The organism is Ruminococcus sp. XPD3002 (assembly GCA_900119535.1).
Lineage (GTDB): Bacteria > Bacillota > Clostridia > Oscillospirales > Ruminococcaceae > Ruminococcus > Ruminococcus flavefaciens_H.
In genome coordinates this window covers 57,672-173,014 of sequence record FPJT01000005.1, presented here as the reverse complement: position 1 = coordinate 173,014, position 115,343 = coordinate 57,672, and the positions used below count along the sequence as shown (strand labels likewise).

Annotated in this window: 109 protein-coding genes (2 of these 109 cut by a window edge); 66 read left to right on the top strand and 43 right to left on the bottom strand. The window is 42.5% G+C overall.

Features of this window, described 5'->3' with window-relative positions:
• The 16 genes from BT127_RS06430 to BT127_RS06360 form a co-directional block, all read right to left on the bottom strand.
• Positions 1-134: the 5' portion of a hypothetical protein gene (locus BT127_RS06430; protein WP_075424201.1), read on the bottom strand. 1,030 nt of this gene lie to the left of the window's left edge; 134 of the gene's 1,164 nt are visible here — the first part of the coding sequence; it begins with the start codon at positions 132-134; the stop codon falls past the left edge of the window.
• Between the two features lie 17 nt (positions 135-151).
• Complete coding sequence (locus tag BT127_RS06425; RefSeq protein ID WP_075424200.1) at positions 152-634, bottom strand: hypothetical protein; 483 nt, start codon at positions 632-634, stop codon at positions 152-154.
• A 62-nt stretch (positions 635-696) separates the two neighbouring features.
• Positions 697-1,128: a hypothetical protein gene (locus BT127_RS06420; protein ID WP_075424199.1), complete on the bottom strand. Its 432-nt coding sequence runs from the start codon at positions 1,126-1,128 to the stop codon at positions 697-699.
• A 13-nt stretch (positions 1,129-1,141) separates the two neighbouring features.
• Positions 1,142-3,682, bottom strand: coding sequence for a VirD4-like conjugal transfer protein, CD1115 family (locus BT127_RS06415; RefSeq protein WP_075424198.1), 2,541 nt, complete (start codon positions 3,680-3,682; stop codon positions 1,142-1,144).
• Between the two features lies 1 nt (position 3,683).
• Positions 3,684-5,594, bottom strand: coding sequence for a hypothetical protein (locus BT127_RS06410; RefSeq protein WP_075424197.1), 1,911 nt, complete (start codon positions 5,592-5,594; stop codon positions 3,684-3,686).
• A 63-nt stretch (positions 5,595-5,657) separates the two neighbouring features.
• On the bottom strand, positions 5,658-6,392 hold the full coding sequence (locus tag BT127_RS06405; RefSeq protein ID WP_075424196.1) for a hypothetical protein: 735 nt from the start codon (positions 6,390-6,392) through the stop codon (positions 5,658-5,660).
• Between the two features lie 63 nt (positions 6,393-6,455).
• On the bottom strand, positions 6,456-6,845 hold the full coding sequence (locus BT127_RS06400; RefSeq protein ID WP_075424195.1) for a single-stranded DNA-binding protein: 390 nt from the start codon (positions 6,843-6,845) through the stop codon (positions 6,456-6,458).
• A gap of 50 nt (positions 6,846-6,895) precedes the next feature.
• Positions 6,896-7,060 carry a hypothetical protein gene (locus BT127_RS16750; RefSeq protein ID WP_175541926.1) on the bottom strand — a complete coding sequence of 55 codons (165 nt, stop codon included), beginning with the start codon at positions 7,058-7,060 and terminating at the stop codon, positions 6,896-6,898.
• 30 nt (positions 7,061-7,090) lie between these two features.
• Positions 7,091-7,363, bottom strand: coding sequence for a hypothetical protein (locus BT127_RS06395; protein ID WP_075424194.1), 273 nt, complete (start codon positions 7,361-7,363; stop codon positions 7,091-7,093).
• Positions 7,353-7,787 carry a hypothetical protein gene (locus BT127_RS06390; protein ID WP_139275439.1) on the bottom strand — a complete coding sequence of 145 codons (435 nt, stop codon included), beginning with the start codon at positions 7,785-7,787 and terminating at the stop codon, positions 7,353-7,355. Before BT127_RS06390 ends, BT127_RS06395 begins: the two co-directional genes overlap by 11 nt.
• Before the next feature lie 39 nt (positions 7,788-7,826).
• The gene (locus BT127_RS06385; protein WP_075424192.1) at positions 7,827-8,120 is read right to left on the bottom strand and encodes a hypothetical protein; all 294 of its coding nucleotides are present in this window, start codon (positions 8,118-8,120) and stop codon (positions 7,827-7,829) included.
• Positions 8,121-8,133: 13 nt separating this feature from the next.
• Positions 8,134-8,328, bottom strand: a complete 195-nt coding sequence (locus BT127_RS06380; protein ID WP_075424191.1) for a hypothetical protein — start codon at positions 8,326-8,328, stop codon at positions 8,134-8,136.
• 10 nt (positions 8,329-8,338) lie between these two features.
• A complete protein-coding gene (locus BT127_RS06375) occupies positions 8,339-8,548 on the bottom strand; it encodes a hypothetical protein (protein WP_075424190.1) in 210 nt (69 codons plus the stop codon).
• Positions 8,549-8,613: 65 nt separating this feature from the next.
• Complete coding sequence (locus tag BT127_RS06370) at positions 8,614-9,618, bottom strand: ParB/RepB/Spo0J family partition protein (protein WP_075424189.1); 1,005 nt, start codon at positions 9,616-9,618, stop codon at positions 8,614-8,616.
• Positions 9,615-10,283 (bottom strand): ParA family protein, encoded by a 669-nt coding sequence (locus BT127_RS16240; RefSeq protein WP_082334922.1) that lies wholly within the window; start codon positions 10,281-10,283, stop codon positions 9,615-9,617. The genes BT127_RS06370 and BT127_RS16240 overlap by 4 nt, the downstream gene beginning before the upstream one ends.
• 126 nt (positions 10,284-10,409) lie before the next feature.
• The gene (locus tag BT127_RS06360) at positions 10,410-11,390 is read right to left on the bottom strand and encodes a tyrosine-type recombinase/integrase (RefSeq protein ID WP_075424188.1); all 981 of its coding nucleotides are present in this window, start codon (positions 11,388-11,390) and stop codon (positions 10,410-10,412) included.
• A gap of 520 nt (positions 11,391-11,910) precedes the next feature.
• Here BT127_RS06360 and BT127_RS06350 point away from each other — a divergent pair.
• From BT127_RS06350 to BT127_RS06290, 13 genes are all read left to right on the top strand, one after another.
• The gene (locus tag BT127_RS06350) at positions 11,911-14,976 is read left to right on the top strand and encodes a tetratricopeptide repeat protein (protein ID WP_075424186.1); all 3,066 of its coding nucleotides are present in this window, start codon (positions 11,911-11,913) and stop codon (positions 14,974-14,976) included.
• 323 nt (positions 14,977-15,299) lie between these two features.
• The gene (locus BT127_RS06345) at positions 15,300-15,815 is read left to right on the top strand and encodes an RNA polymerase sigma factor (protein ID WP_175541925.1); all 516 of its coding nucleotides are present in this window, start codon (positions 15,300-15,302) and stop codon (positions 15,813-15,815) included.
• 150 nt (positions 15,816-15,965) lie between these two features.
• Positions 15,966-17,339, top strand: a complete 1,374-nt coding sequence (locus tag BT127_RS06340) for a DUF3801 domain-containing protein (RefSeq protein WP_075424184.1) — start codon at positions 15,966-15,968, stop codon at positions 17,337-17,339.
• Positions 17,336-19,576, top strand: coding sequence for a VirD4-like conjugal transfer protein, CD1115 family (locus tag BT127_RS06335; protein WP_082334921.1), 2,241 nt, complete (start codon positions 17,336-17,338; stop codon positions 19,574-19,576). Before BT127_RS06340 ends, BT127_RS06335 begins: the two co-directional genes overlap by 4 nt.
• A 21-nt stretch (positions 19,577-19,597) precedes the next feature.
• Entirely contained in the window at positions 19,598-20,020 is a 423-nt protein-coding gene (locus BT127_RS06330) for a hypothetical protein (RefSeq protein ID WP_075424183.1), read from the top strand.
• 67 nt (positions 20,021-20,087) lie between these two features.
• Positions 20,088-20,876: a hypothetical protein gene (locus BT127_RS06325; RefSeq protein WP_318257179.1), complete on the top strand. Its 789-nt coding sequence runs from the start codon at positions 20,088-20,090 to the stop codon at positions 20,874-20,876.
• 12 nt (positions 20,877-20,888) lie between these two features.
• Positions 20,889-21,293: a PrgI family protein gene (locus BT127_RS06320; RefSeq protein WP_075424181.1), complete on the top strand. Its 405-nt coding sequence runs from the start codon at positions 20,889-20,891 to the stop codon at positions 21,291-21,293.
• Between the two features lie 144 nt (positions 21,294-21,437).
• Positions 21,438-23,822, top strand: a complete 2,385-nt coding sequence (locus tag BT127_RS06315; protein ID WP_082334920.1) for a VirB4-like conjugal transfer ATPase, CD1110 family — start codon at positions 21,438-21,440, stop codon at positions 23,820-23,822.
• The gene (locus BT127_RS06310; protein ID WP_075424180.1) at positions 23,823-25,793 is read left to right on the top strand and encodes a hypothetical protein; all 1,971 of its coding nucleotides are present in this window, start codon (positions 23,823-23,825) and stop codon (positions 25,791-25,793) included.
• A 4-nt stretch (positions 25,794-25,797) separates the two neighbouring features.
• Positions 25,798-26,058 (top strand): hypothetical protein, encoded by a 261-nt coding sequence (locus tag BT127_RS06305; protein ID WP_075424179.1) that lies wholly within the window; start codon positions 25,798-25,800, stop codon positions 26,056-26,058.
• Positions 26,048-26,383: a hypothetical protein gene (locus tag BT127_RS06300; protein WP_075424178.1), complete on the top strand. Its 336-nt coding sequence runs from the start codon at positions 26,048-26,050 to the stop codon at positions 26,381-26,383. Before BT127_RS06305 ends, BT127_RS06300 begins: the two co-directional genes overlap by 11 nt.
• A complete protein-coding gene (locus tag BT127_RS06295; RefSeq protein WP_075424177.1) occupies positions 26,361-26,900 on the top strand; it encodes a hypothetical protein in 540 nt (179 codons plus the stop codon). The genes BT127_RS06300 and BT127_RS06295 overlap by 23 nt, the downstream gene beginning before the upstream one ends.
• Complete coding sequence (locus BT127_RS06290) at positions 26,900-28,966, top strand: DNA topoisomerase (RefSeq protein WP_075424176.1); 2,067 nt, start codon at positions 26,900-26,902, stop codon at positions 28,964-28,966. Before BT127_RS06295 ends, BT127_RS06290 begins: the two co-directional genes overlap by 1 nt.
• A gap of 15 nt (positions 28,967-28,981) precedes the next feature.
• Here the strand turns inward: BT127_RS06290 and BT127_RS06285 are convergent, their stop codons facing one another.
• A complete protein-coding gene (locus BT127_RS06285; RefSeq protein ID WP_075424175.1) occupies positions 28,982-29,179 on the bottom strand; it encodes a hypothetical protein in 198 nt (65 codons plus the stop codon).
• Positions 29,172-29,693 carry a hypothetical protein gene (locus BT127_RS06280; RefSeq protein WP_075424174.1) on the bottom strand — a complete coding sequence of 174 codons (522 nt, stop codon included), beginning with the start codon at positions 29,691-29,693 and terminating at the stop codon, positions 29,172-29,174. The genes BT127_RS06285 and BT127_RS06280 overlap by 8 nt, the downstream gene beginning before the upstream one ends.
• Before the next feature lie 86 nt (positions 29,694-29,779).
• Here BT127_RS06280 and BT127_RS06270 point away from each other — a divergent pair, with 86 nt between their 5' ends.
• The 4 genes from BT127_RS06270 to BT127_RS06255 are packed head-to-tail and all read left to right on the top strand — an operon-like array spanning position 29,780 to position 43,630.
• Positions 29,780-38,701, top strand: coding sequence for a helicase-like domain-containing protein (locus BT127_RS06270; RefSeq protein ID WP_318257178.1), 8,922 nt, complete (start codon positions 29,780-29,782; stop codon positions 38,699-38,701).
• 13 nt (positions 38,702-38,714) lie between these two features.
• A complete protein-coding gene (locus BT127_RS06265) occupies positions 38,715-39,824 on the top strand; it encodes a DUF3848 domain-containing protein (RefSeq protein WP_075424171.1) in 1,110 nt (369 codons plus the stop codon).
• A 5-nt stretch (positions 39,825-39,829) separates the two neighbouring features.
• Positions 39,830-43,402, top strand: coding sequence for a YodL domain-containing protein (locus BT127_RS06260; RefSeq protein WP_075424170.1), 3,573 nt, complete (start codon positions 39,830-39,832; stop codon positions 43,400-43,402).
• A 15-nt stretch (positions 43,403-43,417) separates the two neighbouring features.
• A complete protein-coding gene (locus BT127_RS06255; RefSeq protein ID WP_075424169.1) occupies positions 43,418-43,630 on the top strand; it encodes a hypothetical protein in 213 nt (70 codons plus the stop codon).
• A 146-nt stretch (positions 43,631-43,776) separates the two neighbouring features.
• Here BT127_RS06255 and BT127_RS06250 read toward each other — a convergent pair whose 3' ends face one another.
• Positions 43,777-44,868, bottom strand: coding sequence for a tyrosine-type recombinase/integrase (locus tag BT127_RS06250; RefSeq protein ID WP_075424168.1), 1,092 nt, complete (start codon positions 44,866-44,868; stop codon positions 43,777-43,779).
• A 469-nt stretch (positions 44,869-45,337) separates the two neighbouring features.
• Between BT127_RS06250 and BT127_RS06245 the strand changes: the two genes are divergently transcribed.
• The 14 genes from BT127_RS06245 (at position 45,338) to BT127_RS06175 (ending at position 60,109) form a co-directional block, all read left to right on the top strand.
• A complete protein-coding gene (locus BT127_RS06245; RefSeq protein ID WP_075424167.1) occupies positions 45,338-46,762 on the top strand; it encodes an exopolysaccharide biosynthesis polyprenyl glycosylphosphotransferase in 1,425 nt (474 codons plus the stop codon).
• 4 nt (positions 46,763-46,766) lie between these two features.
• Complete coding sequence (locus BT127_RS06240; protein ID WP_075424166.1) at positions 46,767-47,588, top strand: glycosyltransferase; 822 nt, start codon at positions 46,767-46,769, stop codon at positions 47,586-47,588.
• 1 nt (position 47,589) lies between these two features.
• Positions 47,590-48,684 (top strand): glycosyltransferase, encoded by a 1,095-nt coding sequence (locus BT127_RS06235; protein WP_075424165.1) that lies wholly within the window; start codon positions 47,590-47,592, stop codon positions 48,682-48,684.
• Between the two features lie 72 nt (positions 48,685-48,756).
• Positions 48,757-49,815 (top strand): EpsG family protein, encoded by a 1,059-nt coding sequence (locus tag BT127_RS06230; RefSeq protein WP_175541924.1) that lies wholly within the window; start codon positions 48,757-48,759, stop codon positions 49,813-49,815.
• A 14-nt stretch (positions 49,816-49,829) separates the two neighbouring features.
• The gene (locus BT127_RS06225; RefSeq protein WP_075424163.1) at positions 49,830-50,294 is read left to right on the top strand and encodes a DUF1919 domain-containing protein; all 465 of its coding nucleotides are present in this window, start codon (positions 49,830-49,832) and stop codon (positions 50,292-50,294) included.
• Between the two features lie 219 nt (positions 50,295-50,513).
• Complete coding sequence (locus BT127_RS06220; protein WP_075424162.1) at positions 50,514-51,479, top strand: ATP-grasp fold amidoligase family protein; 966 nt, start codon at positions 50,514-50,516, stop codon at positions 51,477-51,479.
• 50 nt (positions 51,480-51,529) lie between these two features.
• On the top strand, positions 51,530-51,868 hold the full coding sequence (locus tag BT127_RS06215) for an ATP-grasp fold amidoligase family protein (protein ID WP_075424161.1): 339 nt from the start codon (positions 51,530-51,532) through the stop codon (positions 51,866-51,868).
• A 39-nt stretch (positions 51,869-51,907) separates the two neighbouring features.
• Positions 51,908-53,419 carry an MATE family efflux transporter gene (locus tag BT127_RS06210; RefSeq protein ID WP_075424160.1) on the top strand — a complete coding sequence of 504 codons (1,512 nt, stop codon included), beginning with the start codon at positions 51,908-51,910 and terminating at the stop codon, positions 53,417-53,419.
• Between the two features lie 4 nt (positions 53,420-53,423).
• A complete protein-coding gene (locus BT127_RS06205) occupies positions 53,424-54,461 on the top strand; it encodes an NAD-dependent epimerase/dehydratase family protein (RefSeq protein ID WP_075424159.1) in 1,038 nt (345 codons plus the stop codon).
• Positions 54,462-55,694, top strand: a complete 1,233-nt coding sequence (locus BT127_RS06200; RefSeq protein ID WP_075424158.1) for a nucleotide sugar dehydrogenase — start codon at positions 54,462-54,464, stop codon at positions 55,692-55,694. It begins immediately after the preceding gene.
• A 94-nt stretch (positions 55,695-55,788) separates the two neighbouring features.
• Entirely contained in the window at positions 55,789-57,309 is a 1,521-nt protein-coding gene (locus BT127_RS16235; protein ID WP_082334919.1) for a tyrosine-protein kinase domain-containing protein, read from the top strand.
• A complete protein-coding gene (locus tag BT127_RS06185; protein ID WP_075424157.1) occupies positions 57,299-57,988 on the top strand; it encodes a CpsB/CapC family capsule biosynthesis tyrosine phosphatase in 690 nt (229 codons plus the stop codon). Before BT127_RS16235 ends, BT127_RS06185 begins: the two co-directional genes overlap by 11 nt.
• A gap of 88 nt (positions 57,989-58,076) precedes the next feature.
• A complete protein-coding gene (locus BT127_RS06180; RefSeq protein ID WP_075424156.1) occupies positions 58,077-59,744 on the top strand; it encodes a helicase associated domain-containing protein in 1,668 nt (555 codons plus the stop codon).
• Between the two features lie 26 nt (positions 59,745-59,770).
• Positions 59,771-60,109, top strand: a complete 339-nt coding sequence (locus BT127_RS06175) for a hypothetical protein (protein ID WP_075424155.1) — start codon at positions 59,771-59,773, stop codon at positions 60,107-60,109.
• 139 nt (positions 60,110-60,248) lie between these two features.
• Here the strand turns inward: BT127_RS06175 and BT127_RS06170 are convergent, their stop codons facing one another.
• The 5 genes from BT127_RS06170 to BT127_RS06150 all read right to left on the bottom strand — a co-directional run bounded on the left by BT127_RS06170 (position 60,249) and on the right by BT127_RS06150 (position 67,992).
• Entirely contained in the window at positions 60,249-63,569 is a 3,321-nt protein-coding gene (locus BT127_RS06170) for a type ISP restriction/modification enzyme (RefSeq protein WP_075424154.1), read from the bottom strand.
• Positions 63,570-63,581: 12 nt separating this feature from the next.
• Entirely contained in the window at positions 63,582-66,248 is a 2,667-nt protein-coding gene (locus BT127_RS06165) for a helicase-related protein (protein WP_075424153.1), read from the bottom strand.
• A gap of 28 nt (positions 66,249-66,276) precedes the next feature.
• Positions 66,277-67,065 (bottom strand): tyrosine-type recombinase/integrase, encoded by a 789-nt coding sequence (locus BT127_RS06160; RefSeq protein ID WP_318257176.1) that lies wholly within the window; start codon positions 67,063-67,065, stop codon positions 66,277-66,279.
• Positions 67,066-67,437: 372 nt separating this feature from the next.
• Complete coding sequence (locus BT127_RS06155) at positions 67,438-67,767, bottom strand: single-stranded DNA-binding protein (RefSeq protein WP_075424152.1); 330 nt, start codon at positions 67,765-67,767, stop codon at positions 67,438-67,440.
• Between the two features lie 15 nt (positions 67,768-67,782).
• Entirely contained in the window at positions 67,783-67,992 is a 210-nt protein-coding gene (locus BT127_RS06150) for a hypothetical protein (RefSeq protein WP_075424151.1), read from the bottom strand.
• Between the two features lie 308 nt (positions 67,993-68,300).
• Between BT127_RS06150 and BT127_RS06145 the strand changes: the two genes are divergently transcribed.
• The gene (locus BT127_RS06145) at positions 68,301-70,664 is read left to right on the top strand and encodes an AAA family ATPase (protein ID WP_075424150.1); all 2,364 of its coding nucleotides are present in this window, start codon (positions 68,301-68,303) and stop codon (positions 70,662-70,664) included.
• Positions 70,665-70,733: 69 nt separating this feature from the next.
• Here the strand turns inward: BT127_RS06145 and BT127_RS06140 are convergent, their stop codons facing one another.
• Positions 70,734-71,423 carry a flavodoxin family protein gene (locus BT127_RS06140; protein WP_075424149.1) on the bottom strand — a complete coding sequence of 230 codons (690 nt, stop codon included), beginning with the start codon at positions 71,421-71,423 and terminating at the stop codon, positions 70,734-70,736.
• A gap of 434 nt (positions 71,424-71,857) precedes the next feature.
• On the opposite strand from BT127_RS06140, the gene tnpA reads away from it, so the two are divergent.
• The 14 genes from tnpA to BT127_RS16745 all read left to right on the top strand — a co-directional run bounded on the left by tnpA (position 71,858) and on the right by BT127_RS16745 (position 83,738).
• Positions 71,858-72,325, top strand: coding sequence for an IS200/IS605 family transposase (gene tnpA / locus BT127_RS06135; RefSeq protein ID WP_075424148.1), 468 nt, complete (start codon positions 71,858-71,860; stop codon positions 72,323-72,325).
• A 214-nt stretch (positions 72,326-72,539) separates the two neighbouring features.
• Positions 72,540-73,598, top strand: a complete 1,059-nt coding sequence (locus tag BT127_RS06130; protein ID WP_075424147.1) for a helix-turn-helix transcriptional regulator — start codon at positions 72,540-72,542, stop codon at positions 73,596-73,598.
• A gap of 54 nt (positions 73,599-73,652) precedes the next feature.
• Positions 73,653-74,147 (top strand): hypothetical protein, encoded by a 495-nt coding sequence (locus BT127_RS06125; protein WP_075424146.1) that lies wholly within the window; start codon positions 73,653-73,655, stop codon positions 74,145-74,147.
• Positions 74,148-74,389: 242 nt separating this feature from the next.
• The gene (locus tag BT127_RS06120; RefSeq protein ID WP_075424145.1) at positions 74,390-75,658 is read left to right on the top strand and encodes a hypothetical protein; all 1,269 of its coding nucleotides are present in this window, start codon (positions 74,390-74,392) and stop codon (positions 75,656-75,658) included.
• Positions 75,659-75,698: 40 nt separating this feature from the next.
• A complete protein-coding gene (locus tag BT127_RS06115) occupies positions 75,699-75,911 on the top strand; it encodes a hypothetical protein (RefSeq protein WP_075424144.1) in 213 nt (70 codons plus the stop codon).
• Positions 75,912-76,162: 251 nt separating this feature from the next.
• The gene (locus BT127_RS06110) at positions 76,163-77,104 is read left to right on the top strand and encodes a hypothetical protein (protein WP_075424143.1); all 942 of its coding nucleotides are present in this window, start codon (positions 76,163-76,165) and stop codon (positions 77,102-77,104) included.
• Between the two features lie 26 nt (positions 77,105-77,130).
• Complete coding sequence (locus BT127_RS06105) at positions 77,131-77,997, top strand: hypothetical protein (protein ID WP_075424142.1); 867 nt, start codon at positions 77,131-77,133, stop codon at positions 77,995-77,997.
• A gap of 14 nt (positions 77,998-78,011) precedes the next feature.
• A complete protein-coding gene (locus BT127_RS06100; RefSeq protein ID WP_075424141.1) occupies positions 78,012-78,440 on the top strand; it encodes a hypothetical protein in 429 nt (142 codons plus the stop codon).
• 142 nt (positions 78,441-78,582) lie between these two features.
• On the top strand, positions 78,583-79,092 hold the full coding sequence (locus BT127_RS06095; protein WP_075424140.1) for a hypothetical protein: 510 nt from the start codon (positions 78,583-78,585) through the stop codon (positions 79,090-79,092).
• Between the two features lie 256 nt (positions 79,093-79,348).
• Positions 79,349-79,939, top strand: coding sequence for an HI_0787 family protein (locus tag BT127_RS06090; protein ID WP_075424139.1), 591 nt, complete (start codon positions 79,349-79,351; stop codon positions 79,937-79,939).
• A gap of 32 nt (positions 79,940-79,971) precedes the next feature.
• Entirely contained in the window at positions 79,972-80,997 is a 1,026-nt protein-coding gene (locus BT127_RS06085; RefSeq protein ID WP_075424138.1) for an ADP-ribosylglycohydrolase family protein, read from the top strand.
• Positions 80,998-81,045: 48 nt separating this feature from the next.
• Positions 81,046-81,657: a YqiA/YcfP family alpha/beta fold hydrolase gene (locus BT127_RS06080; RefSeq protein ID WP_075424137.1), complete on the top strand. Its 612-nt coding sequence runs from the start codon at positions 81,046-81,048 to the stop codon at positions 81,655-81,657.
• Between the two features lie 68 nt (positions 81,658-81,725).
• Positions 81,726-82,745, top strand: coding sequence for a DnaA ATPase domain-containing protein (locus BT127_RS06075; protein ID WP_075424136.1), 1,020 nt, complete (start codon positions 81,726-81,728; stop codon positions 82,743-82,745).
• Positions 82,746-82,760: 15 nt separating this feature from the next.
• A complete protein-coding gene (locus BT127_RS16745; protein ID WP_075424135.1) occupies positions 82,761-83,738 on the top strand; it encodes a protein-tyrosine phosphatase family protein in 978 nt (325 codons plus the stop codon).
• 42 nt (positions 83,739-83,780) lie between these two features.
• On the opposite strand, the gene BT127_RS06065 is transcribed toward BT127_RS16745, so the two are convergent.
• From BT127_RS06065 to BT127_RS17415, 3 genes are all read right to left on the bottom strand, one after another.
• Entirely contained in the window at positions 83,781-83,993 is a 213-nt protein-coding gene (locus tag BT127_RS06065; protein WP_075424134.1) for a hypothetical protein, read from the bottom strand.
• Between the two features lie 137 nt (positions 83,994-84,130).
• Positions 84,131-85,555, bottom strand: a complete 1,425-nt coding sequence (locus tag BT127_RS06060; RefSeq protein ID WP_175541915.1) for a relaxase/mobilization nuclease domain-containing protein — start codon at positions 85,553-85,555, stop codon at positions 84,131-84,133.
• A complete protein-coding gene (locus BT127_RS17415; protein ID WP_075424132.1) occupies positions 85,459-86,109 on the bottom strand; it encodes a MobC family plasmid mobilization relaxosome protein in 651 nt (216 codons plus the stop codon). The genes BT127_RS06060 and BT127_RS17415 overlap by 97 nt, the downstream gene beginning before the upstream one ends.
• A gap of 1,084 nt (positions 86,110-87,193) precedes the next feature.
• On the opposite strand from BT127_RS17415, the gene BT127_RS06045 reads away from it, so the two are divergent.
• The 7 genes from BT127_RS06045 (at position 87,194) to BT127_RS06015 (ending at position 93,272) form a co-directional block, all read left to right on the top strand.
• Positions 87,194-87,511: a hypothetical protein gene (locus tag BT127_RS06045; protein WP_075424130.1), complete on the top strand. Its 318-nt coding sequence runs from the start codon at positions 87,194-87,196 to the stop codon at positions 87,509-87,511.
• A gap of 144 nt (positions 87,512-87,655) precedes the next feature.
• A complete protein-coding gene (locus BT127_RS06040; protein WP_075424129.1) occupies positions 87,656-87,892 on the top strand; it encodes a hypothetical protein in 237 nt (78 codons plus the stop codon).
• Positions 87,893-87,984: 92 nt separating this feature from the next.
• The gene (locus tag BT127_RS06035) at positions 87,985-89,607 is read left to right on the top strand and encodes a recombinase family protein (RefSeq protein ID WP_075424128.1); all 1,623 of its coding nucleotides are present in this window, start codon (positions 87,985-87,987) and stop codon (positions 89,605-89,607) included.
• 569 nt (positions 89,608-90,176) lie between these two features.
• Positions 90,177-90,581, top strand: coding sequence for a hypothetical protein (locus BT127_RS06030; protein WP_075424127.1), 405 nt, complete (start codon positions 90,177-90,179; stop codon positions 90,579-90,581).
• A gap of 29 nt (positions 90,582-90,610) precedes the next feature.
• The gene (locus BT127_RS06025; protein WP_075424126.1) at positions 90,611-91,105 is read left to right on the top strand and encodes a methylated-DNA--[protein]-cysteine S-methyltransferase; all 495 of its coding nucleotides are present in this window, start codon (positions 90,611-90,613) and stop codon (positions 91,103-91,105) included.
• A 267-nt stretch (positions 91,106-91,372) separates the two neighbouring features.
• On the top strand, positions 91,373-91,552 hold the full coding sequence (locus tag BT127_RS06020) for a transposon-encoded TnpW family protein (RefSeq protein WP_075424125.1): 180 nt from the start codon (positions 91,373-91,375) through the stop codon (positions 91,550-91,552).
• Between the two features lie 88 nt (positions 91,553-91,640).
• Entirely contained in the window at positions 91,641-93,272 is a 1,632-nt protein-coding gene (locus tag BT127_RS06015; protein WP_075424124.1) for a recombinase family protein, read from the top strand.
• Positions 93,273-93,404: 132 nt separating this feature from the next.
• Here the strand turns inward: BT127_RS06015 and BT127_RS06010 are convergent, their stop codons facing one another.
• Both BT127_RS06010 and BT127_RS06005 read right to left on the bottom strand, forming a co-directional pair.
• Positions 93,405-94,829 (bottom strand): relaxase/mobilization nuclease domain-containing protein, encoded by a 1,425-nt coding sequence (locus BT127_RS06010; RefSeq protein WP_075424123.1) that lies wholly within the window; start codon positions 94,827-94,829, stop codon positions 93,405-93,407.
• Positions 94,778-95,116 (bottom strand): plasmid mobilization protein, encoded by a 339-nt coding sequence (locus BT127_RS06005; protein ID WP_075424122.1) that lies wholly within the window; start codon positions 95,114-95,116, stop codon positions 94,778-94,780. The genes BT127_RS06010 and BT127_RS06005 overlap by 52 nt, the downstream gene beginning before the upstream one ends.
• Before the next feature lie 541 nt (positions 95,117-95,657).
• On the opposite strand from BT127_RS06005, the gene BT127_RS06000 reads away from it, so the two are divergent.
• The 6 genes from BT127_RS06000 to BT127_RS05980 all read left to right on the top strand — a co-directional run bounded on the left by BT127_RS06000 (position 95,658) and on the right by BT127_RS05980 (position 98,900).
• Positions 95,658-96,269, top strand: a complete 612-nt coding sequence (locus tag BT127_RS06000; protein ID WP_082334917.1) for a CHC2 zinc finger domain-containing protein — start codon at positions 95,658-95,660, stop codon at positions 96,267-96,269.
• A gap of 13 nt (positions 96,270-96,282) precedes the next feature.
• Positions 96,283-96,384: a DUF3789 domain-containing protein gene (locus BT127_RS05995; RefSeq protein ID WP_075424121.1), complete on the top strand. Its 102-nt coding sequence runs from the start codon at positions 96,283-96,285 to the stop codon at positions 96,382-96,384.
• Complete coding sequence (locus BT127_RS05990; RefSeq protein ID WP_075424120.1) at positions 96,374-96,781, top strand: hypothetical protein; 408 nt, start codon at positions 96,374-96,376, stop codon at positions 96,779-96,781. Before BT127_RS05995 ends, BT127_RS05990 begins: the two co-directional genes overlap by 11 nt.
• Positions 96,768-97,034 (top strand): HU family DNA-binding protein, encoded by a 267-nt coding sequence (locus tag BT127_RS05985; RefSeq protein WP_075424119.1) that lies wholly within the window; start codon positions 96,768-96,770, stop codon positions 97,032-97,034. The genes BT127_RS05990 and BT127_RS05985 overlap by 14 nt, the downstream gene beginning before the upstream one ends.
• Positions 97,027-97,194, top strand: a complete 168-nt coding sequence (locus BT127_RS16740; RefSeq protein WP_175541921.1) for a hypothetical protein — start codon at positions 97,027-97,029, stop codon at positions 97,192-97,194. The genes BT127_RS05985 and BT127_RS16740 overlap by 8 nt, the downstream gene beginning before the upstream one ends.
• Positions 97,195-97,280: 86 nt before the next feature.
• Positions 97,281-98,900: a recombinase family protein gene (locus BT127_RS05980; RefSeq protein ID WP_175541920.1), complete on the top strand. Its 1,620-nt coding sequence runs from the start codon at positions 97,281-97,283 to the stop codon at positions 98,898-98,900.
• Between the two features lie 330 nt (positions 98,901-99,230).
• On the opposite strand, the gene BT127_RS05975 is transcribed toward BT127_RS05980, so the two are convergent.
• The 5 genes from BT127_RS05975 to BT127_RS05955 form a co-directional block, all read right to left on the bottom strand.
• Positions 99,231-100,325: a relaxase/mobilization nuclease domain-containing protein gene (locus tag BT127_RS05975; RefSeq protein ID WP_075424118.1), complete on the bottom strand. Its 1,095-nt coding sequence runs from the start codon at positions 100,323-100,325 to the stop codon at positions 99,231-99,233.
• On the bottom strand, positions 100,322-100,864 hold the full coding sequence (locus BT127_RS05970; RefSeq protein ID WP_075424117.1) for a hypothetical protein: 543 nt from the start codon (positions 100,862-100,864) through the stop codon (positions 100,322-100,324). The genes BT127_RS05975 and BT127_RS05970 overlap by 4 nt, the downstream gene beginning before the upstream one ends.
• A 147-nt stretch (positions 100,865-101,011) precedes the next feature.
• Positions 101,012-102,385 carry a DNA primase family protein gene (locus BT127_RS05965; protein ID WP_075424116.1) on the bottom strand — a complete coding sequence of 458 codons (1,374 nt, stop codon included), beginning with the start codon at positions 102,383-102,385 and terminating at the stop codon, positions 101,012-101,014.
• Positions 102,386-102,424: 39 nt separating this feature from the next.
• Entirely contained in the window at positions 102,425-103,627 is a 1,203-nt protein-coding gene (locus BT127_RS05960) for a site-specific integrase (RefSeq protein WP_075424115.1), read from the bottom strand.
• On the bottom strand, positions 103,620-103,835 hold the full coding sequence (locus tag BT127_RS05955; RefSeq protein WP_075424114.1) for a helix-turn-helix domain-containing protein: 216 nt from the start codon (positions 103,833-103,835) through the stop codon (positions 103,620-103,622). Before BT127_RS05955 ends, BT127_RS05960 begins: the two co-directional genes overlap by 8 nt.
• A gap of 231 nt (positions 103,836-104,066) precedes the next feature.
• Between BT127_RS05955 and BT127_RS05950 the strand changes: the two genes are divergently transcribed.
• From BT127_RS05950 to BT127_RS05940, 3 genes are all read left to right on the top strand, one after another.
• Positions 104,067-106,136, top strand: coding sequence for a hypothetical protein (locus tag BT127_RS05950; protein WP_075424113.1), 2,070 nt, complete (start codon positions 104,067-104,069; stop codon positions 106,134-106,136).
• A 191-nt stretch (positions 106,137-106,327) separates the two neighbouring features.
• Positions 106,328-106,864 carry a hypothetical protein gene (locus BT127_RS05945; RefSeq protein ID WP_075424112.1) on the top strand — a complete coding sequence of 179 codons (537 nt, stop codon included), beginning with the start codon at positions 106,328-106,330 and terminating at the stop codon, positions 106,862-106,864.
• 15 nt (positions 106,865-106,879) lie between these two features.
• Positions 106,880-107,581: an endonuclease V gene (locus BT127_RS05940; protein ID WP_075424111.1), complete on the top strand. Its 702-nt coding sequence runs from the start codon at positions 106,880-106,882 to the stop codon at positions 107,579-107,581.
• Positions 107,582-107,741: 160 nt separating this feature from the next.
• Here the strand turns inward: BT127_RS05940 and BT127_RS05935 are convergent, their stop codons facing one another.
• From BT127_RS05935 to BT127_RS05910, 7 genes are all read right to left on the bottom strand, one after another.
• Complete coding sequence (locus BT127_RS05935; protein WP_075424110.1) at positions 107,742-108,920, bottom strand: site-specific integrase; 1,179 nt, start codon at positions 108,918-108,920, stop codon at positions 107,742-107,744.
• Complete coding sequence (locus tag BT127_RS05930) at positions 108,904-109,545, bottom strand: recombinase family protein (protein ID WP_075424109.1); 642 nt, start codon at positions 109,543-109,545, stop codon at positions 108,904-108,906. The genes BT127_RS05935 and BT127_RS05930 overlap by 17 nt, the downstream gene beginning before the upstream one ends.
• A 124-nt stretch (positions 109,546-109,669) precedes the next feature.
• A complete protein-coding gene (locus tag BT127_RS05925) occupies positions 109,670-110,644 on the bottom strand; it encodes a class II glutamine amidotransferase (RefSeq protein WP_075424108.1) in 975 nt (324 codons plus the stop codon).
• Positions 110,645-110,657: 13 nt separating this feature from the next.
• Positions 110,658-110,825: a hypothetical protein gene (locus tag BT127_RS16735; protein ID WP_175541919.1), complete on the bottom strand. Its 168-nt coding sequence runs from the start codon at positions 110,823-110,825 to the stop codon at positions 110,658-110,660.
• 11 nt (positions 110,826-110,836) lie between these two features.
• Positions 110,837-111,934 (bottom strand): amidoligase family protein, encoded by a 1,098-nt coding sequence (locus BT127_RS05920; protein WP_075424107.1) that lies wholly within the window; start codon positions 111,932-111,934, stop codon positions 110,837-110,839.
• Between the two features lie 57 nt (positions 111,935-111,991).
• Positions 111,992-112,240, bottom strand: a complete 249-nt coding sequence (locus BT127_RS05915; RefSeq protein WP_075424106.1) for a hypothetical protein — start codon at positions 112,238-112,240, stop codon at positions 111,992-111,994.
• Positions 112,241-112,303: 63 nt separating this feature from the next.
• Positions 112,304-112,525 (bottom strand): DUF960 family protein, encoded by a 222-nt coding sequence (locus BT127_RS05910; RefSeq protein ID WP_318257180.1) that lies wholly within the window; start codon positions 112,523-112,525, stop codon positions 112,304-112,306.
• A 417-nt stretch (positions 112,526-112,942) separates the two neighbouring features.
• Between BT127_RS05910 and BT127_RS17155 the strand changes: the two genes are divergently transcribed.
• The 4 genes from BT127_RS17155 to BT127_RS05895 all read left to right on the top strand — a co-directional run bounded on the left by BT127_RS17155 (position 112,943) and on the right by BT127_RS05895 (position 115,040).
• Positions 112,943-113,260, top strand: coding sequence for a DUF1848 family protein (locus BT127_RS17155; RefSeq protein WP_318257174.1), 318 nt, complete (start codon positions 112,943-112,945; stop codon positions 113,258-113,260).
• Positions 113,253-113,870 (top strand): DUF1848 family protein, encoded by a 618-nt coding sequence (locus BT127_RS05905; protein ID WP_318257173.1) that lies wholly within the window; start codon positions 113,253-113,255, stop codon positions 113,868-113,870. The genes BT127_RS17155 and BT127_RS05905 overlap by 8 nt, the downstream gene beginning before the upstream one ends.
• 307 nt (positions 113,871-114,177) lie before the next feature.
• Positions 114,178-114,462 (top strand): hypothetical protein, encoded by a 285-nt coding sequence (locus BT127_RS05900; protein ID WP_075424105.1) that lies wholly within the window; start codon positions 114,178-114,180, stop codon positions 114,460-114,462.
• Positions 114,432-115,040: a relaxase/mobilization nuclease domain-containing protein gene (locus tag BT127_RS05895; RefSeq protein WP_075424104.1), complete on the top strand. Its 609-nt coding sequence runs from the start codon at positions 114,432-114,434 to the stop codon at positions 115,038-115,040. The genes BT127_RS05900 and BT127_RS05895 overlap by 31 nt, the downstream gene beginning before the upstream one ends.
• 221 nt (positions 115,041-115,261) lie before the next feature.
• Here the strand turns inward: BT127_RS05895 and BT127_RS05890 are convergent, their stop codons facing one another.
• Positions 115,262-115,343, bottom strand: the end of a protein-coding gene (locus tag BT127_RS05890; RefSeq protein WP_075424103.1) for a hypothetical protein. Its footprint extends 677 nt past the window's final position; the window shows 82 of its 759 coding nt (coding positions 678-759); its start codon lies off the right edge, out of view; the stop codon is at positions 115,262-115,264.

Sequence of the window (115,343 nt, the reverse complement as noted above, 5' to 3'; positions counted from 1 at the left end):
TTTCCAAAGATATCAGCATATGCAGTTAAAGGAAAGAAAATCTGAATAAGACCAAATACAATAATTGCAGTATATATCATTCTGCGATAAAACATCAACTTTTTATATACGGGATAAGGTATTACTCCATACATTTTAATCCTCCTGTTACTTATACGAATGTATTTAGAATCCCTGATACAGCAACAACAATTCCACCTGAAGCCAATGACTTTATAGCAATAACTTTTTGTGCTGCATCATTATCCTTCATTGAAAAAGCAAGCATAACGGCTCCCATAAACATTCCGAACGCTCCTACTCTTCTTGCCCATTTACCAATAAAATCCATTATTGATTGAAATTCGAGTTCAGCAGCTGCATCTGAGTATGTTGCCGGAATATCGAATATAGATAAATCGTTTACAGCTGTAATTATCATAAATCCAGACACCATCATTAGAATAGCACCTGTCTGCTCTCTGGTATGATCGTCTTTTATTGCTAAAGCTAACTTTATGGCTCCTATAAATGCAATAATTCCACCTATTCGTGAAAGCCATGTAGTAAAAAACACAATCCCATCTTGTGCAAGATCGTTAGGAGAGCCACTCGGCGGAATCGGGAGTATACTAAAAAAATTTAATATTTCCATTTTGAACTCCTGTGATTGTAGAGTATTCTGCCCTTGAAAAACAAGGGCAGAATACAAATTTATCATGTGAATAGATCAAACATATCAACGGCACCAGTAATCGCCCATACAACGAATCCTGCAACCATTGTTTTTATTCCATTTTCCTTTTGATCAGCATCATCCTTTTTAAGTGCAAGCGCAAGAATTATTGCACCGAAAAGTGCCACAGCAGCACCTATACGTCTGATCCATGTCAGAATGAAGTCCATTGTACTCTCATAAGCAGCATCAGCAGCAGTCGAACCTGAATCAAGCGGCTGAATAATCGGAGCTGAACCATCATTTTCCATAAGAATAATTGTTTCAGTTGCATCGTTATCTTCATATTCCTCTGAAACAACAATTGCTGTATTATCATCAGCAGCAAAAGCGGACACTGGAAGTGCTGTCATAATTGCGAGTGTAAAAACTGTCATAAGGATTGTTGCCATATGTGTAATAATCTTTTTCATTTTAATTACCTCTCTAAAATAAATCATATTCGGAATTGAAATCAACATCTTCGATCATGTCAGAAGTTACTGTTCTGCTCGATGTAGTTTCAATCGTTTCCTTTATATCGTCCGAGGATAAATCCTCTATAGTTGAAGTCTTTACTTCAGGGACTTCATATTCCTGTTCTCTGTCATATGTACCTTCGTTGATATTTGTATCAACAGGTTCTTCAAAACTTCCGTCTGGATTCAATATGTCGGGCGTGATTTGTTCCTGATCTTCATCCTCAACAACCTCCTTTTCTATAGGATCGCCTAAATTTAGACTTTCAAATTCAAAAGAGACATGATCGTATTCTACTTCTGAATCTGATAGTTGTTCACTTCCGTAAACCTTAATTTGATTACCCTCAAATAATTTAAGTGTTTCAATATCCGGAAGCAAACTATTGTATTTATCAATTAATACCGTTTCTGTTACAGACTCATATTCTGGAATATCTACGTTGACATTTGTATCAACTTCATCATTCTGAATATCAGATTCGGTACTTTCGCTGTTGATACTTGTATCAACTTTGTGGAGTTCCTCTACAGAAATGGCATGAACTGAACTAATTTGGAAGGTTCTTTCCTCCTTTTCTTCTTTTGTTTCAGCGGCATCGGCAAGAAATGCATAGTTAGGATGTTTTTCTAAAGGATATTTTTTGCAGTAAAACGGATTATGCGATCTTATAAGCAATATACAATCACTTATAGGCATAGTAGATATCTCGTTAGGCTGCATCAGTTCTCTTCCAAGAATAGAATTATTCTCAGATGTACTTGACTGTCTCCCCTTTGTTCGATTTGAACCCTTTACATCTATGGTTTCTTTACCAAGTTGTTCTGAAATAGACTTTAGTGTACTTTCCTCCTTTCCACCTAAAAATAAAAGACTATCGCAGTTACCTGTGATAATCTCCCATTTATCATTTTCGTACCTTGATTTAAGCTGTGCTAAATTCTGGATGATAACATCGATTGACATTCCCATAGACCGGACAAATGCAATAACCTTTTCAAAATCAGGTATCTGACCGATGTTGGCAAACTCATCCATTATAAAGCGCACAGGTACTTTTAAACGCCTATTGTTATTAGCGTATTTGTAGTTAGCGACATTTGCAAGTGTGTCGAATAGCTGTGTGTACATCATCGCTGCTAAGAAGTTGTAAGTGCTGTTTGTCGCAGATATAACAATAAAAATTGCTGTTTTCTCATCACCTAATGTGTTAAGGTTGATGTTATCACAGCAAGTAAGGTTATATAGATGCTCCATATTGAACATGAATGTTTTTACGTTTGCTGAAGAAAGGAATGATTGTCCTGTTTCTTCTGGAGCATTACGTACTTCTTTGTATAATCGCAGCGCCAGCGAATTTGGTTTTCTTTTTTCAAGCTCGATAAAATCCTTATCTAACGGACATAGAAAAGCTTCATTTCGTCTTATATTGTACTCTTCATCGGTTTCATCCTCAATGTGCTGTAAGAAAAAGCCGTCTTTTCTGCCTTTAGTCGGATATTGAAGCTTTCTCATTTTTTCAGTTGCAGCAAAGAAATTAAGATTGGATTTATCCCTTGTTTCCGGAATAAGTCTACCGTTCTGATCTTTTTCCATGTTATACTCAGATTCCTCAAATAACAGAAGAATGATAGCTTGAAGCATCGATTTACCTTTTTGTGACCAGAAATCTTCCTTTTCTCCTTCACCTTTAGTAGAATTGAAAAGAACATCAACCATTTTTACTATATTATCTTCAGATACATTGCCGTTAAAATCATATACATATTCAAATGGATTGTAATTATTAGAATGTTCCATTTCAATTGTATTGAATACTCTGACTTTATATCCAGCTTCTATAAGCATTTTGCCTGTATCGGCAAGAAGTTCACCTTTAGGATCTGTTACTACATAAGATGTATTGAGCTGCATAATGTTCGGTCTTGCGTAGAACCTCGATTTACCTGATCCAGCGCCACCAATTACCAGAACATTGAAGTTCAAAAGATGTTGCTTATAATTCAGTGACAACATAACTTCTTTCGTCAAAATGATATTGTTATCAATTGAAAAACCAACAAAATTACCTTTATTATCAAACACTCGCTTTCCATCTCGGAGAACCGGTTTGAATACAGGCTTTTGTTCTTTTTCAGCAAGGCTCCGCATTTCTTTATCATCGCCCCATTTTGCTGAACCATGTTCTTCGCCTCTTCTATGCAGCCGTTTAGGTGTTTGAGAATATTTGTATAAAATGAAGATACCTATACATATAAGAGAGAAAAATGTCATTTTGCACACGTAGCTGTTTTTATCAGTAATATGATCAAATAAATATGGTAGATTATCAGTTGCTCTGCTAAAGCCATCACCAATGAGTGTATAGTCAATTTTTCCGTTTGGCTTTATCGAAAAATCCATAGCACAGCCTAATAATGCAGATATTGCTGTAATAAACAAAACTGCTACTGCATATATTATGACCGTTGTACTTGTAAGACGTGGTTTCGGGCGAGAAGCTGACATACTATCTACCTCCTCGTGATGCAACTTCCTCTATCCCCTCGGATATATCGTCTATTGTATCAACTGTTTTATCAAGTGTCGATGATACTTTATCAGCCGAATCCGAAAGAATATTTCCTTCGGGATGTAATTCATGACCGTTCTTATAGCTATCAATCGCAAGTTCGTTGATATTTGTATCAACCTTGACTTCTGTACTACTGCTTGTAACAATGATATCATCTGCTTTTTCCATGATTACAGATGCATCCTCTTTCGGTATTCCGTATTCTTCTGAAAGTGCTTCGATAGCACCGTTTCGATCTACGGTTGAGATCTCAATTTTTTTATTGCCATTTGTGAACATAACGGTTGTATCTTTGGTTTTCTCTATAGCTATGATAGGAGAAGCATTCTGGAGTTCAGCTTTCTTGTATACATTCTTTGCTATATCCTTTGCAGCTGCTTCAGGAACACCTTGCTTTTGATACATTTCTTGTAGTTCATGCAATGCTGATTTCTTGTTTGAAAAAGAGAGGACAAGATGATGAGTATTTGGTACACTTTGAGAAAGACCATTCTGATCTGTCTCTGTCACTATTGCAGTACTATCGATTTCAAATGTATTAAGATCTTTTCGAGCTATCGATGTTGAAATACTATCAAGTGGTTGGCTTTTGGTATATGTATTTCCGTTATCATCGGTCCGACGCATACCTGAAACAATTGCAGTGTCCTTCATATCAAATGCAGACTTTTCAAATGTTACATCATGTTTGTGCAAATCAGTATTGACACCCATAATACTACGATATCTTGAATTAACACTTGAAACATGCTCTGCTTTGGCTATTAATGCATCTTGTTCGTGATGATCTTTAATGCCAAGCTCATTTTCAAGTATAGAACGCATATGTAATTTAGTCATTCGAGGTGGATTGAGTACAGCAAAGTTTCCGTCATTGTCCTGATATACTACTCTCGCAACTCCGTCCTCTTTAGGTGTTACAAAATAACAATCATAGTTTTTTACAAGTAGATCCTCATTATCCCATGATACCTTAGATATATATGAAAACTCTGCCGTAGGATCATCACTAAAATACTTTTCTTTTATCTCTCCGGAAAGCATTTCTTTTCCGAATTTCTGCGCTGCGATATTTGCCTTATTATCGTCATAACCGAACTGCTTCTGTAGTTGACGAGAAATAAAGGTTCTATTGGGAGTATCATCAAAAGGGAAAGTTTTGCCTGAAATTTTATCAGTTATATTGTAGAAACCGTCCTTATCCCTTGAAAATTCTATTGAATTCTCAATTTCATTTGCTTTGCGAACAAATTCGGAACGAGCAATCTCTATAGCCTTAGCGTCAGATGATTCATAAATTGCAATATAGTCTCCGTTATTTGTTGCTGCAAACTGAGCGGAAAGATCATATTTTTTCAGTTCGGCATTTATGAAAGGGATTTCCCATTCTTTGCATTTAAAGTTACTAAGTTCTTGCGGTCTGATCTGAAGTTTCTCCTTTATCAACTCTGTTGTAAGCTGCTTATATACCGCAAGATCGCTTTGACGTATGCTTGCGTAGATATTATCTTTTCCGTTTTCTTTATGAAAAGCTATGGGTATACCACATTTCTTTGCTCTTGATGCAAGTATTGAGGCATCATGTTTTGACATTCCTTGCTCAGAAAAAACTATTTGCTCATGATTTTGTCTACAATGCTCTATCAGAGCTTTAGTAGATATCTTTCCACTTTTGATATCGTTGATTTCTTGATTATGAACATCAACTCTGCGCTTGCTTTCTTCTAAGATCCGCATAAGACGTATAAGAGCTTCAATAATAGTTCTTGTTGCGTGAGCTGCTTCACCAACAGTTTTAGCAGAAACATTTATAACGGCTCCTGCTATATCATCGCTCATATTCATTTTTGAACCCTCCTGTCTATCTTAATAAGATATTAATGTTAAGACCAATCCTTTTATGTTGGTTTATTCTGCAATATATTCTTTTGATAACCTTGTTGGTTTATATCCTTGCATTGCAAAGAGTTGTTCAAGCGTATACTGATCTGAGATCGTGTAGTACTCAACGGTAACTTTTTCACCGGATTTAACTACATCCTTGTCAATTTTACACTTGATCTGAGAGTCTCCTATTGTATTATCTGTTACAAGAGCATTTATTAAATTCTCTCCCAGTTCTGCTGGAAGGTGAAGAAACTGGCATTCTACATAATCAAAAGGATCTATTTCTTTAAGTGGATTCAAGCCGCTAACAGTCAGTTCGGCATTTTCTATATTAATATCAACGTTATACAAGCTCTTTATATCGTTATAATTAGCATTGAACTGAAAAACGACAACATCGCCATTAGAAAGAAGCTCATATTTATCTGTCTTTGGTTCGAGATATGAATTAAGGCAATTAACAGCAGCTGTCAAAGCAGTATCATTTGTATCATCTTCAGGAATTTTAAATGCTTTTTTGTTATCTTCTGCTATCTTTACAGTATCTATACCATACGTTTTCAATTTTCCAACTGTATCATATCCTTCAACTTCCATGTGCAAGTAATCCTTAACAGCTATTTCTACCGCTGGTTCATTTGTTTTCACGTTTTTTTCTTTATCGTTATTACCGGCACTTTCTGCTGCATTTCCACATGAGCAAAGAAGCGCCATGCAAGTTACAGGAACAAGAACATTTAATAATTTTACTTTCATGTTATACCTCCTCATAATATCTTGTAAAATCTCCATTGAAATAGAAAAAATCACTCAAACAGTTTAAAATGGTGTTTCTTCTGCTACTATCTCATCAAATTCGGCTGCAAAATCGACCTCAATGTCGCTATCCACAGATTTGTTGTATCCACAAAATTCCGCAGAATCTACTTTAACATATGTAAAAGTACGTTTCTCTCCATTTTTATCGTAGTTATCACTTTTTATCTTACCTGAAACTGCTATTCTGCTGCCTTTTTTGAAGTATTTTACTACAAAATCAGCAGTTGAACGCCAAGCTTTACACTGGATAAAGTCCACATCCCTTGAACCATCCTTGTTCTTATAGTCCTCCTGAACAGCGATAGTAAAACGGCACACTGAAATGCCACTCTCTGTTTTTCTCAGCTCAGGATCAGCTGATAACCTACCCACGAGAATTGATTTGTTCATTGTTAATTCCTCCATATTAATTTTTGCGTTGATATTTGTATCAACGTAATTTACATATCCAGTATTAAAGGTTCTGTGCTTTGTATTCTGGTTTCGCTTTTGGATGATTTATGGTTTAAATCTTGGTTTTTCCCTATAGCGCAAATTAAAACAATAGAAATAACCAGAACTAATAAAAATAGCAGGTATTTTATGCTGAAGATATTTTTCTTCATTCTCTATCTCCTTGTTCGTTGATACAAGTATCAACTTTCCTCTCCATAATCGTTAAAATCAATGGACAAAGCTCGTGATACTTCGATAACCATTCTTTTTGGAGGGATTGTTCTGAAGATATGATATGGTATATTGTAGTCTATTTCATTATATCCTACAAAACAAACTGTAGCTGATTTATTATCTATGGACATTCCTGCATTCCATAGTATTTTCGTACTGGTTTGCTTCTCAACTTCACGTATTGCTGTAGTTATGGAACGAAGTGCTCTCATCGCTTCGCTTTTTTCTCTATCTGTCATGGCGCTTACCTCTTCTGGAATGCTCTACAAGCCAGTTTATAACTTCTTCCTCGGACTTAAAATAATCATAGGGGCTGTATAAATTTGCTCGACAAGTTTTTCCGTACATTCGGAAAGATTCTGTGCCGACTACTGTGATAAAGCCACCGTCAGCCATTTTCTTTACTTCTGCATTTGTGATGCCGAACTTCTTCTGCAATTCAAGCGACGATACCCCAACAGATGCTAACTTTGCAAGCTCAGCATAGCCGATCTTTTCAGCAAGGGCGACAGCGATATCCTTTTTATACATTTTATCAGAAACATCTTCGATTCCATTTTCAAGCGCAAGCTCTATCAATCTGCTCTTATCAATGAAATTGTGTGTACCACGATTCTGACCGATGAGCATGATTATCATTTCTTCGGGTGTTGTACAATTCATTTTTTCACCTCCCTTATTTTTATTGTGTATATCCATAACTTACTCATTTTTTGATATATACTCATGTAATTCTTTTTCAGCACTCTTTGGAAATTTTGGCTGTTCAATCATAAGAAGAATACTAACAAGGTTAATACATTCTAATATAAATAAAAGCAGATAATCTATATTATCTACTTCTTTTTTTAATACTGCGTATAATATTATTACAAGAGTTAATAAAACTGGAATTATTTTTATTATTAGTTTCGTTATTCTATTCTTTGTATTTTTATATACGCCTACTGCAATTCGATTTGCAATTAAAGTAATTGCTAATAATACACATTTCATTTCTTTTTCTCCTTTACTGTGATAAAATAACTGTATCACTTTCGGAAACGTAAATAAAATCTGCTGTTGCTCCTGTCTGATCGGTTAGTCTTATACCGTCCTCGATGAGCTTCAAGCTCAGCACTCCCTCTGGAAGGAAGGAGCGCTGTATTTCTCTCAGAGCTTTGAACTGCGATATTGTATCGCAATGAATATAGATTTTCTCCATATCGTTCTCCTTATCGTTTGAGATATACAAATAGGTATATCTCAAACAATGCAAGTAAAAGTATTGGTACAGCGAGTAGCACTGCTATTGTAATTTTTTTGTATATAGGCTTTTGTGTTTTATCAGCCAGTCTTAAAGCAACTGGCATCAAACGTGAATATACATATACTTCTATTATCAGGCTTATAATTATTCCAATTGTACCAAGCGTACAGTTCATATAGATTCATCCTCCTCGTCTTTCAAAAACTTTTAAAGAATATCTCGATTCATTTGGTTCTTTCCTTATTTTGAAAGAAATTTATTTTCAGCTTCTGCTTTATCATGGTTAGAAAGCGCTTTAATCATTCCGCCCATGAGAGCGTTTATCTGTTCTACTGAAAAAGCAGCTTCCTCAGCAGCAAACATCATATACCCTTTCATAGCATTAACAGTATACTTATCATCAGTACTACTTGTAACACTTTCTTTTTCTCCACCTAAGCGTTTCAATTCCATTTCTTTAAGTTTAGCTTGAAGCTCTGGTTCATCATCAATTCTTATATCATCGTTGATATTTGTATCAACGTACTTGTTTTCACAGTCAGAGTTTGCACTATAATCGTTGATATTTGTGTCAGCTGATGAATTCTTTTTTATATCTTTTGGCTGAATCTTACTAAGATCACGAATGCTACTCTGTTCAGCTTTGTCAAGCTTTGCAATTTCATTAGCGGTACTTATCGAAAGATTACCACTTGCAATGGCTTCCTTAACAGGTTCTATTGCGTTTTTCTCAATATTCTGCATTTTTCCTACTTGTGCGGAGGAAACGCCGAGATGTTTTGCTATATCATCTCTTATTCTGCCGAAATATTCACCTTTGGCTTTCTTTTCTTTAAGTATTTTATCAATTGTTTCGTAGCTTTTCCAAAGCTCTGGATCAGATAGCTGACGAGCTGATACGTTCATGAGTATCAGGTCAAGCATTTTATCGTCCTCGTCAGTATAGTTCTGTACAAGGCAGGGGAGAAAGTGAGATATATTCTCCCCATTGTCTATAAGCCACTGTACCGCAGCTCTGCGGCGATGACCGCTGATTATTTCATATCCGCCTGTTTCAAGCGGTCTGACGATTAGATTATCTTTTACACCACCCTGACCGAGAATTATCTGTGCGAATGACTCAATATTTTCAAGTACAAAGAAGTTATCAGCTGACTCATGCAGTTCTTCTATATCTATCATCTGGATGCTATCGGTAAGTGTATTTGATACGATAGCTGATAAATTATCAAACATGTTTTTCATGCTTCTACCTCCTTAATTATCTCATCTGCTAAAGCTTCGTATGCATTAACTATTTTCCAAGCTGTACCGATATTCGGCACATTTCTTTCAATGAAGTAAGCTTCAATCGGCAGTCCCGATTTCTGAGATTCACGTACTGTAGTTGAATAAGGAATTACTGATTTCATAAGGCGATTCTGGAGAATCCTTCTGAAATCTTCGATAAGTTCCTTATCATTTTTAGCCTGAAACATCGTTACGAATATACCGCCGAGTTTTGTACCCTGATGATTTATCTCATCAGTGACTTTTTTAAGTCCTTGTATCTCAAATTCTCCAAGCATAGTAGGAACATATACTGCATCGAGATATTTAATTATAAGCTTTACTTCATCACTAAGTGCCGGAGGTAAGTCAAATAGTATGTAGTCATACTCATTTATAATGCTTGTTTCTTTAACCGAATTGAACTTATCCCAAGTAGTATGTGAAATATTATCGTACTCTGTATCAAATATTTCTTTTGTTGACTTGTCTGAAAAGAAGAATGAAAAGCAGTTCTCTTGACAGTCACAATCAACCACAAGAATGCGCTTACCTCTTTTTGCAAAAGCGTAAGCAAGATTGATTATCGACGTAGTTTTTGCTACGCCTCCTTTGTTGTTGTAGATACCTATTTTCTTCATAATGAGCCTTCTTTCTGCACATTTTTGTGCGGTTTTATTAGCCTTCTTATAAATTTATAATCACGGAACAGGGCAGTGAAGGCTCAACTGCCCTTGCTGCGTTTGCAACCACAGTCCGTGATGCTATCAATTCTCACATGGAGAAAGAATAACCGAAGTAATATTTTTCATTGCTTCAATTTTCGTGTCCTCCAGTACATGAGCGTACCGGTTCATAGTAACATTTATGTCTGAATGACCGAGTAAAACACTTAACGTTTTGAAGTCTACACCAGCTTCTAAAGCTCTTGTTGCAAAAGTGTGTCTAAGTGCATGAACATTTGCTTTAGAAATGCCTGAATATTCTAATACTTTTTTAAAGTATCCTTGAATTGTTTTAGGTTCAGAGGATGATCCTTTCTTATGTGTTATAATAAATTCGGTAGGGGATAGGATGTTTTGCCCAAAATGTTTAACCATGTTTTCTTGATGCTTAACTATGCTTGTCATTATATCTTCATTCAAAGGAATATCTCTTATTGAAGAAATACTCTTAGGTGTATCTATGTAAATTTTGGTTTTAGTTTTGCTGTTATTATCAAGTGTCATTAGACGCTGTAATGTCTTTCGGATCATTAATCGTCTATTGATAAAATCAATATCACTCCAAGTTAAAGCACATAATTCACCAACTCTGATTCCTGTTGTAAGGCATAAAAAAATACCGAAAGCATAGGGCTCATCGGTATTGGTTAATGTAATAAGTAATTTGGCTTGTTCCGCTCTTGTGAATACTCGCATTTCTTTTCGTATTACTTTAGGAATAGTAACATATTCTATATAATTTTTATTAATAATGTCATTTAAATTGGCAATTTTAAAGGCTGAATGTAACATCATTCGTATGTTGGATACACTCTTAGGTGATAATTCAGTACTTATAAAATTAAAAAACTCTTGCAATACATCAAGATTTATATTTTCCATATACACATCACCAATTACTGGAACAATGTGTTTACGGATATAGCATTCGTAGCTGACAGCTGTAGAATGCTTGATATTTGGTTTTGAATAAAGTGAAAACCACTTCATCAACCATTCATTTAAAGTTATCTTTTTTTCCATTTTGTATTCCTCCTAATTAATGTTGTAATTATATTATAACATTAATTAGGAGGAATTTGAATAACAGTTTTCGGCTCATAACCCGAAGGTCGAAGCCGCCACTTAAAGAGATACTCGTAGGGTAAAGATTAAGAAAAATGACCGGGCAAGGCATAGCTTTCAAAATAATTTAAGAACAACACCAATATAATAAACCTCCTCGGAAACTAATGCGTTTCCAAAATATACCATATTTAACGTGTCGAAAGCATGGTATCATATCATGGAAACGAGCGTTCTTGATTTTGAGTTTCCGAGGAAGTCTAATGTATAGTGCTTGCATGGAGAGGTTCATAATCATAAGCCAAACATTCATCTGCAACAAATCCTTTGTATACCTTTCTGGTATGCAAAGGATTTTTTATCTTGTTTTGATACTCAGGCTCTCTTTTTCGGTATTCCCCTTGAAACATCTGGTATATCGTGATATAATGATGATAGTTAGGATATACCAATGTTTCAATCAACCGGAGGTGTAGATATGAATCAGAAGCATTTTTACCAAGCATTTAATCTGCTTTATCAATGCAGCGCTCCAAGGCATGGTATCACAACCAAGGAGGATTTCTATATTCTCCTGTTTCGTTCGGTAGATGAGGCAATTGATGAGAACAGTGATGCAGATTCAATTAGGCGCATCACATCAGGTAAGAGTAACCTTCGTGTGCAGACGGCAAAACGTCTTCACACCGTTGAAGGCTTTGAATTGCTGCGGAAGGCTGTTGAAACTTATGTATTTACGGATACTTCTGATAATGAGCGTACAGTCGGTAAAATTCTTGATATTGTCAGGAACGATCACAATATCCCCTCTACAGTCAAGGCTCTCGTTATTGAAAATGCTCTTGAAAGCATCTATACTCTTTCGCGTGCTGTCACAGCAGCATTGGTTTGTCTGAATTATTCGGATTACATGACACGGACAGGTGCGAATCAATTTATTGACATTGTATTTATGCGGTTATATGATGATGCGCCTCCTGCGGATTACCCGATTTTCCTGACAGATTATCCAAGCGCCGGTGTAGAAACGCTGATCGGCAGAGAAAGTGATCTTGATACCTTATATAAAGAGATCAATGAATATTCCTATATCCTTGTATCTGCTGTGGGCGGTTTGGGTAAAACAGAGCTTATAAAAGCATTACTGGATAGAATACACCATACTAAAATAACCGATACGAAGATCGAGTACCTTGCATGGATTCCCTACGATAATCATGATTTACGACTGTCGATCAAACAAGCATTTAGCATGGAAGGCGATGAAGATGATGCATGGGCTGCGATGAAGCAAATGGCAGAGGCTTACCGACAGCGGCTGCTGATTGTGATAGATAATATTGAAAAGCCGGAGGATGATGCATGGTTGAATCAACTCAGTTCTTTGCCATGCCATATCATTGCTACAAGCCGTCAAAGATCGCTCAGAGGATTCACACACACATTTGATTTGCAGCCGTTGACATTTGAACAGTGCCGGATGCTGTTTTATCATCATTATAATGACTTGGATAAGAACGATGAAGCATTGCATGACATCATTGTTTTGACAGCGCGGCTGACAATTATGGTCGTTTTTATTGCCAAAGCTGCGTATCTGGAAGGCATAGACCTGTACAGCCTGTATCGCAAGCTCGTTGAAAAAGGGTTTAAACTGAGCGATGAGGATGTTTCCTGTGAGCATGAAAAGATGCAGAATGATGAAACAATAATCCGTCAGATGTGCATTCTGTTCTCTTTGGTTCAGTTTACAGATGCAGATAAAACGGTTCTGACATACATATCTGTTATTCCTACCCTGCCGTTCAGCTATGACAAAGCGAAGAATTGGTTTGGTATCAAAAAGAACAGTATATTGATGCATTTGTTTCATGTGGGTATGCTTGAACACTCTATGGATCAAAGAAAACATATCTATTGGATGCACTCCGTCATTGCAGCAGCGGTTCGGGAGCAGCAAAAAGCTGTCCTATATGTTACGGTATCTCCTTTTATGTACAAAATATCAGAAGAACTGGAATGCGGAGATAATTGGGGTAAGGGATATACGAAGCTGGACTTGATTCCGTTTTCATGGTCTATTGCAGATATTATGGAGGACCATTTAGGAAATGAAGATGATGCGACATTTCTGCTGCGTCTGTTCTATGTGTGCTTTGATGCAAGCAACTATCCGATTTGCAGACAGTTGATTGAAAAGGTACTGGAAATAGATCTGACTTTGGATAATCTGGAGGCTCTCATTCGGGATTACAAAAACTATGGGGAGTATCTATTGCGTATTGACGATGCTGAGGGCGCACTGATTCAGTATGATACGGCAAAAAAATATATGCTTGAGATTGATCCTGAGAAAAAGGATTTGTTGGAATGGGCGTATCTTTGGCATAAATACGGAAATTACTACTATCACATCGGAAATCCCGGAAAGGCTTTAGACTACTATTATCAAGCTTTAGAAATCGACTTAAAGCTGCCTGATCTCCCGCCCCGTGAGCTTGCTACAGATTACGCAAGTATTGCAGAAATATATAAGGAATATGGAGACCTGAACGGTGCGTATGAAATGCTGACAAAGGCGATTCAGACCGATGTGATAGATGAAGAAGATTCCGAAAAAATCATGCTTTACTTCTATATGGCTACCCTTTGCGGCAGTTATGTCAATCAGGGATATAATGAATACGCCGATGAAGGAGAGCGTTGCTTTCAGAAGGTCATTCAATTCCGTGAAAAGAATTTCGATCAGAACTGTCAGGATTTGGCTGATGTCTATCTGGAATATGCAAATTTCTGTAAAGATATTGAAGTGTATGACAAGGCGATAAAGTATTGTCAAAAGGCAGTTTCGATATATCGGAATCTTTACGGAGAATATAGCTACCATATGATTCAATGCATCAGTACAAAAGCTCTTATTCTTTCTGAGTCAGGTCATATGCCGGAATCAGTTGATATGTATAGAGGTATTATTCAGAAAGCCGAACAAATCAGCAATTATCCTCCTACTGACTTATGCCGGGATTATCAAAACTTTGCTGATATACTTGAACACGCAGACAGCTATGATGAAGCTGCGATTTACTATGTAAAAGCAATCACACTTGTAAAGCAGGTGTTTGCTGAGGATAGTCCGAATCTGGCACAATTATATCTGGATTACGCAACGTGTCTTATGGGGAAGGAGGATTATCAGAACGCGATCAACAACCTAAAGAAATTAGAGCAGTTCATAGAAAATGACAGCTTGTTAGAACGTGTAATGGAGCATAAGTTAGGAACCTGTTATTGTTTGCTGAATGACTATCCGGAAGGAGCAAAGCATTTTGTAAAAGCAGCAAGACTGTGCGAACAGAATAAAAATGGTTCAACAGATATTGGCTACATAGCGGTTGACCTTTGTATTGCTTACAGCAAGATGGGAGAAATGGATCTGGCAGACAAATACAAACAAGCTGCATTGAAAACTGCGGAGCAATATCCAGATGATGAGGAATTGAAGGCGTATGTTCATACTTTAGAAACATTTACGCCTGAAAACTGACACAGGCTTTGTCACTGACAAGAAAATAAATATCTGCTATAATCATAGTATGATGATACTTATGATGATAGCAGATGCCAAAGCACCTATCGTGTAAGGTATCACCTGCACGATGGGTGCTTTTTGCGTTTTGGTGACTTCTGGCCGGGAGTAATCTCAGCATCAGAACGTACAATTGAATATTTGAGCAAGACGGCGACTGAGAAAGTCCGATTGCTGGAAAGAAAGCAATAGCAGTATTGCTATGCCCTTTTCACGATCGAACGATGTTCAGTCGCCGTTTTGTGCTTCCTTTCCGGCAGTCAGACGGAAAGGACAATACCATGAAAAGAAGAACTGATACCGATCCCTGCTACCGTATGGAGCCAGATCTGAGGGAGATTCCTCCCCGCTTCATCGAAACCGATGAGGGAAAATATGTGATCTACCTGTCGGATTTCTATGACTTCGATACCCCTACGGACGAGACCGCCGAGGTCGAAAAGGAGGTGCTGATCGCATTGCTCCGGTCGAAACGATTGGAGAAGCGGATCGAAATCTGCGACTACCGGCATCGTGTACCGTTCCATTTCGATGAGAATGAAACCGCTGCTCTGGAAGGCATCTATGTGGAATCTGCGGAAGAAACCTGCTTTCATCAGATTGAAAATGCTGCGTTATATCATGCTCTCCGGTCCTTGCAGCCGTCACAGCGGAGAAGATGTGAGCTGTACTATTTTGAGAGATTATCGCTTGAAGAGATCGCACTTCTGGAGAATGTTACTCCGAAGGCAGTGCGGTTCTGCATTGACCGTGCGCTCGTTCAGCTCAGGAAGATGCTGGCAGATTATTATGAATAATAGATATCAGAATATGCTTTGATTTGTGCAAGTCTCCAATCTTCGGTGAATATTTCTTTTACCCCATACGTTTTTGCCCTCTTTTTGTAGTGATGTATGAGAAGGGGGTAATAACCTTCTTCCAGACCATACAGGAAGGAGGTGCAGAATATGCACGGAGATGATGTAGCAAGTGCAGGCGTTACGGTTACGACTGAAGTTGTCTCAAAAACGGCGGAATTATTTTTTGAGATGCTGAAAGTCGCTATCGAACGTGAGCGCAGCGCAAAGCTGACTTCCGGCAAGGAATCAAAGGGACTGTCCAGCGGCGAGGTGACATACCAGAGATTGAAGGAAGGCGGTGAAGTGACCATGCTTCCGTCCTTTGCCAAAGAGGATTATGGCGTACTTCTCAAAAAGGCAAAGAAGATGGATATTCCTGTAGCGGCGATACAGGAACAGGGTAAGGATAATACGCTTTCAGTGTTTTTTAATGTCAAGGACGAACAGGCAATCAATGCGATCGTGCAGGATATTGTTAGAGACAAACTGAAACAACCTGAGCAGACAGAGCGCATGATCACCATCGAAAAAGACCATGTAGAGGCTTTTCAAATGGCTTGTGCGAAGCAGGATATTCCGGTGAATTTCATGGAAGCGCAGGACGGCGTAAAATGTATTTTCGGTGCTGCGTATGAAAAGCAGTTGCAGGCTGTTGTCGATGATTTTCAGAAGATGCAGACAGAGCTTTCGCACACCTCGATTGCAACCCTGCAGGACAAACGTGGCAGACCGAAGATCGTCATTGAGGACACCGAGCAGGGCAAGAAGCTTAGCATGAATTTCTGCACGAAAGCAAAGCTGGAACGGGTGCTGCAAGAGAGGCTCGGTTTCAGTGAATCAAAGGCAGTGCAGGCAGCGAATGTGCTGACAGTAAACCTGACGAAGCAGCAAAAGGATTACTACCTGAGCAGTTCACGGACACTGGAGCAGATGGACTATTTTGAGCCGCATATCAGGCTTGAGAACGAAAACCTGTTGACAGAACCCTTCTCATTTGCAAAGATGAAGTTCGCTAATGAAGAAACACCGAGACTGACGATCACAAGCGGCTCAGGCAATTTTGTTGTACTGTCGGGCAATTCTCTGAATCGTGAGGAAGCTGAACGGAATATCCGTCAGCATTTGAAGGTCGAGGACGCTGAGGTCGTTACTGCAATTCTGAACAAGGCAGAAAAGCTCGGATTTGTAGAAGTACCGAAACAGGTGCAGTACAAGGAATACCATATTGAGCGTGACAGTCAAAACACTTTTACAGTTCGTGGCGGCTCAACGGAGGTACGTCTTAATCTGGATGATAAGCTCACTGCCAGAAAGCAGCTCATGGACAGCTTCGGTATGACGGCGACAAAGGCGGATAAGATCATTGCAAAAGCACAGAAGCAATCCTTGTCACGGAATCTGCTCGATCAGGCAAAACGCAAAATGCAGAGCGCCGGAGATACCCTGAAACGTAAAAAGCGTGAAAGGGGGTCTCGCAAATGAGCCGGGTAGCCAAAAAAGCCGATTTTATCACAATCAGCATTTATTCTGTACTGGCGGCGGCGGTGGTATATATTTCCGCAGCGCTGGGCGCTTGCGTTGACCTCGCTGCAAACGATGAGGGAAAGGTCGATTTTGATGTTCTGACCGGAAGTCTTGACAGTACAATGACTGACACGAAGCTGGTACTGTCGCAGGTCCAAGCGGGCGGGAATGCAATGAAATTTCCTATTTTCGCAGCGTTTGGTATCGGAATATATGCACTGATGAAAATTACAGGCAAGAAACGCTTTCACCGAAAAGGCGAAGAACACGGCAGCGCTCGGTGGGCAAATCAGAAGGAGATCAGATCCTTACTGGATAAACCGCCGAAACAGAAGAAGGCAAAGGGGGAAGCAAAACCCCGTGATGAGCCCAAACCGAAGAAAGGCGCATTCGTCCGGGACAATAATATCATTCTGACAAATGAAGTGAAAATGTCGCTGAATACCCGTCAGACGAGAAAGAATCTCAATGTCATGGTCATCGGCGGCAGCGGATCAGGAAAGTCCCGCTTTTATGTCAAGCCAAATCTAATGCAGGCAAATACAAGTTATGTCTGCACCGATCCGAAGGGAGAACTGCTGCGCTCGACAGGAAAAATGCTGGAGCACTACGGCTACAAGATCAAGGTATTCAACCTGATCGACATGGCACATTCCCACAACTATAATCCGTTCAACTACATCTACGATGTGGACGGGAATTACAGCGCAACGGCTGTCATTAAGATGGTCAATGTGCTGATGAAGAATACGCAGAAGGAAGGCGGCGGTGGCGGCGATCAGTTCTGGGACGATTCAACAAAAGCACTTCTTGCGGCACTCTGCTTCTATCTTGTGGAATGTGAAAGCAAGGAAAAACAGAATTTCTCAGAAGTCATGAAGCTGCTGAAAAAGGCAGAAGTCAAGGAAGGCTCTGACGATTTCCAGTCAGACCTCGACCTGATCTTCGATGCACTGGAGCATCCTGACACCTATACCCATGCTGAAAATCAGACAGAAAAGATGCAGGAGCTGAACCTGATCGACCTTGCCAAATCTGCGAAGCCTGCAAGCCAGTATATGTGCCTGAAATATTACAAGGACTTCAAAAAGGCTGCGGGTGATACGGCAAAATCCATTCTCATTTCCACAGCGGTACGGCTGCAAGCGTTCAATATCCCGGAGGTCATGGACTTAACGTGCTGTGACAACATTCACCTTGACATGCTCGGTGATGAGAAAACTGCGATGTTTATTATTATCCCGTCCTCGGACGATACGTTCAATTTCTTGGCGGCGATGATGTATACGCAGCTTTTTGATGTGCTCTATGACCGTGCAAACTTCAAGCATGGCGGCAGACTGCCGATCCATGTGCGCTGTCTGCTCGATGAGTTCGCCAATCTTGGTCAGATTCCTCGATTTGAGGAGATTTTAGCGACCATGCGCTCGATGGAAATATCTGCGAATGTCATTATACAAAACCTGTCCCAGCTCAAAAAAATGTATAAGGATAGCTGGGAGAATGTTCTCGGCAACTGTGACAGCCTGCTGTTTTTAGGCGGTCAGGAGCCGACTACACTGGAGCATATCTCCAAAACGCTCGGAAAGGAAACCATTGACACTCGCTCACAGAACAGGACAAGGGGCAAAAACGGCTCTACATCAGAAAATGATGGCATTTTAGGGCGAGAGCTTATGACCGTTGATGAGTTGAAGGTCATGAATGACAATGAATGTATCCTGTTCGTCAGAGGTATCTATCCCTTCTTCTGTAATAAGTATGTGATCGAAAAACATCCGAATTATGTGCTTTTAGAGGACTCAAACAAGGAGAATGCCTATCTTTTAAGCGAAATAACAACGGTGAAGGCTGAGGTCACTGATGATACAGAGGAAGCGGAATTACATACAGAACCGGTCGAAGAAAATGAAACGGCATTAACAACTGAAACTGAGATCCCCAAACGTGAAGATGCCCCCGAAATTGATACAGTATTTGAGCAGTCTGTCACTCTGGAGGATATTCAGAATATCGGTACACAGCCGCATTCATTCATCGCCGGGAAGCATATCCCGAAATCTCCGAAAGGCGGCGGCAGCGAACCGGCAAGGCTGGACGAAGCAGACAAGGTGATAACGGCGAAGCCGGAGCTGCATCCGCCCTTTACGGAGGTATCGGAGGAAAGCTACCTCGATGGATTCGACGATTTTTAATGAAAACGGAGGAAAAACAAAATGAGAAAGCTTACTACATACTTTAACAATAAGAAGGCTGAGATCTGCAACAATATCCGTGAGGACATGACACCGAACAGCAAGCTGACTGTGGAGCAGCGTGAGCGCAAGACTATGCGTGCTGTTTCCAAGATCTCCTGCGGTCTGATGGTAATGTCTATGATGCTCTCCTGCTGCGGTGTTACTGCATTTGCAGCAGACGGCGGCAGAAGCGAAGGTGTTGAGACTTTTAATACAGTCGTACAGTTCATCGTCGATTGGGTTGCCCGTATCGGTCTCGTGGTTGCTTTTATCGGTGCGGTACAGTTTGCACTCGGTTTCAAGGACGATTCTGCTGACGGTAAGACAAGAGGTCTCATGTGCCTTGCATCCGGCTTCATCGTTTTCGCTGTGGCAAAGGCATACGATATGTTCACTCAGTGATCCATGTTCGGGCGAACCCCTGCTTCGGCAGGGGTAATGCCCTATCCAATGAAAGGAGCTGATGCACATGATCGATTGGGACACAATATTAAGCTGGGTGCAGACTTGGATCGACATGGTAAACTATGCGTTCGACAGTGCCATAAAGACGCTGACAGTATCGCCGTTTGACAGCAGTATTACCGTTATAAATACAGCTATGTCTGCTGTTGAGGGCGTAGCGCTTGTGCTGGTGTCCATGTTTTTTGCAATACAGCTATGCAATGACGCTATGCTGCTGAAAATCCAGAGCTATGAACAGGTATTCAAGCTGTTCTTCAAGTTTATTCTTGCAAAGGTGCTTGTTCAGAACGCAAGGGGCTTGATGGGAATTATCTATAACGGATTCAATCAGATCGCCGTCAGGCTCGGTGAAGCAAATTACGGATTTCTGGATTCTTTTACTCCGGAAGCATTGGTCACAAAACCGGACAGTGCCGGATTTCTGAATCTGAATTATCTGGTGAAGTATCTGGAAGCAATGCCGACTTACCTTATTTTGATGGGTGCTTGCTGGATCATTAACCTGATACTCATAGGCAGACTGTTCGAGATCGTGGTATATACGGTCATTTCCCCGATACCGCTTTCAACCTTTGCCGGTGAAGGCTGGCATGATATTGCAAAGGCATTTATCAAGAGCTATGCGGCTGTATGTCTGCAAGGCGTAGTCGTAATTGTCATGTTCTATGCATTTGCACAGATAGTTGAGCTTCTCGGAGGTACAAGCACAGTAGGTATTACAATAACAACACTCTCATTGGCGCTCGGTGTGGCGAAAAGCGGTCAGTGGGCTCGTCAGGCGCTTGGTGCGTAGGAGGTGTGTCAGATGATAGAGATCCGTATTCCAAAGGAGATCAAGAACTACAGGGAAAAGCTGTTTTTTGGTCTTACGCTCCGCCAGTGCGTCTGCGCAGGTGCAGCGCTGCTCATCTGTGTACCGCTGTATATTTTCGGAAACCGTTTTCTGCCGCAGGAGGCTGTATCATGGGCGGTCGTTATTATCGCCGCCCCTCTGATGCTTGCGGGCTTCTTCCGGTATAACGATATGAATTTTGAGCAGTTCGCTGTTGAATATATCGCATATCATTTTCATCCGCAGAAGCGCATTTATGAATATGAGCCGATCTTTATGGAGCTGCGCCGGCAGTATCTGCTGGACGAATATCTCCTTGAGGTCGAGCAGAATTACAAACCGAAAAAAGGTTTATTTCATCGCAACGGAGGCAGATAAGTGAAACGAAGGAATAAGTACAACAGAACAAGTATCCTGCGCTGCTGGCAGAAAATGCAGCGCAGAGGTTGTCAGAAACCGAAGGAAGCAGTCATTTTCCGCAGGCAGTTTCGTCGTAAGACCGGATAAGGAAAGGATGATGTTATGAAAAGGAAGAATCAGGCTGCAACGGCTAAGGCAAGGGATGAGCAGCGTCTGAAAGAAGAAAATGCCAAGAAGCCAAAGCAGAAGAAAATCCGCAGGAAACGCAGCGTTCCAAAGACAGTACAGAAAACGCTGCCGTATCAGAAGTTTGTTGATGATTCGATCATTCGCATTGACGATAACCACTACAGCAAGACATACCGCTTTGAGGACATCAATTATAGTATCGCAAAACAGGAGGAACAGGAGGCGATCTTTCTCGGATACTGCTCTGTCTTAAACTGCTTTGATACAAGCACAGATATTCAGATCACAGTGTATAACAATCGTGTCAACAAAGCAAAATTTGATGATATGGTGCTTTTGAAGCATAAGGGCGACAGCTTTGACAGATACATTGATGTATATAATCAGATGCTTGTCGAGAAGATGGAACAGGGACAGAACGGTATCATCCGCAGCAAGTTCCTGACTGTTACCGTTCAGGCGACTGATGCAGAAGCAGCAAAAGCCAAATTCACTTCTATTGATATTGAGGTAACGAATGCCTTTAAGAAGATCGGCTCTGCGATCACGGCATTGACCGCAAATGAAAGAGTAGCCCTTCTGAAAGATATTTTTCGTGGTGTCGATATTGAGATACCGGAGCTGACAGCAAAAGATTTCAGGCGCAAGGCTGACAGGGCATACTGCTGTCCTGATTATCTGGAGTTCAAAAAGGATTACTTCATGTGGGGCAATAAATATGCCCGCACCATGTTTATCAAGGATATGCCGGCAAGTCTCAAGGACTGCCTGCTGACGGATATTTCCAATACAAACCTTGATGTGATGGTAACGGTGAATGTTTCGCCTGTTGATCCCTACAAGGCACTGAAAATCGTCAATCATCAGCTTACCTCTATGAGAGCCAATAAATTGCAGGCTGAGAAAAAGGCAATTCAGTCAGGGTATACGTCAGATATTATCAACGAGGACTTAAAGCACAGTCTGATCGAAGCGGAGGAGCTTCTGGACGATCTTCGCTCTAAAAATCAGAAAATGTTTCTGGATAATATCATCATCATGGTCACGGCGGCGGATATGGACGAGCTGAATGCAAACACCGAGACCATTGAAGCAGTGGTGCGAAAGCATATCTGCTCTCTGTCAACGCTGAAATTTCAGCAGGAAAAAGGCTTGCAGAGCGTTCTGCCGGTCGGCAACTGTACACTCAAAATCCGCAGAACATTAACAACGGAAAGCACGGCTGTACTGCTGCCGTTTTCATCAAAGGAGATCAACCAGAAGAACGGTATGTACTACGGATTGAACGCTCTTTCAAATAACATGATTCTTTTCAACAGGCTGAATCTGAAAAATCCAAACGGTTTTATACTCGGTTCGCCGGGCAGCGGCAAGAGCTTTGCCGGAAAGCGTGAAATGCTCAATGTGTTCCTCGCTACCGATGATGATATTATCATCATTGATCCCGAAAGAGAGTACACAAGCCTTGTGACTGCTCTGCACGGAGAGACCATTTATGTATCGCCTGCATCCGGCAATCATATCAATCCGCTGGATATGTCTAAGGACTATTCCGATGATGAATCTCCGCTGACAATGAAGTCGGATTTCATTCTGTCTTTCTGTGAATGTCTGGTCGGCAAGCAGGGACTTTCCGCAAAGGAGCGTGGTATCATTGACCGCTGCCTGACTGCGACCTACGGTGAATATTTGCAGACCTTTGACAAGGAGCAGACACCGACGCTAATGGAGTTCTATGAGAAGCTGAAAGAACAGCCGGAAAAAGAAGCGCAGGGACTGGCGCTCTCGTTTGAACTGTATATCAAGGGAAATCTGAATATGTTTGCTCATCAGACGAATGTGGATACCAATAACCGTGTCGTTTCCTATGACATCAAAGACCTCGGCAAGCAGCTCAAAACGCTGGGTATGCTGATCGTTCTGGATTATGTCTGGAACAGGATTACCATGAACCGTGCAAAGGGAAAACGCACATGGATATACATGGATGAAATTTACTTGCTGTTTGCCAATGAATACTCCGCAAACTTCCTTTTTGAGCTGTATAAGAGAGCGAGAAAATGGGGCGGTGTACCGACAGGTATCACACAGAATGTAGAGGACCTGCTGAAATCTGAGACAGCACGTTCCATGCTGTCCAATACGGATTTTGTGCTGATGCTGAATCAGGCAACCAGTGACCGTGTGCAGCTTGCAAAGCTGCTGAATATCTCGGATAATCTCCTGACATTCGTGACAAACAGCGAAAGCGGACATGGACTGATCTGCTGCGGTGGTTCCATTATTCCGTTCAAGGATAAATTCCCGCATAATGAGCTTTATGACCTCATGACGACGAAATTAGAGGAAGTGAAGTAAATGGAAATACAGACAGAGCGTGAACGTGAGCCTACGGTAAATAACATTGAACGCAATACACCGGAAACACAGGTAGATACAGCGGTTTTCGACAATCAGTTCGGACTGAAAACAGACAGAAAAAGCGGCATACAGACACTTTCCGATGATGAGGATGACGAGCCTGAAAAGCCTGCAAAAGCAAAAACAGAAGCGGAAGAAACTGAGGATTCTGACGATACGGATTCGGATTCCAACACAGACACCGGAGCGATACCGAAGCATACCGAATCTGTCCACTCTGTCAAAAAAGCAGGCAGAAAGCAGAGAGAGCCTGACGATCCCGAAGAAGATGATAAGGATTCCGATACGGGTGAAATGCGCTCTGAACCGATCATGCAGGATGATTATGCTGACAGTGATGATATATCTGACAACGGCGGCGGTATTGAGATCGTTCCCGAAACAGTGGATGACCGTTCAATTTCTGATAAAAGCCGAAAAACCAAGAAACCGTCAGAAGCAAACAAGCTGCACAGGAAAAAATATATCGTTGCCGAAGCAGACAGTGACGGCTCTGCCGTGATCGAAACGGAACAAGCTGTAACAGGCGCAGTCGATACGGTGATGCAGGCAGGCGGAATGATCCGAACAGCGGTGCATTCCTCTGCAAGCAGTATCGGAAAAATTCACACTATGGTGAAGCAGGGTGTACGGCTTGGTACAGCAAGAGATGCCGGAAAGGTCGCTGCCAATATCGGCAGCGGAATCAGAACCGGTGCAGCAAATGCAGTATCACAGGCAGGAACAAGCCTGCTGAAAACCAAGATCGACAAATCGACTACGACAGATACCGGTACAGAAGCAATCAAGCAGGGCTTGACTGAGCTTCGGTATGCGGACAATACAAGAAAAGCCGTGCAGAATACTGCAAGGCATTCGATCAATGCGGTGCGTACCGTAAAGAATATGCCCCGTGAAACAAGAGCACAGATGCAGCGTATCCGCAAAAATGCACAGCGGGTAAAACAGACAGCAAGGAAATCAGCGGATGCGCTCCGTAAAGTTCTTTCTACCAAAGCCGGACGCATCATTGCGCTGGGTGCGCTTCTGATATTTCTTGTAATATTTCTGCTCAACGGTCTGCTGACAATCATTCTTTCAGCGATCGCAAGCCTGTTTTCATGGATGTTCCCGGACGGAGATACTTCCGATACAACAGTACAGAACAATATCCGTACATACATCTCACAGATACAGAGCGCAGAAGCTGAAAAACAGGGAGAGGTAAACAATATCGTAAGCAGCCTTTCTCCTGAGTACCGCTATGACGGCTCACAGATCACGGGACTGAACCGCTTTGGAAACAGTACGGTACAGCCCTATGATAACAATGCTGTACTGGCAGTTCTGGCAACACAGAAATTCCATACTGTGCAGAATACAAATTCTGCGGATTTTCACTTTACAGAGGATGAAATTCGCACAGCCGTTGAGCAGTTCTATAACCTTGAATATCACTATGAGTACGGTTACTGCCCCGACAGAAATTGCGCAAAGGATACTGATTGCTGCCTGAGCTTGGCTGACGGACATTTCCGTGTTTCAAATACGAGCTATGATCCCTTTGAGGACAGCTATTCCGTTACAATGTCCGGAACTACATATAATGAGGCTTCTGCGATGTATACAAGGCTGGATATCCATATGAACGGAGGCGGTTCCATTACAGGAGATGGCTGGGCAAATGTAGGCGGCGGAAACTGGTCTATGACATATTGTATAGGCGCAGACGCATACGGCAGTATCAACTGGGATGAATTTTACCTGACGGTCGATACGATCTATTGCAGTAATCCGAATCATTGTTATCTGTGCGGTCAGGTCAAAAATCTGGATGAATCACAGGTAATGACGAATGCAGGATTTTCCGAAGATGAAAAGCAGATATATCAGGTATACTGCGATCAGATCAGAGCGATGGGAGGCTGACATAATGTTCGATTATTTTAAGCACAGGCGTATACAGGACAGCGATAAGTCTGAAAAGCCAAAGAAGGATAAAGTGTTTATCTTTACGCTGATCTTTCTCGCAGGTTTTATCGTTATGAGCCTTGTGACCGGTATTCACAGCGGTACATTCAAGGAAATGGATTTCGGTTTCAGTTTCCATTTCTCTGACGGGGCAGCACTTATAGCGCTTATCATTGCATATCTGATCTACCGGATTAAAAGGGGGCGAAATAATGGCGAATAAAGAACAGAAGCTCACAGACGAATTGCAGAAATGCAGAGAGAACATTCAGCGTACTAAGGATCTGATCGCTTATCACAGGGACATTCTCCGCAAACAGGAACGTAAGGCAGATGAGATCGCTGCTAAACTGGATAAGGAGAAAATGAAGTCTCTGCTCGGTATGATACACGACGGCGGACTGGATATCGACAGTCTGCGCAATGCTGTATCCAGCGGTCAGATCTCAGCCAACGCTGAAACAGACAAAACGACACAGACCATACCTGCGGCAAAGCCTGCCGCAGCAGCAAAGGAGGATACAAATGAGATTCAGGATGATGACTGATGTTTTAAAAACAAAGCTGACAGATTTTTGTATTGCACATGAACCTGCCGGCTGCCTGAACAGCGAGGAGATCGGTTATTTTATGGAAGGTGCTTTTGAAGTGCTGAACCGTATTCCCGAAGCTGACATGAAGGAATACTGTGTATACAGCTATCACTTCTGCACCTATGATGAGTACATGGATGAGATTTTCCCTGAACATATCAGAGCAACCGGAATGCTGACAAACCGTGCCGTACATCTCGCATCGGTGCCGCAGAGCAGATACTATACAGATGACGGTATTATGATCGAGTGCGGCTATGATGTGGTATATGACATCAATAACGACCGTATCATGCTTCTGTACTATATCATTACAGCGAACAGGGATTTTACAACGATCTATCGTACCGAAACAGATAAATTCGACGGATTCTGTGCCGCTGAATTTATCATTGAGCTTTCCGTGCAGGTCGCAGCAAAGCTGAAACGAAATCTCTGCTCACAGGAGAATTGCGGAAAGGAGGCAGCTTAATGCTCAGACTGATTCTTTGTGAAAAGCCTTCCGTTGCGCAGAATATTGCATACAGTCTCGGTGCGAATGAACGTATCAGCGACGGGAAGGTGTCATACTATCAGGGAAACGGATATATCGTCACCAATGCAGTCGGTCATATCGTCGGTATCGGAATGCCGGAGGATTACGGCTGGGACAAATGGGAGCTTTCATCGCTCCCGATGATGCCGGATTTCAGACTTTACCCGCTTTACGGCTATGGCGAGCAGCTCAGACTGCTCAAAAAGCTGCTGTTCCGTGACGATGTAAGCGAGGTCATCAATGCCTGCGATGCTGGACGTGAGGGTGAAGCGATCTTTCGTTACATCTATGATTATCTCGGCTGCAAAAAGCCGGTAAAGCGTCTGTGGATCAGTTCCATGACGGACGAAAGTATCCGTCAGGGCATGAATACGCTCCGTGACGGCGCAGATATGGAAAAACTGTTTGCGGCGGCATTTACCAGAGCCAAAGCAGACTGGATTCACGGCATGAGCCTTTCACGCCTTTACAGCATCGTCAATGATGATTCTCACAAGGTCGGCAGAGTGAAAACGCCGGTCCTGAATATTATCGCAGAACGTGACAAGGCGATCGCCGGATTTGTCAGCAAGCCGTTTTTCAAGGTTCTGCTCCCGAACGGCGCTGAATGCGAAACGATCTGCGATACAAAGGCGCAGGCAGAAGCACTTGCGGCAGAGTGCAGCGGTAAAACGGTAACTGTCACATCAGCCGAAACCAAGCAGAAGAAGGAAGAACGTCCGCTGCTGCACAGCCTGACCTCCTTGCAGCAGGAAGCCAATGAGGTCTACGGCATGACAGCGGCAGCAACGCTCAAAGCGGCGCAGTCGCTCTATGAACAGAAATTTATCACCTATCCCCGTACAGACAGTAACTATCTCACCGATGATATGAAGCCGCTGGTCGGCAGTATCGTGAAATGTCTGTCAGGCTATGATGAGAGCCGTGTTCAGCAGCTTGAATCGCAGGGACTGAGCCTTGACGGGCGTGTATTCAACAACAGCAAGGTTTCCGACCACCATGCTCTGATCCCCACAAACATCATCGGCAGGCTCGGACAGGCAGAGCTGACCGAAGCAGAGCAGAATGTTGCAAAGCTCGTTATTGAGCGCTTTCTCGGTGTACTGGATCAGCCGTATATCTACAATGAAACAAAGTATGTATTCGATGCGGACGGCGTTATTTTCAGGCTGACGGTGAAAACGCCTGTGCAGCTCGGCTGGCGTACATATAAAAAGGAGCCGCAGGAAACACCGGCTGTCAGTTACCGACAGGGGGATTCGTTCCCCATCGGTGAAGTGACGATCAAAGAGGGAGAAACCACACCGCCTAAGCATTTTACGGAAAGCAGTCTGCTTGCGGTCATGGAAAACATCGACCGCCTGATCGAGGATAAAGAGCTGAAAACCTATGTCAAGGAGCGTGGCTTGGGTACACCGGCGACCAGAGCTTCTATCATTGAGGAACTGATTTCAGCAGGATATATCGAGCGCAGTAAAAAAATGCTGCTTTCGACCGATTACGGCAGAGCATTTGCGGCATCACTGCCGGAGAATGTGAAGTCAGCAGAGCTGACGGCGCATTGGGAACAAATGCTTTCGGATATTGAACACGGCGAAGCAAAGCCTGATGATCTGCTCCGTGAGATCGGCAATACCGTTTCAGATATTGTGCAGGCAGAACGACAGCGCACAAGCCGGATACCAGTTACCCGTAAGGTAACGGTCGGTATCTGTCCTCGCTGCGGCAGAAAGGTATGCAAAAACAGCAAAGGCTTTTCCTGCGAAGCCGGTAAGGAGAAATGCGGATTTTTCATTTTCGGACAGGATAAGCGTATCGGCAGAAGCTACACTGCTGCGGAAATCAGAGAGCTGCTCGGCACAGGGAAGGTCACGCTGAGAAACTGCACATCTTCAAAGGGCAAGAAATATAGTGCTGTGTTCGCTTTGGAGGATACCGGACAGTATGTCAATCTCAGGCTGATAGAGTTTGTGAACGATAAGAAAAGGCGCACTGCTGATTAACAGTGCGCCGGAGATTCAGGCAACAATAAACTGCTGCATTTCACGAATTGTCATATCAAGCGGTTCAATGCCGCGCTTTCTGCAATATTCGATGATAGCACGATAGTCATACTGCACTTCATTTTCATCAGTCGGATGATAAGCTACAAATCCGCCTGCTTCGTCAGCGATATTATCAAGCTCACAGACTTCCATAAATTCTTTTTCAGACATTTGAATCCCTCCTAAAATTGTAGGTGCGAATCAGCTTGTATGCAGCCATTTCATCAATAATCATTCTGTACGGGTGTGGGTGACCAATGTGTATTGCTCCCAATCTCTCTGCATAATGCTTGACAAGTCTTGTATTCTTAGCATCCATGTAAACAAATCCGCCATAACCAAGCTCATAGGAGCGCTGTACTGCGATTGCAAACAAGTGACCGCCAACGCCTATGTATTCTTTAGATGTTCCGAAGTTATGCGGAGCGCTTTCTGCGATCTTCACATAGACAGCATTACTTCCACGCATATCCTGAATAGCGATCAAGCCTTGAATGCGATCATCATTTTCAACAGTGAGCTTGTATATTTCACATTCAGCTAAATCTTTCGCAGTCCATTTGAACTGCCATTTTTTCAAAGTCTTTAACTCGGCTTTTGTCACGGGAGAAAAGGTCGTATCAACAATTTCTTTGTCACTGACTCTCTCAAGACATGGGGTGAGCTTATCAATTTCAATGTTCATGGTATGACTGTCACCTTCCTTATACCTATTATACCATGAATTTCACAAAAATGCAACATTTATTTTGACTGGAAGGAGGAAATAGTTTGAGCAGATACAATACCGTCCTCTACAACTGGACGGAAGTCACGAACCGTCTGCTGCACGACAAGCAGCTACTGGCGCACTTTCTGCGGTTTTCTGCGGGAATGTATAAGCAGTCATTTTCGGATGCTGCCTTGATCTATCAGCAGAATCCGTATGCAACAAAGGTTGCGACACTGGAGATCTGGAACAGGCTCGGCAGGCGTGTGAATCGTGGTGAACACAGTATTGCCGTATTCGGTGAGGACTGCAAATGCAAGCACCTCTTTGACATTACGCAGACCGAAGGCAGGCGTATCCCTGACCTCTGGAAACTGGACGAAAGCCTTGCATCAGACCTGACAGCGGCGATCAATCAGAAATACGGCGCAGACTGCAAAACAATTCAGGAAACGCTTGCTGCGGTATCTGTAGATAACCTCAAATGCCGCAGCACAGATATGAGCGAGATCATCTCACAGATGGGGCTGTCCGATGAACAGAAAAAGGCATATCAGCAGTCAGTCGTATCAGCGGTGCGGTTCATGGTATCCTGCCGATGCGAGCTGGACAGTGATATGAAGGTCAGCGGCGGCTTGAATCTGAATGCAGTAGATATGTTTCACGATACCCGTGACCTGATCCGCTTCTGCGACTTGGTGCAGAGAACGGCAAAGGATTCGCTCCTTGAAGTGGAGCGTGAGGTATTTCAAATCTTAAATAAACGGAGGGAAAGAGCACATGAACATGAAAATGAGCCCGACCGGGCAGTACCTGACCGAAATGCAGTACACGGACAGTCCGCAGGAACAGGCGCTCCTGCGCCGACCGATCGGCAGATGGGGCAGAATGTGGCAGGAGTGGATGAAAACAGAACACCCGACAGAGGTAGCAGTTCTGGTTATGGAAGCCCGGTGGCAGATCATTCCGAGAGAGATCGACAGGCAGGCGGAGAACCGCTGGGCAGTGCTGGACGAACAGTATCGCAGGGAGAATCCCCGACCGACAGACTTCGTTCAGATGCAGCAGTGGGAGAAAACACGTCTGCTGAAACTGGAGCATATCATCATGGAGGAGATCGTGTTCCGGACTCTGAGCTGACAGTCGCATACCTGAAAGAACGTTATCTCCATGCCGATTTTAACCGGCGTCTTGACAGCTATGAGATGGCAGGTCTTGCCTTTACTGACGGCGCAGACCTCAAAATAGATGAGATCACATTTTTCAACCGCTTCCATGCAGATAAATTCTCCCCTGCACAGGCGCAGGAGATTCGTGAGATCATGATGGTGGCGATGCTCAATCGCGAAAAGGAGCAGATCGCACATGATGAGCCGGAACAGGCGGTGTCTGCCGCAGAGCCGGATAAGCACACTGAAACAGATATACCGGTGCAGCCTGAGCCTGTGACAGCAGAAGAAACTGAGCCGGTGATCGTCAACAACTTTCCGCTTATTTCCGGAAATCTGCCGCTGCTGACAGATGAAAGTATCATTGCTGGCATTCTGACAGAGGATCAGTTTTTTAACAGAAAATGCGGCGAGATCGCAGCATATTTCGCTGATAATCATGATGAAAACGACCGCATTGCATTTCTGAAAACAGCATATAATACGGAATACTGTGAAATGAACATCGGCAGTACCCGGGTCGGCTATAAGACAGCAGAAAACGGTTTGATGGTATGGGAGGGCAGCAGTTATCTTTCCCGTACAAAGGAAGCCGGTCTGACATGGGACTTTGTAGCGGCATATATCGCAAAGCTGATCGAAGAAAACCGCTATCTCAAAGAGCCTGCATTACAGCGCAGCACAAAAAACGCTGACAGGAATCAGCTTGTTATTTACAGCTTCAATGAAAATGATGGTGTTGTTACAGCAGATTGCAGTATCGGTGATAATCTATTTGAAACTGAAGTGCTGCGGACTGATGATCATACACCATATCTCAATTACAAAGGCAGACCGATTCAGTTTACAAGTCAGCAGGCTTATGATTTAGAACAGTTTGAGCTGTTCCGTGCTCCGGTTACACATGACCGAAACGGCTATTATGCTGATGACCTTGATGCCGGCGATCAGATTCGTCTGGACGGCGAGATATGGACAGTCGTAATAAAAAGCGACTATTCTATCCGCTTATCCAACAGCGAGAAAAGCGCTCCTGACAATGTGCAGAACATCTACGGCAAATGGCAGGAAAAGCTGACAAAGCTCGGCTTTGAGTTTATCCCGCAGAGCCGTGAGATCGAAGCACCGGTATTTACTGGACCGGCAGCAGAAGCACCTGAACCGGAATCAGGAGATATTCAGCTCACGCTGTTTGGCGAGCCTGTACCAATCGAAAAGACGGAAAAGAAAGAGCGCCCCAAAAAGAAAACGGTCTCTGTATCTTTGACAGCGCCGACTTCGGAAATGATTGATCACGTTCTCCGTGCAGGAAGCAACGATACAAAATCAATCGAGCGCATTGTAGCTTGGTTTCAGAAGAACAAGTCTGCTGCTGAGAATGCGGAATTTCTCCGCAGGGAGTTCGGCACAGGCGGTCGTGGATACAAGTATTCTCCGCCTGATTACAGCAGCGCTTCCCTCGTGGCAGCGTGGTTTGATAAAAACGGTATTACAGCAGCGATCAGCAATACCGCTTTCCCGGAAGGCAAAAACACTCATATCACATGGGAACAGGCGGCGGAGCGTATCAGTAAAATGCTGCGTGAAGGTGAATATTGCGAACAGGATAAAATAGACCGTGCAGCAGATTATGAGCTTCAAGATATTTCGGAGCGGCTGCTGTTTCTGGAACGGGATGTAGAGGGCGACTTCTTTCTCCCGAAGGAAATGACGGAGGGCGGTTTCCCGGAATGTGAGGCAAAGGTAAAAGCAGCGCTGACCGATCCGAAAACGCTGAAAGCATATATCGCCGGAATGAAGCTGTTTCTTAGTCAATATGAGCAGAATCCTGATATTCTCCGTATGCATTATCACAAGCCGAAGGAGCTTTTGCAGCATCTGGAGGATTTGCTGCTTTCAAGGTCGGATTTTATCACGAAGCCTGATTTCAATTTTCAGCCGCAGTTTTTCATCACAGATGATGAAAAAGACCATTTTCTGACCACTCACGGAAGCGGCGTCGAGAGCGGTAAGTTCCGTATTGCGGAGTATTTCGCAGAGGAACATACGCTGCCGGAACGTATCCAGTTCCTGAAGCATGAATACGGCGACGGCGGTATGGGACACGCAGGCTTTGACGAATGGCACGATGCAAAAGGCATCCGCATTACAAAAAGTCCGTTTAGTGCAGATACGAAATGTACAGCTTTTATGAAGTGGAACGAGGTCGCAGAGCGCATCGAACGGCTGATTGCTGAGAATAAATATATCTCGCAGAAGGATATAGACGAGCGCATCCGCAGTGCAAAGCGTGATTTGCAGCGTTCTGACGACGGTACTTTTAATCAGTATGTCATTGAACGTGCGAAGAAGGTGCTGCAGCAGTATGGCATTCCGCTTGATGAAGTCATTCCGAAGCCGCCTGAAAATGTGGAACAGGAAGATACAGCATTTATGTCCCTTGCAGACGAGCGCTTTGTCGAGCTGATGAACAGCGACGAAGGCTTGAACTATGCAATATTTGCTCCTGATCTTTCGCTTGTTGATGGCGGTGTATGGGAGCTTGATGAAGAAATAGACTTCCGTTTTGCTGCGGCACAGATACTTGATGTTTCTGAATCTGATCTGATCCCTGTGCATGACTATGAGCTGTTCCGTGATCTTGTCAATGATGATGTGGAGGTAGAAAACGCACCTGAACAGCTTGCAAAGCTGAAAGCTGATTCCCTCAGCAATGCGCCGGATATGACGCCAATAATGGAAACCGCAGAAGTGACGACACCAACTGCAACAGCAGAAGAACCTGCGGCAGAGCCAACTGTTCAGACACCTGAACGCATGACTGTCACCAAGAAGGCAGAGCCGAAAACCGGCATTCCCGTTACCTATCACTATAACCCGTCAGATACCGCACCGAACGGAGCAAAATCCCGATTCAAGGCGAATATTGAAGCAATACAGACCTTGCAGCGTGTTGAAGCAGAGAATCGCTATGCAACGCCGGAGGAACAGTCTGTCATGGCAAAATATGTCGGTTGGGGCGGCATTCCGCAGGCATTTGTGACTGATCGTATGGCTGCGGACAGCTACGCCGGAAATCTCGGAGAGCTGCCGCCGACTGGCTGGGAAACAGAGCAGAAACAGCTTTTAGAGCTTCTTTCGCCGGAGGAATACAAGGCAGCACGTTCATCAACGCAGACCAGCTTTTATACGCCGCCGGAAATCTCAGACGGTATCTATCAAGCACTTTCACAGTTCGGCTTCACGGGCGGAAATGTCTTAGAGCCGTCTATGGGTGTCGGCAACTTCTTTGCAAAAATGCCGTCAGATATGCGGGACAGCTCCCGGCTGTACGGCGTGGAGCTTGACAGCATTTCCGGCAGAATCGCACAGCAGCTTTATCCGCAGGACAGGATTCAGGTGCGAGGCTTTGAGCAGACGCATTTCAATAATAACAGCTTTGATGTTGTCATCGGCAATGTGCCGTTCGGTGATTACCGTGTCAGCGACAAGGCGTATGACAAGCATAAATTCAAGATTCATGACTATTTTGCCGCAAAGTCGGTGGATAAGGTGAAGCCGGGCGGTGTGGTTGCAATTGTCACATCAAAGTTTACAATGGACAAGCTGAGCGAAAAGGCTCGCCGCTATCTTGCGGAGCGCTGTGATCTGCTTGGTGCAGTCAGACTGCCGGACAACGCATTCAAAAAGAACGCCGGTACGGAAACTACAACGGATATTCTGTTTCTGAAAAAACGTGAAACGCTGACGATCGAAGTGCCTGATTGGGTACATATGGGACAAACGCCGGACGGCATTCCATGCAATCAGTATTTCGTCGATCATCCTGATATGGTGCTCGGCACAATGGCTTGGGATGAACGTATGAAGGGTAAGTACGGTGAGGACAGCAGAGTAACGACCTGTATCGGTGATGATACGATACCGCTTGCAGAACAGATCAGAGAAGCAGTCGCAAAGATCGAGGGCAGCATTGAAACCATAGAAGCAGAGGAACGGCAGATGCAGGAGGGCGATGTGATCCCAGCCGATCCTTCTGTCAGAAACTATACGCATACGCTTGTGGACGGTCAGCTCTATTTCCGTGATAATGAGGTCATGCTCCGTGTGCAGGAAACCGGAAAAACACTTGACCGCATGATGGGTATGCACAGGATTCGTCAGGCAGCAATGGCTGTCATTGATGCACAGGCGGCAAGCTGTTCTGATGAAGAACTGGCAGCATTACAGCGTGAACTGAATGCCGTTTACGATAAATTCCGTAAGGCATACGGCAATATCACGGACAGTGTGAATGAACGCTGCTTCCGGCAGGACGATGATTACAACACACTTGCGGCGCTGGAGATCGTGGATGTAGAGAAGAAAACCGTTGAAAAAGCGGAAATATTCACGAAACGAACCATTCAGCCGGAGGTGGAGATCACCTCTGTGGAAACACCGCAGGAGGCTTTGCAGGTATCGCTGGACAAGCACGGCAGAGTAGATATTCCGTATATGGCAGAGCTTGTCGGCTGCGAACCGGAACAGGTCATTTCTGAGCTTGGCACAGAGATTTTTCGCAATCCTGCTAAAATCAAGGACGATGAGCCGTTTTCCGGCTATGAGGATGCGAGCGAATATCTTTCGGGCAACGTCCGTGAAAAGCTGAAAATCGCACAGGACTATGCAAAGCTGATAGACCAGAGCTTTGAGCGCAATGTGACCGCATTGCAGTCGGTGATACCGAAGGACTTGGAAGCAGACGAAATATCTGTCCGTATCGGTGCAAACTGGATCGAAGTCGAGGACTATAACCGGTTCTTCCGTGAGGTCTGCAAGGGTGATACATTCTTTCATCCTGTTACAAGAACAAAATTCGGTGAATACAAGATCGACGGTCTGTATCAGGACAAATCGGTTGCGGCAACTGAGACCTTCGGTACATCACGCATGAGCAGCTATCATATTTTTGAAAATCTGCTGAATCAGCGTGATATTGTTGTGCGTGACCGTGTAGACGATGAGGACGGAAAATTTCACTATGAGGTCAATGCAAAGGAAACACAGCTTGCAAAAGAAAAAGCCCGTCAGATGAAGGAGGCTTTCAAAAGCTGGGTATGGGAGGATATTGACCGGAGGGATAAATATGTAGAGAAGTATAACTATCTTTTTAATGCGATCCGGGGCAGAGAATATGACGGAAGTCATCAGACATTTCCCGGCATGAATCCGGCAATTAAGCTGCGGGCGCATCAGGAAAATGCCGTTCTTCGTGCAAAGCTGGGCGGCAATACGCTTCTGGCACACTGCGTCGGCGCCGGAAAGAGTTTCGAGATGATTGCTGCAACAATGGAGAAAAAGAGGCTCGGTCTGATCTCAAAAGCCTGCGTAGTCGTACCGAAACACCTTACATTGCAGATGGCATCTGAGTGGATGCGTCTGTATCCGAATGCAAAATTGCTGGTGGCAAGACCAGAGGACTTCACAAAGGATAACAGACAGAAATTCATTGCAAGGTGTGTGACCGGCGATTATGACGCTGTGATTATGTCATTCACGCAGTTTGAACGTATCCCGATGTCTGATGAATACCGCAAGCAGTTTATGGAAAAGGAGCTTGCAGAGGTCATGGACGCACTGGAAGATGTGGACAGCAGTGACCGTGTTTCTGTCAAGGCTCTTGAACGTCAGAAAATGCGTATTGAGGAAAAGCTGGAAAAGCTGATGTCATCCAAAAAGGATAATTCACTCTGCTTTGAAAAGCTGGGATTCGATTATCTGGTCTGTGACGAGGCACATAATTATAAGAATTGCTATGTCGCAACAAAAATGAGCAATGTTGCAGGCGTACAGACAACAGCAGCGCAGAAATCCGAGGATATGCTGATGAAAACGCAGTACCTCAATGATAAATACGGCTGCAATAATATCTTATACAGCACCGGCACGCCAGTCAGCAATTCGATGGTAGAATTCTACGTTATGCAGCGATACCTGCGACCGGATCTTCTGCAAAAGGCAGGATTGGAAACCTTTGATGATTGGGCAAGCACATTCGGAGAGGTCGTTTCGCAGCTTGAGATCAAGCCTGCGGGTAACGGATTTCAGATGAAGAACCGCTTTTCCAAATTCGTAAATATCCCGGAACTGATGCAGATGTATAAGGAGTTTGCAGATATACAGACTCCCGACATGATAAAGCTGCCTGTGCCTGCACTGAAAACTGGTGCGCCGATCGTTGTGACAGCAAAGCCTGATGACAGACAAAAGGCATATATGAAGGAGCTTGCTGCGAGGTCGGAGCGGATTCATAACGGAAATGTTGATCCTCATGAGGATAATATGCTTCGTATTACCCATGAAGCACGTCTTCTCGGACTGGACAGCCGTTGTATCTTCCGTGATGCAGAGCCTGCGCCTGACAGCAAGGTGATGATGCTGATCGACAATCTGGAGCAGAACTATCATGATACGGCAGAGCAGAAAGGCGTACAGATCGTTTTCTGCGACATAGCTATCAACGAGGACGATGAGCATTTTTCAGTTTATGAAGCAATCAAAGATGAACTGGTACGCCGTGGAATCCCCCGTGATGAGATATGTTTTGCAGGCGACGCAAAAACAGACAAGGCAAGAGCAGATATGTTTGAGCAGCTCAGAAAGGGCGAAAAGCGTTTTATCCTCGCAAGTACGTCGAAACTCGGCACAGGCGCAAATGTTCAGGACAGGATATGTGCGATCCATCATCTGGACATTCCGTGGAAGCCTGCTGACCTGACACAGCAGGACGGAAGAGGCATCCGTCAGGGCAATATGTTCCCCGAAGTGGGGATTTATCACTATCTGACAGAAAATACCTTTGACGCATATCTTATGGGAATTATCACGAACAAGGCTAAATTTATCTCACAGATCATGACAAGCAAAGATCCTGTTCGTGTGTCAGAGGATGTGGATGAAACCGTCCTGACCTATTCACAGATGCAGGCGATCGCAAGCGGCAACCCGATGATAAAAGAGAAAATTCAGCTTGACAATGATATTGCTGTGCTGAAAACACTGGAAGCGGAACATAAGAAATCTGTATTCAAAATGCAGGAGCTTGCAGAGCGCAGACTGCCGCAGCAGATTGAGAACTATGCGGCACTTCTGGAAAAAGCAAGCGGCGATCTGCGGGCATTTCAGGAGCAGCATCCGGACAATGCGGAGTTTCAGATCGAAATTGACGGCAAGACCTATACCGACCGTGCGGAAGCCGGTGCTGAAATTGAAAAGGCTCTTATCAAATGCAGTACGACCGGGGAGAGCATCCGGCTTGGCAAGTATTTCGGATTTGATCTGACGATAGAGAAAAATCAGACAGGATTTTTTGATAGCGGCACGGTTTGCAGCATTTGTCTGCAAGGCAATCTGAAATATTACGCAGAACTGTCACTCAATAATAACATCGGTAATGTCCGACGTATTGAAAACCTTGCGGGCATTCAGATCAATGCAAAAATCAAGCAATTCTCCAGTGATCTGGACAAGGCTAAGCAGGATCTGGAGGACGCACGGGCTGCGATGACAAAACCGTTTGAACGGGCGCAGGAGCTTGCTGATATGCAGAAGCGGCTCGATTATGTCAATGAACAACTCAGTATGAACAGTGATGATGAACCGGTGCCGGTCTCTGAAACACATGATAATATAGCGGCAGAAAAATTGCCGTCAACAATAAAGGTCGGCATGGTATCAGTTGCAGTTCCGGCTGCGGCGTATTCAGACCGACCAAGGACAACTATGCCGCAGGAGGAGCAATCAAAACCGACAACTCACAAAGTAAAAAGATAGGAGAGGATGCATTATGACAAGCAGAGGTGAATGCTTGGAGCGCCTGTCGGAACGGCTGACAGAGCAGCAGCTCCGCAAGGTCATGACGCAGGGATACACTGATGTATCCCTGTCGGTTATGGCTGAGTATAACAAGGAATATGCACGAATGCTTGCAAACTGTAAATATTCACCGCAGACATTCAATAAGCTGACAGAGGCATATTCTCAGAAACGAATGTCAGAGGAAAGCTATCTCATGATAATGGATCATGCACAGTACACAGACAGAAATGAACCGTATGCAGATGCTTTCCTTGACAGTCTGAACACGATTTATCCTTCCACCGCAGCAAATTGCTTTGCAGCAGTCAATTACAATGATATGAGCTATGAAAGAGCAATATCATTTGTGCAGAGCGGCGCATTTTATGCGACTGATCAGGCAAGCCTTTCTGTTACACCGGAGGTAGCAGCAGAGCTATTTGAGATGCGGATACCCCTGCGTGGCTGTGAAGGCTTTAACAACTGTTATGATGTGGATGATTTGCAGGCTTCGCTGGACGATGGTGATGCTATCTTTGTACGGGATGCGGATATGTCACTTGCGGTAGTAATTCATGATTTGATGAAACGACCGGAATGGACAGAATTTCGGGATTCGGTTATAAGTGAATTCGGAGATATGACCGCCAATCTCACAGGGCAAAACATCAGGGAGCTTTGGGACAAACACGAGATCAAAAAGCTCCATGCAGAGCTGCAAGATAAGATACGCAAAGAACATTGCGACTTTCTGAGCGATCTGCGGGAACGATCGCCGGATGATATTATCCGATCTGCGTATATGATCGTCACAACTGACCAGATTTCGATGTATATGCGGTTATATGAACCGCCGCTGTCTGCGAAGGAATATAAGACATTGCTTTCTTCGGAAAATACGCTCATGGAAATCTATGAGGAGTGGAACTCACATGATGACTGGACTGACATGGAGGATATGGGATATGCAATGGAGAAAGCCGCAGAGAGTATCCAGTATTCTATTGATCGTAAAGAAGATAAAATTGCAGAGAAGATGACCGCTTCGCATTCTCAAAAAGAACCGGAGCAGAAACAAAAGCATTATCCAAAGAGGTGACAAAAATGGCATGGAAAAAACAGTTTACATCAGAGGAAAAGGCGGCATACCGAGAGAAAAAACGTGCGGATATGGAAGCGCTTTTCAAACGAATTGACGAGGGCGTACAGCAGGTATTCACTTCGGATAAATACAAGGCATATCTGAAATTCATGTCTAAGTTCACGGATTATTCTGCAAGAAATACGCTCCTGATCGCTATGCAGAAACCGGACGCAACGTTGGTAGCTGCATATGGTAAATGGAAGCAGCTTGGTCGGCAGGTCAATAAAGGGGCAAGCGGCATTGAGATTCTTGCGCCTGTTGCCTTCAAGACCAATATGATCGAAGAAATCGAACGTCCTGTTGTGGACGAGTTCGGTAACAGGCAGTACAATCCTGACGGTACGGAAAAGACGGAGATACTTGAAAAGCCTGTCATGGATTTAGCTTTCAAAAAGGTTTACGTCTTTGATGTGTCGCAAACCTCCGGTAAGGAATTACCGGAACCGGTACAGGAATTATCCGGCGACTTTGACAGCGACAAAAAAGATGCGATCATTAGAGCGCTTGAACGAGCAACAGGTATCCGCATCAATTTTGCAGATATCAAAGGCGGTGCAAAGGGATTTTACAGTCCTACGGATGATAAGATCGTAGTACAGTCTGGTATGAGCGATGCACAAATGTTGAAAACAGCATTTCATGAGTGCGCACACAAGCTGCTGCATGATCCGTCGCTGGAAATCGCTACTGCAAAATCCGCACGAAACGAAAAGGAAGTACAGGCGGAATCAACTGCTTTTATCGTAGCGGAATGGCTCGGTCTGGACACATCGGAGTATTCTTTCCCGTATATTGCATCATGGTCAGACGGGAAGCAGCTCGATCAGCTTACAAAAGTTCTTGATGAGATACAACAGGCAGCCAAAAAGCTGACTTCATCCATTGAATCCGAACTGCTCAAGCTGCAAAAGCGTGACCTGACAATGGACGAAATGCTTGCTGATACGGAGCTTAACAATATCCAGAAGGCTGAGATATTGATAGACGACTGCAAAAGCAGAAATATCATTTTCAGCAAGGAAGATCAGGAGATGATATTCCAGTATGCCGGAGAGCATGAGGACATTGCAGAAACCGTGCGTCTGATTGCGGATATGGAAATGACCTGTTCGCAGATCACGCCTGCGGAGGAAATACCGCAGGATATTACACAGGAAGAATATATGGCGGCAATGAATTTTGATGCGCCGAATTTTACAAATACGGAGGGAAAGCAAATGAATCATTACAGCGGCAGTCCGCAGGAAAAATCTGGCGTGTTCGGAAATACGCCCTATGCACAGCTTGGTGAGCGGTCACAGCTTGAATACTACAAAAATCTCAAACCTCGTCACGCTGATAACATTGCCCGTCAGCTTGAAGCGGACGGAGTGCGTTTCAGCGGAAAGCACTACGGTAATACCGTAACGATCACGGTCAACAAGACGGATATTCCCCGCTATCTGGCGGCGGTCGATAAGGTGAAAGCCGGTTATGCACAGCAGCGTGGAACTACTAATCCGCAGCCTGTTCAGCAGACAACAGTACCGTCTGCGCCGAACCCCAATGTGTTCGGCAACACGCCTTATACAGAGCTTGGCGACAAATCACAGCTACAGTATATGACAAAGCTGAAACCCCGTCATGCTGAGAATATTGCGAAACAGCTTGAAGCAGACGGTGTTCCGTTCAGCGGCGTGAGAAAAGGATATTCTGTCACAATAACAGTGCGTAAGGCTGATGTACCGAGATATGAGGCGGCAGTCGCAAAAGTAAAGGCAAGCTATTCAAAAACAGCAGCAGTACCGACAGCGGCAGCATACTTTGACAGTCCGCAGGGCAATGTCCGGAAGCAGAATATTCCTGAGAAACATCCGCCCGCCGATCCGAAGGATGTGCCGATCGTGACAATATCTTTTGTAGAAGCAAGGCAGAATGACCGACTGAACGAACTATGGGACAGTATCCATGCTTCTCAGGCTTGCCGGGATTATATTGACCAAAATCTTTATGATGCCTATGAAAACCGCAATCTGAAAGGCTTTGTTCAGGAATTGGAACAGAAATTCGGTATGGAGCGCACCATGTATACCGTTGCTGCAACAATTCAGCTCAAAAAGCATGACGGACGTTTTACACCGGAGGTCAGAAATGCAGCAGCACGTTTTCAGTTTGACAGCGATCAGATGCGCCTGAAATTCCTGACAGAGCAGCATCCGGTACGGCTCAATCATCTTTTTGAAGTTCTGATCGACCGTTCAAAAGAGCTGGCACAGGAAGCGCCCAAGCCTGAACTGCCGCATTTATCGGAGTATCTGTCTGACCAGTTCCTGCTTTCTACAGAGCGTGTATCTGTTAGGGACGATTACAGAGGAATCCCGGAAACAAGTTATTTTAACTCATCAGTCAACGAGTATTTTGTAGATGGAATCGGCTGGCTGGACAATGATGCTTATGACAGAGAGCAGAAAATGTCAGGCGAAACTGCCAAGCAGTTTTACAGCAAGGTTACAAAAATCAATGCAGCCTGTGTGAATGCGGACGGTACAGTCAGCAACATTGATATGACAAGGCAGGAATATGATCTGCTCACTGACAGAACATATTCCCCTGAGAATAGGCAGGCACTTGAAATGGCAAAAGCAAAACTGGCAGAGAGAAAGGAAAACGCCGGCATTACTCCGAAACCTGTGGAACAGTATGCTGTACGGCAGTCTGCCAATAGCCGCTATGCTATCGTCACGATCAGCGCTGACGGTCTGGTAACACCTGTGATCCCGAACATGGCAAGTGTCGCAGAAGCAAAGAAAGCAATGCTTGAACTGTTTGAGCAGAAGAAGAAAACCGTCCGCTGCGAGCTTGTGCATCCGCAAGTGCTGGATGAAAAATCCGCAGAGCTTTACAAGGAGCAGTCAAAGGAGCTGCCCGATGTGGTATACCGCATTCAGGTCAGCAAGAATCAAGCTACTCCTGATACGCATTATGTGCAGCAGTACGTCAAAAATGATGATGATACCTACAAAATCGGTGAGATCATGGCAAAGGGCGATTATTTCGCCTGCAATGCGGCGCTGTCTGAGCTGCTTGCAAATCCGCCTGAGATTTCCAAAGATATAGCAGTCGATGAACCTGCTGCAACGAAAGCCGCCCCTGCACCGCCTGTTCCGCCTGAGCCGGAGCATGATTTTGCGATCTATCAGCTAAAGCCCGGTGATGAAACAAGAGATATTCGCTTTGAACCCTATGAGCGTCTTGCAAAACATGGGCAGCAGCCTGATCTTGCAAACTACAACAAGGTTTATGAGGGCAATATCGCAGATATTTCCGAACATTCCGATCAGCGTATGCAGCTTGAAGCGGTGTTTTATAAGTTCAATATGGAGCGTCCTGACGATTTCAAGGGACACAGCCTGTCCGTGAGCGATGTGGTTACGGTGAAAAATCAGGCGTTCTATGTGGATTCATTCGGATTCAAGCCACTGCCGGATTTTTTGAAACTGAAGTTGGCTACACCAGAGATTGACAAGCCAAAGCCTAAGAAACCGAAACTTTGATAGAAGGGATGTCCTATGACAAGTATTCTGACGGTTGAGGAACGGACGCTGCTCCGTTCTCTCGGATGCAGGGATAAGAAGCAGGCATTGGAGGTACTGCGTGAGATTACGCTCGCTGTGCCTGTACACTCTGAGATGTTTGCCTGTGCAGTCACGCTGACAAATAAGCTGGAGCATGAAGCGTTGGATTATGCCGCTGTTATGTGTGATTATGATATGATAGAATAAAACAGGAAAGGCATATCGAGAATCCCCGGTATGCCATTTCTGAAAGACAATATTTCGCAAAATAAACAAATTACAAACAATTCGTAAAATCGCCGTATTACCGTGATATTCAATTTTCAAGCTGCTGTTTCTGACACAGAATGACACTACATTCGTGCAGAGAGGCTGTTCATCATTCGTCGCTCATACTGTCGGCTTGGGCGGACATACCTTTCAAGTGTCAGCGTTACTGAGCTGTGACCGAGTACGCAGGACAGCGTTTTCACATCAAAGCCGTTTTCAATACAGTTTGTAGCAAAGGTCGCACGGAGCTTGTGATAATTGGAGCTTTCTATATCAGCGGCTTCAAGTATCTTCTTGTAGCGATACTGCATAGTTCTCGGCTCTATAATTTTTTCGCTGCCGGAAAGAATATAATCATTATCACTTCCCTTGAAAGCAAGCAGATACGGCATCAGGAAATCTGGAATGGCAATACAGCGTCTGGAATTGGAGCTTTTCGGTGCTGTAACGATCAGCATTGTCTTACGGCTGCCGTTCTGTTTGCAGATACGCTGTACCGTGCGATTGATACGCAAAATCTTGTGAACGAGGTCAATATCTCCCCATTTCAAGCCACAAAGCTCACCAATACGAAGTCCCATGAAAAGCGATAACAGTACACCAAGTCCAGTCAGGTCGATGTGGTTTTTCACATAGCCGACCAGCTTCTTCTGCTGTTCATCGCTCATTTTCGGGGACTTTTTCTTTTCTGCCTTCGGCAGTGACACATTTTTCAGAGAGAGCTTGATGTTGTATTCCTCCTGTGCATAGATTAGAAGTGCCTTGAATACGGCAAAAAGGTCACGAACATACCCTGCGGACAGTCCGCTGTCCATTTTATCCTTGATGAAAGCGTTGATCTTTGCAGATGTGACCTCGGTGCAGAGCATATCGCCAAATACAGGCAAAATATGCTTCTCGAACTTCATCGTATAATTGGCGTAGGTAGACTCTTTGACACGATTGACGATAGCGTTCAGCCATTCGCCGTATACCTTATATATAGTAACACAGCGACCGGACAGAAACTGGCTCTCGATCTCACGGGCAATGCGGAGCTTCTGCTCGGTTTCTTCGTATGTCTTGCCGTAGACATACTGATAGACGGGCTTTCCGTTGCTTTCATGGTCGATAATAAATCTCCCCATAAAACGACCGTCCTTACGCTGTGTGATTGTTTCTCTGTTTTGCAGCATATAACTCTCTCCTTTGTTCTATTTGAAAACGGAATACTGATAGTATATTCAGGTATACTTATTACGAATAAAAATCTCAATATCACGTTGTTTGTTGATGATTTCTTCACAAAATGGGGGGGTAAAATAGGTTTGGTTGTTGAATTTGACAAAATTCGTCAAGATGTCCTATAACTACTTGAAAAATACAATTTACTGTGGTAGAATTATATTTATACACGTTTTCAGATTTCAGGCTTTCGGTGTTGCCACAAGGCTTCGCCGCCCTAATTACTGCGTTCCCGATCCATACGGGCGTATCTGCATTGGTGTTCCTGAAATTGTTTATTTTGCGAAAACGATAGTGCTGACAGGCTGATGATACTATGATACCCTTTTCAACAGGCGAATACAAGTCTAATTAGAATGCCTGTCACTTGGTAACTTCAAAAAGTATGATTTACATATTGTTTAAGGTGGATGTGATTTTATGGGAGAAGCTGAGCGCAAGCGCAGACAGCGCAGATTTGATGAAGTCAAAAGCTCTATCCGCAGAGTTGAAGCGATTATTGAGGTCATTGTACTCGCTCTTACTTATTATGGCGTTTGGCGGATAAAATATGACGGCTCATCTATGCCGCCGTTCTTCGACAACGGAAAGTATTTACTGACACTTGTTTACGTATTTTTGAACTATATACTGTTCTTCTATTGTGACGGCTTTAAATTTGGTCACATAAAGCTGACAGATGTTACAATATCGCAATGGATTTCGATGTTCATACTGAATTTCGTTACATATTTCCAGCTTTGTCTGATAGCCAATCAAATGATAACTCCGATACCGATGCTGATACTTATGGGAATCGACATTTTATTAACATTCGGGCTTTCTTATTTATTTACGGCTATCTATCATTCATTCTGCATACCTAAGCGAATGATCATGATATATGGCAAGGATGATGCTCCCTCGCTGAAACAGAAAATGGAAACAAGAAGCGATAAGTACCAGATCAAGCGAATGATGTCATGTGACGAGTTTTCGCTTGAGGCGATAGAATCAGCGATTATGGGCTATGATGCTGTTGTTATCAATGATGTTGATGCTCAAACCCGTAACGATCTGCTGAAATTCTGCTATCAGAACTCTATCCGCACATATTCCGTTCCAAACCTGTCCGATGTTATTTATTCAGGCAGCGAGGATATTATGCTGTTCGATACGCCGCTGAAATTAGTGCGTGGACGTGGATTAACACCGGCACAGCGTTTTGCCAAGAGAGCAATGGACTTAACGCTCTGCTTGATAGCAATGATACCGTCCTCATTGATTATGCTCATCATAGCAATAGCTATCAAGCTGGAGGACGGCGGCTCTGTGTTCTATCGTCAGAGAAGAATCACAAAAGGCGGAAAGCAGTTTGATATTCTCAAGTTCCGTTCTATGATTGAAAATGCCGAAGCAGACGGTAAACCTCACCCTGCTACCGATAACGATGACCGCATCACAAAGGTCGGCAAGGTGATCCGCACCCTCCGAGTGGACGAGCTGCCCCAGCTTTTCAATATCATCAAGGGAGATATGTCTATCGTTGGGCCTCGACCGGAGCGTGTGGAGCATTGCGAGATGTACGGCGCTAAGATACCGGAATTTGAGTTCCGCAACAAAGTCAAGGGCGGTCTGACGGGTTATGCACAGGTGTACGGCAAGTACAACACCACGGCGCTCGATAAGCTCAAGCTCGATTTGATGTATATTGAAAATTACTCACTTGCTCTTGATCTGCGTATTATTCTTATGACGGTAAGGATACTGTTTAAGAAAGAGAGTACGGAGGGATTTGATGTAACGAATAACGTTGAAATCAGTAATAAAGCAGAGTATAAGGAAAAGCAGCTTGTAGGAAAGTGAAAATATGGAATATAGTATCTTAATGTCTGTTTATGATAAAGAAAAGCCGGAATATTTGAAGCAGGCAATTGAAAGTATGCTGAATCAAACAGCAAAGCCAGAACAATTTGTGATTGTTCTGGACGGCAAATTGAATGAAGGATTACAAACGATTATAGATAATTATAAATTGAATAATGGTAAGCTATTTACAATTGTATCGTTAAAACAGAATGTTGGTTTGGGCAGAGCCTTAGACATAGGATTACAGCATTGCAGAAATGAACTTGTTGCTCGTATGGATTCAGATGACATATCTTTACCAGAACGATGTGCAAAAGAACTCGCATTGTTTGAACAGGACAAGACACTTGCAATCGTAGGCTGCAATATTGATGAATTTTGGGATGATCCAACAGATATAAAGTGTTCTCGTGTTGTTCCGTCTGAACCGGAGGAAATTCGCAAGCGTATAGGCAGAATACAGCCGTTTAATCATCCAACTGTTATGTATAAGAAATCGAAGATAATTGAATGTGGAGGGTATGGGCATACACGTGGGAACGAAGATCGTGATATGTTTTCACGGTTAATACATAGTGGAGCGAAAGCACGAAATATCAACGAATCCTTATTGCTATTCAGATCAAATGCAGATAATTATAAAAGAAGGAAGAGTTTTACAAGACTGAAAAGCATATATAAGGTAACACTTGATATTTATAATAGAAAACATTGTTCTTTTTTCGATTTACTATATGTGCTAATGGGACAGACCGCTTTATTCTTAATGCCTATGCCACTTATGAAGTTGATTTCTGATAAAGCATTAAGAAAGGAAAGATGAAGTGAATATATTATACATAAGTAAATTGAACGGTTCAAAATGTAGTGGACCATCATATAGTGTCCCCAAACAAATAGAGGCACAATCTATATATGATAATGTTTTTTGGTACAATGTCTCTCAAATAAATACAGTGGACTATAGCAAGTATGAATTTTATCATGATATTCAAGAATACCCAAGTCAAACTCTTGCCGATTTGCCAGTCCCTTTTAATTCTCCAGATTTGATTATTATTGAAGAAGTGTACGTGTATCATAATCCGAAGATACTGTATGAAATATATAAATCGGGAATCCCCTACATACTCATACCAAGAAGTCAGCTCACACGACAAGCTCAGAATAAAAAGAAATTCAAAAAAATCTTGGGTAATTTTTTGATATATGGTCGTATAATTCGTAATGCACATTCAATTCAGTATTTAACATCTCAGGAGAAAACAGATTCAAGCCAATGGAAAACAAAAGGTTTTATTTTGCCCAATGGCATTGATGCTAATGCCAAAACGAAAAGACAATTCAGAGGAGACTCTATACACGCAATATTTATAGGTAGAATAGAGCCGTATCAAAAGGGATTGGATCTTTTAATTGATGCAATAATTCCGATAAAAGAAGAACTTATAAAGGTTAGATTTTCTTTGAAAATAATTGGTTCTGTTAAAGATACTGCTCCAGTAAGTGAACTTTGTAATAAAATTAATAAATATGGTTTATCTGATATTATTCAAGTAGTGTCGAATCCTTTATTTGGTGATGAAAAGATCATAGAGTTATTGGATAGTGATGTATTCGTTATGACATCACGATTTGAGGGTCTTTCTATGGGGCTATTAGAGGCATTATCATTAGGATTACCTTGTCTTGTGACACAAGGGACAAATATGAAAAAAGAAATTGAGGAAAACGATGCAGGATGGGCAGCAGATAATACCGTAGAATCCATAAGAAATTCTATTTTGCGTATGATAAACGAAAGGGAACTCTTGCCACAAAAAGGTAAGAATGCTTTAATGTTATCAAAAAAATATTCTTGGGATCAGATTGCAAGTAGATCGCATGAAATGTATAAAAACATCATAGGAAGAGAATGATAGATGTATTTATATGCACGTTTATTCGGAATATTCACGTACTGGTTACTTGTTATTTTTATTGGAATAGGGATGACAAGACTGGAAAAGCGTGAAATATCAAAGGTATTACTGATATGCAATGCTTTTCTTTTTATAATGGCATACTTTTATGAAGTAACATATACCGATGATTTATACAGATTATTACCCATAATGCATCAAATATCATCGTATTCAGTTCCAGAATTAATAAATACAATGAAATTGCAGAATTATCCGGTATTGTATGCGTTTTATTATATCGTTGGAAAGTTTGGCAGAGATGGATTGCTTCCGGCTGTAACCTCATTAATTACATATACATTTTCATTCAAGGTTCTTTCTCAATCAGCAAAAAAAAATAGCGCAGATATGACTTCTATCGCAGTTGCGTTCTATATATTTATGGCACGTGGCTTTTTTGTTATTGGAATAACAAATGTACGTTCTATAATAGTAGTATCGTTATTTGCATATATGGTTTATTCTGAGTTAATTGAAGAAAAATCTGTAAAATGGCATATACCGTTATATATCATCGTGGCATTATTCCACTACATGGGGACTCTTCTGGTATTTGTCAGATTATTCTTTTTGGCGTTGGAATGCTTACAAGGGAAGAAAACAATTCTCGGACTTGTAATGATAATAAGTATAGTTTTTTTAATCGGTTATAATTCGGTTTATACTTCAAATTTTCTATCACATATGAATGGATATATTGATTCAGCAGGTACAGGAGAGGGCTATGACTATATATTTGAAAGGATTATAGGGATACTCCAACTTATAATCAGTATATATATACTCTATCAAGCTAATAAACTTGTAGATCAAAATATAGAAGAAAGCCCATATCATCGTTATTTTTCATTTTCAAAAATGATAGTGAGTATAGATGTGATTCTATTTTTTGTTGAATATACCGCTTTTTTAAGAATCAATTGGCTTATTTCAATTTTGACAATGCCATTATTTATATTTCTATTGAGTAACACCGATGAGGAAGAAAAAGAAATAAATAAGTCAAATGTTCTGATTATTGGAACAGTGATGTTTTTATTGGAATCATCAAGAGGTTACTTATGTAGCCTTAAGTACTTTTTATAAACTTAGGAGAAACAATGTTTACAATCAGTGAAAAAATAATTCACAAGCTGAAAGTGAAGGCGGTGCCACTTCTTGCAGCAAGTAGAAGGAAAAAACTTAATAATACGGATTTTACAATAATATCAAATAATTGCTGGGGAGGTATATGCTATGAATACTTCGGATTACCAAAACTTTCTCCAACTGTTGGATGCTATTTCTATGCGGAGGATTATATTAAATTCGTACTAAATCTTACTCATTATTTAAACGCTCCCATAAATATAATTCGATCTAATGAATCAAAGCATTATGAGTCATTAAAAGCAAAGAATCAACTTGATGTTCCCGTTGGCGTACTTGATGATGTTGAAGTGATTTTACTGCATTATAAAGATCCAAAGGTAGCAATCGAAAAATGGAATAGAAGAATACAAAGAATTAATCCAAATAATATCATTCTTAAATTTTCGTTTATGAACGAGTGTACTGATGAATAGTTCACGCAGTTCACAAACATACAGGGAGTTAAAAAAATAGCTTTTATTGGTGGCGTGGGAACTAACAATAACGGTATTTATAATCTTCCGTATTATCAAGAGAAATGTGTCACAGACGATACGTTTTATTGGAATAAATACATAAATATCTTTGAGATAATTAATTCATCTCCAACTTCTTTAGAAGAAATAAATATTAATGTATAATAAGGTGGAATTATGAATAAAAGAATCAAAAAAATACTAACCTATGCAAAGTCGCCTGACGGGTGGTTTGTTCTTCTTGCCTACCTTGGTTTGTTCAAAAAAATGGAGGATAAAAAATATTTAAAAAAAATGTATTTAGGGAGAATGGGATATTCGATAAACCTTGAAAGTCCTAAAAAATTTAATGAAAAACTTCAATGGCTTAAACTTTATGATAGAAAACCAGAGTACACAACGATGGTGGATAAGTATGCTGTTAAGAAGTATGTTGCTGATATAATAGGAGAACAGTATATTATCCCCACCCTAGGTGTATGGGATCGTTTTGAGGATATAGATTTTGATAAACTACCAAATCAGTTTGTGCTGAAGTGTACTCACGATTCTGGTGGACTTGTGATTTGCAGAGATAAGTCGAAGTTTGACTTTAAATCTGCAAGGAAGAAAATCAATAAATGCTTAAAAAGAAATTATTACTATATTGGAAGAGAACAACCATATAAAAATGTTGTTCCTCGCATTATAGCAGAGCAGTACATGGAAGATACTCAAAATACAGATCTGAGAGACTATAAATTTTTCTGCTTTAACGGAGAACCTGTTTACTGTCAGGTAATTTCAGAACGCACCTCAAATGAAACGATTGATTTCTTTGATATGGAATGGAATCACCAAGAATTTACTGGACTTGCTTTGCCAAATGAACCGTTCAGCAGCTCGCCTATCCCTATCCCTATCCCTACCCAATTCGATGAAATGAAGAAGGTAGCAAAAATTCTTGCAAAAGAAAGTGCATTTTTGCGTGTCGATTTCTATGAGGTGAAGGGTAATTTATACTTTGGAGAATTAACATTTTATCCTGCTTCGGGATTTGGAGTTTTTTCACCTGATAAGTATAATCTGATTATCGGAAAAATGCTGAAGTTGCCGGTAAAGTCAGATAAGAAATTTGCACATAATACACAAATAGCGGGGTAACTCTTGTTGAATTTTCTTAAGAGTTACCAGAATGTTCAGTAGTATCTTCTTTGAAAGACTATAAATTCTTCTGCTTTAATGGGAAAGCGAAATTTTTGTATCTATCAGAAGGCTTTGAAAATCATGACACCGCTCGAATCAGTTATGTGACTTTGGATTGGAAACAAGCTGAGTTTTACTGTGAAGACTATAAACCATTTGAGGATTTACCACCCAAGCCTGTTAATTTCGATAAAATGATAGAAATTGCTGAACTACTGAGCAAAGATATTCCATTTTTAAGAGTCGATTTTTATGAAATCATTGAAAAATCTATTTTGGGGAACTTACTTTTTGCACAGGTTCTAGGTTCACAAAATTTGTTCCGGAAGAATGGAATAAAAAATTAGGGGAATTGATAAGATTGCCTAAGAAATGAGCGTGATATATTGGGTAATTCCAGAGGAAAGAAATTAGCTTTAAATACAATTACATCGTTACTGTTACAGCTTACCACGATAATCAGTGGATTTATTCTGCCACGGCTGATACTTGGAGCATTTGGTTCAGATGTAAACGGTCTTGTTAATTCGATAACTCAATTTTTAGGTGTCATTACACTTCTGGACTTAGGAGTAGGAGCTGTTGTTCAGTCATCACTATATAAACCATTGGCTGAAAATGATACAACTATGATAAGTAAGATCTATGTTTCAGCAAACAAATTTTTTAAGCGTCTTGCATTAATGCTTCTTTGCTATGTAGTTATATTACTTGTTATTTATCCACTGATTATCAATAATAATTTCGATTATTGGTATTCTGCATCTCTGATTGGAGCAATTTGTATTAGTTCATTTGCACAATACTACTTTGGTATTGTAAACAGTTTGCTTTTAAACGCTCACCAAAAGGGTTATATTCAATACACTGCACAGATTGTAACTACTATTCTGAATACTCTTGCTTGTGCTGTTCTGATATATTCCGGCGGATCAATTCAAATAGTTAAGCTGACTACTTCGCTTATTTTTTTGATACGACCACTATTTTTGGTTTGGTACGTCAGAACCCATTATAATATTAATACCAAAATCATTTATTCTGAAGAGCCAATAAAGCAAAAATGGAATGGCATGGCGCAGCATTTTGCAGCCTATGTCCTGCAGGGTACTGATAATATTGTTCTTACTCTGTTTTCTACCTTAGCTAATGTGTCAATATACTCTGTCTATAATTTTGTTGTTATAGGCGTAAAAACCGCATTCTTATCAATGACCAATGGCTTTCAATCAATTATGGGTGAAATGATAGCCAAAAATGAGAAGCAGCAATTAAGTAGATTCTTCTCTTATGTTGAATGGCTTTTGCATACTGGAACGACTCTCGTATTTGGATGTACAGGCATTCTTCTTGTTTCATTTGTACAAGTGTATACAAATGGAATTACAGATGCTGATTATATACAACCGCTATTTGCGGTATTGATTACAGTAGCAAATGCAGGACACTGTTTAAGATTGCCGTACAACTTACTTATTCTTGCAGCAGGACATTACAAACAGACTCAAAGCAACTATATTATAGCAATGATTCTAAATATAGTTATTTCGATAGCCACTGTGAAAATATGGGGACTTGTTGGAGTCGCTATAGGTACATTAGTCGCTATGATATATCAAACGGTCTGGATGGCTTGGTATGATTCAAAAAATATTATAAACTGGCCATTCAAAAACTTTCTTAAGCAAAGTGCTGTCGATATTGTCACTGTTATAATCGCTTCTCTTGTAACATTCAAAATACCAATGCTCTCGGTTTCATACAGTGCTTGGATCGTTCAGGCTTTAGAAGTTTTTATCTGCTGGCTGATAATAGTATTGCTTGTAAATTATATCTTTTACAGAGAAAAAATCTCTTTCTTGCTCGGAAAAATCAAACATAAAATAGGAAGGTCGTGAAATCATGAATTGTTTTATTGTGACCGGAGCATCTGGCTTCATCGGCTCATATCTATGTGACCGTTTATGCTGCGAAAACAAAGAGGCACAAATCATCGGTCTCGACAACATGAACAACTACTATGATGTTTCGCTCAAAGAACATCGCCTTGAAAAGCTGAATACATATCCTAACTTCAAATTCATCAAAGGCGATTTAGCAGACAAAGTACTCATAGACGATCTTTTTAGTAAGTACAAGCCTAACATCGTAGTAAACCTCGCTGCACAGGCAGGAGTGCGCTACTCAATCGAGAATCCCGATGCATACATAAATTCAAATATCATCGGCTTTTACAATATTCTTGAAGCCTGCCGTCATTATTCCGTTGAACATCTGGTGTATGCAAGCTCATCGAGCGTTTACGGAGGAAACAAAAAAGTGCCGTTCAGCACCGATGACATGGTAGATCACCCTGTTTCGCTCTATGCTGCCACAAAGAAAAGCAATGAGCTGATGGCTCATGCCTACTCAAAGCTCTACAATATTCCCACAACAGGACTGCGTTTCTTTACGGTCTACGGTCCTGCCGGAAGACCAGATATGGCTTACTTGGGTTTTACAGACAAGCTCGTCCGTGGCGAAACGATAAAGATCTTCAATTATGGCAACTGCAAGCGTGATTTTACCTACATTGACGATATTGTTGAGGGCATAATTCGTGTGATGAGGAAGGCTCCTGATAAGAAAATCGGTGAGGACGGTTTGCCGATACCACCTTATGCTCTGTATAATATCGGCGGCGGTACTCCGGTAAATCTTCTCGACTTTGTACAGATACTCAGCGAAGAACTTGTTCGTGCGGGGGTTCTTCCGACGGATTATGATTTTGAAGCACACAAGGAGCTTGTTCCGATGCAGCCCGGTGATGTGCCTGTCACCTATGCGGATTCCTCGGCTTTGGAGCGTGACTTCGGCTTCAAGCCTATGATTGATCTTCGGACAGGTTTGCGTAAATTTGCTGAATGGTACAAGGAGTATTATATGGGAGGTTCAAAGTAAATGAAAATAGCAGTCGCCGGAACAGGCTATGTCGGCTTGTCGCTCGCCGTTCTGCTTTCACAGCACAATACGGTCACAGCAGTGGACATTGTTCCCGAAAAGGTTGACCTGATAAACAATAAAAGATCGCCAATTCAGGACGATTACATAGAAAAATATCTTGCCCAAAAGGAACTTGACTTGACGGCTACGCTCGATGCGGAAAGTGCGTATAAGGACGCAGATTACGTTATCATAGCGGCACCCACAAACTATGACAGCAAAAAGAATTTCTTTGATACAAGTGCTGTTGAAGCAGTCATTGAACTGGTGACGAGGTATAATCCCAATGCGATAATGGTCATAAAGTCCACTATTCCGGTTGGGTATACAAAGACTATCCGTGAGAAAACGGGTTCAAAGAATATCATTTTCAGTCCCGAATTTCTGCGTGAGAGCAAGGCTCTGTATGATAACCTCTATCCAAGTCGTATCATTGTAGGTACGGATATGGCAGATGAGCGTTTGGTACAGGCTGCACATACATTCGCAGAGCTTTTACAGCAGGGTGCGATCAAAGAGGATATTGATACACTGTATATGGGTTTTACAGAGGCAGAAGCAGTCAAGCTGTTTGCGAATACATATCTTGCGCTCCGTGTCAGCTATTTCAACGAGCTTGACACTTATGCAGAGATGAAAGGTCTGAACACTCAGCAGATCATCGAGGGTGTATGTCTTGATCCTCGTATCGGAAGTCATTATAATAACCCTTCGTTCGGCTACGGCGGTTACTGTCTGCCAAAGGATACAAAGCAGCTTCTCGCCAACTATGCCGATGTTCCGCAGGATATGATAACCGCAATCGTGCAGTCTAACCGCACTCGCAAGGACTTCATCGCAGACCGTGTGCTTGAAATGGCAGGTTATTATTCCGCAAACAGCACTTGGGATTCTGCAAGTGAAAAGCAAGTTATCATTGGTGTGTATCGCCTGACAATGAAGTCTAACAGTGATAACTTCCGTCAATCGTCCATTCAGGGCATTATGAAGCGTATCAAGGCGAAAGGTGCAACGGTCATCATCTACGAGCCTACGCTGAAAGACGGCGAAACATTCTTTGGAAGTCTTGTGGTGAACGATCTTGACAAATTCAAAGAGCAGTCTGCTGCTATTATCGCAAACCGCTATGATGCTTGCCTTGATGATGTTCGGGATAAGGTTTATACAAGAGATATTTTCAAGCGTGATTAAAACAATAATTACTCTGATCCGGATACTGATATTCAGCATATCAGTATCCGCATGAGCGTAATTAGAATGTCGAGAAAGGAAAGATAAATAATATATGAAAAACACCTATACGATCAAAGACCTATTATCATTGCTATGGAATCACCTGATGCTTATCATAGCAATTACAATTATTGGAGGAATAGCGGCATTTTCGTTTTCAAAGTTTGTCCTGCCCGTCAAATATTCGTCCCACATCACGATGTATGTGCAGAGCTATACAGGCATATCTGAGAATGCAGCCAATGATGTGAACAATATCAGCAATTCCAAACAGCTTGTCAATACATACATGGAAGTGTTGAAAGACGATGAGGTCATGAATGCTGTCAGCGCAAAACTTTTAGAACAATATGATGAGCAAGACCTACGCAGGGTGTTTTCGTTCGATGAAGATAATAAGATCGATCCGGCTTCCATCAGAAGCTGCCTGACGATCAGCTCAGTTACCGATACGTCTGCCGTAACGATTACAGCTACAACGGTAAATCCAAATCTTGCGGCTGATATATGCAATGACATCACACAGGTCGCTCCAAAGTATGTTGAAGAAGCTGTTGGTGTCGGTTCTATCAATACGATCGGCAAGGCAAAGGTTTACAAAAAGCCTGTTGCTCCTAATAACACAAAAAATGGTATACTCGGTATGGCAGCGGCTTTTCTGATTGTTGTAATGGTTATTCTTATTATCGACTACTTTGATAATACGATCAAGGAATCCGAAAAGATCGCCAAGAAATATGATAAGGCAATCATCGGTGAGATACAGCAGTTCGGTGAGGGTAAGAAGAAAAAGAAGGGCAAGCACAGAACCGAACCGAGAGGACTGCTGACCGACAAGGACGTACCATTCAATATTGTGGAGAGCTACAAGACGATCAGAGCCAATATCCTTTTTACAGCGGCAGATTCCGATAAAAAGGTCATTGCGGTATCAAGTCCAAATCCCGGCGAGGGCAAATCCACCTCTGCGGCGAACCTCGCTATCGCCCTTGCACAGACCGGAAGTGCCGTCCTGCTGATAGATGCTGATATGCGTAAACCTGTTCAGCACAGAACCTTCAAAATAAAGAATGATGAAGGTCTTTCAACGCTTATTATCAAAAAGTCATCTATGGCGAAATCGGTCAAGAGCAATGTGATCAATAATCTTGATCTTTTACCATCGGGGCCTCTGCCGCCAAATCCCTCTGAGCTGCTCGCTTCTGAGAACTTTAAAAAGCTCCTTGAACAGTTTGCCACCAACTATGATTATGTTATCATTGACACACCGCCTGTCAATGTCGTGAGTGATGCGATGGTCATGAAGGACTCTATCAGCGGTATCATGCTTGTTATCCGCTATGCAATGACAACCTATGAGGAATTAGCAAACTGTATGAAGCAGATCGAGCTGGCAAAGGTCAATATGCTCGGATTTGTTCTGAATGATGTTCACCATAATCACGGAGCTAATTACTACAACTATAAATACAAGTATAAGAAGTACGGCTACGGGTATGGCAGCTATGGATATGGCTACACCTACGGCAATAACCCGACAGAAGAAACAAAGGAGAACGAAAATGCTGACTGAACACCATTGTCACATTCTTCCGCAAATTGACGATGGTTCAAACAGCGTGGAAATGTCTCTTGAGATGATAAAGATGATGCGTTCTCAGGGCGTGGAACGCATTATAGCCACTCCGCACTTCTACGCACATCGGGAACGTAATGACGTAAAAGCCTATCTTGCAAAGCGTCAAGCTGCTTATGATAAGATCGTTCAGGCGGACAATAGTAATTCCGACATTTTGCTTGGTGCTGAGGTTGCTATCGAACACGGACTGCATAATGTTCCTGATATTGACAAGCTACGTCTTGCCGATACGAACTACATATTGCTCGAACTTCCATATGCAGGCTTTCAGCATTGGTATTTAGATGAGATCACGGATATTGCCTATGAGTACAAGCTCACGCCTGTGATCGCCCATATCCACCGCTACCTTGACTATTACAGCAAGTCGGAATACGAGGAAGTGCTGAAGCTTGATGCGATATTCCAGATTAATAATGAAGCCTTGGGCAATTTCAAGGAACGGCGGTTTGTGAAAAAGCTGATAAAAGAGGGTTATCCGTACCTTTTCGGCAGCGATGCCCATAACCTGACCGACAGAAAACCGAACTGGGATTTGCTCCGGAAGAAAGCCAAGACAGATGTGATAGACGGCGCAGAGAGAATCCTATCAGAATGCAAGGAAGAATATTAACAACGGCTGCCTCCGCTATGAGAGAGGTTGGAGGGACAACGTGCAGGAATGAGCCTATGCGTTGTCCCTTCGTGCATACGAGGGTATCATGAACAATAACAGTAAAACAGGACTCAATACAAATCTTTGGCAGCAAAACTTCGATGAAGTCTGTGCCTATCTGTCAAAGCATAACTGCGGCTTGAATGATATTCCCGATGATGCTGTGAACAGTTACGGAAAGAATTTGAAACGCTGGCTGTATGAGATGTACAAGGCTGTATATGGTCGCATCACACGATACAGCCTGAACGATGAGCAGATCAGACTGTTAAAGGAGATCGGCATTGACGAGCTGCAATCTATAACAGACCGTGACTGGTATCTGCATTTCAACACTCTGCTTGACTTCTATCGTGAGAACGGTCACATAAAAATACCTTTCGATAAGCTGTGTCCCGATGGGAAAAGTCTTCTCGGCTGGACACGCTTGCAGCGCAAGAAATATCAGGAAGGTACGCTCCCTCAGAAGTATGTCGATGAAATTATCAGCAACGGTGCTTTTGAGATACTTGAAACGCCGCTTGATACTGCCATGCGCCATGTAGAGGAATATTACAAGGAACATGGCAATGTCGACTTCGATACAGCGTATGTCTGCCCTGACGGGTATCAGCTCGGTGTTTGGCTGCGGACATTCCGTGATAAACTGGCAAATCAGCGTAATAAAAAGCCGTATCCGAAGGAAGTATTAGATCGTCTGAGAGAGCTGGGCTTTATCGTGAATAAAAGCGATCATAACTGGATGCAGAAGTATCTGCAGCTAAAAGCGTGTATTGAAGAATACGGGCGTGATGCGCTCCCTGCCGATATTGAAGCAGATGACGGCTCAAGCCTGAAGGATTGGGTAAAAAACTGCAAACGCGGCTATCGTTCCGGCTCGTTGTCAAATCGCAGGCGGGAGCTTCTTGACGAGATAAATTTTTTCAGTATTGGTTTTAAAACTGATGAAACGAAAAAGCAGAAATTTTATGATACGGAAATGCAACGACTTCCCGATGATATAGACAGGACGGAGATCAAAAACCGTTATGATCTGGAATGGATCATGAATTTCCTGAAACTGCGTGAGGCTCTTACCCAATACAGAAACAAACCGCTGCCAGCCGATCTGCTTTCCGCAAGCGGAAACAGCCTGATGCTGTGGGCAAAACGGCATAGATGGCAGTATCATAGCGGCAGAGAAACTGCATACAGAGCAAAGCTCCTTGAATCCATTGATATATCGGGCATACAGTTTGAAGCTGAACCGAAGCCGCCAAAGCCTGTAAAAGAAAAGGAAATCAAAGAGGGACAGCCAGAAGTCAAGGAGCAGCGCTGGTATGAAACTGTGGAGATATGCCGAAGGTATATTGAAGAAAACGGACTCATATTTCACCCCGAAATGCTGTCAGCCAGCGGCGGGAGTCTCAAAGCTTGGGTACATCATAACCGTGGGCTTTACCTCGGTGGCAAGCTGTCCGAGGAAAGAGCCGATGCCCTGAAAAGCATTTGTATCACGGAGATCAAGTTCAGAAAGCCGTCGGAGGAACGAAAGCCCCGTGTGTCCCGTCCCCATAAGAAAAAGCACCCGAAGCGTCCGCCGGATATGCTCCGCACAAAATCATTTGTGATACAGCTTACAGAAAGTGAATATGCAGAGCTGCAAGCTATGACACATAAGAATGGTTACAAGCATATCAGCGACCTGATACGGCACAAGATATTCACGAAATAAGAGCGTTCTGACGGAGGTGTAAAGCTATGCTTTATCATAAGGTCGAATCGGACCTTGATGAAGAATTGTGGGCAATGATACTCGAAAATGAAGGTAGGGAGTTTCAGACCTTGCGCAGACTGTCGTTTACCTATACGGTCAAGACCAGCGGCAAGGGCGAACAGCTTGGCGAGATCATCATCAGCCGCAAGACTAAAACGATCACCAGAGCGACGATACTGCTTGCGTATCGTAATGCAGAGGTGGTAATGGCAGCCGAGAGCTTTGTAAAAGGACCTAAGAAGCTGAATGTGTTCGGCGCTAGCTATCTGTATCCGATATTCTTGAAGCTCGGTCTGATTAAAGGGCAGAGAGATATTCAATAAATAAAAACACTGCCGCAAATGTGCGGCGCTGATATAGCAGTATAAGCATAACTACTATATTTAAGACCTATACAGCGAGCTATAACAACAAAAGGACAGATACTTCCACAAGAGAAGCATCTGTCCTTTTTACGTCATATCAGAACTCCACAACCTGATCAATCTCCGCCATAAGCTCCTCGGTGAGCTTGAGGGCTGCGATGATTTTCTTGTAATGCTCAATGTCCTCAGCGGAAAGCGCAGTCTTCTTGCGGTCTTTGAGCCACTTCTGTAACGGCTGATAACCGCCGATATACTGCTCCCACTGTGCCTGCGGTACGTTATCGAAATACTGCGTCTTGCTGATGTACACCCTGCCGTTCTTGTATTCGGGCTTCACGACCTCGTTAGTGCCGTCACCGACAAAGCTGTAAGCTGCGGTGTCGAATTCGGTCTGCATTAGGTGGCATTCTCTCAGCTTGCCGCCAATCTCTACAAGTTTCCAGAAGGTTTCCTGATTTGTTGGATACGGAATATACGGAAAATCACGACATAAGAATTCCTGATATGTAGTTCTATATTTCATTGAATTTAGAATTGCATAAACATAATCAACAAGGTTTACAGAATTATAGTATGAAGATGATTTTTCATCAGTGTTCTTAAATTCCAACCCCAGCTTATTAGAGATTATACTAATAATATTCTTATTGAAATTGGTTTCTCGATTTTCTTCACCAAAAGTATTAGTATACAAGAAAATTGGGAATAATTGAGTCGATGTTGAAAAATCGCCAATAAATCTTCCAACAATACACGAATCAACAATCATAAAATTACTATATAAACGTTGTGGCATTGCATTTCTTGTTAATGCTAAACCAAGATTATTATGTCCTATCATTTCTTTTGAGACTTTATCTCTACAACATTTTATAAAACCTGAGCTTTTTCCAGTATAAAAGCTCCACTTTGAATTAAACGGACTTAGAAACAGTTTGAAGTAATAACCATCATTAGGATAATGTGAAATAATGTCTTCTTTAGCCCATGCTACAGTCCAATCTCTACCATCATTTCCTAAATCATATTTTCTACGAATACTTTCTGTTCCCATTGATAATATATCTTCAATAACTGCGTCCAATTCTTCTTTAGTATTGTGTAATACAAGTTTATCTTTTCCAGTTTGAATTCCTTCAAGATGAATTACAAGTAAATCGCTTAAACAAAATCCTTTATAGTATTGTGTATTTGAAGAATTAGGTACAAAAAGATAATATGGCGGTTCAGAAACTGGAACATCAAATGTTAGATGCTTTAGCTCTGTTTTATTCAGCTTTGAATACTTGATATCACGAGTTCCATACAAATCTGTATAGAAGACATTAGCTATAGAACTGTTTTTACCTGTTTTTACAAATACATTTATGCATACTCCCTGTTGTATATCAAAGACATTTTCATCTTTTCCACCATCTGGCGTGGTTTCTTGATGATTGCTATTACCATGCAGATTGATGATATAAATTGCATCGAATTCTTTTAATAATTGCCAACGCATTCCACGAAAAGTAGGTTTATCTAAATATGCATGAGGATTAATATATGCTACAACACCTAATCCGGCACTATTGATTAAATGCTGAGCAAATCGCATAAATTTAATCTCATCAGAATCTATAGAGTATTTTTGCTCCTTTAGTTTTTCTTTTCCACCAGGTTCTGTTTTATAGATTTGCATTAATCTATCTAACCACGCATTTTTATTAGCACTTGAAGATGAATACGGCGGGTTACCAATAATCACGTTTATGCCATTATTACGTTTTGCCTGGTTTGCTTCCGCTGATTCAAAGGCAAGCGGATCATCAAACATAGAAGTCATTACACTTCCATCATCAAACACTTCTACCATTCCATTCGCTTCTTCCAGCGAATTGGTCAGGAACACATTCAGACGGTGGTCGCCGCCAAAATCATATCCCGTATCTTTCAGCACCATAGCGAGCTTCATGTGAGCTACGGCATAGGGAGCCATCATCAGCTCAAAACCGTTCAGACGGGGCAACAGGTGCTTTGGAACATACTCGTTCCATGCCTTCTTGATCTGCTCTTCGCTTTCACCCTTGTGCTTGGCTTGGAAATTATCATATATTTGCAGAATGGTCTGACGCAGGAATGTTCCCGTACCTGTTGCTGGATCGAGTATCTGAACCGCAGGCACTTCCTTTGTGTCCTCGGTCATGCCATGACCTCTGATCTTTTCACGCATATATTTCACGGTCTTGGTTTCTTCCGATGCCAGACCGTCCTCAAGCCCGAACTCCGTTTTCAGAATGCTGTCAACCGCTCTGACAATGAAATTTACAACAGGCTGCGGCGTATAGTAAACGCCCCTCTGCACCTTCTGTGCTTTGTCGTAGGCGGTCAGAAATTCCTCATAGAAATGGATAACAGGATCTTCACGTCCGCCGCCCGTCTGACGGTTGAAGTCGGCAAGTATCAGGTCGGTGTTCGTGTGCGTGAGTATCTCCACGACATTCGCAACTTCCAGCTCGTCAAAGGTCAGGTGACGCTCGGAACTTTCACCCAGACATTCTTCCATCAGCCTTTTCAGGAAAGGGTTGGTGTTCGGAATGCAGGCGATCGCTTCTTTCACATTGAAGCTGTCCTGCGTCTTGTCCATGCACCTTGCCGAGAACAAGCCGTAAACAACGGTCTGAGCATACATATCCGCAAACTGCTGCTTGGTCATATCATGGATAAGATTGTCCTTGAAATCCTTGAACAGCTTATGCACATAACCGTCATGCGTTTCGACAGCGTATATGTCAAGAATACGGTCACGGATAGCCTGAGCCTCTGCCGCCAGCTTGACAGTAAGCGAAGCAGAGTCTCTTATGACCTGATGATATGCCGTTACAAATGCCGCCGACCACTGATCGTACCATGCCTGTGTGTCAGTAACATCTTTCACCCATGACAAATGCCCGATGCGATCTTCAAAAGTTCGTATCTGCGTGAAATCCTCAACAGCAGGCGCACACGAGATCATTTTTATCTGCGGAAGCCCTGCGTCCTTATCCTCAAAATGTGCGATACCGATAGTGCGGTTATTATCCGTCCCCCAGAAACAAAGGAACAGAAGGTCTTTCTGCGACCATACAGCGTGTTCAGCGGCATTTCTTCTCTTTGGGATAAGTCCCGACAGTATCTTACGGAGTGCCGACACTTCAAACTTGTTGCTGTCGAACTCTACGCAGAAGATGCCCCATTTCTGCTCATCGCAGAGCGGCTGTAACTGGCGGAGATTCTTTATTTTTGCAAATGCATCATCTTTCAGCCCGATGTCGGCAGCGTCAAAATCGTATGTAATATCGTCGATCTCATCAAAATCATCAAGATCAATATTCCAATTTAGTTCCTCAGTGAAGTATATGATAAGATCATCTATGCTCTTTATATTTCTGATATCCATATCTGTTACCCCTTATATCATCTGAAGCCATGTGACCAACTTGGCTTTTTTGCCCATAGGCGCTTGTATTGCTTTCAGATAATTCTTCTTAATGTAATTCTCTATCACTTTGCGTATCTCGGAGAACTGCTCCTCATTAGCGTTAAAGGCTCTGCTCTCGTCACGCTCGCATTTGATAGCAGTCCATATCTCATGCAGATCTTCTGTGACTTGCCTGGTTTCAGGATCAACCACATACCAGCGGTAAATGCCGCCTCCGTCTGACCATGTTCCGTCTGCTCTCTTGGTAGGCAATTCATAGCAGAAGAAGTATCCCTTCCGTGTTGATGCCATTTTACCGCTGTACATTTTCCTCGGCAGTTCCTTTACCTGTTCAAGATAGTCGGGATTATCTGCTAAGAGCTGCTGATATGCAAGGGCAATTTCTTCCTCTGCGGAAGTACTGCCCTCATAATGTGAATTGAATTCTTTCAGTGCTTCGTATTCATCATCGGGAGTGAGGAGCTTTTCGCCCTCAATGCCGAATGTCTTGGAAATACGGAGCGTTTTCTTTGATACTGTCTTATACAGTGACAAAAGATCTTCCAATTCCTTTGGCGGCAGGAAGTTCCAATAATACGCAAAATCTCGGTCTGATTTCAGTTCGGGGTGGTCTGCAAGCAGATGTGCCTCGGTATCTGCGTCACGGCGTCGGTCGATACGACCTATTCTCTGCATAAGCCGAACAGGGTTCCAGTGCAACTCATAGTTTATAAGGCACGATGCGTCCTGCAAGTTCAAGCCTTCTGCAAGTACATCTGTTGCGATAAGTATCTTTATCTCGTCCGTTACCTCTGCCGATGAACAGCCGTTATAATACGGAGCGAAACGCTGTATCATTTCATGGCGGTCACCGGAAGTCTGCCCGTCGATCTCATAAAGATCAGTGAACCCAGCCTTTTGCAATTCACGGTAAATATACTGCGCTGTTGCCTTGTATTCCGTGAAAATGATGACTTTCTTGTTCTGAATGCGTGTATCTTCATGCAGGATGCGCTTTAGCTCCCGTATCTTATCATCGTTTTCGGGCTTGAATTCCATCATATCTTCGATGAATTTGGAAAGCGTGTCCATATCCATCATGGTATCAACAAGCAGGGCGTTTATATCAAAATCATTGACATTAAAGGTCTCCTGCGTATTCCATACATAATCGGGCAGGCTGTCCTCAATATCTTCAATAGAGGTCTGATTCAGCGCGGCATATTCTTCCGCATACCGCAGTATTTCTTCCTGCTCAGCCTGTTTCCTCTCAACACGGCGCTTACTGCTGGCATCAATGTCCTTATAGTCGTTCAGGAACTTATTCAGGCGGATATAGATTTTTATACAGGTCTCCTTAAATGCTTCGATAGAGCTTTCAAATCGTTTCAGGAGCAAAATGCGGATAAGGTTTACTACCTGCTGCTGACGACCGGTTACCATCTCGTCCATCTTGGACTTGTCCCCGATGAAATAATCATCACTGTACGGCGAATAGATAGCAAGGGACAGAATGGTTATCGTCTTTCCGTTCTTATCCTTACGGTCAAAGGATTCCTTGAAGTCCTTTATCAGCCTGCCATATGATTTTTCAAGGGAATAGTTTGCTACGGTAGGTGGCATTCTGTTGGAGAATAATACTCCGTTGCCTTGTTCATTCAACAGACTTCGCTTGACATAAGCACGGCTTCTCTGTACAACAAGTTCGGTAACAAGTTTATCAGCACGGATAATATCTCCCGATATATCAAGAGAATCGCTTATCGCAGTCCCCGATACTTGATCGAGCTGCTTTTCCATCTTTTTGAAGTGTCCTGCAAGGCTGTGTATGCCCAGCGGAGCGGAAGCAAAGTAGTCCTCCTGCCTGTGGGTAAACAACTCAATAAGATGCTGTAAATCGAGGAAACTGTTATTGATCGGTGTGGCTGTTAGCATAAACATCTGCTTTTTACAGCCTGCCTGCATCATATCAAACAGCTTTCTGTATCTGTTGGAGGAACGGTTGCGGAAATGATGTGCTTCATCTATGATAATAATTTCCGCCTGCTGTGCGATCTGATTCATTAGATTCTGATTTTTATCAAGCAGCAGATCGGTATGGTTGATGATCTTGAATGGATAGAAGCCCTCCAGAATCTCAGGGATAAGTCGTTTTATCGTTACTTCCCATACGGATACCCTTGCAGATGCAGGGACGATAAGAACAACATTTTTACGTTCTTTCTTTACAAAACGCTCTATCAGCATCATGCCAACATAGGTTTTGCCCAGACCTACTCCGTCACACAGGAAAGCTCCAGAATAATGCTCGGCTATCTGTATCAGGCTATTGTAGCCGTCTTTCTGATACTGCGACAAGCCCTTATACACGACCGATTCATTTTCTTCCCATTCGGATACTGTTTCCTCATGGCTCTTGAAATACTCATACATAGAGCGCAGATAAACATCATAAGGACTGAACTCACGGCAGTGCATCTCCATTACCTTCAACACAGCCTCGGTAATATCCGTGCCGTTCTGCCAATGTTCATCAAACCACTTCTGAAGCTGTTCAACTTCATCTTTTACCTGAACATTCAGCTCGATATTCTGTGTCAGTCCTGCCTTAGTAAAGTTGCTTGAACCGACCAGGGCATAGCCCGAAGGAACATTCATAGCGGAAATGAACTGATCTCTGTATTCATCACGGAAATAAGTGATATATCACAATATCCCTGAATGAGGTCGCAGACTTCGGAGCGGAGATCACGATCTTTGTTTTTCTGTTGCCGTTGGCGGAACTGATACGCTGAACAGTTCTTCGGATATGCAGTATCTTGTTCCGAAAGTCCACATCTTCCCATTTCAGCCCACAAAGCTCACCGATACGCAGTCCCATAAAAAGTGACAGCAGGATACCGAAAGCAGTCAGCGACATATTAGCTTTCAGATATGAAACGAGCTTTTTCTGCTCTGTATCGCTGATCTTCTCAACCTGCTTTCTTTCGGCTTTAGGAAGAACGACATTTTTTAGCGATAATCTGAAGCCGTACTCCTCCTGTACATATTTCAGCATTGTTTTGAAAACAGTAAATATATCCCTCACATAGCTTGCAGATAGCCCGTCTGCGAGCTTTTTGTTTATAAAGGCATTGATCCTGCCTGCGGTCAGGTCTGCACACGGAATATCCCCGAATTCGGGCAGAATGTGCTTTTCAAACTTATTATGGTAATTGGCAAGTGTGGATTCCTTGACACGGTTTACCACAGCATTCAGCCATTCCCGATACACTTTACCAACAGTGATATATCTGCCCGAAAGATAGCGTGTGGCTATCTCATGCCCTATCAGCACCTTGTTTTCGGCTTCTTCGTAGGTCTTGCCATAAACATAGTGATACTGTGCTTTGCCGTTATCGGCGTATTCAGCGATGAACTTCCCGACATACCGCCCGTCTTTACGCTTTGTAATAGTTATACCTGTTTTCTCCATTCAGTAGCCCTCCAACGCCCTCAGAATAGCAATCTGCACATCTGAGTCAGTTCTCTTGTATACAATCCGCCGATTTTCAGCCTGATACTTGAAAATCCCCGAAAAATCCTGTATAATATCATTATGGGATATTATGTCTTTCAAAGCAAATACCTGTTAAAATATGCGGATTTCGTAAAAGTATCTATTTTGAGAAATCGGCTTTTCTGTATTATAGAGCACCTGCGCGCAGGTCTTGCGCTGTAAGCGCGCTGAATGTGTGAAAAAGGCTCCCTACGATCATGTAGAGAGCTTCATAAACGTAATTAAGGCTCCCAGAATACTCTGAGAGCCTTGTTATTTCACATATATATAAATGGATCGATTGCTTTATCAGAAAAGCTGACCTGAATCAACGTCCACTTTAACAGCAAACCTATTCTGGAAGTGCAGTTCCTCAACGATGATAACTACGGTATTATCGGGAGCCTTCCTGAGCGAGCCGACAAATGTTATCTGCACGCCTTTTGAGTAAAGGAAATTCACAGACTTAGCATTATCATCAAAGGCAATGCAGGTAAACGTGTCAGTCTCAACGGTATCAATGCCAATTCGTTTCGGCTGGTCAACAGCGATACTGAATTTGCAGAAGCTGTAATTATCCTCAGTTACAACGGTCAGATCGGTGGTGATACGTCCTGTCATCATTATTTTGTTCAGCATAGTCTACTACTCCTTTCAGTCTTCGTCCGAACACTCATCCAGACCATGAATAAGCTGAATGTATACGCATTCTGCTCGGTCGTGTTCATCTCCATCGGTGGACATCATAAGTTCAAGGAAGTATGCCTTAGCTTGTTCGTAGTCATTCCAGACCTCACGCTTACTGTTGCATACGGTAGTGACTTTGTTTGATCTCGGCATTGCCAATTCAGGTGTTTTCAACATAGCTGTTACCTCCAGAAGTTTTATTGTGACTCCATTATATCCGATAAAACTACCGGAGTCCAGCAAATTGAAATGATTGTAATAATTCTTGTGAAATGCGCAGCAAAATGTGGATTTTCCCCAGTGCATTGCGCTGTTATTTGATTGACTTTTTGACGGATATAGGGTATAATATAGAAAATAACTTACTTTCATTTTTCAATGATAGCCGCCATTCATAATGATATAAATATTTTTTCTCCAAAGAACTACAAAAATCAATTGGGACAATATAAAGCAAATATGTTTGGTATGTAGGAGTGATTTATATGTTAAAAGATATTAAGTTTACTGGTGGCTTTTTTGATGAAGAAAAGCAACTGGAATTATTCAAAAGTGGAGAAAGATTATCAATATTATACGGAAAAAATGGTTCTGGAAAAAGCACATTATCTAAAGCAGTTCTTAAGGCAATAGGAAAAGATGCAGATGATATAATTCAAGCAACATTATATACGGAAGACGGTAGTGTTTTCTCAGATACACAATTGGTTCGTGTCTTTAATGAAGATTATATAAACTCTCATGTAAAAATACGCAGTGATGGATTAAATACTATTGTTTTACTTGGAGAATTAGGTGATCTGGAAGATAAGATTTTAGATTTAGAATTAAAGCTGGAAGCCGAAACCAAAAGAAAAGATGAACGAGAAGAACAAGTTGTTATATTCACAGATAGAAACAGCCCAAAATCTCCTTCGTATTTCAAATTTAAAATCAACTTAGATTTATCTGAAGATGGTCACTGGGCTGAGAGAGAAAAATGGATTAATGATGGTAAGCGTAAAGCTAGTGTTACAGATGGTGTAATTGATACAATAATCTCACTAAATCCAAGCGGATCATTATCGCAACTGAGGAAAGATTATGACGAAAAGCTTGAACTATTAAATCAAGTTAGAAAAAACGCTGCTGCCAAGTTACATGATACTGTAAAACTCAATGTTAATTATGATGAAAATGAATTATTGGCTCTTTTAGCTCAAAAGGTTGAAAGTCCAACTCTAAATGAACGAGAACAATACTTAATCCAGCTTATTGATGACGGTAAAATGGATCAGATAAATGAAATGAGAATCGTTTTTTCTAAAGAAAAAACTACTAAATGTCCCTTTTGTTTCCGTGATATTTTGAGAGAAGAAAAACAAAGCTTGATTAAAAGCATTGAAAAAGTCTTATCAAAAGAGATTGATATACATGAGAACAAACTTAAGCAATGTATTATTTCAGAGATAACAGTAGATTTATCAGATTATGATATTTTGAATTCAAAAAAACACAGAGAGTGTCAGAAACTAATTGAGGAAATAAATCATGAAATATTCAAAATTCGTGAGATAGTGCTGAAAAAGATACATCATCCATATACCCCTATCCTTGATTTTTCTTGTGACTTAATAGAAAAACTCGAACGCTATGAAATAGCACGAAAACAACTGCAAGAAGAAGTTGATGCATATAATAATGCCGCTAAAAGAATTACTTCTTTAAAGATAGATCTTACAAATGACAATAAAGCAATCGCTCACTATGAAGTAGCTAATTTGATTGACCTTTGGAAGGAAGCCTTAGAAAATCAAAAGGAAGCTAATAACGCACTTAAGGAGTCAGAAGATAGGATAAAAGATTACAATGATCAACTAAATGTATTACGTTCGAGAAAGAAGAACATAAATATCGCTGTAAACCTAATTAACAAAAGCTTAAGATATGTTTTTTTCTCAAAAAATAGATTGGAAATCAAAGTTGAATCTGAAAAATATGTGCTTTACGCACATGGAAAATCTGTAAAACCGTCTAATGTTTCGGTTGGTGAAAGAAATATTATTGCTCTTTGCTATTTCTTTACAGAATTGCTAATCAATCAGGAAGCTAAGGATGGTTATGCAAAAAGAATAATTCTTTTTATAGACGATCCCGTGTCAAGCTTTGATTTTGAGAACAAAGTCGGCATTATGTCTTTGCTTAAAGCAAAAATTGCAGATATTATAAAATCAAACGAAGAAAGTCAAGTTATGATATTAACACACGACATACAATGCATGTATGATTTGCAAAAAATCGGCGATGAAGTATGTGAAGAATACAGGAATGAGAGTAATGGACAGAAGAAAACGGCGTATTCTTGCAAAGAACTCAAGGATAAAAATATCATTCAATTTAGCATTAAGAATAGAAATGAATATTCCGAATTATTAAAAATAGTTTATGACTATGCTTGTGGTGATACCGTTGGTTTAGATTTAACTGTAGGAAATTCCATGAGACGTGTTTTAGAAGCCTTTTCGACGTTCATGTTCAAAAAAGGAATTGCAAATATATCATATGACGAAGCAATTTTAAAGCAAATTGGTGACACAGATTATATCGAATATTTTAAAAATCTGATGTATAGGCTTGTTCTTAATGGTGATAGTCACATGGAAGAAAGAACCCTAGGGTTAGAAAACATGGATTATATGACCTTCCTAGATGAAGATGAACGTCAAAGAACAGCACAAGAGGTTCTATGCTTTCTGTATTTGTTGAATGCTCAACACGTCTTAGCTCATTTAACAGGGAAAAAAGATGTAAAACAAAATATTCAGAAATGGTGTTCAGAAATAAAAGGATTTTGTGAAACTACAAAATAATTATATGTTTTGATATTATAAAAGGGTTAAGTGCTCTCATAATCGAATAACTGCCAATTTCTCTTTATATCATACCTTTATCTCCCCATTACATATCGCCGCATACACATCTTCCGGTATCATCGGCGAGCATATCTCTGCAAGCAATTTTTCATCTATCTCGCCTGTCTCAGCATACTGCTTTCCGGCCTGCTTCACAAGCTCCAGTCTCGGCACAGTTACCTCTGCCGCTTCGTGAGCATTGAACATCGGACTTTCGGGGACGGTAATGATAGTATGGTTGTTCGGGAACATCAGCTTAAACTGCATGACTGAAGGCTCGAAATTCTGCTTGCTGTTCGGAAATCCGCAGCCGCTTATCATCATGTATCTAAGGTGCGAAAAATCCGCCTGTCCGACGTGAACATACCTGTCGCCCTGCTTCTTCATCGCCATACTTGAAAGCGGCATCGTGCGGTCAGCAAAAGCCTTCAAAGACGCAGGCATTCCGTAGCAGTAAAGCGGGTAGCTGAACAGCAAAAGATCGCTCTCCAAAGCTTCGTCGAGAAGCTCTTTCATATCGTCATTATGGATACACTTTCCGCCGTTACGCTTACAAGTGAAACAGCCTGTGCAATATTCGATATGCTTGTCGATAATATCAACGATGTGGACTTCCTGCGGAGCAGCTTCTTTCATGCCGTCAAGGAACGCCCGTGTTATGTGCATCGTGTCGCTTCTCTCACGCTTGGGACTGCCATTCAGAACAAGTATTTTCATAGTGATCTTTCTCCTTCCACTTCTCAGTTTTTCTGCTGATATTTTTATTATAAACCCGTGCGGAAGTCACGTCAATCCACGCTCCGTAGAGTGGATAATTCCATTAATCTTTCTTGTTCAGAATCGGGGGCTTGGGGGCGTGACCCTCAGCAAGCAATGCAAGGCGTTTTCACGATTCTTGTGGGAACGAGTTGCCGTTGTAGCTTTCCTAAATGGATAAAAGTCCGAAACAGCCTAATATCAACATTGATGAGCCATATCACGAGAATTCTCATGATATGGCTATCTTTGGCGCTTTAGCGTAACTAAACCCCCAGTTCTACTGGGGGAATAAAAAAGCTTTAGTAAAAGCTTAAAAATAACCTCCAAGTATGGTAGAATAGTAAAGGTTTGGCGACCGCATTACTATCTGAGATACAAGGAGGTTATTAACAATGAAAAATGAAATAAAGCATACAACCCACTTCACATACAGATGTCAGTATCACATAGTGTTTGCGCCGAAATACAGAAGAAAAGCTATATATGGACAGTTGAAGGCAGATATAGGGCAGATACTCAGAAAGCTGTGCGAACAAAAAGGAGTAGAAATAATAGAGGCAACAGCAATGACAGATCATATACATATGCTGGTAAGCATTCCGCCGTATTTAAGTATAGCACAATTCATGGGATATCTCAAGGGGAAAAGTACACTAATGATATTCGACAGACACGCAAATTTGAAGTACAAATATGGAAGCCGACATTTCTGGTGCAGAGGATATTATGTGGATACAGTAGGGCGTAACGAAAAAGTTATACGAGAATACATAAAGAATCAAACAGAAGAAGATTGCATGGCAGATCAGCTAACATTCAAAGAGTACATTGACCCGTTTACGGGTAGTAAGAATAAGTAAGCAAAAAGAAACAGCCGCTTGAAGCGGCTGCTCGAGATAGTAATGCAATGTCAAACCTTCAGTGCCCACTTTAGTGGGTGAGCCTGTATTCGCCCCTTTTAGGGGCTGTGCAAACCACCACTTCAGTGGTGGTTATGATTTTTCAAAATGCTTGCTTTTTCTTCCATAATGATGTATAATGTATACAATTATAGTACATATGAGGTGGATAATCATGACCGATATGCAACCCAAGAAAATGATCATACTCGATATTCTGGATATCCTGAGAAAGCACACCGACGAAGACCACAGGCTTTCACAGCATCAGATACAAAACTTGATGGAATCTGAATACGGAATGAAAGTTGATCGAAAAACGGTCCGGCGCAACCTTTCCAAGCTGATGGAGTATGGATTTCCGATCAAATATCGTGGCAGCGACTTTGAAGAAGATGCTATCATCCGAAACAGCAAAAACGGCGAAGAAACAATACTGACCGACTGGTATTACGTTCACAAGTTTATGAACGGCGAACTGCGGCTGCTCATCGACAGCGTTCTGCTGACAGACGGACTCTCGAAAAAAGACCGTTTGAGTCTGATCCACCGCCTGGAAGGATTGTCGAGCAAATATCTCCATTCTGAAATATCCAAGATCGACATGGATATTTACGGAAAAGTTCTGAATAGGGAAATCTTGATGACGCTTGAAAATATCGGCAGCGCCATAGCAGACGGCAGACAGATATCCTTCCATTACTGCGAATGCGGACTTGACGGAAAACTGCATTTCAGACTCGACAGCAGCGGAAAAAAGAAACAGTATACCGTCAATCCCTATCAGGTGATCTCTCAGAATGGTCATTCCTATCTGATATGCAATCTTCCGCCGTATGATGATCTGACGCATTTCCGGATCGACCGCATCAAGGATTGTCAGGTGCTTGACACACCTTCTAAATCTTTGCGTATGCTGAAAGGCTTTGAAACCGGTATCCGGCTCTCGGAATATATCAAGGCGCACCCGAATCTCTGGAGCGGAGAACCGGTACATATAGCATTCCAATGCAAGCAGTATATGATGAATGATGTTGCTGACAGCTTCGGCACAGATCTCCGCATTGAGAAACTGCCTGACGAAATGATGAAGGTTCATGTTTATGCAAGCGAAAGCTCAATGCTGCACTGGGCAATTCAGTTTGCGGATGCGGTTGAGGTGCTGTCTCCGCAAGGCCTGCGTGAGAAGATCGTCGAAACTCTGAGAAATGCTCTTGAAAGATATGAGCAGTAATAAAGGATATTATTAACACATTTTAATGTGGTGTAATAACAAGGAGGAAATATTATGAGCAAATCAATAACAGAAGAAATGGTGAAAGATGTCATTAAAGAATGGGCAAGAAATAAAGCCGAAAATGGGGAGATCATATTCGATGAAACATTTTGCGGCGGTAAATTCGTTCGTTATAAAACTGATAAAATGACATCATTGATCCCTGATAATATTGAAGGAAAGTTAAGTGGATGGAAACGTCCTGATCATTACGCATATGAGATCGAGTGCAACCAGACGATATTAAATCTCATGCTTACATTCAGCTATACCAATATTTCTGATGAGACTAAGAAGATCTGCGAAAAACTATGGAACAATTTTAAGATGATGCCCAAAATGGATACTGAGAATTCCGGCGATAATTATTTCAGGCTGTGCATATATGATGCCAATATCAAGGAATATAACGAGAAAGAGATATATGAGGCAATGGACAAACTGTTTTATCAAATGAAAGGCTACGAAGAGTTCATTTGCTATAAGCTTCAAGAAGGAAAAATATAATTATAGATCAATACAAAACGCCCTTTTAACTTAGGGCGTTTTTGGTACATAGGTAATGATATAATATAATCACAAAAGGAAAGCACAGTACAGCAAATGGCATACTGCATATTTTAGATGATACTTTTTTGTACAAAAGGGAGAATTTTCTTTTGAGTCGCCCACATCTTCGGAATTAAGATTCTTTGTGTGCTATAATGGCAGCATAAAGAAAAGCGCTTTTTTCAACAGGAGGTACTTATATGGAAAAGAATATGTCTCAACTCATTTCGGTTGAAGAAATGCTCGATGCTCTTTTTGACAGGGCTGATACTTCTGAAAACAGACTGGTCTGCTGTAAATGTTTTGTTGAGAACAGGAAATACATCGTTGCAATGTCTCTCTCTAATTCTTCTGCCAATGTATTCATTTATAATACAGAAGATAATACGTATTTCATAGCTGCAATCGCTTCAAGTGAAGAATGGGACGACGCTGACAAAAGGATTTCTGATTTTTTTGACTGCTCCAATCAAAACGGACTTACCATCTCAGAATATGCTGAGAATTGGTACAGCCGTTTGGAGCCTAACAGCAACATTATTTCAAATTCAATCAAACAAAAACGTAGTTTTTTCACTTGCTGCTACCCTGAAACCTTCGAGGATCATTATAATCCTATGGACGAAACAGGCGAAATAGTGCTCCTAATCACCGAATTTTCGGATGATTTTTCAAGCGTACACTTTTATGTTCACTTTTTAGGTACGGATACTGCTTTTTTGCTGAGCGAAGACACGAATTCTCCTGATTTAGTTTGGAATCTCTATTGTAAATTCTGCGACAATCAGGAAAAACTACAAATCAGAGAAAGAGAAGCCGACAACAAATTTTATCCACAAGATAAATACAGTGCATCCGAGTTTACTCAGGTGAAAGCAAGGTTCTGTGAAGCGATAGGAAGTGCATTCAAAAGCGATATCGGAATATACAGTTTCCGTTTTCGCACGGATGCAGGAAACTATGCGGCATCAGTTGTTGCAGTTTCATCAGAGCTTTGCGAAGTTCGGGTGATGATTCACAACATAGACTCGAATCAGACTTTCTGCAGACAGGTTCCAGATAGCCGATTCTTTGAGGAAATATTCGCTGTTGATCTATTTATAGAATTATTTCCGCAGGAGGCTCATGCGCTTTATCAGGAGAAGACATTTGATCCTATGTTTGAGAAGATCAAAGAACAGATCACCGATATTCTTGATAAAGCTCGTCAGGGATGTACTTCAAGCTGCAGCTTTCATTGCTGGAATAAGGATATTCCTGAATTGGGAGAAAAGTATTCAGCAGATGCTGTTTTGGAGCAAGACAGTAATTTGATACATCTGACTGTCAAATGTCCATCCAAGAAAAAACTATCATATGAGCGAACTGTCAAGATCGGCGAACTGTATGATGAGATCCTAAGCGAGCTTTATCGGTTTCTGTATCCGAACAGGATTGCACTGCTAACAGAGGATATTCCCACAGAATAATAAGCAATGTTGGACAACGATAGATTCAGGAGGAATGTTTATGTATCAGTACACTTGCGATTCAAAGTATTGTGCCACCTGTTCCTGCTGGTCAGGTGAGCGGAAGATCTGCGATCATTTCGGCTCAAGACTTGAGGTCAGCAGCCCGATGGCTACAGGCAAATGCATGAACCGGAAGTCAGGCTGTTTCCAGCAAACCAAGCAGGCAAACGGCGGATGCTCTGCACATGAGAAGTGGGGAGCGTTGAGGTAATCAACTCGTTTAATATGTTGTGATATACATATCATAGATACCGCCGCTTTTTGGTACATCGAATGTGTTATAATATAGTTACAAAAGGAAAGCACAGTAAAGCAATTAGCATACTGCACATTTTCAGCAGTGCTGATTTGTGCAAAAGGGAGAATTTTCTTCTGAGCCGCCCACATCTTCGGAATTTCAATTTTTATATGCTATGATAGAACCGTAAACAGAAATCCTTTCTTATTGTCAGGAGGTAGCATATGGAGTATATTGAGAGAATGCAGTGGATAGAGGCTTGTCAGATGTTCTTTGATGCGTATGCCAAGTTCCAGATTGACGGAACAGAAGCACATTGGTACGAGTGCAACTACAGAAACATCGAGATTGCTTTTATTGACTGCGGTTTCTTTGTGAAAGTACAACTGTATTGTCCGGAGGTGCTCAGAAGTCTGAACGGTTATTATGGCAGGTTAGCAAAAAACACTGAGGAAATAATAAGAATGCTGTATTGGCTTGCGTGGGAGGCAGATAAAAGTAATTCTTACGTTATAAAAACAGCAGATCCCGAAGAAGAGTATCAGCAGCTCAGAAGGATACTGACAGAGAAATACCGTCTGTGTTACGACGCTTATTGGGAGAAGGATCACTGGAAAGAAACAGGCGAGGAAAGAGTGACCATCAAGCTTCACAGCAGAGAGATAGAAGTTCACTTTTCTACCAATGCTATGTGGGAAGGATACATAGACGCTGATCTTTTCTGTTGCAAGACCGACAGACGTTGCTCGACCGTTGTGCCTCAGGAAGAAGAGGAGCCGAAAGAGATCATCAGACTCCTTCAGGATATGGCTTCTGAACCGGAGATCTTAGAGTTCAGCACTGCCGATTCCGAATGGGAGCACGAGCTGATCAGAGATTATCTGGTCAGCAACCGTACAAATGACGGTCTGCTGATCGAGCGTTTTCCGTTTGGCTGGTTTCACAGTTTGAAAGGCGTAGTTTTCAAAGAGCGAATTCTTGTACTTCACAACAGACAGATCAGATTAAAATTCGAGCCTCAGGAAGACACTTTACAGATCATTGTTGATTGCATGGAAACGGGAAAACAATTTACGATGGAACTTCCTAAACGCTGTCGGGAAGTCGAAGAGATTGGAGAAGAACTTGTCTGGAGGATACAAGAACTGGCGTGGGAAGCTGCATAAGAGCTCATAGATAAGGAGGACTAACTATGGCTTGGGATAATCCGAGTGGAATTCTTTCTCCTAACGAGAGAGACAGGCTCAAAAGAGAAGCCGAGATATTCGCAGAGGCTCAGAGAAAAATGCTGAGGGAAGAGGAACAGCGTGCCGCAAAGCAGCGTGAAGCAGAAGAACGCCGCAGAGCTGCTGAGCGTGATAGAGAGGAAAGGACACGCAGAGCGGAAGAACGTAGAGCAAGGTACAGTCAGCCAAGTGTTCAAAACCGTGGAATAGCGATACTGGAGGAACAGCTAAAGGCAACAGAAGAAAAGATAAGAGCCTCTGAGCGTACTCCTGAGGGGATAGTTTATAGGGCTGAAAAAGTCAGATCATCTTATGTTGGCTCACGTGATTATCTCGAGGCAAGATACGGTATCGATGCGTATAAGCATAACCAATACAGGCTCACACGCGGTGGCGGATACAATATCCATAAAATAGAAGAGCTCATTGCAGAAGATTATTCTCCGGACGATCCAAACTGGAAAAGATACGAATGTGCGGAGGTCGAGGCGTTATTGAGCCTGGAGGAGAAACAAAGGGCAGAGTACGAGCCGAAATGCAGAACGCTGATAGATTTCATATCGAAGATCAAGGCTGAGCAAAAGTCTGTAAAAGATGCTGATAGGGAATTGATGGACAGAGCCGAAAAAGTTCGCTCTTCTGAGATCGGTTCGGCTGAGTACCTCATAGCCCGATACGGCGAGCACGCTTATCAGACGATGCTAGATATGGTGATCAAGCAATTAGGGATCACCAAAGATAATGCAAATACTTATCTGTCAGGAAGCTACTCAGAGGACATATGGAGATCATGGGAAGATAAAGAACTCGAACAGCTTTTAGGTAACCGCTGATAGGAGGAATTGGTATGGCAGGTTTTTTTGATTCTATCAAGGTTTCATGGCAGCATTATAAGGAAGAAGAGAAAAAAAGAGACGAGGCATGGCAAAGAAAGTGCATAGAAACACAGGAAAAGGATCGGGCTGCACGACAGAAAGCTGCTGAAGAAGCTGCTAAGAAGGCAAAAGACGAAGAGAATTGTAAACTGATGCGGCAGCAGATAATGCAGCTCAAAGTGAGGCGTGCCGAAAGAGCCGAGTCGTGCGAGATTGGTTCAGATGGGTATCTCAGGGCAAGATACGGCGACTATGCGTATTCTTCGATGCTCAAGGTCGCTGCCAAAGAATTGGGATGCTCCGAGAAAGAAGCAGCCGAATTCCTGACTGAGAATTATTCAGAAGCACTCTGGAAACCATGGGAGGACGAGGACGTAGAGCTCTTTTTAGGGAACCGTTAAAGAAATATACGGCGGTTAACAGGTTGATATGCTCAGAGGAGGGATAAGAAACTAAACTGCTCACATGGAGGGTTTTGTCACGTTCAGTTTGCTATAATCACAAAGTAAAGTATTCCCATACGAATTTTAAGGAGGAAAACATATGCGAGTAACATCATCACAGGCAGCAAAGCTGTTGCGTCAGCTCAACGACGAACTGAGAGCATTGCAGCTCAAAGAGGCAAACTCCAGCAGCTTCGTAGCCGCAATTCAGGAGGATGTCGAATCTGTACGTCCTGCGTACAATTTCAAGGAAATGCGTGATGCTCAGGCAGAGGTTGCGTGTAAGATCCGCAAAGTAAAACACGCAATAAACGTGTTCAACACAACAACGATTATCCCGGATTTTAATATTACGATCGACGAGATGCTTGTATATCTTCCTCAGCTTAATGCGGAATGTGCTACCCTCTCTAAAATGAGAGACGCAATGCCGAAAGTGCGTGTCAATTCCGGTTATTCCGGCGGCGGTAATATCATCGACTATAAGTACGCAAATTACGACATCGAAGAAGTTGGCAGGTATTATACAGATATTGCCGAAACATTGGCAAAAGCTCAGACAGCACTTGATCTGGTCAACAGCACTGTCGAATTTGATATAGATATCTGATGTTCTTTCCGTTTGCGGTTCTCACGCCTCCTTTTGAATATGACTATGTTCATGTTCAAGGTTATCGTTGTCCGTTATTATCTTTCTTTATTGGTTTAGGTCAGGGTTCAATGTTTCTGACTTCCAATGAAAAAATAATTCGGCTGTGAGAACTGTAATAAAAACTTTATCTGTCAGCGGAAGTTCGGTTTCAGGCTGGCATCTTATATGCAGATAGTCTAATTCAAATTCTATTACTTTTCAGGAGGTATAGATTATGTTAAATTACGAAGTTAACAACAAAGGTTACGAGCAGTTCAAAAAGGATCTTCGCAATAACGAAAAGGCGTTTCCATGGTTCAAGGGCGAATTGGAGTTTCAGGATAACTTCAAGGTCAATGTTGACCATGAGACTGCATTGCAACAGATAATAACTATCAACTCAAAGTATTCTACTCATCTCTCATTCGGTAAGTCGTCAGCTCCAGATGAGGGTGGCGAGCTTGCGGATTTTATAGTCAGCGAGAGCTTTCAATCAAGAATAAAAACAACAGACAAAGATGTTGCTGCTGCACTTGTTATAGATTTAGCCAAGGCAGCAAAAACAAGAGGACGTTTTTTGCTTTCTTTTGCATCGAAATACTGTCATCACTGTAATCCTAATATGTTCCCGATATACGACAGGGTTAATGCAGACTACTTAGAGGAGCATTTCTCATATAAAGATGACAAAGATTACAGGAAGTACATAGATGCTTATGCTCGATTCTGTGGAAAAATAGGCGTTTATTTAGAGACAGTTGACGACAAGCAGGAAGGTTTCTACGTTGACAAGTTCATAAACAATATCGACAAGGATGCGAAGTAACGTATAAAAGCTGTCTGTTTCAGGAGGTTCAAATGCGAAATATCGACAAATTCCGTGGCTGCCTCATAGGCGGGGCAGCCGGAGATGCTCTGGGATATGCAGTGGAATTCAAAAGAGAGGATGAGATCTTCTCTGAGTATGGCAAAGATGGCATCACCGAATACGATTTGATATTGGACGATGATGTCGCCGAGATATCGGATGATACACAGATGACGCTGTTTTCGGCGGAAGGTATGCTGCTTGCCGGCAGCAAAAGTAACATTCCCGATTACATAAGCAGCATCAGGGAAATGTACAAGTGCTGGTATCAGACACAGAGCGAAGTATGCCCAGTGCAGGACGAAAAGCATTGCTCACGTCTTATGCGTGTGCCGGAATTGTACCATAGAAGATGTCCCGGAACGACCTGTATGACAGAGATCAAAGCAGGTGCAAACGGAACAGTCGAAGTTCCGATCAACGACAGCAAAGGCTGCGGCGGTGTTATGCGTGTTGCACCGATTGGACTGTATTTCACCGATACTGATATTTCATACGAATACTCCGATATGCTTGCAGCAGAAGCAGCAGCACTAACGCACGGTCACGATCTTGGCTTTATTCCTGCCGCTGCATTGGCGCATATCGTCAGAGCAGTAACAGAAAGCGATATACCGCTCAAAGCTGCCATAAACGATTCTATCGCAGCGATGGAAAAGCTGTTCCCAAAAGCAGAACATATATCCGAATTTACTGCTATCATGCAGAAAGCTGTTCAGCTTGCGGAAACAGGACAGGACAACCTTTCAGCCATACATCAGCTCGGTGAAGGCTGGGTAGCCGAGGAAACGCTTGCAATCGCTGTTTACTGCGCTTTGAGGTACGAGAACGATTTTGATATGGCGCTGAGAACTGCTGTGAATCATAATGGCGACAGTGATTCCACCGGAGCAGTCTGTGGAAACATCCTCGGAGCATATATAGGCTACAATGCTATCCCGCAGAAATACAAGGAGCGTTTGGAGCTGCACGATCTGATTGTTAAGGTAGCTGATCATCTATGTGATAAAAGCTGATAAACCACCAATACCATATGTGTGCTCTGCAAAGAACGGAGGTTTGCTATGCGAGTATATGATCATTTCCCAAATCCTGATTGCAAAGGCTATACGATCCTCAATGTCCACGGCTATCATGGCAGTCCGAAAAACAGTGCTTACACAGCACTGCATGAGATTGGATATGAAAACATCATTTCACCATCTATTGATTATGACAGTGAGGAGCCAAGCAACATTATTGGTACGCTTAATATGCTACGTGTGCAGTACAAAGCGGATATGATCGTTGGCACAAGTCTGGGGGGATTCTATGCGGCTGTGCTGTCTGCACGTCATGACCTGCCGGCAATGCTTGTCAATCCGTGCCTGACACCATTTCTTCTGGATATACTGTCTAAATTTAAAACTCGTCCGCTTGTGAAGCTTTTTGGTGAACTGGCAAAGATAGACTCTTCCAACGTGAGCTGCATTGTTGGAGATGATGATGAGGTACTCGGCGATCACGCATTTACAGAGAAGCTGCTTGGCAATTCACGCTTTCGCAGAATCGAAGGCGGAAAGCATTCAGGCGCTACACTTCCGCTAAAAGCATATTTCTCAGAAATGCTCGATTATTACACGAATACGCTTCCATTGAGAGATGACGCTCTGAGCATACCGCCTGATATATTATAAGAGTATAGCGGTTATGGCACAGGTCATCCTGTTAACACGTTAAAGAACAACTGATCGGAGGTCGAACTATGTCCGATAACAAAAATGGCAGCAAATACACATTCGACAGCTTTGCAGTTACCGATGCAAACCGCACAGCATTTGAGAAAGCAAAGCAGTTTGCCGAAAATGCGGATTCTGAGCCCTTAGCAATATTCGGCGGTACAGCAACCGGCAAGACACATCTGCTCTATGCTGTTAAAAATGCAATCGAGCAGAATTCACCTGATCTCAAAGTCATTCTCACCACAACGGCTGATATGGTATCCACTCTTACAAGTACTATCAGTAATGGCGGTACAACAGAGCAGTTCCGTGAGAAGTACTTGCAAGCAGATGTGCTTCTGGTAGATGATATACAGGAACTTGCAGGAAAAGAGAAAACACAGGACGAGCTGCTTCTTCTTTTCAATGCGTTCTGCGAATCCGGCAAGCGTTTCATGATGACTTCTTCTCAGAAGGAAGCAGGATATGGAATTCAGGATAGGCTGGTCATTCGTGAGTTCTGGGGAGATTTTGCAGTCATTACACGGGCGTACATCCATGCACAGTTTGAATCCAACGCAGAGCGCATCAATCAGCGAAAAGATTTACTGCACAAATCAGAGCAGTTTTGCTGGAATTTAATGCATGATGCAGATTTCGATATTGATGCATTCAAGGCGTATTACAAAGAAGTCTGGGCGTATTTCAGCCGGTATATCGGATTGTTCGATGCTGACCGTGAGGATCTCAAAATCGTATGCTACCTGAACCGTATGGATACATTGCTGCATTGCAAAACGCCGGTCGGTCTGAAATCATGTGAATGGAATACTTGTATTCTGTTTATGCACGCACTCATCTATACGATCTCTTCATACGATATGATACCGTATCTAGGTGGATTTTGCGGCAACGGTGTGCTGTCCATACCTATGCTGCATCACGCTGGATATGATAGAATTGAGATAACGATAGACGAATTTGAGGAGGAGTTCAATAAATTCTGTGAAGGCTATCAAAGAAGCCGTCGCAGTGTACGCAGGCTGCACTGGCGTTTTGATTGATGTGAGGAGGTGCTTATGACTGTATCTGTCTATTCCAGAGAAGCGATCGAACAAATCATTGCGGACGGCTCTTTTCCGGAGAACACTGCTGTCATCAGCTTTTGTGACCCGGAACTGAAGCATATCGACAAAGACTATTCCCGTGTCGATTACAGCAGCGCCCGCGCCGATGTGTTCTATTGCGAGGTGGACGATCTTGACCTCGACTATCTGCCGGAAAAGGGATATACCTACGATAGCTTCTTCCCCGAAGTGCCGGATCTTGCAGAGTATATCAACAAAGCATTCCGTGACGGTAAGAATATCATCTGTCAATGCGAATACGGTCAAAGCAGAAGTGCGGGGTGTGCAGCGGCGATACTGGAGCATTTTTACCGCCGGGGAATTGACATATTCGCTGATTACAAGTATTACCCGAATCAGGTGGTATATCATAAACTATTTGATGCACTCGAAAAGTATAAGCATTATCACGATAACCGATACTATTACGCTGCTGATGCAGAAACTATAAGGACACACATAGCTAAATTGCAATTGCCAGAAACGCTCCTTGACGGCTATTCGCATGAGAATGGAGATTCAGCTGTTGACCTTAAGTGTGAGCTTGAGAAAGCATTGTCGGAGCGCAGTATGCTGTACCATACTGCCGAGGAGATTATAAACGCTCTGTTGAACAAAAAACAGCCTGTATACGCTTCATTTACAGTAACAAAACCTGTATGTGTACTTGATAGATATTACTTCTGGGATGCATATGCTGTATGCACATATTTCAAGTATGGATGCGAAGTAATACCTGTTGAAATATGGTTCAATAAGTATCGTTCCTCATCAGGAAACATGGTTTGCAAAAGAACAGTGTATACATCCAACCATACATTTGGCGTAAAGCCAATTCGTTCGCTTTCTTTTTTCGGAAAGCTATCATGGGACAGCAAAAGAAAGATGATTGATGCAGTTCCTGTGATAATTACTAATATTCAGTCATAAACAGAAATCAGGGCATTGCCGAATTGCAATACCCTGATTTTTTTATTCATCTTCATCCGAACACTCATCCAGTCCATGAAGTAGCTGAATGTATACGCACTCTGCTCGGTCACGTTCCTCGCCGTCCGTAGACATCATCATTTCAAGGAAATATGCCTTAGCTTCTTCGTAGTCTGTCCAGACCTCATGCCTGCCGTTGCATACGGTAATGACCGTCTGACTTTTGGGCATTGCCAATTCAGGTGTTTTCAACATAGCTGTTTCCTCCAAAACATTATTGTAGATACAGTATATACCATAATAAAGCAGGAGTCCAGCCTATCAGGGGAATTGTAATAATTCTTGTGAAGGGCGCAGTAAAAAGAGGAAAATCCCCGGTGTATTGCGCTATATCATTCAAGCTCTGAATTGCGTCTGTTCCTGCCCTGCCTGCGTTCTCGGCTCTGCTGGGCGGCACGGCGGTTCTGCTGCTGTGTGATGTGTCTCCTGATCTCACGGCTGTATTTGCCCATAACCGCTTCTACTTCAAGCAAATGGTTATACTCCTGAGCCATTGCGTTAAATCTCAGCTTCATGTCATTACTGCGGTCGGTGAGTTGCTTCACTGTCGGAGCTTTATCGTCCTGCTTGTAAGGCACGATATGCTCCCAGATGTAGCTGTTTGTCTGCTCATAGTCATCAATAGCGGCAGCATTTTTCTTCCTGAAACGGCTCTGTTTGAATCCTGTCAGCCCCTTATACTCCTTGTATGTATCAGACAGCTCTTTCAGGTGGTTGATCTTTGCGATAAGCTCATCAATGGCAAGTATCTTTGATTTCAGCTTGCCGAGTTTTTTACCGAGTTCTTCGCGCTTGGTCCAGCCCGTAACGCTGAGAGCGTTGTACTCCGCAAGCGAATGAATGCCAAAACTCTCCATGTCAGCAATAATATCATCACAGATACGCATACCTCTGATGCTTGCCCAGCCGTCAGCTTTTTCTTCTTTTTCAGGTGCATCTGTTTCAGGGGCGGTGATACTGTTTTCCGCTCCGCTGACGATAAAATCATCTGTGGTAATAACTGCTGAATTGGCAGACTTCGGCTCGGCTGTAATAGCTGAGGCTTCGTCTGCTTTGTTCATTGTAAATCGCTGTGCGACAGCAAGAGCATTCTGCATACGCATGATGCTCTCTGTTATAGCTTCGGGAGTATATTCTTCTCCAAGTGTATCTGCTCTTACAAAACGCTCCTTGCCCTGCGGACGGTATTTCAGTTTCACCTTGTTTTCGGGCTTGTAAACATACTCAATATTATGTTCGGTGCATCGGCTGAAAAAATCATCAAGGCTGGTACTCTGCACAATGATCGCTTGGAGTATCTGACGCAGATGCTCTTTCCATGAAATGCCCGACTTTCTCGCTTCATATTCATAGTGAGAAACGCCCTTGCTTTTCGGCTGTTCAATGACAGACAGACCGTTCTCACGGCATATATCATCGGACAGCTTTTGTATCTCTGCCCACGCCCTTTCAGACTTCTTTCCCTGATTATGTTCAGTCTCAAAAGTATAACCTGAGATCATGTTTGTATTATTGAAAACGATGTGGTTGTGAATATGAGAATGATCTATGTGTGTAGCTATCACAAACTGGTACTGCTCACCAAGCAGGCGGTGACATAATTCTTCGCCTATCATCATAGCCTGTTCGGGAGTAACTTCACCGGGCAGAAAGCTCTGGATCAGGTGCTGTGCAAGGGTGGTGCTTCGTCCAGTTCCGACACGCTGTCTGACCTCCCGGAATTGCTCGGCTGCTCGTTCAGGTTTTCCCTCGCACATAAAAGACTGGACAAGTGAATGATCTCCGGTCTTATCGCCGTCAATGATGTATCGGATAGCTGCGCTAACTGTACGCCTGACCGGATGTATTGTAGTGATTGCCAAATATCATCTAACCTCGCTTTCAAATCAGCAATATCATTACCGTAAATGTTGCCCGTACTGTTCGCTCTGTATGCGACCTGATTGATGTTCGCAGCGATGCCCCGAATCTGTTTCATCAGCTCGTTCATCTCGTCCTTATCAAACATCAGAACATAATGAGCTTTCGTACATTCACGGACATAGCTGGACTTCTTCACATGGAGTGCGTCTGCTTGCCTGCATATACGCTCCCATTCAGTATCATTGAAGCGAATATTCAGCGTGTGATCTCTGCACTGATGCCGTCCTTCCAGATACTCCTTTTCGTCCTCAGATAAATCATCGGAACTGACCTCGGAAAGAGCCTTGTCAAGCTCCTCTTTCATACCGTCACGGGTATAGTTGAGAGCAAGCTCCTCGCTGTCCTTGTGACCGTAGTCACGCTTGTAATTCTTTTCGGCTTTTGTCATAAAACCTTCCTTTCGTTCCTGAACGCATCTGCGGTCTTTTTATTTGCGTCAGCAATTCAGAGGGGCTTGGGGAAACGTCCCCAACAAGCATCGTGGATTTGTTCGTGTTTTCCAAAACGCGGCACAATACACCGTGCTTGCTATTTTCTCAGCGGCATTTCACGCCGCTGTCCCTGTCGGTTTCTTTGCCGACTTTTCCTGCGTTATGCAGGAAATCGGAGCTGTGCGACTTTCTCTATTTTTTATGCCATCGATCCATTCGGCGGTCATATCGCTCACGCTCCGCCGTGATGCCCTCATTCTTACCGACAATATTATTGTAAAATACATCGGCGCAGTTATTGCGCAGTCTGGGCGGCAGTTTGATGAAAATATCTCTCAATAGTTTATTACCAAAATTATCGTAGAATCGTTAAGCATAGCCTGCGAAAACTTTCGCTGAATTAGAGGCGGTCTGTTTGTGCATTACAGAGAATATCTCTGCAGCACTTAACGATGAGCAGATTTTATTGGTAATGATATGTAGGAGAATATGATTGTCTCATCAACAATGCCCTCTATATATCAACCGCAAAATTTGGGAATGTGGTAATGATTTTTCTGAGAATTTACAATTTGTTCATGGTGATTCTTCCATTCACATAAATTCAACAGCGGAAAATCATTTATTATGACAATAGCATTGATGGTTCAGAGAGCTGCTATCCTTTCCGCTGACAGTCTGCTCGTCAAGGTCTGCAATATAGTATCTTTGCTCATGATACGCTCTTGTCGGCGGTCATGTTGTCGGCATAGTCAACAGAAATGTTTATCGTCATTTATGCATAAAGTAGAATTTCGGATTTGGGAGCAATTATTTTTTCAAAATCTTTCCCACTTTTTCAAAATTCACGGTTGATATATAGAGGGAGAAATTCAGATGCAAAAAATGCCCGGTGAAATTATACTGGCTGGCAGTCATATTCGCCCGAAAGTTCATGCGCAATTGCGGCTGGACAATCGGCTGTATTGCGCGCTATAATTTAATTGTGGGGATACCGCACAAACAAAACAAGGAGAGAATAGAAAGGAAGGAGGTGGCGGTATGCTTACCTATGAGCAGCAGACCAAGAGGCTCCTGAGCAAGCGTCAGGCGGTGCTTGACCGTATCGAGAGCGACAAGGCTGAGATCGAGAAGATCAATGCAAAGCTGAACGCTATCCAGCTCGCAAAGATCAGGGACACACTCGGCTGTGATGAGCAGGGACTTTTTGAGCTTATCACTAAGCACCCTGAACAGCTTGCGAAGCTGAAACAAGACAGCACTGCTGAGAGCGATACAGATACAGCTCAGGACAGTGATGAGATGGACGGTCAGACTTCATTCTTTGACAAGAAGTCTAACCACTATTCGGAAACATGATTCCGATACAAAAACATGGCTGTGATATGGGACGGCACTTGCCGTTCCGCACAGCTATAAACACACAATACAAAGAGGGGCAGATAGAGAAAGCGATCCCCTCGCCTTAAAGCGTAGACAAAGAGAAGCTAAGGAGATACAGCTATGAATAAAAATGACACTGCCGTAGAAAGAGATAAGGCAGGACTGGCTTTTGAACTGAACGAAAAGTTCAAGGACTGCAAGACCGAAACGCACGAGTACCTGATCGGTAAACAGAGGTGTGTCGTTGTGCGTCACTACTGCGGAGATAAAGACCTCAATGAAGTGCTTTACCGCAACGCTTTTGAAAGAGCGTTTTCCGAGGTAATGGCTCTGCACCGCAGACCTCAGACGACCTGAAAAAATTTCCGAAAGGTACTTGCTTTTTTCGGCATTGCGCGCTATACTTATAGCAATGTTGAATTAGGCTGCTTTGGAGGAAAGGAGTAGTAATGTTAGCAAAGCAGACTGATTATATCGTGGGGATATACCTGAGACTCTCAAAAGATGACGAGCGTGCAGGCGAATCCCTTTCCATAGAAAACCAGAGAAGAATTCTCACAAACTATGTCCGTGAACAGGGCTGGACGATCTATGATGAGTACGTCGATGACGGTATCAGCGGAACAAGTTTCGAGAGACCGGGTGTCCAGAGATTGCTTGACGATGCCAAGAACGGCAGGATCAATCTTATCATCTGCAAAGACCTGTCCCGTTTCGGACGCAATTACATTCAGGTAGGTCAGTACACGGACTATATTTTTCCGATGTACAATATCCGTTTCATCGCACTGAATGACGGCATTGATACGCTCAACTCTGACAGTGCCGATATGGATATGATGCCTATCCGAAATGTATTCAATGAATGGCACGCCGCAAACACTTCCAAGAAAGTGCGTGCTGTTATCGCATCAAACGCAAAGGCAGGCAAGATGATGATTCCTTATTGCCCATACGGTTATGTTAAGAGCGATGATGAAATGCGTACTCCAATTATTGATCCGTATGCCGCAGGTATCGTCCGCCGAATCTTTGAAATGAGAGCATCGGGAGTCAAGCCTTTACAGATCGCAACTATGCTGAATGAAGAAGGTGTGCTGACACCGTTCGACTACTATTACAAGCGTATCGGCAAACCGAATCCTTACAACAACTCACATCTGTGGAGCAGCAGGAATCTCGAAAACATCCTGAAAAATCCGATCTATCTCGGAACGCTCGCTCAGCTCCGCACAACGACCGTGAGCTATAAGAATCACAAGCGCATTGACCGTGATGAATCTGAATGGGCGGTAATTGAAAACAACCATGAGCCTATCATTTCAAAGGAACTTTGGGATAAGGTTCGTGAAATCGAAAAGTCTGTCAGCAGAGGAAAGCGTGACAAAAAGGGAGAACTTAGTCCTTTGTCGGGTTTGCTTTTCTGTGACGGCTGCGGCTGGAAAATGCGGAAAGCAAGCACAGGGGGCGGCGGATATATCTGCGGATACCACAACCGCTTCGGCAAAAACTATTGCTCCACGCATTACATCAATCGGGAGCTTATTGAGGGGATCATTCTTGTGGATATTCGGGAAATGTGTGAGCTTGCCAACGACGAAAAGACTGCAACAGCAGAATTCCTCAGACGAAAAAGAGCGTTTATTGACGTTCAGAACATTTCCGATACCAAGCGTATGAAGACTGTCGGCAGCCGCCTTGCAGAGCTTGACAAGCTCATTCAGAGCGTGTATGAGGATAAGGTCGCAGGCAGGATCGAACCTGATATGGCGTTTGATATGCTTGACAAGTATCAGGCAGAGAAGAAAACGCTGAAAGCCGAGTACGATGAAATGACAGCCCGTTCCGAATCCGAAAGACAGGACGAGGAAGATGTTGCAGAGTTTATCAGCCGTCTGAAACGCTACGCAGGAGCGACGGAACTTACCCGTGAGATGTGCCTTGACCTGATCGAGTATGCAACAGTTGATGAGAACAACAAAGGTCACAAAGACCGTCCTCGTGTGATACACGTCTATTACAAGCTAATAGACAAACCGCTTACCAACAAAAACAGACTTGCCCTGACATAATGTCAGGGCATACATTAAAAATCATTTTTATCCATTTGGGATAGTTACCGTGCTTGCTGAGGTTGATTTTTATATCTGTGGGGCTTGTCATTATCCAAGCCGTCAGGTACAGGTTTTTACTCACTTTTAGTCAATGATTTTGCATCAGATCTTTATCTTTTTCGGACGGGGGCACAGGGGTGGAACCCTCTGGCAAGCTGAGTATCGGAGCATTCAAATCTGAAAATTTGTAATGCGGAGATACCGAGCTTGCTGGGATTGATTATGCCCCTTTGGGGCTTCTCTGGATCCGAGCCATCAGGCTCGGTATTCTTGCTCACTTGTGGTCAATAATTTTGCATCAGATCTTCATCTATTATCGGTCGGGGTCATAGGGGTAGAACCCCTGTCAAGCTATGTATCCAGCATTCAAATTTAAAATTTGTAGTGCAGGGATGCCGTGCTTGCTATTTTTGAAATGCCATTGCATAGATGTACTAACGTTTTCACTCTTTTGGTTGACTTTTTCAAGGCAGTGCTATATAATAAAGCTATTATCATGTACAACTGTCTTAACAAGGAGTGAGTCTATGAGCTTAGGATACGGAGGTTCTTGCAAAAGAGAACTCGAAGATGAGAATATGATTATTTATTCTTATTCGTCGTATAATCTTAACGAAGAACAATTCAGAAATTCGGATAGGATCTATGATGGCACTATTACTATCAACAAGTCTTGTTTAATTGAAGCTGAGATACATGAGAAGATAAAGAAAATGCCAAACGGCAGAAAGAAACTCATTGTAAAACGTATTCCTAAAAGCATTGATATTTTTGAAATGATAGCACAAGGACAAATACAGATCGAAAACAGTAAGAATACATGGAAAATGCTTCAAAGCTTTGATTATATAGCTATTAGTCTTTGCAGGATTATTTTTCATGAGTATCAATTGAATGGCATTCTTCCTGAAAAATGCAGTTATAATGTATGATAAGATAGAACTAAGGATTTCATAAGAATATGGTTTACACATATCATTATACTTCTCCGCTCGGTATTATTACCCTCGCCGGCAACGGCGAATCACTCACAGGCTTATGGTTCGACGGACAGAAATACTTTCCCCATAAGCTCATATCTGAAAGCACCGTAGCAGAGCTGCCGATATTCACTCGAACCTGCAACTGGCTCGACATATATTTCAGCGGCAACATTCCCGACTTCACACCGTCTATATACTTGAACACAACGCCGTTCCGTAAGGCAGTCTATGATATACTGCTCACGATACCTTATGAACAGATAATGACCTATGGCGAGATCGCCAATATCATAGCAGAGCAGAATGGTGTGGAGCGTATGTCCGCCCAGGCAGTCGGCGGTGCTGTGGGGCATAATCCTGTCTCGATCATTATCCCGTGTCACAGAGTAGTCGGTGCGGACGGAAGTCTGACCGGATACGCAGGCGATCTTGATAGAAAAATAGAATTGCTGAAACTGGAAAAAGCATTATAAATACTATTCAAGCATCAAGGGTTATACTTGGTGCTTTTTTCATTTTTCCAGTGCAAAGTATACTGGGGAAAACCGAAAATCATTCCAAAGTTCTTGCGCAATGCGGCTGGACAATGGGCTTCATTGCGCGCTATAATATTCATAGTCGCAAAATACTCGGTCGGCTGAAAGGATGACATACCGACCTTGCGGCTGCGTAGAGGGTAAGAGAAAGAAAGCGATGCCCTCACCAATGCGTAGAGAGATAAAAGCAAAGGAAAGATCGCTATGAACAAAGACAACAACGTGTCCGAGTGCAAAATTGGACGAACAACTTACGTCGTGAAGTTAGTATTCAACCCTGCTTCAAAGGAACGCCTTACGGATATCCTGCAAAGGCTGATAGACCGTGAGTGTGAAGAAATGCTCGGTGAATCCGGACAAGAACCTGAGAAGCAGGCTGTGTAAAATCGTCATTTCAGCGCATTGTCATTGACAGTATATTGCGCTATAATGATAACATAGCTCGCTTTATCTGTCGGAAAGGAAGGTTAAAATGACAGACAAGATAACAGCGTTGTATTGTCGTCTTTCGCAGGACGATATGTTACAGGGTGAGAGCAACAGCATCACCAATCAGAAGGCTATCCTCAAAAAGTATGCGGAGGATAACGGTTTCAGCAATCCCGTTTACTACGTTGATGACGGAGTTTCGGGAACGACATTTGAACGTGACGGCTTCAAGGCTATGATGGCAGATGTTGAAGCAGGCAAAGTTGGAACGGTTATCACCAAAGATTTAAGCAGACTCGGCAGAGACTACTTGAAAACCGGTGAGTACATTGAGATCATATTCCCTGACTATGATGTACGTTATATCGCTATCAATGATAACGTGGATACTCTCAAGAGCGAGAATGAGCTGATGGCTTTCAAGAACATTTTTAATGACTGGTACGCCAGGGATACGTCGAAGAAGATTCGTGCTGTATTCAAGGCAAAGGGACAGTCGGGCAAACCGCTTTCTCTGCCTATTTACGGGTACAAAGCATCTGAGGAAGACAAGCACAAGTGGATCATTGATGATGAGCCTGCAGCGGTTGTTCGCAAAATATACAAGCTCTGCATCAGCGGCTACGGTCCGACTCAGATAGCTCGTAAGTTGACAGAGGAAGGTATTCCCAATCCCACAGCTTATGCAATTTCGCAGGGAAGAAACCCGGCTAACAAGAATTCAAGGCTTGACCGCTGGTGTACAGAAACTGTCATTGACATTTTAGAGCACCCCGAATACATCGGTCATACGGTGAACTTCCGTACACGCCGCAAGTCCTACAAGAACAAGCGTAAGATTGAAAATCCGAAAGAGGACTGGCTCATCTTTGAGAATACCCACGAGCCTATCGTCACTCAGCAGGAATTCGATTTAGTGCAGGAGCTTCGCAGTAATAAGCGAAGAAATCAGAAGCAGGAGGCTGTAAATCCGTTTTCTGGTGTATGTTACTGTGCTGACTGCGGTAAAAAGCTATACCTGTGCCGTTCAAGAAGTCTTAGTGAAGATCAGGAGCATCTGAAATGCTCCACGCATTCAGCTGATAAGGATAGCTGTTCAGCCCATTACATCAGGACTGTCGTTCTGAAAGAGTTGGTTTTAAATGCTCTGAACAAGCTCCTTGATAATGTCAAAGACAATGAAGCTGAGTTTGTGCAGACAGCCATGGACAACTCTGCGTCAAAGCATTCCTCTGATGTATTTAAGGCAAAGAAAGCTCTCAATCAGGCTGAAAAGCGTATTGCTGAACTTGACAGACTTTTCGCAAGACTCTATGAGGATAATATTTCAGGAAAGATTTCTGACGAGCGTTTTGCTGTACTGTCCGCAGGTTACGAGGACGAGCAGAAGAAATTGAAAGCGAAAGCATCAGAACTTACTGCTTTTATTGAAACAGCAGAGCAGAAATGTGCTGATGTGAACTCCTTTATAAAGGTAGTGCAGAAGTATGAGCATATCACGGAGCTTACTCCCGAGATCATGCATGAGCTTATCGAGAAGATAGTTGTTTACGCTCCCGAAAAGAGCGATGGGCATCGTACTCAGCAGATTGAGATACACTTCCGCTTTGATGTTGCTATCGCTACGGCTATTGCTGACAGCAAAGAATACGACAAAAAGAAAAAGGCTGCGTAACTGCGATGTTACGCAACCTTATCTTCAAATCACATAAACTGCTTTATGTGTGCCGCCCTAAAGGTCGGCAGTATTTTTTAGAGATAAACCTATTGTACATATATGCGTAGTGCGTCTAATGTTCCAACATTTTTATCTTGCAGATTCTTTTCGTTCATACTCCTTATCACGCTGCTTTCGTGCTTCGTCCACAAGCCGAGAAATGTAATCTCCCTGTGAAATCTCATGATAGGTTTTGGCAATATCCGAATACACATAATATAACTGCTGACAGTGCTTGAAGTTTTCTTTGAGCGCTGTCAGCTTTTTGTCTGTAGCGGAAAGCGTTTCTTTCAGGCGGGCAAGGTCTGACACAGTTGTGATGCAGTGAGTTGTAACACTCTGCTTGCTGACAGTCAGTTGTACTTGTTCCAGTTTGGAAAGTTTCGGCTTGGCAGAAAGCTCAAAATACGTTTCTGCCTGTTTTATCAACGAGGACAGTGTGTCATGCTGCACTGTGAGTTCATTAAGCTCTTGCCGTGTCTGTTCATGTGATGCTTTTAGCGTATCAATTTTTTCTTCCAATTCACCAATAGAACGGATATGGTCACGGTTGATTATCGTAAGCTGCGCTGACAGGCGGTATACATCAAGATCATTCTGCGGCGAATAGGGCGCTGTTCTGTCACGTCTGCGCTGCACTTTCTTGTTTTGAACCACAAGCTGCATGACCTGCCCAATCACTACCTGATAGCATTCCCGCAAGGGGGACGTTTCGTCTGTTAAAGCTGTATGGTAGCCGACATCATACCACAATATTCTTGATACAAGGCTGTCGGTCGTGTATTCCTCTCCCAATGTTTTGGTGCGGATGAATCTGCCCTGTCCGGGCGCTTTGAGGGAAATGTATTTACCCTTTTTTACTTCATAGCCTTTTAGTTCTAACTCATACAGCAGTTCATCCAGATTCTTGACTGAACCGATCAGGCTGTCAATTTCGCATCGCAGCTTTTCTTTCCATGAAGTGCCATTCTTCTGCTGCTCCCATTCATGATAGCAAACGCCTTTTTCCTTGCCCTCTTTCGGCTGTATGGGCTGTATACCAAATGCCATACACACTCTGTCTGAATATTCCCTCACTTGTTTTAATGTCTGCTGATTGTCGTTCAGCTTCCTGCCAGTCAGTGTATATGTATTGATAATTAGATGGCTGTGGACGTGTTCACGGTCGGTATGTGTGGCAATCACGACCTGCACATCATCCCCGAACGTCTTTCGAGCAAATGCCTTTGCAATGCGGTGCGCCAATTCCGGGGAAACATTATCCTTCGGATCAAATGATTGGATATAGTGCAGTGCTTTGACGCTCCCTTTGCCTTCTAACGGCAGGGGAGCATCATACTTTTCTGTTGAATAGCTCTCAAATACAGATTTCATCTCCAGATAAGCGTCTTTAGCGGATGTCATGCAATTCATGGAAGATGCATAGAGCAGGTTCTCCGTCTTGTCCGGATTCAAGATATATTTCAGACTTTTGTAGACGGTAGATCGGATAGAAATACATTTAACATACGGCATAATTCTTCAAAGCCCCCTCTCAGTGTTTCTATATCCCCGGCATAAATGCTGTGCGTTTCGTTTGCTTTGCGGGCAATCTGGTTGATGTTATTGGAGATGGTGCGCATACCGTTGACAAGCGGTGCGACATTCTTCATGTCATAATAGGTGAACTCTCCTTTGACGGCGATCTTTTTGATGTACGTTCCGGTTTTCAGCCCGGCAGCAGCGGCTCGGCGTTCTACCTCTGCCCATTCGTTCATGTCAAACGTGACCTTTTTCTCTTTGACCTGTTTGTACTTACGCATTTGTTTTGCTCCTTTCATAGATTACGGTTTCAGGCAGCGCCTAAAAGAATGGAGGGAGTATGTTTCAGGGCAGCGGGTTCCCTGAAACAGGATTTTTGAAGGCTATGACTTCTAAAATCTCCGAAAGTAGAAAGTATGCACTACTTTCTGTGCTTGCTATTCCTACAAAACACGAAGTATGACCATACCCGAAATTTCATCTGTTTTGGTGGCTGCTCCCTATCCACTCTATTTTGTATATGACAGCGGCGAGTATCATTACAAAAGATTCCCTCCATATATCCCTACAAAATGTGCCTCAAAACGTAGGGGTACATATGAAAAAAGGAAACAATCTACAAAACAGACAAATCAAAAAGCCCCATATTGTACAAATCAGAGAAATCTATTAGGAATTTTCAATTACCCATACGTTTTTGCCCTGATTTTGTAGTGATGTATGAAAGGGGCAAACGCCGACAGCAAAGACATCGCCGGTCTGCGCTGTACTTCGCCAAAGTAACAGGAAGCCCCTTTCCAAATCTGAAAAGGGGTGGTGATATTGGATTATCTTTTCACCGAGCTTCGTGACAGACTCCCGATGCCGGATGTGGCAAGGTTCTACGGGCTGGAAGTGAACAGGGCAGGATTCGCCAACTGCCCGTTTCATCCCGACAATGAACCGAGCCTGAAAATCTATGACGATCATTACCATTGCTTCGGCTGCGGAGCGCATGGAGATGTGACGGATTTTGTAGCAAGGCTGTTTGGAGTATCCCAATACGAGGCAGCGAAAAAGCTGGATTACGATTTCGGGCTACACCTCACAGATCAGCCCTTTCACGCACAGATCAAGAGAGTTGTCAATCCGGAGGTCGAGTATCACAACTGGCTGCACAGTGCAGAGCGTATCCTGAATGATTATCTGAATGCGATGTGCAGATGGCAGCGGTACTATGCACCGAAACGACCGGATGAACCTCTGCACCCGCTTTTCGGGGAAAGCCTGACAAATATGGAATACTACCAATATATTTATGAGCAGATACGGTTTGGCAGCGAAACTGAAAAACGAGAATGGTATGAAAACGGTCGAGAAATCATCGAACGACTGCAAGAGCGCATGAAGCAGCATGATATGACAGGTCTTTCAGTCAAGCGAAAAGCAATTTGAACGGAGGGAAACTATGGGACATTTTATTACAGGAATGTTTGTGGGCGGCATTGTGGGTGTGTTTACAATGGCACTTTGTACGGCTGCCAAGTGGGGTGACAAGGATGAGCGTTGATAAGCAGACAACATATTTCCTGAATCTGCTGTGCAGTTATCTGAAAGCCAATCCCGGATGTCTGGCGGCAGTCAGGGAGCATGATAAGGTGAAGCCGGACAAGCTGCTGCTGGGCTATTATGACGATACCTATTATTACATCCGTCCGGAGGTGTTTCTCCCGATTGTCCGTGCCGGAGCGTATAGAAGGATAAAGCTGTCAGCCCGTCACATTATGGAGCAGCTATTTGCGATGAACTACATCAAGGTGCATTGGATTCTGACGGGTGAGGTTCGCTACCGTCCGCAGAAACGTGTAGGCAAAACAAGAAGGCGGTACATCACATTGTACCGCCGGCAGCTTGAAGCATATAGGAACAATCTGTACCGAAAGGAGGCAGACGATGAACAGAGCTGATTTTGTCAAGGAGATCGCAAGGCGGAAGGGCATGAGCAGTCAGCAGGCGTACCGTGCGGTCAATGTAGTAATGGATACGCTGCGGATCATGCTTGTAAGTGGTGAGCCTGTCGAGGTCGGCGGGTTTGGGACATTTGATGTGCTGACCGATCTAGAGGGTGAGCGTATTCCGGTTCTGAAAAGCGGCAAGGCATTGCATCGTGTTTTGAACATTTCTGCTGCACCGGAGGGACAGGAGGTGCGGCATGGCTGAGCTGACAATGCAGACAAATCACGAGAGCCGCATTCAAGTGGGTGACACGGTATTTGTGGTGGAATCTGTTTACGGAAATGAGCCGCTGGAGGAGCTTCTGGCGGCATATATCTGTGAGAAAATCAAGGAGGACGGAAACAGTGACAAGGCAGCGGCATAAAAATTTCGGTGAACCTGTTGACTTTACCGCTTTTATGTGCTATACTAAAAATGAAGGCTGTGCCTTGTCCAGAAAGGAATTATGCTATGATGAATTTCGGACAGGGTAACTACATTGCCGGCTGCTATTGCAGACTGAGCCGAGATGATGAGCATGACGGCACGAGCGTATCCATTGAAACACAGCGTAAGGTGCTTGAGGACTTTTGCCACTCGCATGGCTGGAAAATCTACGACTTCTATTGTGATGACGGGTTTACCGGGACAAATTTTGACAGACCTGCCTTTCAGCGGATGATGGCAGATGTGGAAACGGGAACCCTGAATCTGATTGTCGTGAAGGATTTATCCAGACTTGGCAGAAACTATATCGAGACAGGCAGACTGATCGAGGAAACCTTCCCGGAGAGCGGTGTGCGCTTCATTGCCATTGGTGATGATGTGGACACGGACAGGGAAAACATGGACCTTGACTTAATGCTCCCGATGAAGAATATCTTTAATCAGTATTACCCCGCTGATGTTTCCAGAAAGACCAGACAAGCATTCAAGACGAAGGCACTGCACGGAGAGTTTATCGGTTCGTTCGCACCCTACGGTTATCGAAAGTCGGCTGCGGACAAGCATATTCTGGAACCGGATGAAATGACTGCGCCGATCGTGGTTGAGATTTTCGAGATGGCTGCTTATAAAGGATATGGGTATAACAAGATTGCCAATGTCCTGCGGCTGCGAAAGGTTCTCACCCCGACTGCCCATCGTATGAAGCAGGAGGGAGCGCATTATGACGGCGATCTCTATGACTGGAATCTGACAACGGTACGCAAAATTCTGGAGAATCAGGTGTATCTCGGACACACGGCAAACGGAAAAAAGAAGAAGATTTCTTTTAAGAGCAAGCGTGTGATCTATGTACCGGAGGAAAAGTGGGTTGTCGTTCAGAATACGCACGAGCCGCTTGTTACCGAACACCTCTGGACGGATGCACAGAGGAAACTGAACAGTCGCAAGAGAGCCAATCGGTACGGAGAAGTCAATATGTTTGCCGGACTTGTCAAGTGTGATTGCTGCGGCAAAGCACTGACGATGGCAAAAAGCTCGACCAAGAAAAGATACTTCTCGTGCAGCACCTATAAAAGTAAAGGTAAAGATGCGTGTACCATTCACTACATTCTCTTTGATAGTCTGAGCGATGTGATCCTGCGAGATATTCAGCAGAAGCTCAAAATGATTCATCGTGATGAGGAAGGCTTTGCAAAGAGAATCCTGAAAGCACTCGGCAGCACCAGTACTAAAAAGACAGAGCGGATGCGGGAAGAAATTACTGCAATTGAGACTCGGCTGAAAGAACTGGAAGCAAAATTTGACCGGCTTTATGATGACCGTCTGGAGGGTATCATCTCTGACAAGAAATTCAAGGAGCTGGCGGTCAAGTGCGAGACAGAGCAGGACGGTCTGAATGCCCGTCACGATGAACTGACAGCGTTGGTCGGTGAGCAGGAAGATGTGGAGCTGAATGTGGAGCGGTTCATGGAAACGATCCGGCATTACGCTGAGGTGACAGAACTGAATCGGGAGATTCTGAACCGGCTGATTGATAAGATCGTGGTCGGGGATAAGGTCAAGACCGATGAAGGGTATACGCAGAAAATTACAATTTATTATCGTTTTCTCGGTGATTTGAATGGGAGCTTTCTCCTTAAGTAGCGGCTTCGGTCGTTGGTTCAAATCCAGCCGCCGCAACCAACGTAATATAGGCACTTTCGAGCAATCGAGAGTGCTTATTTTTTATACCAAAATGAGTAAAATACATCAACCGTACATCAACGCGGTTTATTTTTGCTCTATATATCGCTGAGAATCACTGAGTACTTTTTAGAGTTTTTGAAGTATATTGCGGTTTGTGTTAACCAAGGTTAACAAGACCTTGGGGTTGACTAAGCAATCTGTAGGTTATATAATATAAGATAGGATTTTGATAAGAGAGTATGAATTGTTTTTAAAGAAAGAGCGCCCATAAAGGGCGCTCTATAATAATTATTCTTCGTTGTAAGGAACATCTAAAATATCTGATTTCATTACATCGTCAAATTCTATGTTTATATTGGTCGAAGTATCAACATACACTGGAAGGTCAATGCCGCGTTTCTGAAGTTCCGCAATAGATGCGATGCCCATTTTTGCGTTAATCGCTCTGTCCTGTTCTGGAACGAGCTTAACGCTGTTTATTATGTCCTTCAGCTTATCTGCATCGCAGTTGCTGGGAACAGTAAGATTGACGTTTTTGCTTGCATCTATAACAAGGCATGTATTTTCTAAAACCTCGCTTGGGAGGTTTGAAGTCTTTACTGCAGGGACTTCCTTTTTTTCAACTGTATAATCCATTGTATTTTCCTCCTGGAGAGCACTTTCAGGCTCAGGTATTATTATATTTTCATATGTATCTGAGGTATAATATACTGTGGAAGGGCATGTTGTCATGCCCAGATTGGTGAGGTCATATCCGGAGTAGTACTCATCATCCGATGAACTTTTTTCATCGAAAAGATCCTCAAACACAGTGGCGTTATCTGCCATTACCTCTTCAAAAATTTCAAAGATCTCGAAGCCCTCACTAAGCTCATGCGGAGTCATATCCAGCATATCTTCAACGCTCATTTGTATTTGATCAAGCTTGTGTTTATGCAATATATGATTGCAGTGGACCTTGAAACGGTTCAGCTCCTTCAATGGCTGCTTGAAAATCTTTCCCGTCCTGAAGTTGACTGAATTGATTAACATGTGCAGGTGATGTCTCGGAGTATCCTTATGCAGATACCATATAATCTGATAGCCTTTTTTGTAGTAATACTCAGCTATCTCTTTACCTATCTTAATATATTCCTTGTCAGTGCAAGTATTACCAGCAGGTGAAATTGATATGGTTATTTGTCTGAACATCGTTGTATGAAGCTGCTGATTAGCCGCCTTAACGGCATATATTTCATCAAGATAATTATCTGTCAGGAATCCTAATCCATCGATATTACTTTTGTCCTTTATTTTCAGAGGATCAGAAAGATATGCGTGCATCTCAATTACGTCTGAGAACACACAGGATTTAACGTATATGTCTTTAACGATTGTGTTCATGCCTCTTCTCCCGTTGATTCCTTGAAAATGGTCAATTCCTTACAGATTGCAACGTGCGCGTGGGCAATATCGCAAAGCTTTTCGAAAATCTTCTTAAGCATTTCCCTTGAATCAGGATCTTCGAGTTTTGTGGTTCTCAGCGTATCAGATATTTCAATCAAGGATTTGCTGATATAATTAGCCTTATCAAGGATGATAATCTTCTCGTCCGAGAATATTCTTTTGCGTACAAAACTGCTCTTATCTGTGTTTGCGGCTCTTGAAAGAGCTTCGAGTGTTGGCTTCTCATCACCATACATTTTCATCGTAAAGATGTCGTAGGGCTTTTCTTCTTCACTATCTTTCCTTGAGTTATTGCTCTTTTTCTTTTTTTCGGTCTTCGCTTTAGCGGATAATTCTTCCGCAACATCCTCGGAGTGAACAAGAATGTCTTTTGCGGAAAAAGTTGAGCTAGGGGGGATTATATTATTATAGTTTGTATCTACTGAAGAGCTCGCTTCGCTCTTGGAATTTAATTTTATCATATCTTTAATTTTCATTGTTTTACTCCTTTGAGGTATATTTTGGGTATTTTCCCTTTGTGTATACAGCGTCGAATCTTGCTAACGCGGTATAGACGTAATACATGTATTATTGCTAAAATCCAATCATCTCTTGGTCTAAAACCAATACATTTATAATTCATTTTACTTTGCCTCATTCTTGTCATCCGGGTTACTCTGTTCCTCGGCAGTCTTAAGTCTCAGGCCCTTGAAGCCCCAGAGCCTCTTCGACTTTGGTCCCACCTTTTTATAGTCAATACTTGGATCATAGGCGAGCACGCTCTCCTTGAATTCTGCCTTTTCAACAGCATCGAGTGCGTTTTCAGCGCACCATAACTTATATGCTTCGTAGAGCGCAGCTGTTGAAACTGAGCCAGCCTCATCAACAACTGTACGGTCATCCAGGAAGCCATCAACGGAGTGGAGAGCAGCGATACGGCTTTCGAGATATGCTTTGGCTTTGGCTGACATCTTGAAGTCGTACCCCGACTTAACGAATTCTTTCAGAGTTCTTGCTGCCAACGAGAATACGACATCACGTTCCTGCTCCAGCTTATTTAGCAAATCTTTATCCTGTTTTTCCGCAGGAACGCTGTACTCGAAAGGTATAAATACCATGCGACGATACAGAGCTAGATCAGGGTTTTTGTATGTATATGGCTTGTTCGATGCGAAGAACAGCTTGGCTGTTGGCACGAACTGTATTGGGTTTTCTCGAAGAGCTCTTGCACTGATTCTCTCACAGGCCACAATAGATTTAAACATTTGCTCGTTATCCATTGCTTTTGAACTATTATCATACGAAATATTTAACTTTTTGCCAAGAAGCTGAATGACAAAATATCCGTTGGATAACTGCTGGAAGTTAATGTTGGAGACGAGTTCAGGAGCCATGGCGTTACTTATAAATATCAGAAGAGTCGACTTTCCGCCATCGGTCTCGCCAAAGAGGAAAATTGCCTTTTTGACGTGGAGAAGCGATGATATAGCATATCCGATGGAGATAAGTATACATTGCAGATTCTCGAGTCCAGCTGAGGTCTTGATAAAGCGAATAAAGTTCGGACAATTATTTTCGGTACAGTTCTCTATGTAATTGACTTTCAGTACGTAGTCAAAAATCCATTTACTTCGGTCAGTGATAAACTTGCCGGTGAGAATATTGTACACTCCGTTTTTGAAATTTATCAAGTATTCTTGTGCTTTGTAACCTGCTTCAATACTGAATTGCAAGGCAATATCTTCAGAGAGGCGTTTCGCGACCTCAGCTATAACCTTACTCCCGACCTCATATCTATCATCGGGGTCAATCGCGTTGCGGATGACCTTCAATAGATCCACGCGAGATATTTTCTGCCAGTGGGTACGGACGTTGATGTATGCCGTCTCACCGTCAAATTTGAGTATTCCGAGATGGCTTATGTCGCGGGTGAGCTGTGTTGACACGTCCTTTTCGGTAACACGAATTAATTTAATGCCTGCAAGAACTGCCGTGATAATTACTGCAATAGCAGCCATAATATTTCCTTTCTGGCGGGCATTACGCCCGCCCATAGATTATTCTTTGAATGTGTTTTTAACTAACTCAGACATTGCAGCCTGAGCGTTAGCACGTCCCTCTAAGTCAAGAGTGACATACACTTTTGCGGTGAATGAGGTGCTCTCATGACCGAGAATGTCACTCAGGTATGGGAGCGGAACACCGCATTTTACCGCCTGACTGGCGTAAGTATGCCTGAGACAGTGCGGGTGAAAGTCCGTAATGCCGATGCTCTCGGCAACAGCTTTTAGCTTTTTACGAACCGTTCCCGGATCGAGGTAATGACCGAGTTCGTTTGCTACAAGCCACGGATTATCCTCGTAAGTACCATACGACTTTTCAGCCTGCTCCTGCTGCCATGCCATGTGTGCAAGCACCTTTTCAGCGACTTCAGGAAGCAGAGGTACTTGTCTCTTACCCTTTGATGTCTTGGTCTCCTGAATCCTGAGAAGTGTCTTCGGTTCGCCGAATTTAGCTTCAAAATTTGTAATACGATTGAGCGACTTTGATACATTTAAATAGTATATACCATCATCGCAGCGTACGTCACCGTGCGTAAGGGCACAGCATTCTCCGAGTCTCAAACCGCAAAACAGCATCAGGACTAGAGCAATCTGAAGGCTGTAACCCTCCATAGCTCCTACGAATCGACGTATCTCCTCCTCTGTCAGTACCCTGATATCGGGCGTAATGACACGGGGAAGTTCAACGAAATCAGCGGCGTTATGATAGATGAGCTGCCTTCCGACTGCGTGATCAAGAGCTTTGTGAATCATATGCATGATATTACGAACTGTCTTGGCACTGAGAGACTCCTCAGGGGTGTCCAAGTGTCCAGCGTTTTGCAGGTATAATACAAATTCTTGAAGGTCATCAGTAGTCAGATTCTTGAGATGAATGCCATTGATTCGGTGGCGCTCAATGTGGCGGATATATCCCTCGTAGTTCATCTTGGTGCTGTCGCGGATAGCAACTGAGCCGTACTTATCGTACCACTGCTCGATGTACTCGCCGAACAACTGGTCGGAGCACAGCACCGGCTTGCCGGCGCTGATTTCCGATTTAATCTTAGAGAGCCATTCATCCGCCTCCTTGCGGGTACGGAACTGGCGGTAGATCCGCTTCTTACTTCCGTCAGGCAAAGGAACGAAAAATGCTGCTCTCCACTGTCCGTTTTTGAGCTTGAACTTTGTTCCTTCACCGTTGGCAGTCTTAGACATCTGCAGCACCGTCCTTCTTAATAGTTGTACCGCCAATAGTGTTTTCCGACAGCCATTCAGCAAGCGCCTCAGCCGGATATAAAATACGGCGCCCTACTCTTATGTGCGGTATTTCGCCACTGTGTGTCATCTTCCTTATCAGGGATATGGAAAGTCCTGTCAGTTCGGAAATCTCTGCAATGTTGAGACATAGCGGAGTGTGGTTCATGTTAATCATCTCCTATTAAGCTTTTAGGTTGCCGACGTCGGTGATTATATGATATCATATTTCATTTTTGTGGAAAAATTTTCCAATAGTGCTTGAAGATGCCTATTTTATCGTAAAAAGAAAAATAATTAACTGACAATAAAGCGAAAAGGTTGTCAAGAGATGATTTTATTACAATTTGATTACAAAAAAGCGGCGTTTACATCTATATGATTTTACGGAGGAAAAAACATGTCAGATGATCGAAATAAAGATTTAATTAAAATTATTAGTTGCATTTTCGGGAAGAAGCATACTGGGATTAATAAGGAAAAGAAGCAGGTTATCATAGCTGGTGATAAGCGTGCGGATAAATGCTCGTTCCTGGGTACTGATAAGGAGCACTATATATGTCTTATAAAACTTACTTTTTTGATAGAAGAAACAACGTTTGTAGATAAAAATTTCAACATTTGTAAGGAGTTTGATAGAAATACCGCTATCGATAACGCTATAAAGTATCTTAAATCTTTAGGTATAGATATAAAATGTAATTTATACTGTAAAAGTGAAAGGAAGTTGTTAGCACGATTTATATATCAAATACTTGAAGAGATAATGACTGTAATGTTCTCTTTTGGAAAGGATTTTAATAAGGAACAGTATGAAAAAAATCTAAAGAGAATAAGCGAACGATATCACCGAGAAATAGTAAGTAATGGCATAATTTCATCGATATATAGAAATACAAAATGGAGTGATGTTGAATTATATAAGGAAAATGATAATTGCAATGAGTGCCTTTTAATAGATATCGGATCATATTGGAAAAGAATATTTTTTATTCCACATGTAAAAACTGGTATATATATATCTATCAATTCTGATGATAATACTATCTCTAATTCAAATCTTTCGATTTCACATGAATGTTCTAAACTATATATCCTGAATAATAAACCTATTATAGAAAGAAATACAGAATTCTGCTATTTGGATTTTTTTCATATTGATAATGAGTACTATGTACCAAACAAATTTTGTTACAGTACTAATGTGAATTCAACACAAATGAACATTTATTCAAATGAAGAAGTTCACAGAGGATTTCAAGAAATATATGATATAGGCAAGGAATATACTGATCAATCTCTTCATCGTGATACTATGGAGATAAAAAAAGTTATTGATTATCTGAAGAAAGAATATTGTTCTGACAAGAAAAAGCAATATGTGAATATACTATCAGTTTTATCCGAGATTATAAGTTCCTTGTTAAAAATCAATTATTTAACGTTTTATTCTGAAAAATACAAGTTTTCAAATACAGTGTTTAAAATAGGATTTGAACAACTAACCTATTTCTTCGAAGATAATAATATAAAATATTCTGAAAAAGAAGTCGGTGTTATTTTTAAATATTTGGTTTCTGAATGGATTAAGTCGTTTCCATGGTATTTAAAAAATTTTGATTTTAAAGAAATGTTTAAATATTATGAAACAAAAGAAGATAAGGAATATGCCAACAATATCGATCATTATAGAAAAACTATCTCTAAGTTTGATACATTTAATATATTTGATTCTGCATATGACCATTATAAGGATTTTTGTAATAAAAACGAAAAATTGATAGAGGCATTCAATAGCGCATTTAGAATTGACATTATAAAACCATATAGTCCGCTAGATGATCTTTTCGATAGTATAGATACCGATCAGTTTACCCAACTAAAAAAAGCAATAAAAGAGTTTCAAGAAAAACTTAATTGGAGAGTTCACTATTATTCACGTATTACCTTTACTGATGGACGATCTAAGTATACGTGTGTTGATAAGCATCTGGGATATGGACAAGTTGGAGAAAAAAAGAATATAATACATAAACAATATGAGCAATTCACCGTAGAAGGACCAGATTCTATTACATTAGGATTTGGCGAGAATATTGCTGAAATAAAATATATATTAAAACCAGAATATACATCAGAGCAACCTAATGAAAACACAAATCAGAATTATTCTGAAAGTGTAAATGCTGGATTAATTTTAAAAAAGAATCAAAAATACCATATTGAATTCGAAGCATCTGGTACGGACAATGCACCCTTCAGCTTTTTTATAATAAGAAGGACCAAGGATAAAGCATTTGAGATGGTATTTGACAAGGACGATATTGAACTTAGGCCGAAATTTAAAAAATATTCTTTTGATTTTACTTATAATGGAGAAACTGAAGATTTTTGTTATTTAGTGTATGGATACGGAAACATGAGAGGAGGATACAAAATACAGAATGTAAAAGTGTCAGAAATTGAATGAATTGAGTCCATGTGTCCACACTTTTCCTCAAATAAAAAGAAAAAACTCGCCCGTGAAGGGCGAGCTTATATGAAGATGATAGCTGGTCGGATAGTGTAGGAAAGTGAATTTCGATACACTCTGATTGACTGCTTTCTACTTATGTGCTATAATGCAGAGTAGTACAGGTAATAGCGGGGAGGTGCGCTGAGATGTTTATAAAACCAAAACGAGAGAAACCAAAAACGAAACACTCAAAGCAGAATATGTCCAAACCTCACCCTGAGTATCCAGAATACGTAAGGATCAAACAGATGGCGCAGATCACGCGGGATAAATTATCCCGCAACTATGTGATCGAGCATAAAAAGCTGGAATTCTTATCATGGAAATATGTGACCGAACACGGAAAAGAGTTTGGATATGAGCTCTGGTGGGATCCTTGTGACGGATGGTTTATATACGATGATGAGGAAGATGTGAATTATACCGGTCTGATGTATGAATTATATAAGGACTGTAGCCTGATGTATTATGCGTATATTCAAGACGGATTAGAGGATGGAGTAGAAGTCGATTTCTATCCGTCGGGCGAATTGAAAAGCTATAGTATATATCATAAAAGAAAAAACATTGAGATATATTATGAGTGGTACGAAGACGGAAAGATAGAAAAGCATTTTGACGGTAATCGGTGGTTTCACCTTGATGAAGAAGGATATATGTTAAAGAAGGTAGAACGGAAATAACGAAAGGAGTGTACTTTGAAACAGATTGAAAACACAGATGAAATACAGAAAGAATTCCTCCGGCAGCAGAATGAGCTGCATGACAAGATAGAACTGACTGACAAATTCGATATGACTAGCGTGAAGCTGGTTGCTGGCGTAGACCTTGCGTACTGGAATAAAGACGATGAAGAATATGCGGTCTGCTGTATCGTTGTTATTGATGCGGAGACCCATGAAGTCGTTGAGAAGCAGCATTACAGCGGAAAGATCGAAGTTCCGTATATGCCAGAATTTCTCGCATTCAGAGAGCTACCGCTCATACTGAAAACAGAGGAGTTACTTGAAAACAGTCCCGATATTTACGTTTTTGATGGCAACGGTTATCTGCACCCAAGGCACATGGGTATTGCAACTCATGCGAGCTTTTATCTGAACAAACCGACTATCGGTATCGCAAAGACATATTTCCGTGTGGATAAAAAGACGGATTATACCGAGCCAGAAAACGAAGCAGGTAGCTATACGGATATCATCATAGATGGTGAGGTCTACGGCAGAGCGCTGAGAACACACAAAGATGTGAAGCCAATTTTTATTTCTATCGGAAACTTCGTATCTATTGATACTGCCTGCGCTTTTGCAATGAAGCTGACCGATAAGGAGAGCCACATACCTCTCCCGACACGGTTGGCTGATCTGGAGACTCATATTGCAAGGGAAGCAGAGAGAAGCTGACAAGAAAAACATAAAGCTGAATAAACACTGAGCACTTGTCCACAAGGATAGGTGCTTTTTTACGTCTCATAAATGGCTATATTTCACGGAGTGTCCAAGTGTCCATACTTTTCCTCTAATAAAAAGAAAAACTCGCCCGTGAAGGGCGAGCCACTAATAATTATTTCAAGAAAGTGCGTAGATTTGCCATGTGCTCAGCTTGAAGCTGATCGGTGACATGAGCGTACAGATCAAGGCTTATCTGAATTGAGCTGTGTCCGAGTAACCTACTGAGTGTTTTTATATCCATACCGCTTTCCAGACTGCGAGTAGCAAATGTATGTCTAATACCATGAAAATTTATAACACGAATATTATGACGTATCAGTAGATTCTTGAATAGGTCACCGAAGTTACTCGGATCTATAGGGAGGCCATTGGGTGTAATGAATACAAGTCCCAGATCAGGAAGTCCGTTTTCTTTTATCATCTGAGCTTGCTCCTCACGATATGCTGAAAGTTTTTCGGCAATCTCTGGCAGTAGCGGTATAGTGCGGATAGAGTAAGTGGTTTTAGGTGTGCCTATTTTAAGAATTGTCTTAAACTGTCCATTTCTGTCTGGGTTTTTGATGCGGTTAAGGCTCTGAGTAATACGGATGTAGCTTTCGCCGTTAAGATCAATATGTACATTTTTCCAGGGTAGTCCCAGCAGTTCTCCCTTGCGTAAGCCTGTATATAGGTCAAGCAATACCGCCATTCCTATGCGTTCACCATCTAGATGCTTTTGTAGTTCTTTTTGCTCTTCAACAGTAAAATATAGACGTTCTATTTTTACTGACCTTGGTGGAGATACGAGATCAGCGATATTTTTCGAAATATAGCCAAGTTTATACGCTCTATCAAGCCCTGTATGAATCATCGCATGTAAGTTCCGCATAGTTTTTGGGCTCAATCCACCTTTTCCATCAAGACGACCGTTCTTAAATTTTTCCTGATAGAATGACTGTAATCGCAATGGAGTTAGTTCGCATAGTTTGACGTTACCGATAGTAGGTTTAATATGCTTTTCAATATATGTTTCATAGTTAATAAGACTGGAAGGCTTTAATGATCCTTCACAGTAAGTATCATACCATATTCGCATCCATTCATAAAAAGTTGTCTTACAAGGTTCAGTGTAGGTATAATCACGAAGATCAGCCAGAGTTTTATTGACCTTTTCTGTTACTTCGTGTTTGGTTTTACCATAGAAATATTTTCGTTTAGGAACTCCGTGGTCGCAGTATAGAGTCACAACTCCACGCCAGCGACCATTCTTATCCTTGTAGATACTTCCTTCGCCGTTACCGTTTTTTACCATCTGTAGTCACCTCTCTGGATATAGGTGGAAGTTTATTATAAAGCCTGTAGTAGCATGACCGGGAGATACCAAGCTCCCGCATAGCTTCTACAGGCTTTTTCTTTCCGCAACGGACTTCCGCCAGTACCTCACGCCAGTTATCAGGCAAAGGCTTTGACGGTCGCCCGAAGCGGACATTTTTCTTCTTAGCAGCTTCGATGCCTTCACGCTGGCGTGCTCGTATTTTATTACGCTCATTCTCGGCTATAGCGCCGAGGACTTCAATAAGAATAGCGTTTATCATTTCCAGCACCCATGCCTGCTCCGGCGGAAAGTCTGTAAGCGTTGTCGGTATATCAAGTATCTTCACCCTGACTCCCATTTCCTTGAACTGTTCAAGCTCTCGCTTGATATCAACCTTGTTTCTGCTGAGCCTGTCCAGTTCCTTGATAACAAGTGTATCGCCCTTGCGGAGTATCTGACGTTTGAGGTATTGATAACCCTCACGCTCCGTATCATTACCCGAAGCCTTGTCAATTATAATGTTCTGCTCAGGCACTCCGAACTTAGTTAGAGCTTCAAGCTGTCTATCCTCGTTCTGACCGTTGGTTGATACTCGAGCATATCCGTAGATTCGGTTATCCATAATGCTCCTTTCTGTCCCAAAAAGTGGTGGCGACTTTCGGAACGTCTAAAAAGTCAGAACACCACTTTTTGAAACGCTTTATTTACTGTTTTTCAGCTGTGTCATAAAGTATACTTTTTGAGACTCAGAATGCGCCACAGTAGCTCTCGTAGACATCTTCACCGCACATGAACTTAACATCACGAAGTGTCTCATTGAGCAGATCATGGTCTGCAAGCATCTCTTCAATCTCATCGCAGGTATATCCGTATTCAAGCAGAAGTTCTACATCTGAACTATCCACTCCGTAGCACCCACAATACGCAAGCAAAAGTTCCTCATGAACGCTGTAGTATTCTGCTTCCCAGTCGTGCCAGCCACCATATCTGGCACGGAACATCCGTGGCTCGAACTCTGACCTTTCGATGACGCCGTTCTTGTCAATACGGAGTATGTCGCCTTCATCAGTCTGTACACGCTCGTATGCGAATTTGTGAAGTCCCACACGCTTCAAGGCATTCTTCATTATCGACTCTGTGGAAGCATAGACGTATAGTCCAAATGCAGGAAAGTGGAGCAGGCACATGGGATTTGAACCCTTGATGATATAAAGACTGTTGTTCTGGTCGAGAACAGAGAAAGTGAAGTTGCCCTCCACTGTTTCCGCCATATCTTTGAGTGACTCAAAGTCTAGCTTATCACTCTGCTGGAGGAGCTGGACTGCAACGTATGAATCTGTTTCGATGTGGGTGTCGGGAAGCTGCTTATCTTTCCGCAGCTCTTTGTCATTCCACAGCACTCCATTGTGCGCAAAAGCAAATGCCGTTTCCCCGGCAAGACCGGGGAACGGATGATTGTTGTAATTGTGCTTTTCGTCGCCCTGTGTGGTCATTCGTGTGTGTCCCATGACCGCCACAGTTCTCTCAGGTATGCTGAAATGCAGCTTGTGAGCTGGCTTGGGACGCTTGAAAATAACTACATCTTTGCCATGAACGTAGCTGATACCTGCTGCATCGGTTCCTCTCTCCTCAGCAGCGTTTGCAAGTGCCTGAGTGAGCTTCTTTTTGATCCTGTAGGGAACAATTCCCTGATAGTCTAACCAGCCAAATAATGAACACATATTTCATTCCTCCTTATTTTTCGCTAGTGTCTTCATCTTTGTTTATGAACTCCTCCAGCTTTGATAGAGCGTAGCTGCCGACTATTACGGCAACATACTTCAATATTTCAAGCAAATGATTGTTTTTCAGAAACGGTGAAGGAGCTCGTCGTATCCTTCGCATCATCGTATACTTTCTCATTTTTGACCTCCTCAGATATCATCACTGGTGTTGACTGCATCGTTGACATAGAGTTGACGTTCTTTCAGGTACTGTATCAGCTCAGGTTCCTTGATACCCGCAACAAAGTTGCTCCATGATATTTTAGCAATCCCGTCATCGGAGCTGTATACTGCCACATCACATATCATGTTCACTAACTGGAGAGCAGCAATAAAGGTGTTATATTTGAGCGTACCACGAAACATTCTGAACTCTATGGTTGCGTAGTTCATAAGATTGACAGCAGCATACCTGCCGTTGTTTCCTTTTTTAGCTTTGTCAAGAATTGCCTTCGGTGAATGCTCATAACCATAGCGAGCTGCCCAGCGATTCATGCTGTACTCGGAGCGACGAGAGAATTTCAGCAACTCATTCCAATGATGTTCCACAAAGTACAGAATACGACTAATAACCTCGTCCTGCTCCTCCCGTGTCTCTCCAAGACTGTCTCTGTTGACATGGATATGAAGTCCGCAGGTTGAAGTCTGATGCGAACGATATCCCAGTGATATAGCCTTTTTCATTATCTCTTCCCACTGATAATTCTTGTGATATTCAAGGGACATTGGATGCGTTACCAGTTCCATTCCGTCATCTAGCGAACCATCTCCCTTTATGTAGATATGCTCATTTTCCTTGTTTGCAATTGAAAGAATCTCATCGGCGTTGTAGCTGTCCTTACCTGCTCCGTCAATTTCAAGCTCTACGCCGAAATATCGTGAACTATCTCCATAGAAAATAGGTTCAGGCTTGTAACCATAATCGTGGATACTTTTGTTACGATCGACCTCGTCATGGTAACACTCGCTACAGTAGTCATATCCGTCAAGATGATAAGCATCATCTTCGTGGAGAAGCGCATCACAGCAGCTACATCTTGTGTAATGGTTTTCGTAGCAATGACGGCAGAGAGTAGTATATTCATCACCATAGGAATCATCAGTCCAAATTACAGATCCGCACCTTTCGCAAGTCGTGGTGTGGTGCTCATAACAATCAGTGCAGACGATTTCTCCATTCACTTCTTCATAGTCATCGCCTTCGATAAGTGCTCCGCAGTGAGAGCAGTAAAGTTTATTTTCTTCCATTTTTAGACCTCCATAAAATAGTGAAGCCGTCCCGAAGGACGGCTGTTGTGTTAATACTCATTTTTCGCTGCCTATAAGTCCGACAGCTATTCTTGCTCCAAGTTTCAGACCGGAACGAATTCCCGCATTGAATGCAGCTGATGTTAGTCTACCTGCGATATCGTCAAGCTCCGCAGACTTCTCAGCTGACAGACCTTCTGAAAACTCATGCAGCAATGCAGTTGATTTCAGATAATTGCTGTCATTACAAAGCTGAGAATCCAGCGTCAGAGCGAACTTCTCTGCAAGCTCGTCAAGTATATCCATAGTTATCACCTCCCGAAAACAGTTATAACAGAAAATCCGCTCCCGAAGGAGCGGCATAAATGTTCAGTATTCACTTGCAAGCAACATGGTGCTGTGGTCGCCGTTGTCGATTATGTATAGTTTTTCCGTGATAGGACTATCAGATGGGAGCAGGTATACTCTGCGGTATTCCGGTTCTTCTGACCTGTGAGTTATTGACTGCATACAGCCGACCTGCTCTAAATCGAATACCTGCAAATAGTCCTTCGGAGCGGGCATACGCTCTACACATTCCCATAGAAACAGCTGTATTTAAAGTGGTATTGCCGCATCAACTCCACAGGTCAGATAGCGGTTATTTTCTGGCATTTTTGATCCTCCTTTACATTATTCTCGAATACCTTTGCTATGTATTCAGATTAATAATATATATATGAAAGATCAAAAAATCCGGAAATACAGTCGATCACGTCCAAAAGCTTTTTTTGAAATAATCGATTACGTAGTAATCATATATATATGAAATTTTGAAATTCTCGGAAAAGCCTCGAATCTGGTTGTTAAGTGCTTGAATAATAGAGGAATATATGGTATGATTTCATATAGACAATCAAATTTTTCATGATTCCGCATTATTATGCCGCCCATTACGGGCGGCTAAGCGATATAAAAATAAAAAGCAGTGATATTTTAATACCACTGCCTGAGAAAAGAGAAAGAAAAATGATAATAAACACAGGTATGCGGACTGATATCCCCGCATTTTACTCTGACTGGTTCATGAACAGGATACGCGAAGGCTATGTGCTTGTGCGAAACCCATACCGTCAGGACTGGATTACACGATATGAGCTTGATCCCGATGTCGTGGACTGTATAGCCTTCTGTACCAAGAATCCTGCTCCGATGCTGAAGCATATTGACGAGCTGAAACGCTTTCATCAATACTGGTTCGTTACGATAACTCCCTACGGAAAGGACATTGAACCGAATGTTCCGCCGAAGGAGCAGGTCATGCAGGACTTTATAAACATTGTCTAAGGCTGTCGGAGTCAATTGTATCGGCTGGAGATACGATCCGATATTCATCGACGGTATATATACTCTGAAACGCCACATATCAGACTTCGAGACAATGTGCAAAACTCTTTCAGGTTATACAGAAGTGTGCGTTATCAGTTTTATTGATCTCTATGAGAAAGTCATTCGTAACTTCCCACAGGCAAAAACAGTAACTCCACAGGAGCGTATCACCATAGGCAAGACCTTTGCTGAGATTGGCAGACGTTACGGCATAACGATAAAAGCCTGCGCGGAGGGAAAGGACCTTGCACCATACGGCGTTGACTGTAACGGCTGCATGACTCAGGAGACTTTTGAAGCGGCTATTGGCAGTTCTCTTGATGTTCCAAAGAAAAAATCGCAGCGAGCGGAATGCAGCTGCGTTCTCGGTACTGATATCGGAGCTTATGATACCTGCGATCACCTCTGCCATTACTGCTACGCTAATTCCAACAGAGAGAACGTAAGACGGAATATTCGTCTGTACGATCCTAACTCTCCGTTCCTTGTCGGAACGCTCCATGTAGGTGAAACTATCCATTCAGCGGAACAGGTCAGCTGGATAGATAATCAGCTTTCGTTTTTCTGAATATGCTTCTATCCTCTCGCTTGGTCGGGAGGATATTTTTTGTCTGAGTTTGTACTATGCAGTAAGAATGTATGACAAATGTACTTTATTACCTGCAATTATTTTATTATAAATATTCTAATTATTCTAAATTATTTAATTTTAAATTAAATATATTTATTATTCTATACACGCACATGCGCGTATAAATATAACCTAAAGAAACTATTCTTTTGAGCAGAAATGTGGATGTTGTGGGTACAATGTTTCGATACTTCTTCACCATTTGACATCATTCTTGAATTTAAATTAACTGGAGGTTAAACTCATGAAAAATGGAACAAGTCCAAAGACTCTGAGGATTCCGAACGATACGATCGCTGAAATCGAGGAAACGGCTAAGGCTAAGAAAACGACATTCTCGAAAGAAGCAAATCGCAGGCTTCAAAACAAGGGTAGTGATGATAAGAATTATCCGTTACTACTTGCTAAAACGCAAACTATCATCAACCTCAGCTTAGAAGGTGCAGAAACCGGAAACGTTGAAATGGTAAAGAAAGCTCGGGAGGAAGCAAGAAAGTTATGGAAAAGAAAATTGATATCATCAAAGTAATCACTCACGCAGATGGCGGTGAGGATTATGCTAAGAATGCGACAAAGTATCCATCGAACGAATACTGCGTAGGCTTGAGAGGATATGGTGTGGACTGTTATGATCCGGAAACAGCAAAGGAACAGTTTGAGTCTTTGGCTAAATATCATGGAAATGACGGTAAGAATCAGTTTATTCACTTCATGATGTCTTTCCTGACAGAGACAGCTCCTGATGCTGAAACGTCAATGGAGATAATCGATCAGGTCATGGAACCACTCAAAGAAGAACATCTGATTCTGATAGGAAATCACAAAAAGCACACAGAAAGTTCTGATTATCATGGACATGCTTTTGTGGGTACAACAAACCTTGAAACCGGTAAAATGCTTCATCCAACTAACAAACTCAACTACGCTATTGCTCAGGGAATGGCTGATGTCCTACAGAAGCCGGTTGAACTCGTTATCGAAAAGAAGAATAAAACTCCTGAGTCTGACTCTTCTCGAACTCAGACGAGTACATCTGCCAACGGTGATAACAACAAAAACAAAGACTTCAAGAGAGTCTTCTATCCGAATAAAAACACTGAGGGTTGAACCTAACGCTGCATAAACCAACTATTGCTCCAATTAACTCAACTATGAGAACAGCTTTCAAGATCATGTATCTTCCCGGCCTTTGTGCCGGGGAGCTGTTCTGATATATTTCAAACATATACACCTTAAACAGTCAAAAATCAAGTTCTCCCCGTTATGAGGAGACCGGATGTATAGATAATTGGGTAAATAAAGAGTCTGTTGGTAAGTACTATAAATTGTTATCCATGACACATATACTGACTTAATTGGAACGCCATAAGTTTCAATTTTGTAGAATTTGTTTTCATATCATTGATAAGA

Bases quoted from the DNA above. Each gene is read 5' to 3' on its own strand.
- BT127_RS06425 (WP_075424200.1), bottom strand. From the start codon at position 634: ATGGAAATATTAAATTTTTTTAGTATACTCCCGATTCCGCCGAGTGGC.
- BT127_RS06420 (WP_075424199.1), bottom strand. From the start codon at position 1,128: ATGAAAAAGATTATTACACATATGGCAACAATCCTTATGACAGTTTTT.
- BT127_RS06415 (WP_075424198.1), bottom strand. From the start codon at position 3,682: ATGTCAGCTTCTCGCCCGAAACCACGTCTTACAAGTACAACGGTCATA.
- BT127_RS06410 (WP_075424197.1), bottom strand. From the start codon at position 5,594: ATGAATATGAGCGATGATATAGCAGGAGCCGTTATAAATGTTTCTGCT.
- BT127_RS06405 (WP_075424196.1), bottom strand. From the start codon at position 6,392: ATGAAAGTAAAATTATTAAATGTTCTTGTTCCTGTAACTTGCATGGCG.
- BT127_RS06400 (WP_075424195.1), bottom strand. From the start codon at position 6,845: ATGAACAAATCAATTCTCGTGGGTAGGTTATCAGCTGATCCTGAGCTG.
- BT127_RS16750 (WP_175541926.1), bottom strand. From the start codon at position 7,060: ATGAAGAAAAATATCTTCAGCATAAAATACCTGCTATTTTTATTAGTT.
- BT127_RS06395 (WP_075424194.1), bottom strand. From the start codon at position 7,363: ATGACAGATAGAGAAAAAAGCGAAGCGATGAGAGCACTTCGTTCCATA.
- BT127_RS06390 (WP_139275439.1), bottom strand. From the start codon at position 7,787: ATGAATTGTACAACACCCGAAGAAATGATAATCATGCTCATCGGTCAG.
- BT127_RS06385 (WP_075424192.1), bottom strand. From the start codon at position 8,120: ATGAAATGTGTATTATTAGCAATTACTTTAATTGCAAATCGAATTGCA.
- BT127_RS06380 (WP_075424191.1), bottom strand. From the start codon at position 8,328: ATGGAGAAAATCTATATTCATTGCGATACAATATCGCAGTTCAAAGCT.
- BT127_RS06375 (WP_075424190.1), bottom strand. From the start codon at position 8,548: ATGAACTGTACGCTTGGTACAATTGGAATAATTATAAGCCTGATAATA.
- BT127_RS06370 (WP_075424189.1), bottom strand. From the start codon at position 9,618: ATGAAAAACATGTTTGATAATTTATCAGCTATCGTATCAAATACACTT.
- BT127_RS16240 (WP_082334922.1), bottom strand. From the start codon at position 10,283: ATGAAGAAAATAGGTATCTACAACAACAAAGGAGGCGTAGCAAAAACT.
- BT127_RS06360 (WP_075424188.1), bottom strand. From the start codon at position 11,390: ATGGAAAAAAAGATAACTTTAAATGAATGGTTGATGAAGTGGTTTTCA.
- BT127_RS06350 (WP_075424186.1), top strand. From the start codon at position 11,911: ATGAATCAGAAGCATTTTTACCAAGCATTTAATCTGCTTTATCAATGC.
- BT127_RS06345 (WP_175541925.1), top strand. From the start codon at position 15,300: ATGAAAAGAAGAACTGATACCGATCCCTGCTACCGTATGGAGCCAGAT.
- BT127_RS06340 (WP_075424184.1), top strand. From the start codon at position 15,966: ATGCACGGAGATGATGTAGCAAGTGCAGGCGTTACGGTTACGACTGAA.
- BT127_RS06335 (WP_082334921.1), top strand. From the start codon at position 17,336: ATGAGCCGGGTAGCCAAAAAAGCCGATTTTATCACAATCAGCATTTAT.
- BT127_RS06330 (WP_075424183.1), top strand. From the start codon at position 19,598: ATGAGAAAGCTTACTACATACTTTAACAATAAGAAGGCTGAGATCTGC.
- BT127_RS06325 (WP_318257179.1), top strand. From the start codon at position 20,088: ATGATCGATTGGGACACAATATTAAGCTGGGTGCAGACTTGGATCGAC.
- BT127_RS06320 (WP_075424181.1), top strand. From the start codon at position 20,889: ATGATAGAGATCCGTATTCCAAAGGAGATCAAGAACTACAGGGAAAAG.
- BT127_RS06315 (WP_082334920.1), top strand. From the start codon at position 21,438: ATGAAAAGGAAGAATCAGGCTGCAACGGCTAAGGCAAGGGATGAGCAG.
- BT127_RS06310 (WP_075424180.1), top strand. From the start codon at position 23,823: ATGGAAATACAGACAGAGCGTGAACGTGAGCCTACGGTAAATAACATT.
- BT127_RS06305 (WP_075424179.1), top strand. From the start codon at position 25,798: ATGTTCGATTATTTTAAGCACAGGCGTATACAGGACAGCGATAAGTCT.
- BT127_RS06300 (WP_075424178.1), top strand. From the start codon at position 26,048: ATGGCGAATAAAGAACAGAAGCTCACAGACGAATTGCAGAAATGCAGA.
- BT127_RS06295 (WP_075424177.1), top strand. From the start codon at position 26,361: ATGAGATTCAGGATGATGACTGATGTTTTAAAAACAAAGCTGACAGAT.
- BT127_RS06290 (WP_075424176.1), top strand. From the start codon at position 26,900: ATGCTCAGACTGATTCTTTGTGAAAAGCCTTCCGTTGCGCAGAATATT.
- BT127_RS06285 (WP_075424175.1), bottom strand. From the start codon at position 29,179: ATGTCTGAAAAAGAATTTATGGAAGTCTGTGAGCTTGATAATATCGCT.
- BT127_RS06280 (WP_075424174.1), bottom strand. From the start codon at position 29,693: ATGAACATTGAAATTGATAAGCTCACCCCATGTCTTGAGAGAGTCAGT.
- BT127_RS06265 (WP_075424171.1), top strand. From the start codon at position 38,715: ATGACAAGCAGAGGTGAATGCTTGGAGCGCCTGTCGGAACGGCTGACA.
- BT127_RS06260 (WP_075424170.1), top strand. From the start codon at position 39,830: ATGGCATGGAAAAAACAGTTTACATCAGAGGAAAAGGCGGCATACCGA.
- BT127_RS06255 (WP_075424169.1), top strand. From the start codon at position 43,418: ATGACAAGTATTCTGACGGTTGAGGAACGGACGCTGCTCCGTTCTCTC.
- BT127_RS06250 (WP_075424168.1), bottom strand. From the start codon at position 44,868: ATGCTGCAAAACAGAGAAACAATCACACAGCGTAAGGACGGTCGTTTT.
- BT127_RS06245 (WP_075424167.1), top strand. From the start codon at position 45,338: ATGGGAGAAGCTGAGCGCAAGCGCAGACAGCGCAGATTTGATGAAGTC.
- BT127_RS06240 (WP_075424166.1), top strand. From the start codon at position 46,767: ATGGAATATAGTATCTTAATGTCTGTTTATGATAAAGAAAAGCCGGAA.
- BT127_RS06230 (WP_175541924.1), top strand. From the start codon at position 48,757: ATGACAAGACTGGAAAAGCGTGAAATATCAAAGGTATTACTGATATGC.
- BT127_RS06225 (WP_075424163.1), top strand. From the start codon at position 49,830: ATGTTTACAATCAGTGAAAAAATAATTCACAAGCTGAAAGTGAAGGCG.
- BT127_RS06220 (WP_075424162.1), top strand. From the start codon at position 50,514: ATGAATAAAAGAATCAAAAAAATACTAACCTATGCAAAGTCGCCTGAC.
- BT127_RS06205 (WP_075424159.1), top strand. From the start codon at position 53,424: ATGAATTGTTTTATTGTGACCGGAGCATCTGGCTTCATCGGCTCATAT.
- BT127_RS06200 (WP_075424158.1), top strand. From the start codon at position 54,462: ATGAAAATAGCAGTCGCCGGAACAGGCTATGTCGGCTTGTCGCTCGCC.
- BT127_RS16235 (WP_082334919.1), top strand. From the start codon at position 55,789: ATGAAAAACACCTATACGATCAAAGACCTATTATCATTGCTATGGAAT.
- BT127_RS06185 (WP_075424157.1), top strand. From the start codon at position 57,299: ATGCTGACTGAACACCATTGTCACATTCTTCCGCAAATTGACGATGGT.
- BT127_RS06180 (WP_075424156.1), top strand. From the start codon at position 58,077: ATGAACAATAACAGTAAAACAGGACTCAATACAAATCTTTGGCAGCAA.
- BT127_RS06175 (WP_075424155.1), top strand. From the start codon at position 59,771: ATGCTTTATCATAAGGTCGAATCGGACCTTGATGAAGAATTGTGGGCA.
- BT127_RS06170 (WP_075424154.1), bottom strand. From the start codon at position 63,569: ATGGATATCAGAAATATAAAGAGCATAGATGATCTTATCATATACTTC.
- BT127_RS06165 (WP_075424153.1), bottom strand. From the start codon at position 66,248: ATGAATGTTCCTTCGGGCTATGCCCTGGTCGGTTCAAGCAACTTTACT.
- BT127_RS06160 (WP_318257176.1), bottom strand. From the start codon at position 67,065: ATGGAGAAAACAGGTATAACTATTACAAAGCGTAAAGACGGGCGGTAT.
- BT127_RS06155 (WP_075424152.1), bottom strand. From the start codon at position 67,767: ATGCTGAACAAAATAATGATGACAGGACGTATCACCACCGATCTGACC.
- BT127_RS06150 (WP_075424151.1), bottom strand. From the start codon at position 67,992: ATGTTGAAAACACCTGAATTGGCAATGCCGAGATCAAACAAAGTCACT.
- BT127_RS06145 (WP_075424150.1), top strand. From the start codon at position 68,301: ATGTTAAAAGATATTAAGTTTACTGGTGGCTTTTTTGATGAAGAAAAG.
- BT127_RS06140 (WP_075424149.1), bottom strand. From the start codon at position 71,423: ATGAAAATACTTGTTCTGAATGGCAGTCCCAAGCGTGAGAGAAGCGAC.
- tnpA (WP_075424148.1), top strand. From the start codon at position 71,858: ATGAAAAATGAAATAAAGCATACAACCCACTTCACATACAGATGTCAG.
- BT127_RS06130 (WP_075424147.1), top strand. From the start codon at position 72,540: ATGACCGATATGCAACCCAAGAAAATGATCATACTCGATATTCTGGAT.
- BT127_RS06125 (WP_075424146.1), top strand. From the start codon at position 73,653: ATGAGCAAATCAATAACAGAAGAAATGGTGAAAGATGTCATTAAAGAA.
- BT127_RS06120 (WP_075424145.1), top strand. From the start codon at position 74,390: ATGGAAAAGAATATGTCTCAACTCATTTCGGTTGAAGAAATGCTCGAT.
- BT127_RS06115 (WP_075424144.1), top strand. From the start codon at position 75,699: ATGTATCAGTACACTTGCGATTCAAAGTATTGTGCCACCTGTTCCTGC.
- BT127_RS06110 (WP_075424143.1), top strand. From the start codon at position 76,163: ATGGAGTATATTGAGAGAATGCAGTGGATAGAGGCTTGTCAGATGTTC.
- BT127_RS06105 (WP_075424142.1), top strand. From the start codon at position 77,131: ATGGCTTGGGATAATCCGAGTGGAATTCTTTCTCCTAACGAGAGAGAC.
- BT127_RS06100 (WP_075424141.1), top strand. From the start codon at position 78,012: ATGGCAGGTTTTTTTGATTCTATCAAGGTTTCATGGCAGCATTATAAG.
- BT127_RS06095 (WP_075424140.1), top strand. From the start codon at position 78,583: ATGCGAGTAACATCATCACAGGCAGCAAAGCTGTTGCGTCAGCTCAAC.
- BT127_RS06090 (WP_075424139.1), top strand. From the start codon at position 79,349: ATGTTAAATTACGAAGTTAACAACAAAGGTTACGAGCAGTTCAAAAAG.
- BT127_RS06085 (WP_075424138.1), top strand. From the start codon at position 79,972: ATGCGAAATATCGACAAATTCCGTGGCTGCCTCATAGGCGGGGCAGCC.
- BT127_RS06080 (WP_075424137.1), top strand. From the start codon at position 81,046: ATGCGAGTATATGATCATTTCCCAAATCCTGATTGCAAAGGCTATACG.
- BT127_RS06075 (WP_075424136.1), top strand. From the start codon at position 81,726: ATGTCCGATAACAAAAATGGCAGCAAATACACATTCGACAGCTTTGCA.
- BT127_RS16745 (WP_075424135.1), top strand. From the start codon at position 82,761: ATGACTGTATCTGTCTATTCCAGAGAAGCGATCGAACAAATCATTGCG.
- BT127_RS06065 (WP_075424134.1), bottom strand. From the start codon at position 83,993: ATGTTGAAAACACCTGAATTGGCAATGCCCAAAAGTCAGACGGTCATT.
- BT127_RS06060 (WP_175541915.1), bottom strand. From the start codon at position 85,555: ATGTGCGAGGGAAAACCTGAACGAGCAGCCGAGCAATTCCGGGAGGTC.
- BT127_RS17415 (WP_075424132.1), bottom strand. From the start codon at position 86,109: ATGACAAAAGCCGAAAAGAATTACAAGCGTGACTACGGTCACAAGGAC.
- BT127_RS06045 (WP_075424130.1), top strand. From the start codon at position 87,194: ATGCTTACCTATGAGCAGCAGACCAAGAGGCTCCTGAGCAAGCGTCAG.
- BT127_RS06040 (WP_075424129.1), top strand. From the start codon at position 87,656: ATGAATAAAAATGACACTGCCGTAGAAAGAGATAAGGCAGGACTGGCT.
- BT127_RS06035 (WP_075424128.1), top strand. From the start codon at position 87,985: ATGTTAGCAAAGCAGACTGATTATATCGTGGGGATATACCTGAGACTC.
- BT127_RS06030 (WP_075424127.1), top strand. From the start codon at position 90,177: ATGAGCTTAGGATACGGAGGTTCTTGCAAAAGAGAACTCGAAGATGAG.
- BT127_RS06025 (WP_075424126.1), top strand. From the start codon at position 90,611: ATGGTTTACACATATCATTATACTTCTCCGCTCGGTATTATTACCCTC.
- BT127_RS06020 (WP_075424125.1), top strand. From the start codon at position 91,373: ATGAACAAAGACAACAACGTGTCCGAGTGCAAAATTGGACGAACAACT.
- BT127_RS06015 (WP_075424124.1), top strand. From the start codon at position 91,641: ATGACAGACAAGATAACAGCGTTGTATTGTCGTCTTTCGCAGGACGAT.
- BT127_RS06010 (WP_075424123.1), bottom strand. From the start codon at position 94,829: ATGCCGTATGTTAAATGTATTTCTATCCGATCTACCGTCTACAAAAGT.
- BT127_RS06005 (WP_075424122.1), bottom strand. From the start codon at position 95,116: ATGCGTAAGTACAAACAGGTCAAAGAGAAAAAGGTCACGTTTGACATG.
- BT127_RS05995 (WP_075424121.1), top strand. From the start codon at position 96,283: ATGGGACATTTTATTACAGGAATGTTTGTGGGCGGCATTGTGGGTGTG.
- BT127_RS05990 (WP_075424120.1), top strand. From the start codon at position 96,374: ATGAGCGTTGATAAGCAGACAACATATTTCCTGAATCTGCTGTGCAGT.
- BT127_RS05985 (WP_075424119.1), top strand. From the start codon at position 96,768: ATGAACAGAGCTGATTTTGTCAAGGAGATCGCAAGGCGGAAGGGCATG.
- BT127_RS16740 (WP_175541921.1), top strand. From the start codon at position 97,027: ATGGCTGAGCTGACAATGCAGACAAATCACGAGAGCCGCATTCAAGTG.
- BT127_RS05980 (WP_175541920.1), top strand. From the start codon at position 97,281: ATGATGAATTTCGGACAGGGTAACTACATTGCCGGCTGCTATTGCAGA.
- BT127_RS05975 (WP_075424118.1), bottom strand. From the start codon at position 100,325: ATGAACACAATCGTTAAAGACATATACGTTAAATCCTGTGTGTTCTCA.
- BT127_RS05970 (WP_075424117.1), bottom strand. From the start codon at position 100,864: ATGAAAATTAAAGATATGATAAAATTAAATTCCAAGAGCGAAGCGAGC.
- BT127_RS05965 (WP_075424116.1), bottom strand. From the start codon at position 102,385: ATGGCTGCTATTGCAGTAATTATCACGGCAGTTCTTGCAGGCATTAAA.
- BT127_RS05960 (WP_075424115.1), bottom strand. From the start codon at position 103,627: ATGTCTAAGACTGCCAACGGTGAAGGAACAAAGTTCAAGCTCAAAAAC.
- BT127_RS05955 (WP_075424114.1), bottom strand. From the start codon at position 103,835: ATGAACCACACTCCGCTATGTCTCAACATTGCAGAGATTTCCGAACTG.
- BT127_RS05950 (WP_075424113.1), top strand. From the start codon at position 104,067: ATGTCAGATGATCGAAATAAAGATTTAATTAAAATTATTAGTTGCATT.
- BT127_RS05945 (WP_075424112.1), top strand. From the start codon at position 106,328: ATGTTTATAAAACCAAAACGAGAGAAACCAAAAACGAAACACTCAAAG.
- BT127_RS05935 (WP_075424110.1), bottom strand. From the start codon at position 108,920: ATGGTAAAAAACGGTAACGGCGAAGGAAGTATCTACAAGGATAAGAAT.
- BT127_RS05930 (WP_075424109.1), bottom strand. From the start codon at position 109,545: ATGGATAACCGAATCTACGGATATGCTCGAGTATCAACCAACGGTCAG.
- BT127_RS05925 (WP_075424108.1), bottom strand. From the start codon at position 110,644: ATGTGTTCATTATTTGGCTGGTTAGACTATCAGGGAATTGTTCCCTAC.
- BT127_RS16735 (WP_175541919.1), bottom strand. From the start codon at position 110,825: ATGAGAAAGTATACGATGATGCGAAGGATACGACGAGCTCCTTCACCG.
- BT127_RS05920 (WP_075424107.1), bottom strand. From the start codon at position 111,934: ATGGAAGAAAATAAACTTTACTGCTCTCACTGCGGAGCACTTATCGAA.
- BT127_RS05915 (WP_075424106.1), bottom strand. From the start codon at position 112,240: ATGGATATACTTGACGAGCTTGCAGAGAAGTTCGCTCTGACGCTGGAT.
- BT127_RS17155 (WP_318257174.1), top strand. From the start codon at position 112,943: ATGATAATAAACACAGGTATGCGGACTGATATCCCCGCATTTTACTCT.
- BT127_RS05900 (WP_075424105.1), top strand. From the start codon at position 114,178: ATGAAAAATGGAACAAGTCCAAAGACTCTGAGGATTCCGAACGATACG.
- BT127_RS05895 (WP_075424104.1), top strand. From the start codon at position 114,432: ATGGAAAAGAAAATTGATATCATCAAAGTAATCACTCACGCAGATGGC.